General features: G+C 44.0%; 112 protein-coding genes and 1 riboswitch (1 of these 113 cut by a window edge). Of the genes, 47 read left to right on the plus strand and 65 right to left on the minus strand.

Annotated elements, in window-relative coordinates; all coding sequences use genetic code 11:
• Positions 1-187 precede the first annotated feature (187 nt).
• Complete coding sequence (locus tag ACXAD4_RS27285; protein ID WP_475245189.1) at positions 188-583, minus strand: hypothetical protein; 396 nt, start codon at positions 581-583, stop codon at positions 188-190.
• A 26-nt stretch (positions 584-609) separates the two neighbouring features.
• Positions 610-855: a hypothetical protein gene (locus tag ACXAD4_RS27290; protein ID WP_475245191.1), complete on the minus strand. Its 246-nt coding sequence runs from the start codon at positions 853-855 to the stop codon at positions 610-612.
• 950 nt (positions 856-1,805) lie between these two features.
• Between ACXAD4_RS27290 and ACXAD4_RS27295 the strand changes: the two genes are divergently transcribed.
• Complete coding sequence (locus ACXAD4_RS27295) at positions 1,806-2,576, plus strand: hypothetical protein (protein WP_475245192.1); 771 nt, start codon at positions 1,806-1,808, stop codon at positions 2,574-2,576.
• 260 nt (positions 2,577-2,836) lie between these two features.
• Here the strand turns inward: ACXAD4_RS27295 and ACXAD4_RS27300 are convergent, their stop codons facing one another.
• Positions 2,837-3,625 carry a DUF5677 domain-containing protein gene (locus tag ACXAD4_RS27300; protein ID WP_475245193.1) on the minus strand — a complete coding sequence of 263 codons (789 nt, stop codon included), beginning with the start codon at positions 3,623-3,625 and terminating at the stop codon, positions 2,837-2,839.
• Between the two features lie 469 nt (positions 3,626-4,094).
• Here ACXAD4_RS27300 and ACXAD4_RS27305 point away from each other — a divergent pair, with 469 nt between their 5' ends.
• The 7 genes from ACXAD4_RS27305 (at position 4,095) to ACXAD4_RS27335 (ending at position 12,215) form a co-directional block, all read left to right on the plus strand.
• Entirely contained in the window at positions 4,095-4,664 is a 570-nt protein-coding gene (locus tag ACXAD4_RS27305; protein ID WP_475245194.1) for an NnrU family protein, read from the plus strand.
• A gap of 614 nt (positions 4,665-5,278) precedes the next feature.
• Positions 5,279-7,120 (plus strand): ATP-dependent nuclease, encoded by a 1,842-nt coding sequence (locus tag ACXAD4_RS27310; RefSeq protein WP_475245195.1) that lies wholly within the window; start codon positions 5,279-5,281, stop codon positions 7,118-7,120.
• Positions 7,121-7,265: 145 nt separating this feature from the next.
• A complete protein-coding gene (locus ACXAD4_RS27315) occupies positions 7,266-7,958 on the plus strand; it encodes a hypothetical protein (protein WP_475245197.1) in 693 nt (230 codons plus the stop codon).
• Between the two features lie 568 nt (positions 7,959-8,526).
• On the plus strand, positions 8,527-9,309 hold the full coding sequence (gene modA, locus ACXAD4_RS27320; RefSeq protein ID WP_475245198.1) for a molybdate ABC transporter substrate-binding protein: 783 nt from the start codon (positions 8,527-8,529) through the stop codon (positions 9,307-9,309).
• Positions 9,309-9,998: a molybdate ABC transporter permease subunit gene (gene modB, locus ACXAD4_RS27325; RefSeq protein WP_475245199.1), complete on the plus strand. Its 690-nt coding sequence runs from the start codon at positions 9,309-9,311 to the stop codon at positions 9,996-9,998. The genes modA and modB overlap by 1 nt, the downstream gene beginning before the upstream one ends.
• Positions 9,995-11,080, plus strand: coding sequence for a molybdenum ABC transporter ATP-binding protein ModC (modC, locus tag ACXAD4_RS27330; protein ID WP_475245201.1), 1,086 nt, complete (start codon positions 9,995-9,997; stop codon positions 11,078-11,080). The genes modB and modC overlap by 4 nt, the downstream gene beginning before the upstream one ends.
• A gap of 487 nt (positions 11,081-11,567) precedes the next feature.
• Positions 11,568-12,215 (plus strand): CAP domain-containing protein, encoded by a 648-nt coding sequence (locus ACXAD4_RS27335; RefSeq protein WP_475245202.1) that lies wholly within the window; start codon positions 11,568-11,570, stop codon positions 12,213-12,215.
• Between the two features lie 178 nt (positions 12,216-12,393).
• Here the strand turns inward: ACXAD4_RS27335 and ACXAD4_RS27340 are convergent, their stop codons facing one another.
• The 8 genes from ACXAD4_RS27340 to malT all read right to left on the minus strand — a co-directional run bounded on the left by ACXAD4_RS27340 (position 12,394) and on the right by malT (position 21,180).
• A complete protein-coding gene (locus ACXAD4_RS27340) occupies positions 12,394-13,677 on the minus strand; it encodes an LssY C-terminal domain-containing protein (RefSeq protein WP_475245204.1) in 1,284 nt (427 codons plus the stop codon).
• A 3-nt stretch (positions 13,678-13,680) separates the two neighbouring features.
• Entirely contained in the window at positions 13,681-14,412 is a 732-nt protein-coding gene (locus ACXAD4_RS27345; RefSeq protein ID WP_475245205.1) for a glycosyltransferase, read from the minus strand.
• Between the two features lie 68 nt (positions 14,413-14,480).
• Positions 14,481-15,329, minus strand: coding sequence for an alpha/beta fold hydrolase (locus ACXAD4_RS27350; RefSeq protein WP_475245207.1), 849 nt, complete (start codon positions 15,327-15,329; stop codon positions 14,481-14,483).
• On the minus strand, positions 15,313-16,395 hold the full coding sequence (locus ACXAD4_RS27355) for a M14 family zinc carboxypeptidase (protein WP_475245208.1): 1,083 nt from the start codon (positions 16,393-16,395) through the stop codon (positions 15,313-15,315). Before ACXAD4_RS27355 ends, ACXAD4_RS27350 begins: the two co-directional genes overlap by 17 nt.
• 174 nt (positions 16,396-16,569) lie before the next feature.
• Positions 16,570-16,851 (minus strand): D-fructose-6-phosphate amidotransferase, encoded by a 282-nt coding sequence (locus ACXAD4_RS27360; protein ID WP_475245209.1) that lies wholly within the window; start codon positions 16,849-16,851, stop codon positions 16,570-16,572.
• 132 nt (positions 16,852-16,983) lie between these two features.
• Positions 16,984-17,628, minus strand: coding sequence for a hypothetical protein (locus ACXAD4_RS27365; RefSeq protein WP_475245210.1), 645 nt, complete (start codon positions 17,626-17,628; stop codon positions 16,984-16,986).
• 134 nt (positions 17,629-17,762) lie between these two features.
• Positions 17,763-18,440: a DUF4336 domain-containing protein gene (locus ACXAD4_RS27370; protein ID WP_475245211.1), complete on the minus strand. Its 678-nt coding sequence runs from the start codon at positions 18,438-18,440 to the stop codon at positions 17,763-17,765.
• 31 nt (positions 18,441-18,471) lie between these two features.
• Positions 18,472-21,180 carry an HTH-type transcriptional regulator MalT gene (gene malT, locus ACXAD4_RS27375; RefSeq protein ID WP_475245212.1) on the minus strand — a complete coding sequence of 903 codons (2,709 nt, stop codon included), beginning with the start codon at positions 21,178-21,180 and terminating at the stop codon, positions 18,472-18,474.
• A 480-nt stretch (positions 21,181-21,660) separates the two neighbouring features.
• On the opposite strand from malT, the gene ACXAD4_RS27380 reads away from it, so the two are divergent.
• The 5 genes from ACXAD4_RS27380 to ACXAD4_RS27400 all read left to right on the plus strand — a co-directional run bounded on the left by ACXAD4_RS27380 (position 21,661) and on the right by ACXAD4_RS27400 (position 31,538).
• On the plus strand, positions 21,661-24,120 hold the full coding sequence (locus tag ACXAD4_RS27380) for a glycogen/starch/alpha-glucan phosphorylase (protein WP_475245213.1): 2,460 nt from the start codon (positions 21,661-21,663) through the stop codon (positions 24,118-24,120).
• 87 nt (positions 24,121-24,207) lie between these two features.
• Positions 24,208-26,391, plus strand: a complete 2,184-nt coding sequence (gene malQ, locus ACXAD4_RS27385; RefSeq protein ID WP_475245214.1) for a 4-alpha-glucanotransferase — start codon at positions 24,208-24,210, stop codon at positions 26,389-26,391.
• A gap of 55 nt (positions 26,392-26,446) precedes the next feature.
• Positions 26,447-28,591, plus strand: a complete 2,145-nt coding sequence (gene glgB / locus ACXAD4_RS27390) for a 1,4-alpha-glucan branching protein GlgB (RefSeq protein ID WP_475245674.1) — start codon at positions 26,447-26,449, stop codon at positions 28,589-28,591.
• A gap of 195 nt (positions 28,592-28,786) precedes the next feature.
• The gene (locus tag ACXAD4_RS27395; RefSeq protein WP_475245215.1) at positions 28,787-29,740 is read left to right on the plus strand and encodes a patatin-like phospholipase family protein; all 954 of its coding nucleotides are present in this window, start codon (positions 28,787-28,789) and stop codon (positions 29,738-29,740) included.
• Positions 29,741-29,954: 214 nt separating this feature from the next.
• Entirely contained in the window at positions 29,955-31,538 is a 1,584-nt protein-coding gene (locus tag ACXAD4_RS27400) for a methyl-accepting chemotaxis protein (RefSeq protein WP_475245217.1), read from the plus strand.
• Positions 31,539-31,590: 52 nt separating this feature from the next.
• Here ACXAD4_RS27400 and ACXAD4_RS27405 read toward each other — a convergent pair whose 3' ends face one another.
• Both ACXAD4_RS27405 and ACXAD4_RS27410 read right to left on the minus strand, forming a co-directional pair.
• On the minus strand, positions 31,591-32,199 hold the full coding sequence (locus ACXAD4_RS27405) for an START domain-containing protein (protein ID WP_475245218.1): 609 nt from the start codon (positions 32,197-32,199) through the stop codon (positions 31,591-31,593).
• 53 nt (positions 32,200-32,252) lie between these two features.
• On the minus strand, positions 32,253-33,413 hold the full coding sequence (locus tag ACXAD4_RS27410; protein ID WP_475245219.1) for a glycosyltransferase: 1,161 nt from the start codon (positions 33,411-33,413) through the stop codon (positions 32,253-32,255).
• A 318-nt stretch (positions 33,414-33,731) separates the two neighbouring features.
• Here ACXAD4_RS27410 and ACXAD4_RS27415 point away from each other — a divergent pair, with 318 nt between their 5' ends.
• Positions 33,732-34,631, plus strand: coding sequence for a hypothetical protein (locus ACXAD4_RS27415; protein ID WP_475245220.1), 900 nt, complete (start codon positions 33,732-33,734; stop codon positions 34,629-34,631).
• 86 nt (positions 34,632-34,717) lie between these two features.
• On the opposite strand, the gene ACXAD4_RS27420 is transcribed toward ACXAD4_RS27415, so the two are convergent.
• Positions 34,718-36,367, minus strand: coding sequence for a P-loop domain-containing protein (locus ACXAD4_RS27420; protein WP_475245221.1), 1,650 nt, complete (start codon positions 36,365-36,367; stop codon positions 34,718-34,720).
• A gap of 203 nt (positions 36,368-36,570) precedes the next feature.
• Here ACXAD4_RS27420 and ACXAD4_RS27425 point away from each other — a divergent pair, with 203 nt between their 5' ends.
• On the plus strand, positions 36,571-36,810 hold the full coding sequence (locus ACXAD4_RS27425; protein WP_317520312.1) for a hypothetical protein: 240 nt from the start codon (positions 36,571-36,573) through the stop codon (positions 36,808-36,810).
• A gap of 75 nt (positions 36,811-36,885) precedes the next feature.
• On the opposite strand, the gene ACXAD4_RS27430 is transcribed toward ACXAD4_RS27425, so the two are convergent.
• The 3 genes from ACXAD4_RS27430 to ACXAD4_RS27440 are packed head-to-tail and all read right to left on the minus strand — an operon-like array spanning position 36,886 to position 39,216.
• Positions 36,886-38,223, minus strand: coding sequence for an ATP-binding protein (locus ACXAD4_RS27430; RefSeq protein ID WP_475245222.1), 1,338 nt, complete (start codon positions 38,221-38,223; stop codon positions 36,886-36,888).
• Positions 38,213-38,872 (minus strand): response regulator transcription factor, encoded by a 660-nt coding sequence (locus ACXAD4_RS27435; RefSeq protein ID WP_475245224.1) that lies wholly within the window; start codon positions 38,870-38,872, stop codon positions 38,213-38,215. Before ACXAD4_RS27435 ends, ACXAD4_RS27430 begins: the two co-directional genes overlap by 11 nt.
• Positions 38,869-39,216, minus strand: a complete 348-nt coding sequence (locus tag ACXAD4_RS27440; RefSeq protein WP_475245225.1) for a PepSY domain-containing protein — start codon at positions 39,214-39,216, stop codon at positions 38,869-38,871. Before ACXAD4_RS27440 ends, ACXAD4_RS27435 begins: the two co-directional genes overlap by 4 nt.
• Positions 39,217-39,486: 270 nt before the next feature.
• Between ACXAD4_RS27440 and ACXAD4_RS27445 the strand changes: the two genes are divergently transcribed.
• Complete coding sequence (locus ACXAD4_RS27445; protein WP_475245226.1) at positions 39,487-41,373, plus strand: methyl-accepting chemotaxis protein; 1,887 nt, start codon at positions 39,487-39,489, stop codon at positions 41,371-41,373.
• A gap of 75 nt (positions 41,374-41,448) precedes the next feature.
• On the opposite strand, the gene ACXAD4_RS27450 is transcribed toward ACXAD4_RS27445, so the two are convergent.
• Positions 41,449-43,143, minus strand: a complete 1,695-nt coding sequence (locus ACXAD4_RS27450) for an AMP-binding protein (RefSeq protein ID WP_475245227.1) — start codon at positions 43,141-43,143, stop codon at positions 41,449-41,451.
• 599 nt (positions 43,144-43,742) lie between these two features.
• Between ACXAD4_RS27450 and ACXAD4_RS27455 the strand changes: the two genes are divergently transcribed.
• Together ACXAD4_RS27455 and ACXAD4_RS27460 are read left to right on the plus strand one after the other, a co-directional pair.
• Positions 43,743-44,204: a TetR/AcrR family transcriptional regulator gene (locus ACXAD4_RS27455; protein WP_475245228.1), complete on the plus strand. Its 462-nt coding sequence runs from the start codon at positions 43,743-43,745 to the stop codon at positions 44,202-44,204.
• Positions 44,205-44,320: 116 nt separating this feature from the next.
• Entirely contained in the window at positions 44,321-44,512 is a 192-nt protein-coding gene (locus ACXAD4_RS27460; protein ID WP_475245230.1) for a YtxH domain-containing protein, read from the plus strand.
• 62 nt (positions 44,513-44,574) lie between these two features.
• On the opposite strand, the gene ACXAD4_RS27465 is transcribed toward ACXAD4_RS27460, so the two are convergent.
• The 4 genes from ACXAD4_RS27465 to ACXAD4_RS27480 all read right to left on the minus strand — a co-directional run bounded on the left by ACXAD4_RS27465 (position 44,575) and on the right by ACXAD4_RS27480 (position 49,003).
• Positions 44,575-45,906, minus strand: a complete 1,332-nt coding sequence (locus ACXAD4_RS27465; protein WP_475245231.1) for an NCS2 family permease — start codon at positions 45,904-45,906, stop codon at positions 44,575-44,577.
• A 40-nt stretch (positions 45,907-45,946) separates the two neighbouring features.
• Positions 45,947-47,047, minus strand: a complete 1,101-nt coding sequence (locus ACXAD4_RS27470) for an adenosine deaminase family protein (protein ID WP_475245233.1) — start codon at positions 47,045-47,047, stop codon at positions 45,947-45,949.
• Positions 47,048-47,200: 153 nt separating this feature from the next.
• Complete coding sequence (locus tag ACXAD4_RS27475) at positions 47,201-48,124, minus strand: LysR family transcriptional regulator (protein WP_475245234.1); 924 nt, start codon at positions 48,122-48,124, stop codon at positions 47,201-47,203.
• Positions 48,125-48,211: 87 nt separating this feature from the next.
• The gene (locus tag ACXAD4_RS27480) at positions 48,212-49,003 is read right to left on the minus strand and encodes a M48 family metallopeptidase (protein WP_475245236.1); all 792 of its coding nucleotides are present in this window, start codon (positions 49,001-49,003) and stop codon (positions 48,212-48,214) included.
• Between the two features lie 93 nt (positions 49,004-49,096).
• Between ACXAD4_RS27480 and ACXAD4_RS27485 the strand changes: the two genes are divergently transcribed.
• The 4 genes from ACXAD4_RS27485 (at position 49,097) to ACXAD4_RS27500 (ending at position 51,640) form a co-directional block, all read left to right on the plus strand.
• Complete coding sequence (locus ACXAD4_RS27485) at positions 49,097-49,531, plus strand: hotdog fold thioesterase (RefSeq protein WP_317520299.1); 435 nt, start codon at positions 49,097-49,099, stop codon at positions 49,529-49,531.
• Entirely contained in the window at positions 49,528-49,761 is a 234-nt protein-coding gene (locus tag ACXAD4_RS27490) for a DUF3389 domain-containing protein (RefSeq protein WP_475245237.1), read from the plus strand. The genes ACXAD4_RS27485 and ACXAD4_RS27490 overlap by 4 nt, the downstream gene beginning before the upstream one ends.
• 237 nt (positions 49,762-49,998) lie before the next feature.
• On the plus strand, positions 49,999-50,862 hold the full coding sequence (locus ACXAD4_RS27495) for a phosphotransferase (protein ID WP_475245238.1): 864 nt from the start codon (positions 49,999-50,001) through the stop codon (positions 50,860-50,862).
• Positions 50,863-51,007: 145 nt separating this feature from the next.
• A complete protein-coding gene (locus tag ACXAD4_RS27500) occupies positions 51,008-51,640 on the plus strand; it encodes a putative ATP-dependent zinc protease (protein ID WP_475245239.1) in 633 nt (210 codons plus the stop codon).
• A 93-nt stretch (positions 51,641-51,733) separates the two neighbouring features.
• Here ACXAD4_RS27500 and ACXAD4_RS27505 read toward each other — a convergent pair whose 3' ends face one another.
• Positions 51,734-52,555, minus strand: a complete 822-nt coding sequence (locus ACXAD4_RS27505; RefSeq protein ID WP_475245240.1) for a DUF2797 domain-containing protein — start codon at positions 52,553-52,555, stop codon at positions 51,734-51,736.
• Positions 52,556-52,886: 331 nt separating this feature from the next.
• Between ACXAD4_RS27505 and ACXAD4_RS27510 the strand changes: the two genes are divergently transcribed.
• A complete protein-coding gene (locus ACXAD4_RS27510; RefSeq protein ID WP_475245241.1) occupies positions 52,887-53,333 on the plus strand; it encodes a c-type cytochrome in 447 nt (148 codons plus the stop codon).
• Positions 53,334-53,397: 64 nt separating this feature from the next.
• Here the strand turns inward: ACXAD4_RS27510 and ACXAD4_RS27515 are convergent, their stop codons facing one another.
• The 4 genes from ACXAD4_RS27515 to ACXAD4_RS27530 all read right to left on the minus strand — a co-directional run bounded on the left by ACXAD4_RS27515 (position 53,398) and on the right by ACXAD4_RS27530 (position 58,791).
• Positions 53,398-54,072, minus strand: a complete 675-nt coding sequence (locus tag ACXAD4_RS27515; protein ID WP_475245242.1) for a cytochrome b/b6 domain-containing protein — start codon at positions 54,070-54,072, stop codon at positions 53,398-53,400.
• A gap of 185 nt (positions 54,073-54,257) precedes the next feature.
• Positions 54,258-56,636, minus strand: coding sequence for a fatty acid cis/trans isomerase (locus ACXAD4_RS27520; RefSeq protein ID WP_475245243.1), 2,379 nt, complete (start codon positions 56,634-56,636; stop codon positions 54,258-54,260).
• Between the two features lie 215 nt (positions 56,637-56,851).
• Complete coding sequence (locus ACXAD4_RS27525) at positions 56,852-58,129, minus strand: winged helix-turn-helix domain-containing protein (protein ID WP_475245244.1); 1,278 nt, start codon at positions 58,127-58,129, stop codon at positions 56,852-56,854.
• Positions 58,130-58,338: 209 nt separating this feature from the next.
• Positions 58,339-58,791, minus strand: a complete 453-nt coding sequence (locus ACXAD4_RS27530) for a DUF3069 domain-containing protein (protein ID WP_317520285.1) — start codon at positions 58,789-58,791, stop codon at positions 58,339-58,341.
• Positions 58,792-59,097: 306 nt separating this feature from the next.
• Between ACXAD4_RS27530 and ACXAD4_RS27535 the strand changes: the two genes are divergently transcribed.
• From ACXAD4_RS27535 to ACXAD4_RS27555, 5 genes are all read left to right on the plus strand, one after another.
• Positions 59,098-60,045 carry a GGDEF domain-containing response regulator gene (locus ACXAD4_RS27535; protein ID WP_317520284.1) on the plus strand — a complete coding sequence of 316 codons (948 nt, stop codon included), beginning with the start codon at positions 59,098-59,100 and terminating at the stop codon, positions 60,043-60,045.
• Between the two features lie 248 nt (positions 60,046-60,293).
• The gene (locus tag ACXAD4_RS27540; RefSeq protein ID WP_475245245.1) at positions 60,294-60,962 is read left to right on the plus strand and encodes a YceH family protein; all 669 of its coding nucleotides are present in this window, start codon (positions 60,294-60,296) and stop codon (positions 60,960-60,962) included.
• A gap of 66 nt (positions 60,963-61,028) precedes the next feature.
• Entirely contained in the window at positions 61,029-61,358 is a 330-nt protein-coding gene (locus ACXAD4_RS27545) for a GIY-YIG nuclease family protein (protein WP_475245247.1), read from the plus strand.
• Positions 61,359-61,519: 161 nt separating this feature from the next.
• A complete protein-coding gene (locus tag ACXAD4_RS27550) occupies positions 61,520-62,059 on the plus strand; it encodes a YaeQ family protein (protein ID WP_475245248.1) in 540 nt (179 codons plus the stop codon).
• Positions 62,060-62,207: 148 nt separating this feature from the next.
• Positions 62,208-62,852 carry a YdcF family protein gene (locus ACXAD4_RS27555; RefSeq protein ID WP_475245250.1) on the plus strand — a complete coding sequence of 215 codons (645 nt, stop codon included), beginning with the start codon at positions 62,208-62,210 and terminating at the stop codon, positions 62,850-62,852.
• A 65-nt stretch (positions 62,853-62,917) separates the two neighbouring features.
• Here ACXAD4_RS27555 and tenA read toward each other — a convergent pair whose 3' ends face one another.
• From tenA to ACXAD4_RS27585, 6 genes are all read right to left on the minus strand, one after another.
• Positions 62,918-63,583, minus strand: coding sequence for a thiaminase II (tenA, locus tag ACXAD4_RS27560; RefSeq protein ID WP_475245251.1), 666 nt, complete (start codon positions 63,581-63,583; stop codon positions 62,918-62,920).
• A gap of 32 nt (positions 63,584-63,615) precedes the next feature.
• Positions 63,616-64,575 (minus strand): ABC transporter substrate-binding protein, encoded by a 960-nt coding sequence (locus tag ACXAD4_RS27565; RefSeq protein ID WP_475245252.1) that lies wholly within the window; start codon positions 64,573-64,575, stop codon positions 63,616-63,618.
• A 52-nt stretch (positions 64,576-64,627) separates the two neighbouring features.
• Positions 64,628-65,470, minus strand: coding sequence for an ABC transporter permease (locus tag ACXAD4_RS27570; RefSeq protein WP_475245676.1), 843 nt, complete (start codon positions 65,468-65,470; stop codon positions 64,628-64,630).
• On the minus strand, positions 65,457-66,245 hold the full coding sequence (locus ACXAD4_RS27575) for an ABC transporter ATP-binding protein (RefSeq protein WP_475245253.1): 789 nt from the start codon (positions 66,243-66,245) through the stop codon (positions 65,457-65,459). The genes ACXAD4_RS27570 and ACXAD4_RS27575 overlap by 14 nt, the downstream gene beginning before the upstream one ends.
• A gap of 20 nt (positions 66,246-66,265) precedes the next feature.
• Positions 66,266-67,093, minus strand: coding sequence for a bifunctional hydroxymethylpyrimidine kinase/phosphomethylpyrimidine kinase (gene thiD, locus ACXAD4_RS27580; protein ID WP_475245254.1), 828 nt, complete (start codon positions 67,091-67,093; stop codon positions 66,266-66,268).
• A gap of 73 nt (positions 67,094-67,166) precedes the next feature.
• Positions 67,167-67,263: riboswitch (TPP riboswitch) on the minus strand.
• A 197-nt stretch (positions 67,264-67,460) separates the two neighbouring features.
• Positions 67,461-68,033, minus strand: coding sequence for a PhnA domain-containing protein (locus ACXAD4_RS27585; protein ID WP_317520272.1), 573 nt, complete (start codon positions 68,031-68,033; stop codon positions 67,461-67,463).
• 256 nt (positions 68,034-68,289) lie between these two features.
• Here ACXAD4_RS27585 and ACXAD4_RS27590 point away from each other — a divergent pair, with 256 nt between their 5' ends.
• Together ACXAD4_RS27590 and ACXAD4_RS27595 are read left to right on the plus strand one after the other, a co-directional pair.
• Positions 68,290-68,778, plus strand: coding sequence for a hypothetical protein (locus tag ACXAD4_RS27590; RefSeq protein ID WP_475245255.1), 489 nt, complete (start codon positions 68,290-68,292; stop codon positions 68,776-68,778).
• A 206-nt stretch (positions 68,779-68,984) separates the two neighbouring features.
• Positions 68,985-70,205, plus strand: coding sequence for a S1 family serine peptidase (locus ACXAD4_RS27595; protein ID WP_475245256.1), 1,221 nt, complete (start codon positions 68,985-68,987; stop codon positions 70,203-70,205).
• 45 nt (positions 70,206-70,250) lie between these two features.
• Here the strand turns inward: ACXAD4_RS27595 and ACXAD4_RS27600 are convergent, their stop codons facing one another.
• Positions 70,251-71,537 carry a cytosine deaminase gene (locus ACXAD4_RS27600; RefSeq protein ID WP_475245257.1) on the minus strand — a complete coding sequence of 429 codons (1,287 nt, stop codon included), beginning with the start codon at positions 71,535-71,537 and terminating at the stop codon, positions 70,251-70,253.
• An 11-nt stretch (positions 71,538-71,548) separates the two neighbouring features.
• Positions 71,549-72,790 (minus strand): cytosine permease, encoded by a 1,242-nt coding sequence (gene codB, locus ACXAD4_RS27605; protein ID WP_475245258.1) that lies wholly within the window; start codon positions 72,788-72,790, stop codon positions 71,549-71,551.
• Positions 72,791-73,588: 798 nt separating this feature from the next.
• Here codB and ACXAD4_RS27610 point away from each other — a divergent pair.
• A complete protein-coding gene (locus ACXAD4_RS27610; RefSeq protein ID WP_475245259.1) occupies positions 73,589-74,254 on the plus strand; it encodes a response regulator transcription factor in 666 nt (221 codons plus the stop codon).
• A 42-nt stretch (positions 74,255-74,296) separates the two neighbouring features.
• On the opposite strand, the gene ACXAD4_RS27615 is transcribed toward ACXAD4_RS27610, so the two are convergent.
• The 3 genes from ACXAD4_RS27615 to ACXAD4_RS27625 form a co-directional block, all read right to left on the minus strand.
• Positions 74,297-74,560 carry an Lpp/OprI family alanine-zipper lipoprotein gene (locus ACXAD4_RS27615; RefSeq protein ID WP_036821101.1) on the minus strand — a complete coding sequence of 88 codons (264 nt, stop codon included), beginning with the start codon at positions 74,558-74,560 and terminating at the stop codon, positions 74,297-74,299.
• Between the two features lie 177 nt (positions 74,561-74,737).
• Positions 74,738-75,331 carry an SCO family protein gene (locus tag ACXAD4_RS27620; protein ID WP_475245261.1) on the minus strand — a complete coding sequence of 198 codons (594 nt, stop codon included), beginning with the start codon at positions 75,329-75,331 and terminating at the stop codon, positions 74,738-74,740.
• Positions 75,328-75,822, minus strand: a complete 495-nt coding sequence (locus ACXAD4_RS27625; RefSeq protein WP_475245262.1) for a hypothetical protein — start codon at positions 75,820-75,822, stop codon at positions 75,328-75,330. The genes ACXAD4_RS27620 and ACXAD4_RS27625 overlap by 4 nt, the downstream gene beginning before the upstream one ends.
• A 319-nt stretch (positions 75,823-76,141) precedes the next feature.
• Here ACXAD4_RS27625 and ansB point away from each other — a divergent pair, with 319 nt between their 5' ends.
• Positions 76,142-77,203, plus strand: a complete 1,062-nt coding sequence (gene ansB, locus ACXAD4_RS27630) for an L-asparaginase 2 (protein WP_317520258.1) — start codon at positions 76,142-76,144, stop codon at positions 77,201-77,203.
• 82 nt (positions 77,204-77,285) lie between these two features.
• Here ansB and ACXAD4_RS27635 read toward each other — a convergent pair whose 3' ends face one another.
• On the minus strand, positions 77,286-78,197 hold the full coding sequence (locus ACXAD4_RS27635; RefSeq protein WP_475245263.1) for a polyprenyl-phosphate transporter: 912 nt from the start codon (positions 78,195-78,197) through the stop codon (positions 77,286-77,288).
• A gap of 168 nt (positions 78,198-78,365) precedes the next feature.
• Here ACXAD4_RS27635 and ACXAD4_RS27640 point away from each other — a divergent pair, with 168 nt between their 5' ends.
• The gene (locus ACXAD4_RS27640) at positions 78,366-78,794 is read left to right on the plus strand and encodes a GtrA family protein (RefSeq protein WP_475245264.1); all 429 of its coding nucleotides are present in this window, start codon (positions 78,366-78,368) and stop codon (positions 78,792-78,794) included.
• On the opposite strand, the gene ACXAD4_RS27645 is transcribed toward ACXAD4_RS27640, so the two are convergent.
• Both ACXAD4_RS27645 and ACXAD4_RS27650 read right to left on the minus strand, forming a co-directional pair.
• Positions 78,748-80,046: a sensor histidine kinase gene (locus ACXAD4_RS27645; protein ID WP_475245265.1), complete on the minus strand. Its 1,299-nt coding sequence runs from the start codon at positions 80,044-80,046 to the stop codon at positions 78,748-78,750. The two genes, ACXAD4_RS27640 and ACXAD4_RS27645, sit on opposite strands and share 47 nt — an antisense overlap.
• Entirely contained in the window at positions 80,043-80,723 is a 681-nt protein-coding gene (locus tag ACXAD4_RS27650) for a response regulator transcription factor (protein WP_475245266.1), read from the minus strand. Before ACXAD4_RS27650 ends, ACXAD4_RS27645 begins: the two co-directional genes overlap by 4 nt.
• A 172-nt stretch (positions 80,724-80,895) precedes the next feature.
• On the opposite strand from ACXAD4_RS27650, the gene ACXAD4_RS27655 reads away from it, so the two are divergent.
• From ACXAD4_RS27655 to ACXAD4_RS27670, 4 genes are all read left to right on the plus strand, one after another.
• Positions 80,896-81,915, plus strand: a complete 1,020-nt coding sequence (locus ACXAD4_RS27655) for a glycosyltransferase family 2 protein (RefSeq protein ID WP_475245267.1) — start codon at positions 80,896-80,898, stop codon at positions 81,913-81,915.
• The gene (locus ACXAD4_RS27660; RefSeq protein ID WP_475245269.1) at positions 81,912-83,348 is read left to right on the plus strand and encodes an ArnT family glycosyltransferase; all 1,437 of its coding nucleotides are present in this window, start codon (positions 81,912-81,914) and stop codon (positions 83,346-83,348) included. Before ACXAD4_RS27655 ends, ACXAD4_RS27660 begins: the two co-directional genes overlap by 4 nt.
• A 166-nt stretch (positions 83,349-83,514) precedes the next feature.
• Positions 83,515-83,766: a hypothetical protein gene (locus tag ACXAD4_RS27665; RefSeq protein ID WP_475245270.1), complete on the plus strand. Its 252-nt coding sequence runs from the start codon at positions 83,515-83,517 to the stop codon at positions 83,764-83,766.
• Positions 83,767-83,966: 200 nt separating this feature from the next.
• Complete coding sequence (locus ACXAD4_RS27670; RefSeq protein WP_475245271.1) at positions 83,967-84,365, plus strand: VOC family protein; 399 nt, start codon at positions 83,967-83,969, stop codon at positions 84,363-84,365.
• Positions 84,366-84,441: 76 nt separating this feature from the next.
• Here the strand turns inward: ACXAD4_RS27670 and ACXAD4_RS27675 are convergent, their stop codons facing one another.
• Both ACXAD4_RS27675 and ACXAD4_RS27680 read right to left on the minus strand, forming a co-directional pair.
• On the minus strand, positions 84,442-84,612 hold the full coding sequence (locus ACXAD4_RS27675; RefSeq protein WP_475245272.1) for a hypothetical protein: 171 nt from the start codon (positions 84,610-84,612) through the stop codon (positions 84,442-84,444).
• A gap of 274 nt (positions 84,613-84,886) precedes the next feature.
• Positions 84,887-85,198 carry a DUF3081 family protein gene (locus ACXAD4_RS27680; RefSeq protein ID WP_475245273.1) on the minus strand — a complete coding sequence of 104 codons (312 nt, stop codon included), beginning with the start codon at positions 85,196-85,198 and terminating at the stop codon, positions 84,887-84,889.
• A 278-nt stretch (positions 85,199-85,476) separates the two neighbouring features.
• On the opposite strand from ACXAD4_RS27680, the gene ACXAD4_RS27685 reads away from it, so the two are divergent.
• Entirely contained in the window at positions 85,477-86,658 is a 1,182-nt protein-coding gene (locus ACXAD4_RS27685; protein ID WP_475245274.1) for an amino acid aminotransferase, read from the plus strand.
• A 105-nt stretch (positions 86,659-86,763) separates the two neighbouring features.
• Here the strand turns inward: ACXAD4_RS27685 and ACXAD4_RS27690 are convergent, their stop codons facing one another.
• The 3 genes from ACXAD4_RS27690 to ACXAD4_RS27700 form a co-directional block, all read right to left on the minus strand.
• Positions 86,764-87,567 carry an alpha/beta fold hydrolase gene (locus tag ACXAD4_RS27690; RefSeq protein WP_475245275.1) on the minus strand — a complete coding sequence of 268 codons (804 nt, stop codon included), beginning with the start codon at positions 87,565-87,567 and terminating at the stop codon, positions 86,764-86,766.
• Between the two features lie 271 nt (positions 87,568-87,838).
• Positions 87,839-88,210 carry a YgiW/YdeI family stress tolerance OB fold protein gene (locus ACXAD4_RS27695; protein WP_475245678.1) on the minus strand — a complete coding sequence of 124 codons (372 nt, stop codon included), beginning with the start codon at positions 88,208-88,210 and terminating at the stop codon, positions 87,839-87,841.
• A gap of 95 nt (positions 88,211-88,305) precedes the next feature.
• Entirely contained in the window at positions 88,306-89,022 is a 717-nt protein-coding gene (locus tag ACXAD4_RS27700) for a lysostaphin resistance A-like protein (protein WP_475245277.1), read from the minus strand.
• Between the two features lie 322 nt (positions 89,023-89,344).
• Here ACXAD4_RS27700 and cobU point away from each other — a divergent pair, with 322 nt between their 5' ends.
• The 4 genes from cobU (at position 89,345) to ACXAD4_RS27720 (ending at position 92,588) form a co-directional block, all read left to right on the plus strand.
• Positions 89,345-89,866, plus strand: coding sequence for a bifunctional adenosylcobinamide kinase/adenosylcobinamide-phosphate guanylyltransferase (cobU, locus tag ACXAD4_RS27705; RefSeq protein ID WP_475245279.1), 522 nt, complete (start codon positions 89,345-89,347; stop codon positions 89,864-89,866).
• Positions 89,867-90,490, plus strand: coding sequence for a histidine phosphatase family protein (locus ACXAD4_RS27710; RefSeq protein ID WP_475245281.1), 624 nt, complete (start codon positions 89,867-89,869; stop codon positions 90,488-90,490).
• A gap of 10 nt (positions 90,491-90,500) precedes the next feature.
• Positions 90,501-91,988: a cobyric acid synthase gene (locus tag ACXAD4_RS27715; protein WP_475245283.1), complete on the plus strand. Its 1,488-nt coding sequence runs from the start codon at positions 90,501-90,503 to the stop codon at positions 91,986-91,988.
• Between the two features lie 66 nt (positions 91,989-92,054).
• Complete coding sequence (locus tag ACXAD4_RS27720) at positions 92,055-92,588, plus strand: GNAT family N-acetyltransferase (RefSeq protein ID WP_475245285.1); 534 nt, start codon at positions 92,055-92,057, stop codon at positions 92,586-92,588.
• 56 nt (positions 92,589-92,644) lie between these two features.
• On the opposite strand, the gene ACXAD4_RS27725 is transcribed toward ACXAD4_RS27720, so the two are convergent.
• From ACXAD4_RS27725 to ACXAD4_RS27740, 4 genes are all read right to left on the minus strand, one after another.
• Positions 92,645-93,538 (minus strand): amino acid ABC transporter permease, encoded by an 894-nt coding sequence (locus ACXAD4_RS27725; protein WP_475245287.1) that lies wholly within the window; start codon positions 93,536-93,538, stop codon positions 92,645-92,647.
• Positions 93,539-93,565: 27 nt separating this feature from the next.
• A complete protein-coding gene (locus ACXAD4_RS27730; protein ID WP_475245680.1) occupies positions 93,566-94,342 on the minus strand; it encodes a transporter substrate-binding domain-containing protein in 777 nt (258 codons plus the stop codon).
• Positions 94,343-94,483: 141 nt separating this feature from the next.
• Positions 94,484-95,281: an amino acid ABC transporter permease gene (locus ACXAD4_RS27735; RefSeq protein WP_475245681.1), complete on the minus strand. Its 798-nt coding sequence runs from the start codon at positions 95,279-95,281 to the stop codon at positions 94,484-94,486.
• A 43-nt stretch (positions 95,282-95,324) separates the two neighbouring features.
• Positions 95,325-96,062 (minus strand): amino acid ABC transporter ATP-binding protein, encoded by a 738-nt coding sequence (locus ACXAD4_RS27740; RefSeq protein WP_475245289.1) that lies wholly within the window; start codon positions 96,060-96,062, stop codon positions 95,325-95,327.
• 288 nt (positions 96,063-96,350) lie between these two features.
• Between ACXAD4_RS27740 and aroG the strand changes: the two genes are divergently transcribed.
• Positions 96,351-97,403: a 3-deoxy-7-phosphoheptulonate synthase AroG gene (gene aroG, locus ACXAD4_RS27745; RefSeq protein WP_475245291.1), complete on the plus strand. Its 1,053-nt coding sequence runs from the start codon at positions 96,351-96,353 to the stop codon at positions 97,401-97,403.
• Positions 97,404-97,543: 140 nt separating this feature from the next.
• Positions 97,544-98,935, plus strand: coding sequence for an O-antigen ligase family protein (locus tag ACXAD4_RS27750; RefSeq protein WP_475245293.1), 1,392 nt, complete (start codon positions 97,544-97,546; stop codon positions 98,933-98,935).
• 103 nt (positions 98,936-99,038) lie between these two features.
• Here the strand turns inward: ACXAD4_RS27750 and ACXAD4_RS27755 are convergent, their stop codons facing one another.
• The 15 genes from ACXAD4_RS27755 to ACXAD4_RS27825 all read right to left on the minus strand — a co-directional run bounded on the left by ACXAD4_RS27755 (position 99,039) and on the right by ACXAD4_RS27825 (position 112,458).
• Positions 99,039-100,118 carry a tetratricopeptide repeat protein gene (locus tag ACXAD4_RS27755; RefSeq protein ID WP_475245295.1) on the minus strand — a complete coding sequence of 360 codons (1,080 nt, stop codon included), beginning with the start codon at positions 100,116-100,118 and terminating at the stop codon, positions 99,039-99,041.
• Positions 100,119-100,142: 24 nt separating this feature from the next.
• Positions 100,143-101,102, minus strand: a complete 960-nt coding sequence (locus ACXAD4_RS27760; RefSeq protein WP_475245297.1) for a type II secretion system F family protein — start codon at positions 101,100-101,102, stop codon at positions 100,143-100,145.
• A 1-nt stretch (position 101,103) separates the two neighbouring features.
• Entirely contained in the window at positions 101,104-102,072 is a 969-nt protein-coding gene (locus ACXAD4_RS27765) for a type II secretion system F family protein (protein WP_475245299.1), read from the minus strand.
• Positions 102,072-103,472, minus strand: a complete 1,401-nt coding sequence (locus ACXAD4_RS27770) for a CpaF family protein (protein ID WP_475245301.1) — start codon at positions 103,470-103,472, stop codon at positions 102,072-102,074. Before ACXAD4_RS27770 ends, ACXAD4_RS27765 begins: the two co-directional genes overlap by 1 nt.
• A 2-nt stretch (positions 103,473-103,474) precedes the next feature.
• A complete protein-coding gene (locus ACXAD4_RS27775) occupies positions 103,475-104,722 on the minus strand; it encodes a CpaE/TadZ family protein (protein WP_475245303.1) in 1,248 nt (415 codons plus the stop codon).
• 9 nt (positions 104,723-104,731) lie between these two features.
• A complete protein-coding gene (locus ACXAD4_RS27780; RefSeq protein ID WP_475245305.1) occupies positions 104,732-105,220 on the minus strand; it encodes a TadE/TadG family type IV pilus assembly protein in 489 nt (162 codons plus the stop codon).
• On the minus strand, positions 105,220-105,672 hold the full coding sequence (locus ACXAD4_RS27785) for a TadE/TadG family type IV pilus assembly protein (protein ID WP_475245307.1): 453 nt from the start codon (positions 105,670-105,672) through the stop codon (positions 105,220-105,222). Before ACXAD4_RS27785 ends, ACXAD4_RS27780 begins: the two co-directional genes overlap by 1 nt.
• Complete coding sequence (locus tag ACXAD4_RS27790) at positions 105,669-106,979, minus strand: pilus assembly protein TadG-related protein (RefSeq protein WP_475245309.1); 1,311 nt, start codon at positions 106,977-106,979, stop codon at positions 105,669-105,671. The genes ACXAD4_RS27785 and ACXAD4_RS27790 overlap by 4 nt, the downstream gene beginning before the upstream one ends.
• A 28-nt stretch (positions 106,980-107,007) precedes the next feature.
• A complete protein-coding gene (locus ACXAD4_RS27795) occupies positions 107,008-107,277 on the minus strand; it encodes a hypothetical protein (RefSeq protein ID WP_475245311.1) in 270 nt (89 codons plus the stop codon).
• Positions 107,278-107,287: 10 nt separating this feature from the next.
• Positions 107,288-108,748 carry a type II and III secretion system protein family protein gene (locus ACXAD4_RS27800; RefSeq protein WP_475245313.1) on the minus strand — a complete coding sequence of 487 codons (1,461 nt, stop codon included), beginning with the start codon at positions 108,746-108,748 and terminating at the stop codon, positions 107,288-107,290.
• A 24-nt stretch (positions 108,749-108,772) separates the two neighbouring features.
• Positions 108,773-109,567, minus strand: a complete 795-nt coding sequence (cpaB, locus tag ACXAD4_RS27805) for a Flp pilus assembly protein CpaB (protein ID WP_475245315.1) — start codon at positions 109,565-109,567, stop codon at positions 108,773-108,775.
• Entirely contained in the window at positions 109,560-110,900 is a 1,341-nt protein-coding gene (locus ACXAD4_RS27810) for a P-loop NTPase family protein (protein WP_475245317.1), read from the minus strand. The genes cpaB and ACXAD4_RS27810 overlap by 8 nt, the downstream gene beginning before the upstream one ends.
• Positions 110,901-110,911: 11 nt before the next feature.
• Positions 110,912-111,409 (minus strand): A24 family peptidase, encoded by a 498-nt coding sequence (locus ACXAD4_RS27815; RefSeq protein WP_475245319.1) that lies wholly within the window; start codon positions 111,407-111,409, stop codon positions 110,912-110,914.
• Between the two features lie 40 nt (positions 111,410-111,449).
• A complete protein-coding gene (locus ACXAD4_RS27820; RefSeq protein WP_475245321.1) occupies positions 111,450-111,632 on the minus strand; it encodes a Flp family type IVb pilin in 183 nt (60 codons plus the stop codon).
• 304 nt (positions 111,633-111,936) lie between these two features.
• On the minus strand, positions 111,937-112,458 hold the full coding sequence (locus ACXAD4_RS27825; protein ID WP_475245323.1) for a DUF4136 domain-containing protein: 522 nt from the start codon (positions 112,456-112,458) through the stop codon (positions 111,937-111,939).
• A gap of 500 nt (positions 112,459-112,958) precedes the next feature.
• Between ACXAD4_RS27825 and ACXAD4_RS27830 the strand changes: the two genes are divergently transcribed.
• The 3 genes from ACXAD4_RS27830 to ACXAD4_RS27840 form a co-directional block, all read left to right on the plus strand.
• Positions 112,959-113,450 carry a hypothetical protein gene (locus ACXAD4_RS27830; RefSeq protein ID WP_475245325.1) on the plus strand — a complete coding sequence of 164 codons (492 nt, stop codon included), beginning with the start codon at positions 112,959-112,961 and terminating at the stop codon, positions 113,448-113,450.
• 78 nt (positions 113,451-113,528) lie between these two features.
• A complete protein-coding gene (locus tag ACXAD4_RS27835) occupies positions 113,529-114,335 on the plus strand; it encodes a crotonase/enoyl-CoA hydratase family protein (protein ID WP_475245327.1) in 807 nt (268 codons plus the stop codon).
• 55 nt (positions 114,336-114,390) lie between these two features.
• Positions 114,391-114,408 carry the start of a rhomboid family intramembrane serine protease gene (locus tag ACXAD4_RS27840; RefSeq protein WP_475245329.1) on the plus strand. It continues 555 nt past the right edge of the window, so only the first 18 of its 573 coding nucleotides appear in the window; the start codon lies at positions 114,391-114,393; its stop codon lies beyond the right edge, outside the window.

Consider the following 114,408-nt stretch of genomic DNA (forward strand, 5'->3'; position numbering starts at 1 on the left):
CACCGAGCAGATACCGGGTTGTCTAACTCTAACTCGCTACATTGACTGAGAAATATACGGCTGTTCTGAGTCGAACTGACAGAGCTAAGCTGGTTAAGGCCAAATCATAAAGCCTTTGTCGCTCGCAAGATAGATTTCTCTTTGTGGTGAAGGCCAAACTTAGTTGTAATAACCTCAAAGAAGCTTGCTAGGGGAGTCGCTTAATTTCACTCGTACGGAATAATAGCTCCGCTTCAAAAATGTCTAGCCTCCACTTTTCTAAGCGAGTCTGTGTCAGAACAATAGCTTCAATGTGTGATGTATCGAGCTCTTTCAGCGGCTTGAATTCGACAGGTTGATCTCCGTTTTTACCTCTTGTTCCCCAGTAAAATCCTTGCCTTATTTCAGTGTGAGGTGCGTCAGAATAGATAGACTGTTCCTCAAATGGCTCGATATTGACGTTCCTTCTAAGGTAGTCAGTGCCTCCATCTACCATGTAGCACTCGCCGTTGGCATCAAGATGAGAGACATAATCGTGACGGTGCTTGCTGATCAAAACTGTACCGTCTGGTGTTTTTATTCTATTGAGAACAATATGTTTCATTTTACAGCCTCGATATTCAGATAGAGTTAGCAGTTCTCTCGAACACACGTATTACGTTTCATACCTTTCGGTCTAGAGCCCTCATCGCCAAACTCAAACTGTAAATTGTTTTGCTCACAGAGGTTATTGATGGTGCAGATCCCCCAGGCCCAACACTCACGATTGTTGTCATCCTGTTGTTGCATCATCTCGAGTTCAGCTTCAAGTAATTCGTGCAGGGCTTCAATATACCTAGGAGTTAATGTGATTTTCTTTTCATCATATCTGGCCATAGCGAGATGTACCTCGAGTTGAACTATACTGTTTTTATATACAGTAGGTGCTTTTCTTTTTAATGCAAGCACAAAGAGGGCGAATTATGGCATGTTCAGATATTTTGTTTCTTGAGCATCAGGTGCATGCTCGGGATGAGCTTGAATTATCAGCTTGGATGCATGAGTACGGTTTGTTTGTCAGCCAGAGCAGGCTCTTAACCGATTGGTATAGCGTTAGACTAATATCCATTGCACTGGTGTTTGTCGGTGTATCTGAGACGAGGAAAGTAAGACACAATACCCAGAGGATGAGTGATCTCTTTGATTTACTATCGGTATTCCAATCATATTTGCGTAACACATGTTGTGGTGGATTCACACCAAAGTGTGTAACAGTGGAATACTCATTCTTGGACAACGATTGTTCGAGAGTAGTGATATTCGATTTTTGGGCAAGTTTACTGATTCATGTCAGAAAGCTGGAACAACTGAAGAGGCAAGTTAACCCTCAGAGACGGTTTCGGTGTTAGATGCGCTGGATTCATAACAATACTTTTGTTCTTTTGACGCTTTCATTGTTGAATCTGCCTGGAATGCTTTTGCCAAGCTTATTTGAGCTTTAACTTTCAAATCGAAAGTAAACTAGACTGCAGATAACAGTCGAATGTCGGCCAATTTGAATAGGTTTTTTAAGGGTTAAATACCTAACCAGTCACCTAAGCCATCTTTTCCTGGGTAAAGTGCGCCATTTAACATAGTGCTTCTTATGTGTACTTCATTACATCACATTGTGATGAGGGTGGCTTAATTGTATGCATAATTACTAACTCGAAAATGCCCCATTTCGTGTTGAGATCGCATTAGTTCTCAAAACTCGTCCGTCTATTTGTTATAGTTTTTCTAATGACAATCGACTAATCGGGTGCAGTGAGTGTCCTGCATTGTATTTTTCAAATAAAAGGTGACGCATGAAACAATGGTACTGGTTGCTACTTCCACTTTCTTTTTGTGTGGAAGCAAGTTCGTTGAAAACCCCTCATATGTTCACTCTTAAACCCAAATCAGGGGATATTATGAGTTCACTGCTAAATGGGGAATGCTCGACTATCTCTGATAACAAAATCGCGTGCACCTTTAATCAGATTCTATTTTCTCAGCGAACCAGCACACAGGATGATTTGAATACGGAACTAGCACAAATAACTACAGAGCTAGAGACGAAAGAGAATGAAGTGGCAGAGCTGAATAGACAGGTTTGTTCAGAAGAGTATAGGCAGGGCCTTTCTGATATCGTTGCGAGTGCTAAAAATGAAAACAAAAAGCAATTAATGACCAAGTGGGTGGAACTTTTCGATGCCTGCCCTGTAACTAATACTTCGGAAGCAAAAAACCTTGCGAAAAAGGTAGTTACCCTTACGCATGAGATAGAGAGAACTTCATGCAGTGTTGGGGTTAATACATACACTCTCACTTTTGATGCGATAGAAAATGGTGATAACTCATTTTGGCGCAGCACAAATGAACCCATAGATAATCCTTGTGGCATGACTAATGTTGTAACTATGACTCCCAGCAAATATGGAATGTGGGAATATAGAGGGATGCGCGTATTGGCTTTCCCAGAGAACCAAACAGGACTGGGTCAGTCCTGTATGTCCATGGACGTTGAGCCAATGGTTTGGTCATGGGATGGAGAAGATATATATAAGAACTGCCAAATAATTGGAATTGGTTTCTAGTTGTGACAATGAACATAAAGCCCTTCTCAACTTAACGTCGAGTTATTGAGACAAGAGATTATCTGAGCTAACTACGTGGTCTATGTTTTTGTCCGACGGTGTATAGGTAAGCTCTGTGCTAACCCACTTGTGCCACATTCTTTGTTTGCGCCGATGACTGAACTACATCGGCAATCTATTTTTACAATACATAAACTAATGGTTAGGCAAAAGACAAGACCCGGCTCCTTTTCTTTCTTCGCTTTAGGTAGGCAGCGTATTTAGATGGTCTTGTCTAACGAATTCATAAATCGCGAAAAACTTCTGACATCATCAAGCTCAAAATCTAATATGTGTGGATACCCCAACTTGGACAAAACGCGCACATAACCATCGATAAAATAGACTAGAACGCTACACATAAACAGGTAGTTTATTTGGTTGCGCTTAATCTCTTCGGTCGGGTGAGCCTTATGAGCAGTATTTACCTGCATCAATGAGTCGAAACCAGTGTGGGTATGGGAAGACCAAAACGAATATTTGTCACATACAAAAGTTGGGATGCCCAGCTGCTGACCTAACTCATACCAACCGCAAGGTTTCCATTCGTTCTTTCTCGATGCTTTGAAGCGATTAAGTTTAAGGCGCGAGGATAGCTCATCAATAATCTGTTGTTCTTCCCGAATTTTTGCTTCTAATTCTGGCGTTCCAACGATAATTTTGTTCTTTGCCCTGTTCTTGTAACCGAGCAACGTATACCAATCAAGACGGTCTTTATCTAGTTCATCACCAAAATAGTGATAAGCAATAGTTACCAAGTTTTCATATGATACTCGTAAAAGTGCTATAACGCTTGAAGTGTCATAGTAAGTGAACCCCTGTTCTACATGGTTCAGGTCTAGCTCGCTAGTCATCAGCATTTCAGTAGTATTGAGATGCTTCAAAAGCTTAAGAGCTGCAACATTCATGAAGTAGTAATTATCATCGGCTTCGTTGATAAACTCGAAACCAGATTCAAAAATGTTACACGCAGTTCGATAAAACAATGCGTAGTCATCACTGCCAACCATCAAGTTTCTCCCGCTCATTGGGTCATATGCAGTTACATACAATAGCCCCATGCAGAATGACCGTCAATCGCCGTAAACAATTGTTATTTATATTCTTATTTGTTTGGTGTTGTTTCACAACTAACGATTGCATTACCAACTTGCTGTTACTTGATCGGCGTTGGGAACAGTAGTCTCCAGCTCAGTACCAGCCGAGTTGATCTACCTCGGAACGGCCCCGAAACGTGTTTAGGCGCACTTCCTTAACGATAAGGTTGACTGATGAGCTTAGTTGTCTTGGCAATTGTGCAACAAGCTGTTGCACAATTAGGGAGCAGCCTGTTTCGTCGACTCAGATTTGCCCTATTAGGAGTTGCACCTGTTTTGCTTTTTAGTTCATAAAGCCATCGTCTGTCTTACTTTTTGTTCTGTTTGTAATGTACTCTCTAGAATAGGTGTTACATCACTTGTTAATTAATGGAGCAATGGAATGTTTAACTTAGTCTTCGGTTTAGTCATATTTCTTGGTATTCACTCGATTTCAATCATCGCGCCGCTGTATAGAGAGAAGTTCGTAAAGAAAAATGAAAAAGTGTACAAAGCCGTTTATTCTTTGCTGTCTTTTTTAGGTATCTACCTTATTGTTGCAGGTTTCGGCGCACTCAGAGCTGATCCGATTGTTGTCTATTTTGGCGATCAATCTTTAAGACCGTTAGTTTCTCTCTTTATGCTAGTTGGGTTTATCCTCTTTTTTGCTCCCTACTTTCCCGGGAAAATAAAATCAGTCACTAAAAACCCACAGTTATTATCGGTAGTCTTTTGGGCATTTTCTCACCTGTTAGTTAACGGCAACTTAGCCGATATAGTGTTGTTTGGTTCTTTTTTAGTGTGGGCCATAGTCGATCTGATTTCGATGAGGAAACGCCAGCAGAGAGTTGTCTCACCTTTGAAAGCTTCCTGGGTGAATGACGTGATAGTCGTAGTGATTGGAGCGGCTGTTAGTGCCATCTTTGCTATGTTCTTACATGGCTATTTAATCGGCATTCCCTTAATGAGTTAATGGTGTCAGTCCTGCTATGAGTCAGAGTGCGTGGCAGTTTAGATACGACAGAATCGCTTGATGACCACACGCAGATAATGCCTAGACCTGACGCGTTTATGCCCCAAAGGTTGTTGGTGTCCAATCGTTGGACAGTAGCGAACTCCATCAGGTGTCCAATGGTTGGACAGTAGCGATTACCACCAACTCTGACTGCTGAATCCTGTCCAACCACTGGACAAACTCTGACCGCTGAATCCTGTCCAACCATTGGACAAACTCAATTGCGCAGCAAGGGTGTGCACAAATGCGGAACAAGTTGTCGTAAGTGATTTCTGCCCCAAATTTTGTTGGCTCCTTTTCAATAAGAAAACGGCTGGCTTGATTTATCCTTATCTAAGCTAATGATTCTCTAGAGTTGCTTATCCTGTTTCATACCTGCTTATGGTATTACACAACTTTTGATATAGGAGATGGTGATATGTTGAATATTTCAACATATCACACAGAACCAATACAAAAATTTATGTATATTCAATTGATTACGCGGGTGCGCTTTGGATATGGTTGATGTGATAAGCAGCCAATATCAATATATAAAGCTGTTAAGCCTCATCAGTTGGAGTTAGGAAATAATGATAAAATTAGAAAAAATAGCGATCAGTGGCTTTAAAGGTATTAGCGAGCGAGTAGAAATACCTGCAAAAGATTTCAATGTTATAGTTGGTAAAAACGATGCGGGTAAGTCAACTGTATTGAAAGCCTTAGATCTTTTTATAAATGCAAAGCAATATCAAGCAGAGTATTTAAATAACACAACAGAACAATTTTCAGTAATCGAACTTTACTTCTACCCTAATCACACTCAAATTGTTATTGATGAAAATACTACCACAACTTTTGAAGCCGAAGGTTTAGTTAATAGTGATGGTTACTTACACCTTACAAAAAGATGGGATGGAACCAAATCAGGTAAAATTTCTCCCGAGTATTTTGTGGAAAGGCTCTCATTTGGTGAGCTAGATTTCTTTTCACTTACTGAAGCTAAGCTCATAAAGCTATGCCGAGACAATGGGTTAGAAGCGGAACCAGGTTTAATGACAAACCCAGACACTGGTGAAGCTCACAATAATGCAGAGAAAAGAAATAGACTTCGAGAGTTTTTTATCGCTCGTGGAGATGAGTCTTCATATATCTCAGAGAAGCTACCAACTTCAGGTACATCTCGTCTTAAAAAGACAGAGAGTGCTATTAAGGCATGCTTGCCTAGATTTGAATACTTTGTAGCGGATGCTCCATTATCAGAAAGTGATTCTACTATACAGAAATACTTTAAAGATATGGCGTTTAAAGTAATTCAGGAACAGGTGGATACTGAAGAGCTTGAGGACACGGTTAAAGGGCATTTGCAAACAGTTCTTTCTGCTATCACAAGTAAAATCAATGCTGTAGTCCCTGAAAGTGAACAGGTTCAGGCAAAAGTTGAATTTGATTGGAGCAAGTTAATTACTACCACGTTTGACAGTGATAACGGAAATGGTTCTGTGCCTCTTTCAGCAAGAGGAGACGGCTTCCGAAGAATTACAATGATGGCTTATTTTGAGTATCTCGCTGAGCAGAAATCTAGTGAAATTCAAAATATCATCTTTGGCTTTGAAGAACCTGAAACATTTCTTCACCCTTCTGCGCAAGAAAATCTATTCGAAAAGCTAAATGATATTTCGGTTGCTGGTTATCAAGTTTTCTTAACTACACACTCTCCTGTAATTGTTTCGAAAACTCAAAAATCTGATTTGCATAGGGTTTATAAAGAGGCTGCCTCATACGCATGTGATTCAAATGTAAATGACCACTCTGGTATTGCGAGCGATCTAGGAATAACAATCGACAACCAATTTATTTCATTGTTTGACAATACAAAGTGTTTTCTTCTTGTGGAAGGCATAGACGATTGCGTTGCTTTCGATCATCTAGCTAATACATATAAAAACAATGGAATAATTGAACAAAACTTTGCTGACTTAGGCGTTGTTACTATCCCCGTTGGTGGTTGTGGAAGCATCAAGCATTGGGTAACACTAGACTTGCTGCAAACGTTGAACAAGCCATTCTTCATTTTCTTAGACTCTGATAAAACCTCAGAAGATGAAGCCTCTCCAAATGCTGAAAAATTGGCAGAGTATGGGTTCGTGGAAGGCGAGAACTTTACGGTATCTAAAAAGAGAGAAATAGAAAATTATATGTCTCCAGCTGGTATCGAACGCTTAGTTCCGGGCGCTAATCTAGCTTTCACCGACTGGTGTGACGTTAAGGCATTATCAAAATCTAATGGTTTAGCAGGAGCCTTAGGCGGTAAAAAAATAGCAAGTAAGCTGTTTCCATCTCTAACATTTGAAGAGCTTCGAGAAACCTTCTTCAACGGAGAGGTCGATGAATTTGTAGAGTTACATATGAAAGTATCTACACTTGCAGACTGAGGCTTAACAAAGCGTTTAAGACAGATTCCCAACGAATGGCATTTTTCATTCCATCGTTGGGTTTTGTGTTTACGATGGTATGGTTAGGTTCAGTGGTAGCGTTGCTCACCACTTAACTCGCTAGGGCTCATGGGAGACAATGACAATGAAGATTCCTGTACTATGTCCTTATTGTATGAAAGAGGCTGCAAATCAGACAGTGGACTCTGAATACGCTGTGCTGAGAGATGATTGTACATTTGAGGTTATGTGTGCAAATCAGCACGAATTTATAAGTGTTCTTTCGAATCCTAAATTTGAAGTTTTGTATATGTATGGGTGTAGTGCACTCGATGCGGGATATTTACGTGAAGCGATAAGCTCTTTTTCGGTTTCGATGGAACGTTATTATGAGTTCTTTCTCAAAGTAAAGCACCACGTAGATAGACAAACATTGTGTGGTTTTATGGATAGTTGGAGTCTAATTGCTGCGCAATCAGAGCGTCAGCTTGGTGCTTATGTTTTTGCATACAATAGCTTGCATGGAAAAGCTCCCAAACTACTAAGTAACAGCATGGTAAAGCTCCGTAATAGTGTTGTTCATAAGGGATATATTCCAACTGTGAAAGAGACAGAAAAATTTCAAAATGCAGTCGTCGAAATATTGAAGTCAAATGTGGCTGAATTGCAAGAGCATGTCTATCCAAGTGTTGCTGCAGTTTTGGATGCACAGTATGCAGACGTATCACATGACTCAAAAGTGTCAGCCATGTCAGAGTTGGGGGTTTTATCACCAGATATCATGCGTTTTCTTGGCAAACACGTACATACTGATACTTTGGATGTAAATGAGCCCTAACAAGCAATTTAAGAGTGATTCAGCACGCTTGGTATTTTTGTTTGAGTGAAGTTCTGTGTTTACGGTGGTCAAATTGAGTATCGTGGTTGCGTGCTTTACACCTTAATTTGGCGTTACCTTTCCATACAAAACCTAATCAATAATATTCTAATTTAGTAATATAACTGACTCACTTCTGTCCAAAACTGAGCTTGAGACAACTATCATACCCTGAGCTTTCAGTGGCTCTGTTTTTTCGTTATGTAAGCCATATCTCTTGGTGACAGCGTAATAATGCCATATCTCTCATTTTTAACAATTGTTATCCACACGGTCTAAATTAACGGTTTTTGAAAAAGCCTTTTTGACATTTTGATGAGTTGTCAGATTTTTGATTCCATAAACTTCTGATTATAAACATATTAAATCCTCAACAAGCAGTGTAGCTATCTGGAAGTCTTTCCGGCTTTCTTTGGGCATTTCCGGTTTATTGCCTTCTTTCCCAGTGTCCCTTATCACTATCTAGGTATTTAGCTTTAGCGTTATATACTTTAGTATATAACGGTGTTTTTGCTCGTAGGATCTGAAGATGAAGAGCTGGAAAGCGGCCATCGCCGCTGTTGTTATATCTGTATCGTCTTTTTCAACGGTTGCCGCTGATAAGGTAACTGTCTTTGCCGCGTCGTCATTGACCAATGCGATGAACGATGTGGTGTCTGCTTATCAGCATAAAACCGGCGAGAAACCAACGGTTTCGTATGCGTCTTCATCGGCATTAGCACGTCAGATAGCCCAGGGTGCACCCGCTAATATCTATGTTTCTGCCAATGAAAAATGGATGGATTATCTTTCCGACCAAGGTGTGATCGTGCCGTCAACGAGAAAGCCTCTACTTCACAACAGCTTAGTGATGGTGGCGCCTAATGATTACCCGCAGCAACATTTCACCTTGGATGACTCATTGGATTTCACCAAAGCTTTAGATGGCACACGTTTAGCCGTTGGTGATCCTAACCATGTGCCTGCTGGGATTTACACCAAAGAAGCCTTGGAGAATCTCGGCTTGTGGCAACAAGCTGAGCGTCTGCTTGCAAGAGCTAATAACGTTCGGGGAGCATTGTTGCTTGTTGAAAGGCAGGAGGCCTTACTTGGCGTGGTGTATAAAACTGACGCGCTAATTTCTAAAAAAGTTAAAATCGTCAGTGAGTTCCCTGCCGATAGCCATACCGCGATCAGTTATCCCGTTGCCATGGTTGAAGGGCGACAAAATGAAAGTGCAAAAGCGTTCTATGACTTCCTTAATTCTGACGAAGCCGCGGCCATTTTTTCTGAATACGGTTTTGAGGACGTGAATGTCGAGGACGAGAAGTAGTGCTAACCGAGTATGAAGTCCAAGCTTTACTGCTGAGCTTGAAGATTGCCAGCGTAGCGGTCGTCATTAGCCTACCTTTTGGCGTCATTTGCGCTTGGTTACTGGCTCGCTGTCAGTTTGTGGGTAAGTCACTACTCGATGGTTTGGTACATTTGCCTTTGGTTTTGCCACCCGTAGTCATTGGCTATTTATTGTTGGTGGTGATGGGGCGTCAAGGTGTTGTGGGTAAGGCGCTATATGACTGGTTTGGACTGACATTCAGTTTCAGCTGGCGTGGGGCTGTACTAGCAGTTGCAGTGGTTTCTTTCCCGCTGATGGTGCGCTCAATCCGGTTGGCGCTCGAAAGCGTCGACTACAAGCTTGAGCAGGCTGCCCGCACATTAGGGGCGAGCCCGCTTAAGGTGTTTTTCACTATCACCTTACCGCTGACGTTGCCGGGTGTGTTAACGGGGGCCATTTTGGCGTTTGCCCGCGCGCTGGGTGAATTCGGTGCAACCATTACGTTTGTCTCTAATATTCCCGGCGAAACCCAAACTATTCCCTTGGCGATGTATTCATTTATAGAAACACCTGGCGCTGAAAATCAGGCGGCAAGATTATGTGTGATTGCGATAGTGATTGCGCTTGCATCTATTTTGGCTTCTGAATGGCTGTCTCGCGCAGCAAGACAGCGATTGGAGGCGAGATGATAGAGATTGATGTAAAGCAAAAGCTGGGTGATCTTGATATGGATATCCAGCTTCAGTTACCTATGCAAGGTATTACGGCTATTTTCGGCCGTTCAGGTGCGGGTAAGACGTCATTGATCAACGTGTTGAGCGGACTAGCAACGCCTGATTCAGGCTCTATCTCTCTTGGCCAACATGTTCTTTATAACCAGCAGGCAGGGATCAATTTGCCGCCCGAGAAGCGTCGAATCGGATATGTGTTTCAAGATGCTAGGCTTTTTCCTCACTATACAGTGGCTGGTAATCTAAATTACGGCTGTAAGACGGAAGATGCTGAGCAGCTCCATTCAGTGACTCAGTTGTTGGGGATTGAACATTTACTCAAGCGTTATCCTGCCTCTTTGTCTGGAGGGGAAAAGCAGAGGGTGGCGATTGGCCGGGCATTGCTTTCAAATCCTTCAATGCTGCTGATGGATGAGCCTCTCGCTTCGCTTGATTTGCCTCGAAAGCAGGAACTGATGCCTTATTTAGAGCGATTGGCAAAAGAGGTGAAGATGCCGATTGTCTATGTCACTCACAGTCTCGATGAGATCCTTCGACTCGCTGATCATATGGCGATGATCCACCAAGGTAAGGTGGTGGTGTCAGGGCATATCAATAGTGTTTGGGGCTCGCCGGAGATGAGGCCTTGGTTGCCGGCTAAGGAACAAAGCTCACTGATCAGTGCTCGGGTTAATCATCATCACCCTCATTACGCGCTGACTCAGGTAATGCTCAATCATGATGCTTACCTCTGGGTTAATCGTCTGCAAAGTGTGCGCGGTGAATGGGTAAGGGTGCGTGTGCACTCAAATGATGTGTCACTGACCAAGGTGAGGTCGGAGCAAACCAGTATTCGAAACATACTGGCGGCAAAGGTCGATAAGATTCACCCTGTCGACGAGCAAGAGCGTATCGAAGTACGGTTGAGAGTGGGGGAGGCGCAATTGTGGGCCAATATCACCAAGTGGGCAGCTGATGAGCTAAACCTTTCTGTTGGAGATAAAGTCTTCGCCCAAATTAAAGGTGTTAGTGTGACACAAGAAGATTTAGCTGCGATGTGATTTAGAAATTGAATAAAGTACCAATATATATTGGTACTTTTTTTACTTTTTAAGAGGAAGATCAAGTATATAAAAATTATAAGTAAAACAAACATGACTTTATAATTTTAATTAATTCTACTTACTGACTTGTTTTTCGGGATTAAATATCATGGCTTTGTCAAATATGACACTAAAGCTAGGCATGGCAGTTTGTTTTGACTAACATCAAAGTATCCTTCCTTATAAAACAAATATAGCTCTTAAATTCATGGCTTTATATAAGGCAACCTTGCATTTTTATCGTGTTTTCTTTGTTAATTGTTTGTCAGGTTGAAGCGAATATCAGCGTTGCATATTGAATGATTAAGCGGGGAGTCAGTATAGTATGTTTCGTAAAAAGCGAGTAGCAAATTAAATTATAGTGTTTTCTTAGGCTAAATAAGTACTAGCTTAATGGGTTTATTGTGCCTAATAAAACATACCAAATATAGAAACAAGGTCTGTTATGAAAGTTTTACCCTTATTCGTATTATCATCGTTGTTGTTAGTTGGTTGTGGTTCAGGTGGTTCAAGTTCATCATCTTCATCTGGAACAGATAACTCAGGTAATCCAGTAACCCTGCCTGAAGATGAGGGAAACCTTAACCCTGGTGATGATAACAACACAGGCGGCGGTAATGATAACAATAACGGTGATGATCAGGGAAATACTGACCCAGAGCCAGGTCCAGGTGATACTTTTGCAGAGCAGATGTTGTTCGCTGTGAACCAAGCGCGCTCACAAGAGCAAAACTGTGGTGGTCAAATCATGCCGGCAGTGCCAGCCCTGACATGGGACTATGATTTGGAGTCAGCTGCATTCTCTCATTCAAGTGACATGGCCAACAATAACTTTATGAGCCATACCGGTTCAGATGGCAGTTCGCCACAAGACCGTATTGAAGCAACAGGTTACTCATGGTCAACATGGGCAGAGAATGTTGCTGCCGGACAGAAAGACATAAATGCTGTAATGACGTCGTGGATGAACAGTCCTGGCCACTGTAAAAACATCATGAACGGTAGCGTTACTGAAATGGGCGCGTCATATGTTGAGAACTCTTCAACACAGTACGGTATTTACTGGACTCAAGTTTTTGCTAAGCCTCGTTAATTCAAAAATGAATCTATGATGGAATGCGCTATTAGCTGTCTACATTAATAGTTTTCTAGATTAATAGCCTTCTAGATTAATAGCCGCCTACATTGGCGGCTTTCTATTATTCCGTTTTGTATAAACGAGATTTCTTAAGCTCTACATTGTTAGATTTTTTCTATGTTAAATGGCTTTGTTAAATAGCTTCGATAATAGCAATATTTCCATCACTGAAGTAATGATTGGATTTAGAAAAGGCGACGGGTTCTCCAAGTCTTTTTAATTGGGCCTTCCACCCTAATTTTTTAGCATTTTTCATTAGTGTATCGCGCTCATTATCGATATCAGGATCGATGCCATGCAGTACGGTGATTAAACCTTTGTAATGGGCTAGTTTGAGTCTGTCGTCATAGCTTATGGATGCAAGCCAGATATCTTGATTCGTTTGCAGCGATTTACCTGCAAACCACCATCGAATATGCCTTCGGTTAATCAAATCCCCTTCGATTTGGTAGGCCAGTAATTGCGGTTGCTGATTCCAATACAAATCTGAAATTGGCGGTTGTTGCTCTGCAATTAACTCAAGGTACTGAGATAAATCCAATTTATCGCGGGAAAAGGTTTTATTTTCAACCCAGCCTAACTCTGTCATCAACGCGCTAGGATGAGCCCCATGCAGGATGATATTGATCGGCTGTGCTTTGTAGACAGGCGATAACCCTGGGTAAACAGAGTAATCGAGCTTTTGCAGCGAAACATTTTCCATCGTTGTTGCTTGGTTTGTACCGGCTTGCGCCTTAGAGATCCATTCAATGCTATAGGCTTCACTGTGGAAGAAATGGTAGTAGTTGGCTGTTGTCAGCGCCATTATCCAGCAGCTAGCCATAAGGAACCACTTTCTCCAGCGATAGACCCGGTAAATGATCACAGAGGCAATCAGTGATATCAGGCTGGCGGTAAGTAGCAAACTATGTTCTTGGAAGAATAGCCCGACAGTCTGCCAGCTAGGCAGTACCTCAATCCCTTTGCCGATAAAGAAACCAGCCAGCGTAAATTGACCGACGCCCAGCATTAAACCTATAGAGGAGTAGAGGGTGAAGGTTGTCCAGCGCATGGCATAGCTGCCTGCGAGAAAAGGCATTATCCAAGCAACAGGACCCAATAAACGTGAGGCCGTTACAATCCACGGGCCCTTTTTATGTAGGATCAAACGTGTCTTGGCGATTGGACGTTTGGTTTTACTGAACTTACGCACTAACCAGCGACGCCCCTGCGGGCCGCAACGGCGACCAATGAAGAAACTCAATTGATCGCCGACAAACCCTCCGGCAAGAACGGCTAATAAGCCATATATCGCGCCACTACTAAGCAAATACCCGGCCGCGAGTAAGAATGGCTCACCAGGGAAAAACAGGTTAGGTCCGATCAGGGCATCAAGGAAGCTCCCTCCAAAATACCACCACCAAGCAACGTCATGCATGAATTACTTTGCATCCTTGTAATGATCAAATTGATATTCCATTTCGTTGTTTCGCATTTCCCCTAAGAAGAAACGTCGGACATTGGCTTTGAGGTAAGTAAGGCCCATTTTGACGAAACCATCTTGCTCCAGACGGCGAGGGTCAAACCAAAAGCTCACAGGGATCATGCGGTAGCGCCATGTCTTGGCCGCTCTCTTTGCATAGTCGCAGTCTTCACATAGCACAATGGTCTGATCAAAACCGTCGATCTCATTGTGCGCTCGCTTGGTTGAAAACATGCATGCGCCAACAGCGGTAGGGAAGAAAAAGGACGTTGTAAACAGCCCTGCGTTGAACAGCCCATATCCCAATTTATAGCCAATAGATAAGTCTTTAGCTGCCATATAGGCACCGGCAACTTCTAGTTTGCGGTTATCCAGCTCATAGAGAGCATTGGTCAGGAATGTCGGGCTTAAGCGGACGTCGGCATCAAGGAACAACAAACGTTCGTGCTTGGCTATTTGTGCACCGGTATTTCGGCCTAGGCTAGTACCACGTTCGCCCATCTTGTGGACAGTTAGGTTTGGTAGGGCTTGTTCAAAACCTCTGGCAACCTCGCAGGTATTGTCATCACTGTTGGAATCCACAACGATAACTTCGAACTGCTGGTGGCTTTGCTTGCTGAGATCGTCCAGTAGACGGCCAATTCGTTTCTCTTCATTTAATGCGATGATCACAATGCTTACAGGTGTCATAACTTTCTCCAGTTTTTGTCTTTACTGGGGCTAGTGTGCAAGCCTGTGATTGAATTAATGCTGAGGGCTTAATTCATATTGCATTCATGTTGTTGTAATGGGGTATTTTGGCGATGGTAAAACATGGAGACCTTGTCGAGTAGCCAGTTTGGATCATCAGCCGGAAGATCGTGTCCTGCCTCGGGGTGAATCAACAATGGAATGTACCATTGCTTGGCCAAAGCTTTACTGCATGAGATATCGACCAACGCATCATTATGGCTGCCAATAAGCAAAGTTGTTGCTGTTGGTGATGATTCAAACCGAAAACGGCTGGCCGCATAGAGTTGCCGCATTGTATTCGATATTGATACTGGGTTGGTTTGACGCCATTTAACCCAATTGTCGATGACACTGGGCTGAGATTGCCGTGTGGTCATATCAAATATTAGTGATTCACGTTTTTCATCTGAGATGAAGAAAAATGTCAGGATGTTCTTGTACTGCTGCCACCTAAGTCTTTTATAGAAGGGGGAGTAGTTACTAAGGCTCGAGTTAATCAAGACTGCTGATTTTACTTCCTGCGGGTATTGTCTCATCCATTCCAAAGCAATCATGCCGCCCATAGAGATAGCGATGATATCAACACCGTCAGATGAAGACGGTGTCGGCGTATTATCTGCTTGCAAGCCTGTGGGGGAGGACGACTTATGTTTGGCGAGCTGTTTTTTTAAATCAGCGACCATGGCTGAAATGTTAGTTGGTGACTGCTCAAGAGAACGTGAGCCATTTCCTGCAATGTCTAATGCAATGATTTCACGGTGAGGAAAAGCGCTAGCCAACATGTCGGCAAATTTACCCCAATGACGTGTTTCACGAAGTAGTCCTCTTAGCAACAAAATGGGGCGATGATGAGCATCGTTAGCGGTTTGGTTCATAGTACTGCCGAGTCTGTTTTGAGGCATATTGTGGATACCAGAGTAATTGTGCTTGCTGAGCAAAGTCATCATTTTGATCGCTTTGATACCAGTGTTGATAAGAATAGGTTGCGTTCATCAGAAATTCAGTCAATGTCAAATGAGTACGGAGAACACGTTGAATTCTATGTGGTTTCATAGGATGAAACAGACCTATGCGGTCGAGTAATTGTAATGGGTTTTTCCTTACCCAGCGCCAAGAACCCATTTCTAGCGTGAGTGGGAGAAGGTGTTGCTGACGCTTGTCTGCAATGTCATATAAATAGTCCCACAAATCGCCATGGCAGGTGTAATGCTTGGTTTGGGGTTCAAACAGGTAATTTTGATGGGGAAAAGCATTAAAGAACATTTCCCTCAAATGATATAGAGCACCAATCTGCGAGATGGGTTGAAACTTGCTACGGGCATAGGGAAACCAAAGCCTATCTTTGGTTCCGAAGCCTGAGTGGCAGTCCAATGCTAGAGTGAACGGGCTGGACTCAGTTACTTTTAGTACTTCATTGGTTAATGCTTGTGCTTCGATTTCCATCGCGTTTTGCGCAATGCCTCGATACCAAGGGATATATTTGGATATGCGATGTCCACCGACAAGCCAAGCCGTGGGCTCTGTGCTCTCCACAGGGGCGTTTCTCATCAAATCAACATGATTACCATTAGAGCGGTATCGTTTTGCCATTCCAACAGGATTGAGCAAAGGCATAAAAACAAGTTTTATCCGGCTTAGCTTTTGATGAAGGGACTCATCCCAGTGTAGCCGTTGGCATAAGCTATCCAAGAGGGAGATAACGACTTGGCTGCCAATACGCTCTAAGCCGTGGACGCCGCCGACAAAAAACAAACAAGGTGAGTGTTTATCAATAGCACCTATGCTGATTTTATAGATAGGTAGTGGGATATTTTCGAGGTCGGCGTAGCTAACGACTTCTGTGGAGACATTAACGTGGCTTAGCGTCGGTAGTGAATGATTGATTAATGCTTCAAGCTGCATGAGCTCAGGTAATCTGCGGTATAGGCCTTCTTTGAGCAATGCGCTGCACTCCTTTGCCATACTATATGCGCCAAAGGTTCGATTGGCGATTAAGCATAATACCTATTTGGTATGACAAGCGAATGTCAGTTTAGGCACTGACTACTGGTTGGCAGAAGAAGGAAGCAATCGCTACAAGCTAAGCGGTGAGCATTGTAGCAATTGCGGAGTGCATTAGTGGGATTGACTGTATTTTTTTGCTGACTCTAAATGATACTCTTCAACATCGTGAACCCATTGCGGGCGGTTAATGAATCTTGCGATTAAGAAGCCCGGTAATACAAAGAGAAAAAGCGGTAATGCTTCATTTAAATACGTATTGGCTAGCACCTCTTCATGCGTTATGAAGTTTAAGGCAGCGAGAACACTAAAGATTAAGCCAAGTACTACCAGAATTGCGGAGATCACTAAGCCGATGCCTAATAAATCCCTTAAGTAAAGCCTAGAAGCATTCATATCTATTTCCTCATACAAATGATCGAAAATAAATATACGCTTATTTATGCTTGCTGTTGTGATATTGATCACATATGAGATTCGGTTAAACCATACTTATTAGTTTATTGATATAAGGCAATTTTTGAGCTTTTAGAACGTATAACGAACACCGACCTGATAACTCGTCATTGAATATTTATCAATGGTTGAATATGAAAAATTAGCTTCAATTTTCATACTGTTAGAAACGTTGAACACATTGCCCAATCGGTATTCTCTAAATGTGTCTTTGAGCTGATCGGTGCGGTATGAAGGCTCGAGCAACCATATCTCAAACGGGGTGTAGCGTAACCCTATCTCGCCACTAGCACCTGATTCGCTGTATTCCTTGCTTTTATGCCCAAAGACTTCACCTTGCTCCAGTTCAAAATGGGCGACACCCAGCGTTGTAAAAAGGGCAAGTGAAGGAGTTATAGGTTGATAGAAGCCTACCCCTGCATTTTGATGAGTTAGAGAGAATTGGTTTCGCTTTGATAGTTCGATTTTACCTGTTACATACAATCGGTGAGTGAAATTCCAACTGCCTTTTAAATAGGCTCCTGCCATACTGTCAGCGACCGTCGTACCTTCCTTGTCATGATGAAAATAGTGGGAACTTGTGAACTCATGGCTTAATCCTGTGTACTGGAAACCGCCACTAATATAATCAAACTCGGTCGTTGGTTGTTGTGCGTTTGCGAGTGGGGTAGTAAGGAGAAGTGTAAGAAGTGAAAGTGTACTTAGGTGGCTTTTCATGAGTGTATATGGCAACAAATAGATTCTGACGTCTATCATATACTTATAAAAACAATGTTCAATAAAGTAAATGAACGTTGTTCGTATGAAATTGTAACCGAAATTGTATCCAGAGCTTTAAAGGTATAGCTGACTTACAAAGCCCACTTAAAAGCATTATGGAAAAAGGCTTTGCCATCCGTTTCAATATTATGGCCGTGAGATAAGATGATTCGGTCAAAAGGCCAGGTCAGGATTTCTTGCAGCGATTGCCTTAATCTTGTTTTGTTCTGGAAAGTCCAACGCCAGTAAAGCGGCATAGCAGGGTGTTGATAGCATCCGTTGGCCAATGCCAGAGCCATGGTGAAGATATTGGTTGAAGGGCGGAACCAGGCAAGGGTGTCCCCGACGATCAAGGTATTGGAGAGCGGATCGCAAAAGATCACTTCCTCCATACGGTCGCTCCCTCTCAATAACGTTTGATATAACTGGTGCTGCCAGATTTGAGGGCTATGAGCACTGAGAGCGTCGTCAAAGGCGAGGTCTGTCCGTTTGTTCTGAAGCCCTGGTGGTGCGAAAAAATACGCTTCAGGGTAAGCGAGCCACCATTCAGACAAAAACAAATGGTGGTTCATGTTCGGTGTCACAATCGCTTGAATTGCACCGAGTTGGCTAAGTTCTAGTTGAAGTGCTGTGGTTAATTGGATAGGGGAGTGGATCAGCAGTTTGTCGTTCTCAAGCTTTACCACCGTCATCCTTGCACCAACAGGAATGCCATTCAGCTTGAATGGCATATCCCGAGTCCAGAGCCGATCCTTGCTCCATTCTTCCATTGTGGTCATCCTTAACCAGTTGTTCGGGGGCTTAGAAGCCCATTAACTTCAATAAATTTTCTGCTGTTTCAATGGCCTGCTGTCGGTTTGCGATATTGAGCTTTTGATATAGATTGCGAATGTGAGTTTTGATGGTCGTTGAGGCGACATCAAGCTCAGAGGCAATCTGCTCGTTGCTGTATCCGGTGTAGATCAATCCCAGTACCTGCCATTCACGTTGAGTAAGCGGGCTGGTACGGATGAGTTCAGGGACGTCTGGTAGGTTAAGCAGCTTCTCGACAAAGTTTTCATCAAAATGAACCGAACGGTTACGCTCTTTACTTGTCATTTCCCGCAACAATTGACGGGCGCGATGAAGCTCTAACTCATTTAGCGCTTTGGTATCGACCAACTCTTGGATCAGATCACAAATCTGGCTACCGTCACAAAGGAAGATACCAACCATGCCTGTACTATTGGTTAATTCAAGCGCTTGCTTCATTTGGGCTAGGGCTAAATCTCTACGCCCCTGGCGCTTACTTAGTACTGCTTGTACCACAAGGTTACGGTTCTTGTCTGTGATCAGATTGTGTTTATCGCAGCTCTCATCGAGCATATTGAAGATACTTTCAGCTCGCTCATACTCGCCAATGTTCACGCATGCACGACCAATATTTCGCCATTGAAGTTGCTGGAAATGGTTACAAGCCGCTTCAGGTTGTTCTGCATGGATTAACCACTGCTGGATGCTGTCCATGTCACCAGTTATTTGCCAGTAAAGCAAATTGGCCAGATCGGTGTTAGCACGCCAGTCGATATGGTAGATCGAACGGCTCATTAGGCTGTTGCACAGGTCAAGATAACGGCTTGCTTTGTCTTGCTCACCACGAGTAATCGCTATACGGGCCAGCATTGAATAAGCATGGAGTGATTTGGTCTCGTCATACGGTGCCAGGACTTCCAAACTTTTCAGGGCCGACTCTTCGGCTTCCTCTAAGCGGTTCCAACACCATAGGATCTGCGCGCGAAGGCGTAGCAGGAACTCGTGCAAAGGTACTTGCTGTAAGTGTTGCTCTTTGACCAGCTTGAAAGCCTGTTCAAGCAGTTCATAAGCATTCTGTACATAGCCCTGTGCCAGTAAAATTTCGGCTTGTTGAAGCAGTGCCCATAATGCCTGGTGATAGACATGGTACTGGCGCGCCATCTTTTCCGTTTGCTGCATCATAGGTAGCGCACGGCTCAGATTACCCAAGCAGTGGTGGACTTCACCGACTACAGATGTTGCAACAATTCGGCTACGGTAGGTCGTCGATGGAAGTTGTCCCAACGCTTGTTCCGACAGAATCAACGCATCGTCTGGCTTTCCTTGGTTGATTGCCACTTGAGCACGCAGGGCATTGAATTCACCTTGCAGGGCATCATTAAGTTCTATATCACGCTTTGCAAACTCGGTCTCGGTCTCCGCAATCATGTCACCTACATCGTTATACAGGTGCTGACTTTGCAGCAGCCACATGTGAAGTAGGTTCAGACGAGGCTGGCTGTAGAGCTCTTCGGCATCAATTTGATCCAAGGCATCTTGCAATAGCTTCATTTCGCCATGATGGAACATTTCCCAACCGAAATCACACAGGATATTGATCACCAGTGCTGTATCTTCGCACTTTTGCGCATGGAGCAGGGCTTGTTGCGGTGAATTTTGCTTCAGCCATGCCTTAGCTGCTAAGGCGTGTAATTCAGCCCTCTGCTGCGGGATCTGGGAGTAGCGCTGGTGGCGTAGAAACTCGGCAAAAAGGTTGTGGAAGCGGTACCAGTTACTGTCACCTTCGAGGGTATTGAGGAACAAGCCAAAACGGTTGAGTGACTCAAGTACTGCCAACGCGTCACTACGCCCTGTTAGGTCAGTCACCAATTGCGCATTGAACATATCCAATACCGAGCACTGCAATAGGAATTGCTGAGTTTCAGCGTCAAGCAGGTCAAACACTTCTTCTGCCAGGTAATCCCACAAGTGACCACGGTTGAAGTTAGCCATGGATTCAGCAGACTCAACCAGGTTGTGTGGTTTTTGCTGGGCGTGCAAAGCGATCAACTGTAGGGCTGAAGGCCAGCCTTCCACTTGATGGTGCAGTGTTCTTAGTACGTTTTCTTCGATGTTGTCACCGATACGCTTGTCGAAAAAGCGAGTGGTTTCTTCTTCATCAAAGGCCAGCAGATCATTATCAACTTCAATCAGCAAATCACGAATGCGGAGGTTCGCGGTACCAAGAGGAGGTAATGTCCGGCTGGTAACTACCAGTGTCAGGTTGTCTGGCATATGCTTAAGGAAGAAACGCAGACCATCATGAATATCATCGTTGTTGATGAGGTGGTAGTCATCTAGGACAACGTAGGTCTGCTCATGGTAATCAGCTAATTCGCCAAACAGTTCACTGAAAAGAGTAGACAGGCAAGCAAACTGACGTCGCTCAGCCATGGCTTGGGTTTTCAAGCAGGCGTTATTCGTCGCTTTGTTGATGGTTTGCAGTAAGTAATTGGCAAAGCGGAAGGTGTCATTGTCATTCTCGTCAATGTTGAACCAACCAGTATGCGGGTGCTCATTCAACCATTGGGCTGCCATGGTCGTTTTGCCATAGCCCGCAGGTGATCGAAACAGCACAAGACGATAAAACGGGGCCTGCTCTAGCGTTTCCAGCAAACGGGGACGCAGAATTGCATTATGAAGGCGTGCCGGACGAGTTAATTTAGATGGTATCCACATAGTCTTGCTATCTTATTGTAAGGTTTCAGTTCCATTGTTGCTCAGGAGCGTTGCTCTGAATGAATTATGTTATCTGAGCATTTATGCCATGTAATCCTGATTATCATTTCAAAAAATTGCAGTGAGGCATTTGATCTAGATGATAACTTTGACAGCGCATTAGGTTGAATTCAGCAAAAGATGTCAACTCATCCCTATATTTATGACACGGTTCACATATCTCTGATTTTTCACCATCTTGTATCTGTCTAATTGCACATGAAAAGGTAGTCTGTATTTGTGACTTTAAATGCATATGGATGGGCGTTTAAGTCTTTCTACACCCCAGAATTTTGCATTGTGTCACAGAAAGTGGGGGAGATTCATAACTACGCCCCTCCCACTCATCCCTACTCCTCCCCAGTTCGGGAGGATGTTAGCGCTGATAAATACAGGCAATATTGTCAGCAGTTGGAAATAATCCTAGAGCGAGATTGAACCATGCCTAAGAATGGTCAGACACAACAATTTGATAAAGCTGCTTTCCAAGCAGCAGTAGAAAAACACCTAACAACAACTTACGCATCTACAGCAGAAACAGCGACTGCACGCAGTTGGTATCTGGCAATGGGTAAAGCGCTGGCAGAAATCAGCACTGGTAACCTATTGGCCACTGAAAAGAATCTTGCTGAGCAGAAAGCTCGCAGTGTTAACTACCTTTCACTGGAATTTCTGATCGGCCGCCTAACAGGCAACAACCTAATCAGCATGGGTCTATACGAAAACGTTGCTGACGCAATGGAAGAGATGGGCCAAAACCTAACAGATCTACTAGAAGAAGAGCGTGACCCTGCACTGGGTAACGGTGGTCTAGGTCGTCTAGCGGCTTGTTTTATGGACTCACTAGCCGCTCAGGAATACCCTGCAGTAGGTTACGGCCTACATTATGAGTACGGTCTGTTCCGTCAGTCTTTTGTAGACGGTCGTCAGGTTGAAGCTCCAGATGCTTGGCGTGGTCTTGAAGGCTACCCATGGGAAGTTCTACGTCCAGAACTAACCCAAGAAGTTAGCCTATACGGTCATGTTGAATCTTACACTGATGAAAACGGTGTTGAGTGCCGTCGCTGGGTTCCGGCTATGTCTGTTGAAGGTGTGGCTTGGGACCTACCAATCGTCGGTTACGACAACAAGAGTGTTTACCCTCTTCGCCTATGGGAATGTCGTTCGAACGCGCCATTCAGCCTAGCGCGCTTCAACGACGGTGACTACGTAGGTGCACAGTACTCTGCACTAGAAGCTGGTAACGTGACTAAGGTACTTTACCCGAACGATAACCACGACCAAGGTAAAGCACTACGCCTAATGCAGCAGTACTTCCACTGTGCATGTTCGGTTGCAGACATCCTACGTCGCCACGAAGCTGCGGGTAACTCAATCGAATCACTATCTGAGTTAGAAACTATCCAGCTAAACGATACCCACCCAACTATCGCTATCCCTGAGCTAATGCGCATCCTTCTTGATGAGTACAAGCTAGGTTGGGAAAAGGCGTGGGAAATCTCTTCGAAGACTTTTGCTTACACAAACCACACATTGCTACCAGAAGCACTGGAAACGTGGAGTGAAGCATTGATCCAGCAGATGCTGCCGCGTCACATGGAGATCATCTTCGAGATCAACCACCGTTTCATGAAGCTGGTTGAGCAAACTTGGCCGGGCAACAACGAAGTGAAGCGTAAGCTTTCAATCATCCAAGAAGGTCCACAGCGCATGGTGCGCATGGCGAACCTTTGTGTTGTCAGCACTTACGCAGTAAACGGTGTAGCGGCGCTTCACTCTGAATTGGTTAAGCGTGACCTATTCCCAGAGTTCAACGAGCTATTCCCAGGTCGCTTGACTAACGTGACTAACGGTGTAACGCCACGTCGTTGGATCAAATACTGTAACCCTGGCCTTTCTGCGCTGATCAGCGAGAAAGTGGGTGATGACTGGCCTGCGAACCTTGAGAAAATTGCCGGTCTAGAGAAGTTCGCTGACGATGAAGCCTTCCAGAAGCGCTACATGGCAGTGAAGAAAGAAAACAAACAGCGCCTGGCTAATTGGGTAGAAGAAAACATGGGTATCGAGCTGGATACTGATGCTATCTTCGATATTCAAATCAAGCGCCTGCACGAGTACAAGCGTCAGCACCTGAACTTGCTGAACATTCTGGCGCTATACCACCGCCTATTGAATGACCCAACATTTGATATGCACCCACGTGTGTTCTTCTTTGGTGCGAAAGCAGCACCGGGTTACGCACTGGCGAAAGACATCATCTTTGCCATCAACAAAGTGGCTGAGAAAGTGAACAACGACCCACGTCTTGGCGGCAAGCTGAAAGTGGTATTCATTCCTGACTACCGCGTAAGCCTGGCTGAAATCCTGTTCCCAGCGGCTGATGTGTCTGAGCAGATTTCAACTGCCGGTAAAGAAGCATCAGGTACAGGTAACATGAAGTTCGCCATGAACGGTGCACTGACTATCGGTACGATGGACGGCGCAAACGTAGAGATGCGCGAAGAAGTGGGCGACGAAAACATCTTCATCTTCGGCCTACTGGTTGATGAAGTACAGAAACTGAAGCAGGAGGGTTACGACCCTTACCGTTACTACCATGCTGATAGCCTTCTACGCGCAGCACTGGATTTGTTAGAGACCGATGAGTTCACACCAGGCAACCCTGGCCAGTTGGCGGCAATTCGCCACAACCTGCTGGACGGTGGTGACCCTTACCTGGTACTGGCTGACTTTGCCGATTACGTGAAGACGCAAGAGAAAATCGATGCGGAATACCGTGACCAGAAGACATGGGCTCGCAAGGCCATTCTGAATACGGCACTGATGAGCAAATTCAGCTCAGACCGTAGTATTCGAGACTACGCTAACAATATCTGGAAACTAGAGCCGGTTTCACTATAACTGCTCTAGGCTGCAAAAAAAGTACGAATTGATATCAGCAAAACTTTAAACATCGTAGCGGCCGCAAGGCCGCTAACGGAGAGAACGATGAAAGACGATCAAGTATTAAAACAAGTCGCAGACATGGTCGGCATTGCCGATAACTATGTCAGTGCTTGGGGGGATGAGGCGCGAGTCGACAGCGATACAATCCGTCGCCTGTTGGCAGCGCTAGGTTACGACACCAAAAGTGATGAAGCTTTGCTGGAATCGGCAAACAAGAAGCTACGCCCTGATGTGCTAGCACCGGTGAAGGTGGTTCGCAGTGGTGAGCCAATGCACATTGAAATGCATTTGGGCCAAAGCGCACGTATCAGTGACTTCAGCTGGCGCTTGGAAACCGAGCAGGGTGATGTGCTGGAAGGCTGGCTACAGTCTCAGCTTGTTTCTGACGAGCGTGCAGACGGTGGTACGTTGGTTTTCGCTTTGCCGGATGATCTTGAGTGGGGTTACCACAAGCTTGAGGTGTTCCGTAAGCGTCGTAAATCTCCTTTTGAAATGACTTTGATCGTGACGCCAACTTCTTGTTTCAAGCAGGAAGACTTGCTGAACAACAAGAAGCTTTGGGGTACCAGCGTTCAGCTGTACTCAATTCGTACTAACCACAACTGGGGTATTGGTGACTTCGGCGATCTGAAACAATTGGTTGCTGACGTTGCTGCCCGTGGTGGTGACTTTGTGGGTTTGAACCCAATTCACTCATTATTCCCAGCTAACCCTGAAGGTGCGAGCCCATACAGCCCATCTTCACGTCGTTGGCTGAACCTGATGTACATTGATGTTAGCTCAGTGACTGAGTTTGCCCAGTGTGATGAAGCCCAGCAGCTTGTCGGTAGCCCAGAGTTCCAGCAACGCCTAAACGAAGCGCGTAATGCGAACTGGGTGAACTACAGTGAAGTGTCTTGTCTGAAAATGGCTGTTCTGCCTCTGTTGTTCAAAACGTTCAGTGAGCGCCATCTTGAGAAAAATACTGCGCGTGCACAGAAGTTCCTACAGTTTGTTGAAGACGGTGGTGAGAGCTTGCTTCACCAAGCGGCATTCGATGCACTACATGCTGAGCTGAAGAAAGAAGACGATAACACTTGGGGTTGGCCTGTGTTCCCTGAGCAGTACCGCCACTTCGATAATGCGGCTGTACAGACGTTTATCAAGAAAAACTACTCGCAAGTACAGCTATTCATGTACCTGCAATGGCTGGCTGATACCCAGTTGGCTGAGGTGAATGAACTAGCTGAAGAGAAGGGCATGACCATTGGTCTGTACCGTGACCTTGCAGTAGGTGTTTGTGATTCGGGCTCAGAGACGTGGGCTGATCACGGCGCATTGTGTCAGGATGTCAGTGTGGGCGCGCCGCCAGATATCCTTGGTCCACTAGGCCAGAACTGGGGTCTTCCTCCGCTAAACCCTGAAGTACTTAAAGAGCGTTCATACGAACCGTTTGTCCAGCTTCTTCGCGCCAATATGCGCAGCTGTGGCGCATTGCGTATTGACCACGTTCTTGGTCTGCTTCGCCTATGGTGGATTCCGAAAGGTGAGTCGGCGCAAAACGGTGCTTACATGTACTACCCGGTTGAAGACATGATGTCGATTCTGGCGCTTGAGAGTCATCGTTACCAGTGTACAGTTATCGGTGAAGACTTGGGTACAGTACCTGATGAAATCGTTGATAAGCTTGCGACAGCCGGTATTCACTCATACAAAGTGTTCTTCTTCGAAACAGCTGAAGACGGTGGTTTCTATTCACCGAAACACTATGCTGACCAGTCAATGTCTGCACTGTGTACGCACGATATGCCGACACTACGTGGCTTCTGGCATTGCGATGACCTTAAGATGGGTGAAGAGCTTGGCTTGTACCCGAACAAGGAACAATTGGCAGGTTTGTTCGATAGTCGTGCCGAAAGCAAACAAAAAATCCTTGATAGTTTAGCTTGGCATGGTTATCTTCCTGAAGGGGTTGGGCATGATGCTGCATATGTGCCGATGGATCAGCACTTAAGTGAAGCCATGCAACTCCACCTAGCTGCCGGCTCTAGTGCTTTGTTGAGCCTACAGTTGGAAGACTGGCTAGAAATGGACAAGCCGGTCAACATTCCGGGTACCGTTGATGAATACCCGAACTGGCGTCGTAAGCTATCGACCACTTTGGATGATATCTTCACCCGCCAGAATATTGTTGACTTGACTCGTCGTTTAACCGAAACACGAGCAGAAGCATCAAACAATAAGTAATATCAGGAGTAATGCGTTGGACACATCTACAGTGACCCGCAGTGATAAGGAATACATGCAGCTCGAGAGAGCTGCATTTTCAGACCCATTTTCATTTTTAGGCCCTCAATATCAGTCGACTGACATTGCACTTCGTGTGTACATGCCAGGTGCTGATTCTATTGAAGCAATAACTGAAAACGGTGAACGTTTTACCCTCGCACGCGAAGCTAATAGCGGTTTTGTGCTTGAGGGTAATTTCGATTTTACCACTGCACTATATCAACTTGTCGTTAACTGGCCGCAAGGCGAACAAACGATTTACGACCCTTACCAATTCCACAATCTGGTTCAATCCGGTGAAGCATTGACTGACCCATCACTGATGCACAGTGAAATGGGCGCACAGCTTGTCACTTTGAATCGAGGCAACTCTTCCATCTCCGGTGTACGTTTTCTTGTCTTTGCACCGAATGCCTCAGCAGTAAGTGTCGTTGGCCACTTTAATGCGTGGGATGGCCGTCGTCACCCAATGCAACGTCTTGATGATGGCCTATGGGGGCTATTCATTCCTGAGCTTGAGGAAGGCACCCTATATAAATTCGAGCTGAAAGACAGTGCAGGCGAGGGGCTACCTCACAAAGCCGATCCATGGGGTTATCAGTCGGAACAACACCCGTCTTTTGCCTCTAAAGTCTTCGATCAGGCGAAATATGATTGGCAAGATAGCGCCTGGCAAAACCGCCCGGTAACAGCCAAGCACCAGCAGGCGTTGTCATTCTATGAGCTGCACGCTGGTTCATGGCGCAAGAACGATCAGGGTGAGTTCCTGAACTACCGCGAGCTTGCCGATGAGCTTATCCCTTACCTGAGCGATATGGGTTACACCCACGTAGAGCTGATGCCGGTTTCTGAGCACCCGTTCTATGGTTCATGGGGTTACCAGCCAATCGGTCTGTTTGCACCAACCAGTCGTTTCGGTTCACCGGATGACTTCAAGTACTTCGTTGACCAATGTCACCAAGCTAATATTGGTGTTGTCTTGGACTGGGTTCCTGCCCACTTCCCGTCAGACGATCATGGCTTGGCGAATTTCGATGGCACGGCACTCTTTAATGACCCTGACCCACGCCGCGGTTGGCACCAGGACTGGCAGAGCTACATTTATGACTACGGTCGTGACCATGTTCGCCGCTTCCTCGTGTCGAATGCTCTGTTCTGGTTTGAGCACTACCACATTGACGGCCTGCGCGTTGATGCGGTCGCGTCAATGCTCTACTTGGATTACTCCCGTGAGCACGATCAGTGGATCCCGAACCATGAAGGCGGCAACGTAAACTTTGATGCTGTCAGCCTGCTGCGTTGGGTGAATGAAGAAGTTTACCGTCACTACCCGAATGCGATGACTATCGCTGAAGAATCAACGGCATTCCCGGGTGTAACTAAGCCAACGGATATGGGTGGTTTGGGCTTTGGCTTTAAGTGGAACATGGGTTGGATGCACGACAGCCTTTCTTATATTCAGGAAGAGCCAATCCATCGTAGTTACCATCACAACACCATTACTTTCCCTATGGTGTACGCATTCAGCGAAAACTACGTATTGTCACTTTCCCATGATGAAGTGGTTTACGGCAAAGGTTCAATGCTGGATAAAATGCCGGGTGATGAGTGGCAGAAAACCGCTAACCTACGTGCTTACATGGGTTACATGTATGGCCAGCCGGGTAAGAAGCTTAACTTCATGGGCGCTGAAATCGCCCAGAGCGCTGAGTGGAACCACGATGGACAGCTAGAGTGGCACTGGTTGCAGTACCCACGCCACAGCGGCATGCAGTCATTGGTTAAAGACTTGAACACGCTCTACACCTCAGAGCCTGCAATGCATGAGCAAGACTGTGATCCTGCTGGCTTTGAGTGGCGAGTTCAGGACGATGCCGAAAACAGTATTTTGGCCCATGAACGTATTGCGCTCAATGGTGACAAAGTGCTTGTTGTCAGCAACTTTACGCCGGTTCCGCGCCAAGGTTACTTACTTGGTGTTCCTGCAGAAGGTGAGTACGAGTTGCTTGTGAACACCGATGATGAGAAATACTGGGGTGGTAACGCACCAGTGAAGACATCTATCGCGACAGAAGAAGTGCCGAGCCATGGCTTAGCGCAGTCTATCGCAATCGATCTTCCGCCGCTGGCAACGGTGTTCTACCGCTTCAAGCGTTAATTACCCGTTAGCCTGTTACTTAAAATAAACCCATCACTGATAAAGTGGTGGGTTTTTTCTTTTTCGTCTCTTTCAAAATTGTCAAAATTTCTCCAGCTTATACTTGCTGATTTAGACACGAAATCACTTTTTACTAGAAAGCTTAATGTAAACTTCCAAAAGACAACTAAGAATTCGAGGCTAAGGGAGTTAGCAATGAATAACACGCTATTCGCGACTAAGGCTCATCGTTTCGCTGCATTATTTATGTTGATGGCCTTAAACGGGTGTTCAACCATTAATAAATATAATGGCCTTACCGCGGTTGATATCTCTATGGTTACAAATCCAGAGGTTGCGGAAGCTGGTCAATTAAGTGCAAGCAAAAACGATAAGCCCAAGCTAGCTATCGCTTTTGGTGGAGGCGCATCTCGCGGCATGATGCACCTTGGAGTTATGAAGGCATTAGAAGAAGCGGGGATCAAGGCTGATATTGTGACAGGCACATCAGTGGGCTCCATTGCTGCAGCGTTATACAGCAGCAATGAATATCTTGACGTTCAGCGTAAGATGTTTGAATTTTCTGAACATGAGATAGTCGATATCAACCTATCACGGAAAGGGTTGATAAAAGGGAAAGCATTGGCGAAGTGGGTAAATAAGCACACTGGTTATGACGATATCAGAGACCTGCCAATCACTACAGGTATTGTTGCTACCAACCTGACTCAGCAGAAGGCTGTAATGTTTACAGCAGGGGATATTGGCGAAGCTGTACAGACATCATCAAGTGTACCTGGTGTGTTTGTTCCTATTTATCACAATGAAGATATTCTTGTTGATGGAGGCGTATTGTCTCTGGTACCGGTTTATGCTGCCCGCCAACTTGGGGCCGATATTGTTATTGGGGTCGACGTATTCTGTAGCTTGCCACCACCGCTCGAATATACCGCTATTGATACTATGGCAAATACCTTCTGGTTGCAGAGCTGTATTGTGACTGAAGATGAGAACAAAAGTGCGGATATTGCTCTTTCTCCAGTATCACCTGATCCGAGCCTAGTGAATTTTGGCGGTTCATTTGAGCGAACCGCAGCCATGGAGGTTGGCTATAAAGCGATGAAGGATGCGTTACCTGAGCTCAAGGTCATGTTGGGTATGATAAATTAATTAATGCTCGTAGTTGCCTTTTTTAGCTTTGATTTGCAGGTAGCGAAAGGGTAGAAATGATTTGCTCGCGTTTTGTTTCTTTAGTGTCAGATAGTTATTTAATATAAATCAATTTGATTACTTGGAATAAATGTCACAATACGGTTTTATAAAAAGCGATAATTTGCTCGCTCAGCCTCATTTTTAACCTGAATAAAAATAATAAGTGACAATAATGACAGCGGAAAACACACATTTTGTGAATGCTTCACACCAAGGAAGGGAAGTCGAGTATTCAGCCTCTTTGAACCTGATCTCTACTACTGACCCAAGCAGTACGATTACTTATGCCAACAGCACTTTTTGCGATGTCGCTGGCTACAGTAGCGAAGAGCTGATTGATAATCCCCATAACCTAGTTAGGCATCCTGATATGCCTAAAGCGGCTTTTGCGCAACTTTGGCAGTATGTCAAAGCAGGTAAAAGCTGGATGGGGTTGGTAAAAAACAAATGTAAAGATGGCAATTACTATTGGGTTTCTGCTTTTGTTACCCCGATAGTAAACAGCAATGGTCAGGTTGTTGAATACCAATCTGTCCGTAGCCGTCCTTCTAAAGATGAAGTCAAGCGTGCGGAAGCGGCTTACCAAGCATTAAATGAGGGAAAGCAAGGTACTAGCCGTTTTCGGCTAAAGTATGGTGCTTTGCTGAATATTATTTTGGCACTTACCGTTTTAGCTGCCATGTATAACACGGTAGTGGCAACGTCTGGGATTTCGATAGCTATCTTGTTGGCAACTATCCTAGGTTTGATAGTTAGCGTTATGGCCCAGAAACGTCTGAACGAGATAACTAAACTGGCCCTTCAAGCGTATGATAATACCTTGATGGAAAAGATTTATACTGGAAAATACGACGATTACTCTGGGATAGAGCTTGCGCTTAGAATGCGGCAGGCAGAATTGCGGGCCATAGTTGGTAGGGCAAGTGAAACTTCATCAGATATTCTTTTGTCGGCTGAGGATGAATTTGCTAATACTCAACAGGTGAAAACCAATTTACAACAGCAAGCTTTGGCGACTGAGCTAGTTGGGGTAGCCATTGACCAAATGGCATCTACGGTCAAAGAAGTGGCTGAGAATGCGACTAATGCCTCTGAGATGACAGTAAAAGCGCAGCAGGTTGCTAATAGTGGGCAAATGAGGGTTGAGGAAACCATTACCTCTGTTAGCGAACTTCACAAAGAGCTTGATGATTCTAAACGAGTAATCAACGCATTATCGGAGAGCAGCCGCCAAATAGAGGGGATCCTCGATGTCATCGGCACCATTGCTGATCAAACTAACTTGCTGGCCTTAAACGCGGCTATTGAAGCGGCGCGAGCAGGGGAGGCGGGGAGAGGCTTTGCTGTCGTTGCCGATGAAGTAAGATCACTAGCGCAAAAGACGCAATCCTCAACGGGTGAAATTCACCAAATGATCGCTCAGCTTCAGGATATCGCCGGCCAAGCTGTCGCAGCTGTTGAGAGAGGCGGTGAGCAGTCTGAGCATTGTCGTCAGCAAACGCTGGCCATGGGTGAACAGCTTAAAGAGATCAATCAAGTTTTAGACTTAGTGACGGACAGCAGCCATCAGATAGCTGCAGCCGTTGAACAACAAGCGGGTGTGAGTGTTGATATTGCTGAGCATATCCAGAAGATTAATGTGCTAGGTAATGAGACTGAAAAATCGAGTGACATTTCGGTAGAAAGTACTCGTATGTTGGTAGAGCGTTTGGAAGGCCTTGAAAGATTGATGAATCAGTTCAAACGAGTGAGTTGAACGAGAAAATAATCAGCCCCCAAATTGGGGGCTGATTTTCAAATGGCAGGGCCTACTTCAAGTCAACAATATGCGGGTAGTGTTGATTGTGGTATTTCTCTCGTTTTACCATCTCCTTAAGTCCTTTCAGAGTATTGTAGGGTTGCGAGACTGATACCAAATTAATTAACCAGGCGGGAAGCTTACCGCCGGGATCTGTGAGTACCTGGTAGTGGACGTGCGTCTGTGAGCTTGTGACAGGCGTGAACACCCACTGACTCGTTAAACTTTTAACCCGAACGACTCCGTTTTTAAGCGGCAAATAGTCTGGAATACCTTCTTGCTCAAGAGTGACAACTAGTGTTTCTGGATCTTGGCTTGTTTTATTCAGTACGACCGCATCACGGTCAGCAACCGGCCATGGCGCCTTACTGAGTGTGACAGTAATGGTTTCAGAATCACTGATTCTTCTTTCAGTGTGCATTTCATCAACATTTTCGACCCACTCAATCCCCGCAGGCGTATCATCAAAGACTGCGATGATAGTACTGAGATTGGCATCGATAGTGGTCTGTGCCATGAACTCTTTAAAATCGCTGCCTGCGATTGAGCGGTTGTAGACTTGTATGCCATTCCGGTCACGGACGTTCTTCCATGCAATCTCTTCAGCGATAGCTTGCATAGAGAAACCTTGAAAGCTGATGAGACAAATTAATACCTTCAGGAACCTTTTCATCACTCTACTACACGCCCTTTCCATGAAATTGATTTTTGCTTTGCTAGGCGGTAGGAGTTCACTATCAACATTCCCTGTAAAGTAATGCCGAATGGAACCAACAAGGCATAGATAACAGGCACAGATAGTTCAGCCACAAGAACAGCATAAGTGATTAGTAACACTACCTGCATGAGTAGATTTACCCCCAATGTGATCATTGCGAGTTGAGAAGGATCGCTACTGTAGGATAGCCACGAAAGGATGAGTAAAACGGGGGTAGACCACGCAATAAACACCGATTTAGCCAATAAACCAGTGGCATTTGCAAAGTGATTGGTTTCAACAATCCGGCTCATGTTTTTAGAAAAACCGTGCCAGATCTCCTCTGCGTTGGTATACATTCTTGTACTCATTAAGTCGTCGGCAAATGCCCAAAAAATCTTGAAGCCTCTTTGTTTCATTGCTTTAGCAAAGGCGAGATCTTCAGATATTTCAGAGGCAACCACAGTATGACCGTTCACAGACTGATATGCACTGGTCTTAAATAGCATTGCCTGTCCATTCGCAATCGCTTCTTCTTTACTTGGGTCGTTAGACTCATGGAACTTCATAAACGAGGCTATCGAGAGAAAAAGACCAGGTAAAAGGGCTTTTTCAGAGCCGGAAACCATCAATTGTCTTGGGTTAAATGACAGAAGGTCTATGCCCTTGGTCAAAGTGAAGTCCATGATGCTCTTCAGCATACCTTTATCAGATTGAGTATCGGCATCAATAAAGAAAATGTATTCACCTGTAGCTTGAAGGGCGCCAGCCATACAGGCATTACTTTTACCGATCCAGCCTTTAGGTAGAGGTCGACCGCTAATGCAGCGAGCTGTAAAGTGGCTCTTTGACATTAATTGCTCTGCAATTTGGCGGGTGTTATCTTCTGAAAAGTCATCGACAACAATGACTTCTAATTTTTCTTTCGGGTAGTCTTGCTCAAGGATGCTACCTAATGAATTGGCTATATTCTGCTCTTCATTTCGAGCCGGAATGATAACAGTAACTTTAGGCCAATCTTGACGTGTATGCTGTCCGCATTTTATGTGTACCCGGTGATAGGCCAGTATGCCTAGCTTGATTAAAAAAGCAGTAACCACAAAAAGCGAAAGGATGGTTAACCCCAGTAAAGCCATAAATGAAACCTGTTTGCTAAATAATATTTTGACCAACTCATAAGAATAAAGGTTGATGCTGAACTTCAATTGACTGGTGTATAATTAATTTGAAAATAATTACCGGATAATTATGCATAACGATAGTGAAATTCTCGGTGAGGTAATCATACCTTTTTGAAAATTAGTACTTTATTTCAAATTTAAACCTGTACATGTTAAATAATGCGTTTAATTGATTTGTGTTCAATTAAGTATTGGTTAAGTATCAGAATGTCATTATTTACTCGTGAAAAACTAACCATGGACGGTGTATTAATTGCTAATTGAGATAATATTTTGAAAACACAAGCTTTACTGCTATCGACCCTTTTTATTGCACCTCTGAGTTTTGGTCAGGATTCATTCTTCCCTATATGGGGTGATGAAGCAGAAAAGCGTGGTTACACACTTCCAAAACCATATGGCTTATCTTTGTCATATATGGATATGAGTAATCCAATTACGGTTAATAGTATCAACCTAACTGGCCATCCAGTATTAGATGCAATAGATGTTGATGCTAATCATGCTGATTTTAAAGGTTCGAACATTACATTACGTGGTGATGTATGGATCTTACCTTTTATGAACGTATACGGGATCCTTGGTTATACACAAGGTACCAGTAAAGCAAAAATCAACTCAGTCAGTTGTGATAGCGCATCGGTACCGGCATTTGGTGATAAAATTTTATGTGGGTTAATTAACGCTGCAGGTGGGAACTTACCTGACAATGCCATGTTCGAGCTGGATATGGATGGTGGTACCTATGGTATTGGTACAACTATAGCGGGTGGAGTAGGTAATTGGTTTGCCCTAGTAGACATGAACTACACCTATACGGACATTTCGGCGATAGACGGTAACATTAAAACATTCGTTGCAGCTCCTCGTGTTGGCCATCGCTGGGAATATGATGGTGGCAGAGAGTTAAGAGTATTTGTAGGCGCGATGTATCAAGATGTTCAACAATATTTATCAGGCGACTTAAAAAGCCTGGGTTTACCGCCAGCATTGGATAGTATTATTGACGACTTAGCACCAGACGGAAAGTTTGAGGTAAGCCAAAGCTCTGATGATAAATGGAATGGTGTTGCAGGTTTTCAGTATGCATTTAACCGAGAATGGGAAGTCATGATGGAGGCTGGCTTTGGTTCTCGTGAAACAATGTTTGTAGCAGTCAGCCGTCGATTTTAATTCAAACACATGAATTAACGTTAGGTATTCCGAATAAAAAAAACGATGAGGAGAGCCTCATCGTTTTTTGTTTAATCGAATTAGTTTTATTTAAACTCTGCTTTTCGCATACGGTTTAATACAGCCATCACCTCAATGACGCGCGGTTTGGCAATATCGCCGTAGTTTGGCATCGTTCGGAACCACTCATCACTTGCCAGCATTTGGCTGAATGCTTTGCTTGGTGCTTTTTCCCAGCCTTTGCCTTGTGCAATTCGGAACCACAACCAGCCGATAGCATGCAGCTGGCTTGAATCTGCGACCTGCTCCAAGGCTTGTAGATCGATGAACTCACGACCAAAACGCATAGAAGTTTTGTCTTTCACCTGAATTCGGAACTTACCATCTTCAAGCTGTGCCTTTAGACCTGCACGGTTAAGTTTGCGGGTGCGAGGACGAGTGATCTCTGTGCTGCCTTCAAGCTGACGTCGAGTAGGGTGCGAAGCAACAACTTCTTTGGCTTTGTCTGTAACATCCAGAGCCTGGTAGTTATGCATTTGAATCACAGTGTCAGCAACATCCAGATAGTCACCAGAGCCGCCCATTACCAGCAGCACTGAAACATCTAGCTGATCACGCAGTAGCGAAATACGATCAACAAGTGGCGTAATTGGCTCATCATTTTTAGCGATCAGTGCCTGCATACGCTCATCACGGATCATGAAGTTAGATGCCGAAGTATCTTCATCGATCAGCAATGCATTTGAACCCGATTCGATGGACTCTTGAAGCCATGAAGCCTGTGATGTCGAACCTGAAGCATTCTGGGTAGAGAACATGCTAGTGTCTTTACCCATAGGCAGGTTGCTAATGTATGGGGTCAGGTCGACATTGTGGACGCAGCGACCGTCTTCAGCACGGATCTTTGAGGCAGATTCATCACTAACGATGTATTCACGGCCATCACCTGGAATATGGTCATAGACTGAGTTTTCGATAGCGTTCAGCAGCGTTGATTTACCATGGAAGCCGCCACCCACAATCATGGTGATGCCCTTAGGCACACCCATACCACGGATTTTACCTCGGTGAGGTGCTTCAAGCTCTACGGCTAGGCTCTCTGGGCTGACAAATGGGATAGCATCAGCCATAGGTAGATCACTGTTACCTGCTAGGCGAGGAAGTACGCTGTCATCAGCAACAAAGGCCATTAAGCCTTTATCAGCCAACTGCTTACGTAGAGCAACCTGATCTTCAACTGTTTCACAGTGGCGTTTTAGTTCATCCATCGGCAGCTCACGTGCAATCGTAGCGCGACGGATGATCTTTGGCATGGTGAATGTCAGTAGGTTTGCTGTTTTCTTAGCAATAATGGTACGGCCGTCTGATGGTAGGTTCACACGGAAGCGAAGCTCTAGCGCATCGTCATCAAACACAACAGCGGTACGATCCAATACAGCTTGGCCCGGACGGTCAATTTGGATCTCATTGATTTGCTGTGCCAGTTCAGCAAAATGACGGGCGATAAAGTCGCGGGCTGCTCGCTGGTAAACAGGAGACTGTTCTTTTAACCACTCAAGGTCGGTCAACGACCATTTACGGCGAGCGCGTACCCGTGATGCTGGCGCAAATGGGTCTGATTGAGTGATATCAATGAAGAAATCGAAGTCAACGAAATGGTATTCACCACGCAGGCTGGAGTAGCTGCGGTAATTATGACGGTCAATTTTATGTAGTTTTGCTTCGAGTAATTGCATGTCGCCTCGATACCTTCGTTAGAAATTCCGGGGGCAGGATTCTACACTAAACGCCTTGAATAAGCATACAAACTTTGACGTTAAGGGCTTTTTTTCTTCAATAGGAAGCTCTAAGAAAGCCTGACCCTCTACCATGGTCTAATTGAGCATTTGTTGTTAATGGCTTTAAATCAGAGTGTAGATGATGAAAAAGGGAGTACACCATGCTGCAGGTATCAATGACAGTGGCTGAATATGTATTGATTTTGGCTGGCTTAATCTTAGTCGGTAACGGGATCATTTTATATGGCCGCCGCACCAGTGATTGGACGGGTGTATTGAAGATGTTTTACAACCGTATCGGTATGTCGGCCGCAGAGTTCAAATGGTATCGGCTGGGTGTTGCTGCATTGGTACTGGGTGTGATTGTCAGGATCGTTAACTTAACTTTCTGGCCTGCCTAGACAGAGTAAAGTTGTGGGCAATAGAGAGTGATTGCCCACTAGTACGTCAAATTATGCGAAGAAATGATTTGAATGTCATTTTCTCGGTTTCGGCAGTGTAATAGAAGCTCTCAATCCGCCAAGCTGGCTTCTGCTAAGGGTTAGCTCACCGCGATAACTATGTGCGAGCTCGTTCACTATATTCAGCCCTAAGCCCGTACCTGGTGTCGTCTCATCGAGCCTGACTCCACGCTTGAGGGCACTTTGGTAAGCATCATCTTCAATACCGGGACCATCATCTTCAATCGCTAGCACAACAGTGTCATTAGTTTGTTCAAGCTGGTGGACCCGAATAAGGCTTTTTGCCCACTTGTAACTGTTCTCAATCAAGTTACCGATGATCTCATCGAGATCGCGTTTCTCAATAGCCACATATAAATCGCTGTCTAGTTCGTTAACAAGCACAACACCGCGATTTGCGTAGACTTTATCCATCGCCATGGAAATAGCATCAACACGGGGTGATGGTGCCGTCTTAGCGGACAAGATGTTTGTTGCCCCTGCCATTCTTGCACGACCAAGATGATAGTCTATATGTTGTTGTAATTGCTGAAGTGAAGGCTGAAGACGAGATTGGTCATGCTCATTTAAGTGGGCAACCTCGTTATTCAATACCGCTATTGGTGTCTTAAGTGCATGTGACAAGTTGCCTGCGTGATTACGGGCCCGCTCCAAGATTTCTTGATAGTGAAAAAGAAGGGCATTCAAATCGTCGACTACAGGGCGTATTTCTGCTGGATAAACCCCACTCAACTCAGACGTTTCGCCTTCACGAACTTGTTTGAGGTTTTTCTGCAGCCGGCGAAGGGGCCATAAAGACCAGCTAACTTGAAGCCAAATCAAACAAAGTATGCCGCCTGCCATGATTAGCAGAATTAACCAAAGGCCGCTGGTGAGTTGAGTCAGGGTCTTTAGCAAACGCTCCTGGCTTATTGCAACGGTCAGGGTGACAGGATCATCGAGATCAGGAAGCAGGATATCCCGCGTTAAAACAATCAAAGATTGTTTGTCAGGCCCCACAAAGCCAGACTCTTCATCCCCTGAAATACGGGTGTCCCATAACGAACGAGAACGAAGCTCTGTATCTGCCACATTCAGGCTCCAGTATAGGCCACTATAAGGTTGCTGGAAGCGGGGGTTAGATAAAGGTTTGGGCGTAATTATATTGCCGTCACTGTCTGTATCAATTTGGGCCGTTAATTCGTCTAGGTAGATATATAGCTGGTGTTTTTCCTGATCCACAAGATATGTTTTGATAAAGAATGGCATCAGGTAACCGGCAGCAAGAGTAATGCCCAATAACCAAACAGCCGCAGCAATAAGCAAGCGGCTGCGCAGGCTAGGTAGAGGTGTCTGTGGTGCTCTAATCTGCATTGATACGGTATCCAAGCCCTCTAACTGTTTTAATGACATCTCCACCGATCTTACGTCGAATACGGCCGATGAACACTTCAATGGTGTTGGAGTCACGGTCAAAGTCTTGCTTGTAAATATGCTCAACCAATTCAGTACGGGAGATAACTTTATCGGCATTGTGCATCATGTAGGAGAGCACTTTGAATTCAAGCGCGGTGAGATCGATACTTTCACCGTTGTGCATCACCTTCGAGGTACGGGTATCTAAGCTCAATCCTCCGATTTGAATAACAGGTGAAGCGTTGCCGGTTGAGCGTCGAACTTGAGCTCGTAGTCGGGCAACAAGTTCAATCATTTGGAACGGTTTAGTTAGATAGTCATCAGCACCGGCGTTAAGTCCTTCTACGCGTTGGGTTAGTTCATTACGGGCACTAAGGATAATGACTGGGCAAGTGACATTTTCATCGCGGATGCCTTTCAAAACGGTAAGGCCATCTAGTTTTGGTAAACCCAAATCGAGGACGATGCCATCCCAAGGTTCAGAGGTCGCACGATATAAGGCATCAATGCCATCACAGGAAAGCTCGGCTACCCAGCCGCTTTGTTCTAAACCTTCAACAATCTGTTCGCCCAAGGCTTGTTCATCTTCAACGACGAGTATTTTCATTGTTCTACCTTGATAATCTTTTCAAGACCCCGGCCTTTTATCTCAAGAATGGTCAACGTCTGGGCGTCATACTCCACTTTGACAATATTATTGTTGGGGTCAATAAGCTTTAATTCATAGATCCAAATGTCATCGTCTTCTTCAAGTTCGACGTGGATTATACGGCCATGGAGTTGTTCGCTGACTTTGGATTTTAAAGATGAGAAAGGCTGTACCAGCCCCTGTTGAACAGCTCGCATGACATCGTCGTGATCTTCTTCAATTTCCAGTTCAACGTTTGCAAGCGCTGAAGAAGCAACGAAGAGAAGAGACAAAAGGGTTATGTATTTGCTTTTTCTATTCATACATTGAATTGTAACTGATTGTACGTGAACCGAAAATGAATATAGCGGATTGATTTTACATTGTATGTGCCAAGGCCAACAAAATGTTTTGAATTTCTTGAATATTACAAGGAAACGGTCGTTATAGGTAAAAATGCCCCACTGAGAATATCTATCCATACAAGCATGATATTCATTGAATAAACTGAGAGTTTTTAGTGGTAGATCATGAATTTAATTCGTGCCACACACTATAATCGCACCAATTTTGTTTCGAGATAAAGGGAAGTCATGCAGTTATCCTTAAAAACAAAACTTTTACTGTCGAGTTTTGTCGCTATTTCTATTACCGCCATTGCCTTGGGCGGTTTCTCCTATCAGTCAATGAAAAACCAAGCATGGCAGTCGATTGAAAGTGAAAGTCGTAATACATCGGTTGCTGTGACAAAAGGTATTGGTGATTGGCTTGAAAACAAACAAGCGGCTGTGGAAGCTGTGGTATCAACGATGGCAACCAATAACACGCCAGATATCGTTGAGCATTTAAAGCAAATGCATATTTCTGGTGATTTTAGCCTGAGTTTTTACGGAAACCAGCAAGGTGATATGCATCGCCAAGATCCGTCTTTGAATCGCGCGGGCTATGACCCTCGTGAAAGGGGATGGTACAAAGAAGCGTCAGCAGCTAGAGCAGCGGTTGTGACGGCACCTTACATGAGCCATACCATGCAAACCCTGGTTGTGACTTTGGCTGAGCCAGTGATGCAGGCAGGACAATTGCAAGGTGTGGTTGGTGCGGATTTAGCACTTGGCGATTTGATGCGTGATGTATTGAATATCCCGGTGTTGGGTGACGGCTACGCCATGTTGCTGGATATGGGTAATCAGGTTGTGGTTGCTCACCCAAATGAAGACATGCAGCTTAAGCCTATTTCAGAATTGGGTCTGAACGTACAGTTGCTCCGTAACGAGATGCATCGCAATGGCTTTTTCCTGAGTGACTTTGATGGTCGTGAGCGTGCAGTGGCTATTCACGATGTGCCAAATTCAGGTTGGGCGTTGGTCCTGGTGATGGATAAGTCAGTGCTTGAAGCGCCAATCCGTGACATGCTTTTCGATGAGCTGCTGATCGGTTTGGTTATTCTTGTTGTTGTTTGTGGTTTGATTAGCTTGTTGCTGACAAAACAATTGAGTGAACTGAAAAAAGTATCTGCTGCATTAGCGGATATTGCGCATGGGGAAGGTGATCTGACTGCCCGTATTCCGGTGAACAGCCAAGATGAAGTCGGACAGTTGGCAGATAACTTCAACCAATTTGTTTCTCATCAGCACGTGATGGCAACAAAACTACGAGATATTGCGATTGAACTGAACCGCAATGCAGCTGATGCTGCCACGGCGTCTACTCAGCGTAGCCACAATATTCGCCAGCAGCAGGATGAAATTACCATGGTTGCCACCGCTGTCACCGAGATGGCGAGTGCTACCCAAGAAATCGCAGGGAATGCCGAGAACACGGCGAAGACGGCTGAACAAGCCGTTACCTTGGCTGGTAGCGGCCACCGCCAAGTCGGGCAAAGTCAGCAGTCTATCGGTAATTTAGCCAATGAAGTCACGAATGCTGCATCCATTATTGAAGACCTTAATGAGCACGCCCTGAAGATCAGCACCATTCTATCGACTATTCGTGATATTGCGGAGCAGACTAACCTTCTTGCGCTCAATGCGGCTATTGAAGCGGCACGTGCTGGAGAGCAAGGACGTGGTTTTGCTGTCGTAGCTGATGAGGTCCGTGTACTTTCGCAGCGTACACATACCTCAACGGAAGAAATTCAAACCATGATCGAGACACTTCAGTCGACGACGCATAATGCCGTGACGGTGATGAATGATAGTCATCAGCTTGCGGATACTAGCGTACAGGATGTTGATGCCGCAGGTGAAAGTATTAACAGTATTGCGAGTGAAATTAATGTGATTAGCGATATGGCGACGCAGATTGCTTCTGCTGCCGAAGAGCAATCGAGTGTGACGGCTGAAATTAGTCGCAATACGGAAGGGGTGCAGGAAGTGGCAAACCAAATGGCTCAAGAAGCCATGGAAGCTGCTCGACAAGCTGAGTCCTTAAAAGAGTTAGCGGGGCAACTAGAGAAAGAAGTCCAGCGCTACAAGCTTTAAGCCTTCTTGTAAATGACTCATAAAATGAAAGCCCCCGCAAATGCGGGGGCTAGTTTTATCTGAAGATAATGGATTTTACTCTTCCCATTGTACAAGCTGATCTTTCGGCCAGTTAGCACCAACATCATGGTACTTCTTCTCAAGCAGGTGGCGCTTGATCTTGAGGGTTGGTGTCAGGACACCGTTCTCAATACTCCAAGGGTCTTTAATCATCAGCACACCTCTAATCTTGGCGTGGGACTCAAGCTCCATGTTCAGCGTATCGATGACTCTCTGTGCGGTACGTGCGTAACGTTCACGATCAAAGTTAGGGAAATCATGAGGTACGGCAAGCAAGATTGGTGCTGGCATGCCCGAGCCGACAACACACATCATTTCGATATTGGCTAGCTCGAAGATACGCTTCTCAATTGGTACAGGAGAAACAAACTTACCTTTGGCAGTTTTGAAAGTATCGTTCTTACGACCTTGGATAGTCAGGTAACCATCCTCATCCATAAAGCCGATGTCCCCAGTGTGAAGCCAACCTTCCTCATCGAACATCTCTTTGGTCGCATCGTCGTTTTTGTAATAGCCTGAGAAGAGACCCATGCCTCGAACCAAAATCTCTTCATCAGCGGAAATTTTTATTTCAACGCCTGGTCCAGCATTACCTACCGTACCGATTTTATCGCTGCGGAATGGGTGGTTTAGCGTGCTGTAGGCAAAGCTTTCAGTCATCCCCCAAGCTTCGGTAATGTTCAGTCCGATATTTTCGTACCAACGAAGCAGGGCTGGTGAAACTGGTGCCGAGCCACAACCTAAAACACGTGCCTTGTTGAGGCCAAGGCCATCGGCCAGTTTGCGCTTGATGACACCTGAAATGAATGGAATTTTAAGCAGCAGGTTAAGTTTTGCTTGCGGCAGTTTTTCCAGAATTCGTTGCTGGAATAGTGTCCATAAACGCGGGACCGAGATAAACAAGGTAGGGCGATGCATTTTGACATCGTCGATAAAGGTATCAAGTGACTCTGGGAACGCGACCTGTATACCTGACATTACTGAAGAGCCAAAGATATAAACGCGTTCGGTAATATGCGCGAGAGGCAAGTAAGAGAACAGACGTTCACCTTCCTGCATGCCAATGTGGTCAACTAGGCGCTGAGCAGCCCAGGCAAATGAGCCATAACTTAGCATGGCACCTTTTGGTAAGCCTGATGTACCTGAGGTATATACAATGGACATCAAATCATCTTGCTGATGGTTTGGACGCTCTTCAGAAGGTTCATGCTGTGAAAGCAAGGTATTGAAGTCGTGGTCACACTTTGGTGCCGATGGGTAGTTGAAGGCAATGGAAAGGATCTCAGGATGCTTTTCCATTACCGACAGTGCCGCTTTGCTATCGTCTAACTTACCGACCAAGACTGCTTTTGATTCACTGTGCGTGAGGCAGTGCTCAATGGTTTCAGCGCCAGCGGTTGGGAAAATAGGTACGCTAATGTAGCTACCTAGCATCAAAGCCAAATCGGTAATAAACCATTCAGCACAGTTTTTAGACATTAGGGCGATGCGGTCACCGGGTTGGAAGCCTTGAGAACGGAGGGCGCTGACAAGTCTTAGTGCCTTGTCTGCTACCTCTGCATAAGTAAAATCAACGAATTGACGATTGATGATCTGGCGAAGATACACATCATCTGCGCGTTCTTCTGCCCATTTGAGAATCATTTCGGTTGGCAGTGGTTGAGTCATCAGTGTATCCCTTAAGCGATCCGATTGCAGAGGTAGAGTCATACTTCGATCCTTCCGTGTTATGTTTTTGTTAAAATAATGCTATTTTCACTGTTTGGTCAAGCAGTTATTTGCCTTAAAGTTGTTACGAAAGTTCATGGAACAGACACAAAGTCGTGAAAATTAATTAGTTTTCAAAGATTAAAATAGAACAAAATTCAAACAGGTGTACAATTTTTTTACTCTTTCTGGTCTGTTCATAAATTCCTGTTTCTATTACAATAGTGCCAATTTTTTGCCATTGAGCTAGATGTTTGTTGTGTTAATGAAATGTTAAGCTGGTCGGAGATTCCAATTAATGACACTAACTAAATGGAAAGTTCTGATAAGTGCTTCATGTTTAGCAGCTCATAAATCTGATTGACGGGTTGGCTGATGACTGCAGCATTAATTTTTCATTTCATGACATTTAATGACTTGAAACTGGCAGCTAAACGGTAATATTATCGATTAACGGAATGATATCCTGTATTGTGTGACTTGTAATCTGTACAAAGTGTTACCAATGGGGATTCAATACATTTGCTTAGATGGTTACGAAGCCCGTATAGGATTTCGGCGGGTTTATGAGTGATCATTTAGAATCATAGAGTCAACGTATTATGCCGAAGCGTAGTAAAGAAGATACTGAAATTACCATCCAAACGATTATGGATGCGGTGGTGGATCAAATTTTGACGTTAGGATACGACAAAATGTCTTATACCACCTTAAGCAAGCAAACAGGGATCTCTCGTACGGGGATTAGCCACCACTTCCCTAAAAAACAAGACTTTGCGACCGCGCTGGATGGCCGTATCTTTCGGTTGTTTGTTGAAAAACTTGATCTGGATAACGGCTTGGCTGGGTTTTCTACCAGTTGGATTGCAGCGTTGAATGATGAGAAGTTCAAAGCAACACTACGCCTCTTGTTCCATCATATCGCATCATCAGAAACAACCAGCGAATTTGCCAAGCGCGGTATCGATAGACTTTATGGGCTTTGCCTTGAACGCTTTGGTGAAGAAAGCCAAAAAGAGCTCGAGTGGTTGTTGGGCAAGTCTCTTATTAGCCTAGTTCGCTAATCAAGAGCTATACCCACAAAACAGCTTCTTCGGAAGCTGTTTTTCGTTAAAAAGAGACTATTTTTAAAGAGGCGGGATATGCCTCGTACATTCGGTTTGCGAAGAGAATAATTGAAATGCTGAAATATATTATACTGGCACTCGTTGGTTTTGGGATTTACATTGGTGTGACTTATAAAGATCAAATTGAAGATCTTACCGATTCACGTTCGTTTGAAGATGTACAGGATGTATTTGAAGATGTGTCTGACAAAGCATCCGATACCGCTAGTGAGCTGAGTGATAAGTTTGAAGAATTAAAGCAATAAGCTTTGCGTCTGATATGAAATAAAAAAAGACCGGTAATCTGCCGGTCTTTTATCATCTCCGCTTAGTGAGAGGAAATGATATAGAAGTAGTAAATCATTGAAGATGCGATTAAATATACTGACCAATGATCTTCTTTATAGCGTCCAGTCGCAAGCTTTAGGAACGCGTATACCAGCATAGCGGCTGCAATACCATTGCCGGCATTGAAGCTGAATACACTCATGACAACGCAGACAAATGCTGGCAGGTATTCGGTAATATCATCGTAATTGATTTTTTTCATCGATCCCATCATGGCGATACCGATATACATTAATACGGGTGCTGTTGCGACAGTCGGGATCATGCCCGCCAGAGGAGCCAAAAATAGGGTTAAGCAGAAACAAGCGGCAGTTACCAAGGCGGTAAAACCTGTCCGGCCTCCTGACTCTACGCCAGCCGAGCTTTCAACATAGGTTGTCATTACAGGGCAAGAGAAAAGCGCACCAAACGTCGTAGCACTGGAGTCGACGTGGAAGTTTTTCTCGATCCCCGGAAGGTTACCGTCTTTATCCAAATAGCCCGCCTGTGCACCAATTCCTAGCATAGCCCCCAGGGTTGAGAAGAAGTCTGGAATGAAAAAGGCAAGTAAGAACGGTAGATACACCGGACTTAGAGCACCAATGACATCCAGCTGGAAAGTCATGTCATCGATACTTCCAGGCATACTGAAAAAGTTATCAGGAATTGAAGTAATTCCTAAAGGTAGGCTCAGAAGTGTTGTAAGAATCACAGCTAAAATGATCCCGCCTTGGATTTTCCTTGATACAAAAAACAGTACCATGAAGAAGCCCAAGATAGCCGTAATCACATCAGTAGAAGCCAATTCACCGAAAACTAATACATTCTTACGGGGATCGGCAATAACAATACCAGCCTGTTTAAAACCAAGCAGGGCAATGAAGAGGCCAATACCAACGCCAACCGAGACTTTAACACTATGTGGAATGATACGAACCACAAAGTCTCTGACACCAAGAAAAGACACTAGCATGAACAGCACGCCACTAATAAAAACAATGCCGGCAGCAATGCTCAAGGGCACATCGTTACCCAGGAGGGTGAAAGAGAAAATTGCCACACTACCAAGGCCGGGACCCAATACAAAAGGGCGATTGGTATATAGCGCCATGGCAATTGTGGTGATAACGGTCATCAAAACTGTGACTGTTAGCGCGCTCTCAAACGGGATGCCGCCTTTGCTCATCATTCCTGGTACAACGGCGACCATGTAAGCCATAGTGGCGAAGGTTGTCAGGCCCGCGATGATCTCGGTTTTTAAGCTTGTGTTGTTTCCTTTAAAGTCAAACCATTTAGCAATGCTAAGAGCTGGTTTGTCAGCTACAGTTTCCATGGATTCCCTCTACATGTCATTTTAATTTTCGTGACCTGACTCAACGTCGGTAGCTAATTTTCATTTTTGGTGCGATATCGGGTTCAGCAACTAAATTGGCTCTCAAAGTATCAAACTCGTCGACCCATTCTGTTAGCCATTGCTGTTTAACTTCAGTAGGCATCCAACAAGCTTCAATGCTGTTGATCAGCATTTGCTTCAAGCTGCTTAAGTCGAAACCGAAATCTTCAACCATCACTCTGTAACAGTTAGCGCTGGTGGTGTTGTGGATATGCCAGTCATCGGTACAAGGAATGATATTCATACCAGCTTTGGCCATAGCCCGGATCGGGTGGTGTTCACACCATTGTTGGTGTTCAGGCCACTGCTTGAAAAAGAAGGTATTCGATGGAATGACAGTAAAAGGGATCCCTTTTTCTGCATACTTTTCGGTAAGAAGTGGGTTTTCGATAATGGAATATCCGTGATCGATACGATCAACTTCGATCAACTCTATGCCTGTCTCTACGTTGCGCCAGTGGAGGCCGAATTCTGAGCAATGGGCTGTGAGCTTGTAACCATGTTTTTTGGCGATACGGTAAGCTTTCCAGAAGTTCTCTACCGGTGCATTATGTTCCTTGTAGTCAATACCAATACCAAGCACATAAGGGTGGGGGTGGGCGATCATCTCATTGACCATGTCAACCGCCTCTTCCGGCGACTTTTCGCGGTTGATGGAAGGGATTAATCGGATGATGATACCCATCTGTTGATAGGCTTCTTCAATCGCATCAATCAATGCCGAAGTAACAGCTTGATAGCTTAATTCTGTGTCTGATGGATTCCAGAAGGTCTCAATATATTTCACACCACAAGCATGGGCATCTTCTGCCACTTCTCGTAAGACCCGAGCATAATCGCAGGGCTCTTGCATAAGTTGGTAAAGAAAGGTCAGAGCTTCGATTCCCCCTTTAACGATGCCTGTCTCTTCCTGGTGCTCTCGGTAATACGCTTTGGCGTCATGCTCTGTTAATTCGACTTGGTATTTTTCAGCCAGTGACAACATGGTTTCAAGTCGTACACCGCCCAACAGGTGATAGTGGAGATCCGCTTTTGGAAAGCGGTGATAAAACTCAGAGAGTGTTATGGAAGTGGGTTTCACAGATACCTCATTACCTTAAAAAAGCGCGCAAACGTTTGCCTTGGTTGCGAGTATCTACCTGTTACAAGGTAAAGGGAAATGCAAATATTGGTATGCTAGTGCCGATTCGGCACTAGGTATTAACCTGATACCGAAATCGGCTTTAATAGACATTTAGTTTGTTGAGTGCCATGGACGATTGATTTGCCATCCATTCTGAATGCTGTGGCTGAGGTAGTCCCAAAGGCGTTGGGCATCCTGGCGTAAAGGCGCTGAATTCCGATATAAGCGTATCTGGTAAGGGAGTCTGTAATGTTCCGGTGCAATGGCGACTAATTTACCTGAATCAAGCTCTTGGCGAATCATTGTATCGGGTAACCAAGCTAAGCCTTTTCCTCTTAAAGCCATGTCTTTGTGTAGTTGGCACATTGAACTCTCAAAAACTGGGTAAGTATTGAGGGCTTCAAGTTGTGGATGGTACTGCTCTATAAGCCTTGCACTGTAAGACTCCGCACTATACCTAAGGATTGGACATTTACTCTCAAGTGGGTTGTACAACGCACTACCAGATTTATCTGGGATGGAAACCAATAAAAAGTCGCCGTGGCCAATGCACAGGTTTTGAAACGGTGGTTGAAGCAAGGATAGGACCTCGAAGCCCAATAAGAAATCGCAGTTAGACTGGGTCAACGATTCAACAGCAAAGTCGACACGTAAAATATCGATAGAAAAGTGCAAGTCGTGCTCAATAGTGATGAACTCAGTTAAGTCCAGTAAAGTCGGTGATGATAATGAATGTGGTGTCGCGATACGGATGGGGTTTGGTAATGGCCGTTCAATACCATTTAGCGCCCTAACGCCTTCCTCCATCTGTGACACCATATTCCGCGCTATAGTTCTGAACTGTCTCCCAGCTGGTGTCAGACTCACTGGCGTTGTTGTTCTATCAATGAGGGAGTGCCCGACTGCTTTTTCAAGCGCTCGGATATGACGGCCAAATGCGGGTTGTGTAATGTGTCTGGCTTCTGCTGCTCGTGAAAAATGCTGTGTTTCGGCGAGCATAAGAAAATCTTCAAGCCATTTGGTATCTAGATTCATCTGGTCTTTATTCTTTTTTCGGGTGCATAGTATGCAGTACATCCTGACTTCATTGGATGAAAAAAGCACCCGGAGGGTGCTTATTTTTTAAATGTCACATTGTGGTCTAGGCGTGTTGTAACTCGGTAATTTGGCGATTTCCGAGCGAAGATCATCTATCCGAGTGGAATGAGAAGGGTGGGTTGATAGTAACTCAGGAGGCTGATTACCTCCGGCCGCTTTCGCCATGTTCTTCCATAGGTTGATACTTTCGTATGGGTCAAAGCCTGCTTCGGCCATTAGTCTCAAACCAATGATGTCTGACTCAGATTCTTGTGCGCGGCCATAAGGCATTAGAACACCATATTGCACGCCTAGTCCTAGGCCAGCCATAGCTGCATCATGGTACTCAGTACCACCAATTGCTGTACTGGTAATCTGCATGCCCATGTTAGCAAGTTGGGTTCTAGATAGCCTTTCATTACTGTGTTGAGCAAGAACATGACCAATTTCATGACCGATCACGGTTGCCAACTGGTCTTGGTTGGTCGCGACGTTTAGTAACCCGGTATACACACCGATTTTACCACCAGGAAGGGCAAAGGCATTCACCTGCTCGCTGTCGAACACCACAACTTCCCATTGGCTGGCTGCTTGTTGACCACCCAGGCGTGTAGTTAATGCATCCGTTACACACTGAACATACTGGTTCGTTTTCTTGCTGGTATGGATTTTTTCTTGTTCTTTGAGTGCATCAAAGGACTGTGCCCCTAGTTGGGACATGTCCTGTTCAGAGAACAATAATACCTGTTGCCTGCCGGTCGGAGAGCTGCTGCAAGCAGAAAGTACTATTGTAGAGGCGATTAAGCCTGCTAAAGCAATAGGTTGAAAGCGATTCATCAAAGACTCCTTTCATTTAATGTATAAACCGCAATAGCGGAATTATACAGTTGCTGTATCATTCTCTCCAAATGAGTTTGTACGGATAACGTGATGAGTATTTGGAAAAAATCCTTCACTCTTGAAAGTTTAAATGAGACTTCGGTAAATACGCTAGTTGAACACTTGGGTATTGAGTACTCGGCGTTCGATGACAACAGCTTGTCTGCCGTAATGCCTGTTGAATCAAAAACTCACCAGCCATTGGGCATGCTTCATGGCGGCGCATCTGTCGTGCTGGCTGAAACGCTCGGTTCGCTGGCAGCTAACATGTGTGTTGATGATGGCAAATATTGCGTTGGACTTGATATCAATGCCAATCACCTTCGTGCCATGCGCAGCGGCCATGTTATCGGCACAGCGTCGCCTGTTCATTTGGGAGCCACTACTCAAGTTTGGCAAATCGATATCAAAGACCCGCGTGGTCGTATGGTGTGTACCAGTCGCTTGACGATTGCAGTAATGAAGCATAAAAAGGCGGAAAAATGACATTAGTGTTTTCGGCGGGGCGTATTATTGCGAACCAGCACGAAGTTGTGGTTCGGCTTGAAGGTGCATCCCGAGTATCATTACAAGCGACAGTGGATGACATCACACTGCTTGGTAAAGGTGCAAATGTGATCACAGCAATGGGCTCTGGTGTAAATTGGTCCCTTCGCCTTGATTCAGAGCAGCAACTTGAAGAGTTAGCTGAAATACTTGGAATTGCTATCCAATAGCGAAAAGCCTGAGCTATTTCATTGCTCGGGCTTTTTTATGAGAGCTTGAACTCATAATTGATTATGATGGCCGCAAAATTGCTTCTAAAAGGGTATGGTATACCCAGTTAAGGTTAACAATTATCTACATAAAATCATTGCCTTAACGTTAAGGGTAAAAGAAGTCAATGAGTGAAAAAGGAAGCCAGATTGAATAGATTGCAGCTAAAAAGGATTGCTGAATTTAGTTATAAAACAATGTTTCGACAGGCTCCTCAAGTCAGTGAAATTCAAGAAACATTCTATGGGTGGGTTGTTTTTCTCGCCTCGGATAACGCCAAGGTGGTGGTAAAGTTCTCTCGTGAAATAGGAAGGCTTGCAAAAGAGATCAAAGGCCTCGAACGCCTTCAGCAGGCTTTACCATGCCCGGTGCCACAGGTGCTGTACTTTGGTCGAGAGGAAGGTTACGACTTCATTATGTTGGAGTGGCTAGAGGGAATATCAGCCCACCAGATCCCGAACGATCCTATTGCGATCAAACGCTTTTCCGACGGTTACCTTGAGCTTTTGCATACCTTGCATGAAATGCATAACCCACAAGGCTTCGAACTGGATAATGGCCAGTTCGAGGCAAACTTACCTCAGGCCTTTGCGCATTGGATGGGGACTGTATACCGCTATATAGTCAGTGAAGTCTCTCCATTTACACCAGCCCAAAAACGAGCCTATGAGTCATTATGGGCAATGAAGGACGCCATATTATCCACCGCCTCTTCTGAATCCTCTTTGATCCATGATGACTGCCATGTCGGAAATATTTTGGTTGATCCCAAGTCTTTTGAAGTAACAGCCATACTTGATCCATGCGATGTTGGTTTTAAACACAGGGAAATGGATATTTTTCATCTGTTTGACGTGAGGCCAGAACTACAGCTAGCAGAGCGTTATCAGCAAGAAGTGGCATTACAACCAGGGTTCGATATACGACGCTGGTACCTAAGCTTGTGGGATGATGCAAAGCACAGCAGAAACATGGGATGGTATGATGAAGCGTGGATCCAAAATAAGCTGGTACAGTTTGAGCAAACAGCAAAAGCTGATTTTGGCTCTGTCTTACATTAAAGCTGTGAGTTAATCTTGCAATCTGGCAAATCATTTTGGATGTTGCCAACGATCGCGCATACTATGTTATATAACCTAGTTGTTAAAACGATATTTATAAGTGTTTGGTCGTATTGCGTATCTTGATGTTGTAGGGATGAATTTGATGAGAAAGTCGGCTGTATATATTGCGCTATTATTGCTTGCGGGTTGTGCTCAGCAGTCAGGGCAGAAAGCAGAGCCAACACCAGACCCTGAAATCAGCGGTGGTAATGTTGAACAACCTGTGACACCACCGGTTGTTGAGCCAGAAACACCTGTAGTGGTCCCAGTACCTATTCCAGAACCAGATCCACTGCCACAACCAGAAGTGAAGCCTGAGCCAAAGCCTCAGCCAGTAGTCACTAAAACCGATGACGGTAAGCTGATCTTAGGTAGTGAAGAGTGGTTATGGATCTCCCAAGCCCAGCAGCATATCCGCGCCAGAGTTGATGATGGTAAATCACTTTCATCGATCGGTGTTTCTAATGTTCAGGCATTTGAGCGGGATGGCAAGGATTGGGTGAAATTCAATGCTGGAGGCCAAGAGGTAGAATTACCTGTAGAACGTTGGCTGAAATCTAAACAAAGTGATTCGCGCCAAGCGGTCGTTAAGCTCAGAGCGAAGCTGGGTGAACTCAATGAGCTAACAGAATTTGCCCTGACTGCCGGCAAAGGAATTGTGCTCGGGGTGAACTTTATTCGGGATGTCGCGATTGTCGATAATAGTCGTAAGTTTGTTCAGCCTAAAGCCAAATAACGTTTGTTTATATAGCCTTTAGCAAAAATCATAGAGAAACGGCTGAGTTAACTCAGCCGCTTTTTTATGTTTTGAGGTAATGAGGTTTTGATTTTAGTTATCAGGCGTTTCTACACTGACTTCATAGCTGGTGAATTTGCGAATGTTAATTACACCAGTGTCAAAAATGAGGTACTGGCCTTTAATTCCTACTAACGTACCTTCGACGACAGGTTCTTTATCGAAGTTATGAGAAGCAATCTTTTTAGGATATTCAGAGACAGGGTACTGGATATCAACGATCTCCTCACTTAATCGTTCTACGGCGTCTTCCCCGTAGATTTCCAGTAATTCGTTTATGCGGTGCTCAATAGCCGGTAAAAGGCGTTGTGCTTCGTCTTGTAGGGCAATATCGGCATTGTCACCCTTTAGCATAGCTCGCCAATTCGTTTTATCTGCAACCAGTTCAGCCAAAGCAATTTCCGCCAGCCCGGAAATTTGACGAGTTTTGACTTTCAGAATAGGTAAAGCCTGCGTTGCCCCTTGGTCTATCCAACGGGTTGGTAATTGAGTGTGCCTGGTAATGCCCACTTTTAAACCAGAAGTGTTGGAAAGATAGACATAATGAGGAACCATACAGTTGGCATCTCCCCATTCAGGTTCTCGGCATGTCCCTTTCGCGTAATGGCAGGTTTCTGGCTTCATGATGCACATGTCACAACGTGCCAGTTTCTTCATACATGGGAAGCAGTGACCTTGAGAGTAACTCTTTTTAGTTTTCTTCCCACAAGCATCACAATAGATATTGCCTGTATGGGTAAGCTTGAGGTGCTTGCCAATCAGCGGGTTCAAAGGAAGTAACTCATCACCAACGGGGAGTTGATACTCGACGATGTCGCCGAGTTGAGATTTCATTTTGCTCAGTGTTCCTAGCATGACTTTGCTCTTTCGATGTAATTATAGATTTACCTCGAAGCCACAGTTGAAGTAGGGAGTGAGGCTAAGAGGTTGTTCGTATTGATAGTCTATACCAATAGTGCCTGAGCCTTTAGTAGAAAATCAGTGGATATAGATATGTGCTGATTTGACAAGCAATACGTTGATTGTTTGTAAATAAATGTAATCTTTGGCTGTCTGTTGTTTACATGTCTTTATGCCACGGTATCATTTCCATATGCCACTAAGCTCTCACGTGTATTCCTTGTTAAGTCGGTAACGTACACCGTGAGTGACCTTTAAATGGAATAATAACAAAGGGAAAGAAGTCATGAAAAAAGTTCTGCTTGCAGGGTGCGTAATGTTTGCAGCCAGTGTATCTGCCAGCCCATTTGAAAAGCCTGAAGATGCCATTGAATATCGTCAAGCGGCATTCACAATGATTGCGACTAACTTTGGCGATTTGGCTGAAATGGTAAAAGGACGCAAAGATTGGGATCAGCAAACCTTTAGTCAGCGCGCGCAATTTATTTCACAGCTAACTTATATGCCGGAAGAAGCCTTCAAAGTTGAAGGTACAGATAAAGGTCAAACTAAGGCTAAACCAGAAATTTGGTCTGACTGGGAAGGCTTTAGCGCTAAGTTAGATAAGTTCCAGGGTGATATGGCCAACTTGGCGAAAGTATCACTCGAAGGTGATGAGAGAGCAACTAAGCGTGCTTTCGGCGAAGCCGCCAAAAACTGTAAGTCATGCCATAGTGACTATAAATATCGCTAAAGCTTGATAAATTCGAGTGAAAATAGACATTGAAAAATGCCAGACATAAGTCTGGCATTTTTGATCAGAACAGATAAGTAACAACATCTTTGGCGAGGGTGAAATAAATGATTGCGCCAATAACTAGGAATATTACCCAGCCCCAAACACCATTGACCACTTTTGGTATAGCGCTACCGACCAGCCGTTTTTTCCCAGTTAGCATTGGCGTAATAAGGTTTTCTTTTCGTAACAAGTAAACAGCAATCGCGGTTAAGTGAAGCCCAATGGCACCCAGGATAATATTAAAATTAAGTGCATGGATTTCCGTGAGAAAACTGCTTGTTTCTCCACTGACAAGGTAAGCAAAAGGCCCTTCGGAAATAATATCGTCATTGGCAAACAGGCCAGTTGTCAGTTGGGTTGCCAGCAGGATCATGAAGGCGACGACCATGTATGCGCCTGCAGGGTTGTGACCTGCAGCATCTGAGCTTTTTTCACCACGAATATTTGCAGCTAAGTATTTGACTACAGTGATAGGTGAGCGGACAAAGCGCCGGAATTGAGCCGTTTCACTGCCAAAAACACCCCAAATCAACCGAGTTGTAATGAGTGCCAAAAGAAAATAGGCCAAGCTGAAATGCCAGTCCATTAGCCCCTCTGTACCCGTATACCATAGTCCTCCAATGGTGAGCGCTTGAAGCCAGTGATAGCCACGGATAAAACTGTCCCACACCGGGTGAAACTGGGTATGAGTCATGAGCGATTCCTTCCATGAAAAATGATGCCACTATTTTACCCTTTTGAAACAAGCTGGCTACAGTGGTTGTTGTTTCTTTTCATTTATTTACAAAGTTTTCCTAGCGTTTGGTCACGTGAGTTGCAGGGCAATAAAAAGGCCCCGGAAGGGGCCTAGAATAGAGTAAGAGTGTAGTGTGAAATCAATTAGCGATTTTCAATCCGGTTGTAGTCAAGTAACCCTGACTCGATAGGGAACATACTTTGATTGATTTCATTGAGCTTATCGCTGAACGACCAGAAGTCAGGGCTGGTACGGCGTACACCGTACTTATCCAGAAACAGTCGGTAATCTTCTTCTGACGTGATGGTGCTGATTTGTTTAGCTGCAGTATCCAAATCTGATGCTTTGAGGTGCCAGAAAGCGCGAGGATAACTACCGAGCAGCCCGCGAACTAGTGTCACATTGTCCTGAGCTGGCAAACGGTTAGACTCTTCATTGAATAAACTTGAGATGTTTTTATGGGCGCTATTGCGGATTAAAGTAAACAACTCAGCGTCTTGGTTTGGTTCTGTTGGCTCGACCATGATGAAAGTAATTTCAGGTAGTAGGCTCGCTTGCTTACCGCTCAACCGGTTCAACTTATACAGAGCAAGAGAGCCATTTTTGGCCAATTGTGATTGAGTAAAATCGTAACGATCTGGCAGTACGACTTTCAACTTCTCTTGAAGCATACCGAATAGCTCATTTTTTGGATGCTGGGTGTGAAACTTAACGCCGGTGGGTTGATCAAATTGGTTGATATCCCCCTGTAGATAGTCGCTAAGGTGTTTGTTGGAGCCTTGATACCAATAGGCAAGTTGTTCTCGTCGTACATCGGCTGGAAGCAAAGAAAGGAAGTTAGATTCACCTTCCATACGCAAGAAGTCCATATACATACGGGTTACAAGCTGGTGGCCAAAGTTTCCGTATACATCAAAGCCTGCAACCAACAGATAATGAATACGTTCAAGCAGTGAGTAGTCAATAACCCATGCAGTTTTCGGCTGGCTGCCAACGAGCCCCTTTGTAACGGTTGCACTGTCGAAATGGCGGAACACCGTTAGGCTAGCATTGTTGTTGTAGCCATCACCATCCCAAATGAGATCCGTCGTGAGATGCTCACCATTTTTAAATGCATCATTAAGAAAGGCATTTTTTGCCTTAAGGAAACGGCCTTGCTGCTTGGAGTAAGAAATCCAATTTGCAACGGGTAGCGTGTTACTCTCGTTTTCTGCTGGCAGTCTTAAATTGTCGGCCTGAGTTTCATAAAATTCGTCAACAGAAGGGGTGTTTGCCATCGCCGGGTCGACAAAGAACACCCAGAAATGGTCATTGATAACATTCAGTGCCAATTGACCTCGGCATACGGGGCCTTTTATGAAGCCCATAATGGTATTCTGGGCATTGTCTATCATAAAGCGATAGCGGCTATCGACTGGGATCTGCTTGAATGCAATCAATGGGTTGGCGGCAATGTCCGGGTGGTAGCTAGGCATAGACGTTACCATGTACTCCGGCTCGATAAACAGCGTATTGAAGCGAGTCAGCTTGGCTTTATTTAGCGCGTAAGGCATGTGGGTCTTATCGACAATGGTTTCCCTGACAGGCTGGAAACGGTAGTAGACTCGTGTTGCTCCGGGGTCGTCATAAGGGCGTCGCGTTGCGATAAGGTCGATAGGCTCACCAGGCGCTGTACGAGAACGAACGAGTTTGAAAAATGTAGGCTGTTGTTCGTCTGAAAAATAAAGATGAGAGACAAACAAATGCTCATAAATGTAACGACTGGCAAGTTGCTGCTTCAGGCTACTGCCGTTTAGGAAGGTTTCCCATTCAGCCACTTTAGTGAGTGTTGATGCGCTTGGCTGAGGTGCCGTTGCCATCAGGGCACCATTTGCCAGCCAGTCCATCAGAACTTGATTCTCTTTGTCGCTGATTTGAGGAAGGCCGTAAGGCATACCCCATTCAGGGTAATTCTGTTCATATTTAGCCATTTCTTCAATGGTAGGACACTGCTGATTGCGATCTAAAGAGAAGTCCCATTCATCATGGTCAAGGACTTTCTGCTCAGGCAGAGGGTGTGCCTGTTTCAGTTGAAGCATGCGAGCCATTACACCAGCTTGGGTATTGGCCTCTTCGGATTGGAGGCGTTCATTAAGGACTGGGTTGAATCCCTTTTCGCGCCATTCGGCAGTAGACTGTGCATCAATAAACATACGAGTGGTATTCGCGGCGAGAAGTCGGGTACCTTCATAGACCTTATCTTTGCTGGCACCACGGTCTATGCCTTCTGCGGAAGACATTTTTAACTGGCATGGTGCATCGTAACATGCATGGCAGACTACACAGCGGTTTTCAATAATTGGCTTCACAGTGTCCAAGTAGTGATTGGCTATGGGGGAGTTAGCAGCGGCTAACCTCTCCTGCGGTTGAGGCTTGCCGAACTGCTGATCAAAGTTAAGTCCAGCGTAGACAGCACAACCGGAGAAAAACAGTATCAAGGCAAACAGCCATGAACGTTTTAAATATCTGTTATTTTTAGTCATTCTGATTTTATCTTATTTTTATGCAAGCAAGCTGCAATGCGTTAAAAGCTAATGTTATGTATAAGTCTATCAAAACACTTTGGAAAAATTATTTTTGGTGTAGACATCTGTTGATAAGAAAAAGCAGCTCATTTGAGCTGCTTTCGCATGTGGTGCTATGTACCCAATTAACTTCAAGTAGCAGGACTCATCTTGAAGTTACTTGAGTATACGGCTTATTGAGTTATCGCTTGACGCTTGTAGTTAAATATTTTGGCGTCTTTCTCGCTGTTATGAACCCAAAAGATACCGACTTGATCATTTAAGACCAGATCAATAAAAGGTTGCTGGTAGAGTAGGTAGCTATAGCCAATATTTTTACCAAGAAATTGATTTTTAACTTTATTTTCAATGTAGATCGCAGTTGAAGTTTCTTCATTTACAAACTCATTAGGCTGGTATGCCCAATGGTACATGATAGGTTTGAGCTCGATAGTCGAGATAAATGGAGATTCATTCTCAACGACAGTTAAGGTTGCCGAACTGATTGACAGGGCATGGTGATACCCGGTTTTTTCTTCGGATATAAAGTTCAAATAAGAGAAGTTAAGTTTATTGTCTTCATCTTTGGTGATGTAGTGGTACACCACCTGAGAGTCAATTCCTGAGTCATCAATAAAGTTAAGGAAGACTTGAGATGTTGGCTCGCGTGCAAGTTCTGTTTGAATGATTGGGTCTTGGCGCGACAGTGGTAAGTCTTGCATGACCTGAAGTTTAAACAGTTTCCAGCCTTCATCACTGATTTGGTATGAAAAATCAGTGTAGGGTAAGCAGTGATTATTTTCATCCACACGGCACCAAGCCAGAGAATATGAGTCTTTCCCTTTGAATGCATAGAGCTTTAAGTTTGTTAAATCTGGCGCATTATCGAGCTGAATGTATGTGTCATGGAGATCATCAAGTTTTGCTTGAAGTTCGATAATTTCTTTCTCACTGGTTGAGATCAGCGTGACAGTACTATTTTGCAGCATGCTGGTACGGGTGATGTACTGCGGTTTATCTGGATATTTGTAACCAGTGAACCAGAGATAACTACCTACAAGTAAAATTGCAGCCACTAGGGTCGCAATTGAGAAGTAAGGTAAATAGGGCGCAGTTTTTTTGATGACGGTAGCCGTTGATAAATCAGAGTATTTTTCAACAGCGACTTGGGTGATCTGGTAGCCTACACGTGGCAGGGTTTCAATAATCTCGCCCTTTGTTTTTTCTTGCAATTTTACCCGTAGGCTGCGAATTGCCTGAAACAGAGACGCCTCAGAGACAACGCGGTCGGGCCAGCCGGCTTTGAGCAGGTCTTCTTTTGTTACTGGGCTGTTAGCGTGTTCAATCAGGTAGAGCAGAATATATTGCTCTGAAAGGTTGAGCTTTTGATTGGTTGTGTCTGACGTGATAACCCCAAGAGCTGGAATGAAAATAAGCTCATTAGTGAATTTGAATTGCTTCTGGCCAGACATTGATACCTCAGAGACCCTTGCTAAATTGCTATTTTAGTCGTTTATTGGCGCTAGGAATCACAGCTCGAACTAAATGACGCCTAATTGATTGAAGACGCTTATTTTATCATGAAAAAAAATAAATGGTATGCGAATAATTGCTGCAGAAAAACAAAGGGAGCACAATGGCTCCCTTTGATGCTTATAGAGTTTTCAGATAAGTAAAAAGCTTACTTCTTGAAAATTTCCTGGAACTCACGCTTCATTGGTGGGTTACGGCGCGCTTTTTTCAGCTGCTTACACATGTCTTTAACACAGTTGTGTAGAACTTTGTCTAGCATCACTGCTTTGTAATCAGTGTACTCTTCGTCAGTCATATCTGACGGCTTTTCTGATTCCTGCATTTCGCCAAGGAAATCTACGCCAGAGTAGCTTTGGCTCAATGCGATTAGCGCATGAAATTGCTCGAAGTTATCCAAGACATTCTGAGCACTTGCTGGAAGCTGGTCCCAAGCTTCACGAGAAGTTGGCTCAGACGCTTTGTAAACGTTAATTAGCATGTCTAGAAGCTCTTCAGGCACTTCTTCAAACTCAACAACTTGGCGTAGTTCTGGTGAACAATCGTCAAGAGTGAATTTAACTTCTTCGATCGTTTGATCTTCTTTTTTCTCAATATCAGACATAGCTAATTCCTAAAGCATGAATTGTTTAAGGGAGGGAATCCTATAGTCCTCTCTCTAAATGTCAACTGATAAGATAGCGGATAAACCCGAATAATCACGTTAATTTGCTCACGATTATTGTTAATGATTAGGCTGACTTACTGAAATCATTTATGTTGATGACATCGGATATGTTTGTTTCCTGACACCTTGAAAATACCAAGTTGTAAATATGTTGCATAAAGTTTTTTATAGAACCATTTAAGCCAAGGCATTCTGTGCTATAAATAGCTTAAGGAATAGCCAATATATCAATAGGATGCTTAGATGGAAGCGATGCGGATACTACTAGTAGATGATGTGCATCTTGAGAGGATGCAGTTGGCCATGCGGTTGCAGCGCCTCGGGCACGTGGTTGAAGCTGTCGCTTCAGGTCATGAAGCTATCGAGAAATATCCGCTGTTCGACCCAGATTTATTACTCTTAGACGTCAGTATGCCTGATATGAGTGGTACTGAAGTTGCTGAGCAAATCAGAATTAAGCATCCTGACTGGGTGCCCATCATTTTTTTGAGTGGGCATGATGAACCGGAAATGATCGCTAAGGCTATTGATATGGGCGGCGATGATTACATTGTCAAACCAGTAAACAAGATTGTGCTAGCGGCTAAGCTCAAAGCGATGCAGCGTATCGCCCATATGCGTCATCAGCTGAAGGATACAACGAAAAGCTTGGAGCAGGCGAATGAGAAGCTCTCACAGCAGGTTAATGAAGATGGCTTAACCAAATTGGCAAATCGTCGTTATCTGGATAGTAAGCTGGCTGAATTTATTTCTTGGCATGGCCGTAACAACTTCCCACTGACACTGATCATGCTAGATGTCGATCACTTTAAACTGTTCAACGATCACTACGGTCACTTGGAAGGGGACCGCTGTTTACAAGCGGTTGCTACTGAACTTAAGAAAAACTTCAGCCGTGCGGGAGAGCTTGCTGCCCGTTACGGAGGGGAAGAGTTTGTGATCGCACTGAGTAACTGCGATAAGACTAGAGCGGTACGAGAATGTGAACGATTGAAACTGTGTATTCAGCAGCTTGAAATTCCACATTCCAAATCGACCACGGCTGACATTGTGACGGTTAGCCAGGGCATGGTTTCTTGGGTTCCAACAGGCTTGGAGACAGTTGAAAACATGTATGAAATTGTCGATCGGGTGTTATATAAGGCCAAAGAACAAGGCCGAAATCGTTTTGTCGCCGCTGAATTTACCTAAGCTCCCGCCTGATTTTTTGATCTAGTTAACACTTTGTACTTTACCAAGCGTTATTTGGCTGAATTGCAGCCAAATAACCTCCCTTGCGCTTGCCGTAACATTCTTCAGTGATAATCTGCTGTTAGGCAGGAATGTCTAATGCAGTGTGCATTCTTTTGAGTAGCAGTGAATCCCTGCCATGAATACAGCGTGTTTTCGGCTATGCTCAATGGAATTTGTATTGTAAGAAGAATAAGTGAGGGAAGATCATGGATATTTGCTTTTCGCAGACAGAAGCGCGCGTGCTAGGTTGCTTGCTTGAAAAAGAGGTAACTACACCTGATCAATACCCATTAACACTGAATGCGCTAACGACAGCCTGTAATCAGAAGAGTAATCGTGAGCCTGTGATGTCGCTTACTGAAGCTGAGGTGCAAGATACTATCGAAGCGCTGAAGGCGAAAAGGTTTGTACAAGAAGTAACCGCAGGTCTAGGTAGCCGTGTTGCGAAATACCAGCACCGTTTCTGTAATACTGAATTCAGTACTTTCCAGTTCAGCGCGCAAGAAAAAGCGATTATCTGTGTGATGCTGCTGCGTGGCCCACAATCTCCTGGTGAACTACGGACTCGTACTAATCGCCTGTGTAGCTTCTCTGATGTTAAAGAAGTTGAATCAGTGCTGAGTACGTTATCGGAACACCCGAAAGGTCCTTTTGTTGTTCAATTACCAAAAGAGTCGGGCAAGCGTGATTTTCGTTATATGCACCTATTCAGTGGCGAGATAGATCTTGAGGCCCTTCAACAACAGGCTGCATCTTCTGCGAGTGCACCGTCTTCTCCGACCTCTGAGCGTCTAACGGCCTTGGAAGATGAAGTTTCAGAGCTTAAAAAAGAAGTACAAGAGCTCAAAGCAATGCTTGAATCGTTAACTTCATAAGTGTCAAATAGCGTGAGTGTTGTTAGCCCAGCAAAAGCTGGGCTTTTTTGTAAGGTGTAAAGAAAGATGGCCTGTACTAACCCTGCTCACGCTATCGAAGGTGAAGGGCAAGAGAATAAAGTTAGCCAGTGGTCGGTCTATTTAATTAGGACGGTAGACAATCGGTTGTATTGTGGCGTAACCACAGATGTAGAAAGGCGCTTCAACGAGCATACTTCTTCAAAGCGTGGAGCAAAGTTCCTAAAGGGTAAGGGGCCTCTGGAACTGGCTTGGTCTGAGTGTGTGGGAGATAAACGCTTAGCAATGCAGCTTGAATATAAGATCAAACGTCTGCCAAAGCGTACCAAGGAGCAAATTGTCATAGGCAGTGTAAGTGTGTTGAGCTTGGTTGAATAAGGCATTAGCGCAGCGAAAAGATTAGTGAATTTTAAGGTTTATACGTTTTTTGAAGGCCTTTTGGGTGTTTGTTAGACAATTGAAATTGAACCTTCTTCCTGTTCAAACTACACTGCATTTATTATTTTTATATCAGCTTTTTATTATTCTAGGATATTTTTATGGCACTTAAAGCCACAATTTACAAAGCCCAGTTCAATGTTGCCGATCTTGATCGCCATGTGTATCTCGATCAGCAGCACACATTGGCTTGTCACCCATCTGAGACCCTGCAGCGTCTAATGCTAAGGTTGGTTGCATGGGGCTTTAATGCCGATGAAGAGTTACAGTTTACCAAAGGTCTTTGTGAAGCCGATGAGCCTGCGCTTTGGAAGAAAAATCTGAGTGATGAAATCGAGCTATGGATTGACCTTGGCTTACCTGATGAGAAACGGCTGAAGAAAGCCGCCCATAAGGCAAAAAAAGTAATTATCTTTGCTTATGGTGATAACGCCGCACCGGTATGGTGGAAGCAACACCAAGCTAAAGTGAGCCAATACGGTAATATTTCAGTCGTTTTCTTCAATGACGAAACGTTAGCTGAACTTGAGTCTATGGTTGAACGTTCGATGAATCTACAGTTAACCATTGAAGCAGAGCAGGGTTGGCTGATGCTCGGTGACAAGAGCTGTACCCTAACGCCAGAGTGGTGGCTTCGTTAACACGGTTGTGAGCCTTTGGTCATTTCCATAGATGACTGTCACTGAACAGTCATCGAAGCCCTTCATGATATTCTCCTGAATACCAAGATTGATACTGCTGCCTGGATGCTAGGCAGCTTTCGCCTTTTCAGCAACAAGGAGTCGTGCAATGCCATCAAATGTGCATGCTTTAGCAACAAAAGTGTGGGATTACCATCATCTAAACCACGCACTCTCGCCATCTGACTGTATCTTCGTGCTGGGTAGTAATGATATTCGAGTCGCTGAGTATGCGGCAAAGTTGTTCCTAGAAGGCTACGCGCCATACATTGTCTTTTCTGGGGGAGAAGGTGAGTTGACCCGTGGTATGTTTAAGGGCTCCGAAGCTAAAGCGTTTGCAGAAGTTGCCTTGGACATGGGCGTCCCTGAAGGTGCTATTCTTCTTGAACCACAATCCACCAATACGGGCGAAAATGTTCAGTTCACGCGTGCATTACTAGAGATGAAGGGGCTTGAACCAGAGAGCTTTATTATCGTCCAAAAACCATTTATGGAAAGAAGGGCTTATGCGACTTTCCAGCAAAACTGGCCGGGCAAGAAAGTGACGGTTACCTCTCCTCCTATTGGCTTTGATGAGTACCCGAATGAAACCTTGTCATACAGCGATGTTATTAATGTCATGCTAGGTGATCTGCAGCGTATCAAAGTCTATCCGTCATATGGTTACTCTGTTGAGCAAGATATCCCTGATGAAGTTTGGCAGGCCTACAAGAAGTTGGTTGAACTGGGGTTTAAGGAGCATTTGCTCACATAAGGTTAATTGCCAGAAGATATAAGAAAGCCCTGTAAAAACAGGGCTTTTTAATCCACATTGCGAAATTATTGTGCCGCTTTCATACCTTGTTCCCAGAAAGCAACTTCCATGCGGGTAGCCGTTTTGAATATTTCACAAAGGCGCTGACCACGTTTACTTTCAAGAGGGATTTCTTCAAGCATCGCGTTTAAACGGCGAATGGTTTCTTCTACACCTGACTGGTAATCTTCTCCACTGTATAGCTCAACCCAGCTTCGATAAGGGTTACCCTCAAGTTTAGTCTCGGGCCATTGCTCCAAGCGTTGACCAACGACGGCATAGCCGATAGCACATGGAGCAAGTGCAGTGAACAAATCAGTACGATCACCTGCCATACCGGTATCCAAAACGTAGCGGGTGTAGCATACGGTACCGAAATCTTCTGGTTCTGCTTCCATCTCTTCTGCTGAAAGGCCCCAGGTTTGGCAGTACTCAATGTGGTGGTTCATTTCTGACTCAAGTAAAGCATTAAGGCCCGGTAGCGGTTCGCGCATTTCAGCCAGTGTTGATGATTTGAACACAGCCAAGGCGTACGCGCGAGCGTAGTGCTTGAGGAACAAATAATCTTGTTTTAGGTAGTGGAAGAAAGCATATTTGTTCAAATCACCGGTCGCTAACTGGTTCACGAAGTCGTGCTCGGTGTAATCTTCCCAATCCTGTTGGCAGTAGCTGATCAAATCTTGGTAATTCATGGTGTTTCCTTATCAACTTAAACTGTTAACGCTTAGTACGTCAGCACGTAATCTTTGGCTTGTGGCAATGTTTTGATGATGTTGTGCTGCTTCATGAATTCAGCGTATTCATCATAGCGTTTTAGCTCTACAGCTCCTGGGCGCAAAGCAAAGCGGGTTAGCGTATCTTCCCAAGCTCGGCGGTTCAGGTCGTTGTTCAATGTGTCTGGCGAGTAAGCAACGAATTCTTTCCAAGCTTGTTCTGGGTGATTAATCAGGTAAACCGTTGCTTTTTCGATAGCAGTATTAAATTTATTGATCGTTTCTGGGTTGTACTTATTTTTATTGGCAACGAAAATCAGCTCGTCGTATGGTGGTACGCCGTGTTCTTCTGGGTAGAAAGCTGTTGCGTCATAGCCTTCGATGGCAAGTTGGTTAAGCTCGAAGTTACGCAAGCCGCCCCAAATAGCGTCTACTTTCCCTGACGCCAGAGATGAAGAGAGCGCCCAGCCAACATTGATAATTTTCACCGTGTCCATATCAACGCCTTCCGAACGAAGCATGGTGCCGATAGTCGCATCTTCATTGCCGCCGATAGCAACGCCTATGTTTTTACCCTTCAGATCAGCTAATGATTTAATGCCTGACTTATCCAGTACAATCAGTGAGTTCAATGGGCCTGAAATGAGCGTTGCTGAGCGTACCAGAGGAAGCTTTGCAGCAGTACTAGAGATAAGCGTACTCTGGTATGAAACTGCAAGATCAATGCGACCAGCAGCAACCAATTTGTCTGGAACGCTTGGGTCTGCAGGCTCTTGAATTTGGACATCTAATCCCTGTTCAGCAAACCAGCCTTTTTCTTTGGCTAGAATAATTGGGCCGTGGTTTGGGTTAACGAACCAGTCCAGCATGAGTGTGACTTTCTCTTCTGCCGATGCACTAAAAGAAGCCAGCATTAATGCAGCAGCGGCAAACAGCTGCGGTTTAGCTGCTTTAAAAAAAGTGGATTTCATTCTATTTCCTTGTTGTTGAGCGAAGTAAAGCATTCCGTGTTTTGGAACCGAGTTATTGGCTTTGCCATGGAATGGCTTTTTTTAATAAAAGATCGGTAATGAAGTACAGGCTGATTGAGAAAAACGCCAAGATAAACAAAGCGGCGAACATCTCATCGACAAACATGCGTGCATTGGCTTGCAGCATTAAGTACCCGAGACCTTCACTTGACCCCACCCATTCACCAATAACGGCACCAATTGGCGCGACGACAACCGCGACGCGAATACCTGATGCCAAAGCGGGTAGGGCGGCGGGTAAGCGGATCTGCCAAAGTTGCTGCCAACGGGTGGCTCCCATAGTTGTGGCCAGATCAAGGTAGCCTTTTGGTGTATGGCGAAGGCCGTCATAACAGCATGTCGTGACAGGGAAGAAAATGATCAGTGCAGCCATGACAATTTTTGACGCCATGCCATAGCCGAGCCATAGCATCAGAATGGGCGCGATAGCAAATACTGGTATAGCTTGGCTAGTGATCAGTATTGGCAGTAGCCAACGACGCAGAGGCTCAAAGACCAGCATTTGCAGGGCAAAGAACAGCCCCATTGCTAAGCCAAGAAGTAAACCAAAAAGGACTTCAGTGCCAGTTACCACTGTGTGGTGCCACAGAACATCTGCTCGTTCAATTAGCTTGGAGATAACAGCTACTGGGCCCGGCAATATAAAAGGCGGTAGGTCGAAAATAACGACACTGGCCTGCCATAGACCCATAATAATTGCCACGCTAATGACAAAGCGGGAGATATGCTGTGACAACAGTGATTTATTGACCTTACTGGTATGCTGATTAGCTTCTTGCTGTTCCAACAAAGGGTTCTGTAGCTTCGAAGATATCGATTGATCAGACATAATCATTCTCCAGCTCATTGATGATCCCTTGCTGGTGGGTTGCGAGCTCACCATCAAACTGTCTTGGCGGAAGATTCGAAGGTACGGGTAGCCCTCTGAGTGAAGCTGGGGTACCTGACATCATGTAGATTTGGTGGCCAAGACGAAGTGCTTCTTGCGGATCATGGGTGATCAGCAATACGGTTTTTCCTTCGAGTAATTTTGCTGAAAGAGACTGGAGCTTATGCCGTGTGACAGCGTCGAGGGCTGAGAAAGGCTCATCCATTAAAACAAGAGGCTTGTCTTGCATCAGAGTTCGTGCCAAAGCAACACGCTGGCGCATTCCACCAGAGAGTTGATTCGGCATCACGTCCGATTTATCGGCTAGCCCGACGGCTTCAAGCAATGCCAACGCGCGTAGTTTGTCTGCTTTTTGTGCTTTACCAAAGCGGGCACTCAAGCAAACATTGTCAATGACATTGAGCCAAGGCAACAGTAAATCCTGCTGGGCCATGTAAGCGATGTTGCCGGTTAGAGGCAATGCATTGCTGGTGGTGATATTACCACTCCATGTCACGTTGTCTTCGAGAAGACCTGCGAGGTGGCGTAGCAGTGTTGTTTTACCACAACCGCTCTTACCCAGCAGGCAAGTCCATTGACCAGCTGGCAGCTTAACATTTAACTGGCTGAATAAAGGTGTGCTGGCATCGTTATATCGAAGCATTAAATCCTCGATTTTGACAGCCATCCCTTTAGCAACATACGCATCGCCAGATGTGTTTAATGCAAGATTACTTTTCATCTTGTTTATTGCTTCCATGCTTACTCTGGTTTGAAATGGCCTGCAAAGAAATGGTTCACTGGGCCGTGACCTGAACCGATTTCAAGTTCATCAGCATGCTCGATTGCTTTGGTGATGTAGGCTTTGGCATGTTTTACTGCGTCTTGCAATGGATACTCTTGAGCAAGGAATGAGGCCGTTGCAGCAGATAACGTACAGCCGGTACCATGGGTATTGCGTGTTGCAATTCGCGGCGTACTCATGCGGATTACGTCGTTTTCTAGAATTAGCAAGTCGGTGCTGAACTCATCCTTCTCAAGGTGACCACCTTTGAGCAGGATTGAACGAGAGCCGATGCTACGTAATGCAGCGATCATATCTGTCATTGCTTGTTCGGTTTCAGGAAGCGCTGAGCCAATTAAAGCTGCAGCTTCAGGCAGGTTAGGGGTGATAACATCTGCCAGTGGCAGTAGCTCAGATTTCAGTGTTGAAATCGCATCTTGCTCAAGCAGTAAATCACCACTTGTCGCGACCATGACGGGGTCGATAACCAAAAACTTTGGTTGGTATTGGCGAAGTTTTTTGGCCACCATGCGAATAATATTCGCATCACTTAGCATGCCAATTTTAACGGCTTTTACATCAAGATCTGTAAACACAGCGTCAAGTTGCTGCTCAACAAAATTGGGGTCGATGCCGAGGATGCCGGTCACGCCTTGGGTGTTCTGGGCTGTTAGTGCTGTGATGACAGAGCATGCGTAACCGCCGGTTGCAGAAATAGCTTTGATGTCTGCTTGAATACCTGCGCCGCCGCCGCTATCAGAGCCAGCAATGGTAAGGGTAATTGGGGTCTTTGATGAAATTGGCATAGATACCTCTGTTAAGACGTAAGGTAGCCAATGCCATCGAAACTATTCATCGAGCCTGTGGAAGGTGCGAGATAGGGCAATGCAGCTAGTTCCCTACGCCATTATTAAATGGATCAGGTTCAACGGGTCCCACTACGTGGTCTCAGCGCTCGGCTCCCCGACTAACGGATATAATTTGTACTAAATGGCCAATATTGAATATTGACCTAAAAAAAACAGTTTTCTGGCTTAAATGCCTGAAGATGTGGCTAATCTAAACATGTTTTTTACGATAGGGCAAACATGTTAGGAATAAAATGAGGTGATGGATGAAGAATAATACAGAAGGAGAATAAGTAGGCAGCCACGCCGTGGCCGCCTGGGGTCATTACATTTTTTTGCAGTATGCAGCAATGATCACCATGTTAGTACCTGCCGCTTTACCTGAGATATGCAGAGGGTTATCTGTTAGGCGAATACCACGAACAGCGGTACCTTGTTTGATGACAAGGTTAGAGCCTTTTACTGGAAGATCTTTGATGATTGTGACGTTGTCACCCGCCTCAAGAGCAGTGCCGTTTACGTCTACTGTTTTGATAGCGTCAAGTTCAGCTAGGGCAATGCCTTTCTCTGCCCACTCAATCATGTCTTCTTCCATGTACATCATATCAAGCAGATCTTGGGCCCATGTTTCAGAAGACAGACGCTTAAGAAGACGGTAAGCCATTACCTGAACAGCTGGCTCTTGGCTCCACATGCTGTCATTCAGGCAACGCCAGTGGTTTTGATCCAGTGTTTCTGCGTCTTCGATCTCTGTACGGCAAGTTCCACATACCATCACACAGCTACCTGCTGTTTGGTCAGGAGAAGCAGGAACTTCATAAACGCTCAGACTGTCTTCTGATCCACATAGTTCACATTTAGCGCCAGAGCGCTCTTTAACGATCGATTCAATGCTCATAGGAATATTCCAAGGAAGTGTAATGGTCTTAGATACCATACAGGTAATTGTTCGGTTTATTATGCCATTTAATTCTGAGAAGAAAAGGAATGAAGATCAAGATCACATTACTCTCATTTTGACTTACGAACAAAAAACAGTCTAACCCGATAAGAAGGTAAAAATAATGCAACAAAAATGTAGGAGATATTGTTGAGTTGGGACTAAGATCAAAGTGCCTATCCAAGTAGTTACAGAAAAATAAATAGGAAAATGTATGAAAAAGGCACTTTTTTTACTTTCAGCTTTAGCACTTATTGGTTGTGATGATGAGGATGTCGTAAACACTGTATCAGGTAATGCGGAAGTCTTTGCCGTAACCGGAGCTGAAATTGAGGGAGCGCAAGGTTATACCAGTGTCGACAGCTTGTTGAATGTATATCGAATCGAATTACCTGACGAGTTTCCCGCGGGAACTGAAGAAACCTTGGATAATAAGTTGGGTTCATTAGGGATCGATATTGAAGATACGAGCTGCGGGGTAATTGATACCAGCGGTGATGTCTGTTTTGGTGCTGGCAGTGACACGGTCTGTGTACCCGATGAAGTAACCAAGTTAGGTATTAAACTCTATACCATTGATATCGATGAAGTGAAACGTGCCTATGACAATGGTTTCTATCCTAAGTTAGCTGCAGAACTGTTAGGTGATACATACTCTGACTTTGATATTGAAAGAGTGAGTTGCTCAAGTATTGATTTGTAGTCGGTCAATATGAATAAGAGTAAACCTTACGATGATTTTATTGGGGTTTACTCTTTTCCCTTCCGCTTAAAATAAACGGCATATACGTTTCATACTTATAGTTATATTTCATTAAATGCCTCGCATTTTACTTCTTCTCGTACTCTTTGATTTCGCCATTTTTGCTATTTTAACAAACGCTTATAGGGAAGAGATGGTGAATATCGATGAAAAGGAAATGTATTGGTGTCCTTGCGGGTATATTGTTCAGTATACCAACAATTGGGTATACTGCTGATGTTGAAAGCTATGTGGTTGGTGGTACGCCCGTCAGGCCTGGTGATGATTTTACTTGGATGGCTTCATTAAGAAATACGACTGATAAAACATCACACTTTTGTGGTGGTAGCATTGTAAATGATAGGTGGGTCCTCACAGCAGCTCATTGTGTGGTACAAGGTGAAGTGGGCGGAGAATTTACAGTCCCTCCAAACAAGCTTGCCGTGATGGTTGGTGCCTTGGATACTGAAGTTATTGACCCTTCAGATTTATATCAAGTTAGTCATGTTGTTGTTCACCCAGATTATTCTCCGAATGCAGAAATTAATGTTTCTGTAGATGAAGATGGCAAAGTAACAACTGAAGTACTTACGCTAGCATTAGATAATGATGTTGCACTTCTTAGGGTAAATCGATCCTTTCCATTTCCTCGAGTAAAACCTATCAAAATGGCTAGCAGCCAAACAGCAGATACCTTAGAGGCTATTTTAACTAGCGAGTGGATTGAAGAACAACGTCCAGAGAATGTCATGGTCACTGGCTGGGGATCTACGAATAGTGATGGTACTGGTGTATCAAACACATTAATGTCTGCTGACCTATCATATTTACCGATAGCAGAATGCTTCAATTTGCTTGAAAGAGGCAATGATGAGCATGTCATTATCGATGGACCTCAGAATAAAACGAAAGTATGTGCTTTACCTCCTGATGTTTTATTCGATGAAGAGGGGGAGTCACTTGGTTATGGCCCAGATTCTTGTAAAGGGGATAGCGGAGGTTCATTGGTAACTAAAGACTCTGATGGCAACTGGGTACAATTAGGTATTGTAAGTGGGGGGCCGGTTGGAAGCCCACTTTGCGGCGCATACTTGCGTCCTGGATTCTACGCGAGAGTTGGAACTTACTATGACTGGATTGAGGAAAACGTTGGTACTATTCCCGATAAACCAATTTCTAATCCAGACTTTATTGAAGAATCAGCCACAGATAGTGGTAGTGGCAATGAGACAGGTGACGGAAAGACTGACCAAGAATGTGATCCTGACGTTTCAGGTATTAGCCCAAATAACTGTGCGCTTGATTCGGACGGAAGTGGCGGTACGGTAAGCTTCTTGGGCTTAGTAAGCTTGCTAACTATATTGTTGTTTCGGCGCCGTTACACTTAAGAATTATTAAAGCAAAACAGCCACCCCGGAGGGTGGCTGTTTTTGTTAGCGGCGGAAAGAAACGGCTTCTTTACCTTCTGCCAGCTCAATATGCGTAACTGCAGGCTGGGTTTCTGCAATGACGTTACCGGCACGAATGGAGTACCGAACTGGCACTTGGCGTCGCACTGCATCAAAGCCATTTTCTGCTGGAAGAATTAGCAGGTTGCCTGGCTTGCCTAATTCAATACCGTAATGGTTTTGAATGTTTAGCGTTGTTGCAGAGTTAGTACTGATCAAGTCCAGAGATTGATTGATTTGCTCATAGCCCATTACTTGACAAACATGTAGCCCCATATGCAGAACCTGCATCATGTTAGCAGTGCCCAGTGGGTACCATGGGTCAAAAACATCATCATGGCCAAAGCAGACATTGATGTTTGAAGCGAGCATCTCCTTCACACGAGTCACACCGCGGCGTTTCGGATAATCATCAAAACGGCCCTGCAAGTGAATATTCACCAGCGGGTTGGCGACAAAGCTGATCCCTGACATTTTTAGAAGACGGAACAGACGTGAAGCATAAGCGCCGTTGTATGAGTGCATTGCAGTCGTGTGGCTAGCTGTTACCTTGTCACCCATTTCAAATTTATGGGCAAGTGCGGCAAGGGTTTCCACAAAGCGAGATTGCTCATCATCGATTTCGTCGCAGTGAACATCGATAAGGCGATCGTACTTACGAGCTAGCTCGAAAACATAATGCAGAGACTCTACACCATACTCACGAGTAAACTCGAAGTGGGGGATAGCGCCGATTACGTCAGCACCTAGCTTAACGGCTTCCTCAAGCAGTTCTTTGCCGTTTGGGTAGGACAAAATACCTTCTTGTGGAAATGCCACAATCTGGATATCAACCCATTCTTTCATTTCTTCACGCACTTCAAGCATTGCTTTTAGAGCAATAAGTGTTGGATCTGAAACATCAACATGGGTTCGTACATGCTGTACACCATTGGCGATTTGCCACTTCAGTGTTTGTTTTGCACGTGATTTGACATCTTCAATAGAAAGCATGGACTTACGCTCAGCCCAGCGCTCAATTCCTTCGAATAGTGTGCCTGAGATATTCCAGTTAGGCTCACCCGCTGTTTGCGTAGTATCCAAGTGAATATGAGGCTCACAGAAAGGTGGCACAGCCATACCACCTTCACCATCAAGTACAGCGCCGTTGAAATCAACGTGCTCGTCCATTGGCTTGATGGAATGAAATTTACCTTCGTTAATCAGTATCTGATGCAGGCCATCCTTGCCTTTGATGGTGACGTTTTTTATTAGCATATTTGAGGTTTGCATCTTAGTTGTCCTTACGCGTTACTAGCACAAGCTTCTGTTTCGCGATTTAGCATCGGGTTAAGGATAAGGTAGCTGATGGCACCGCCAAGTACGGCATTGATTGGAACAACACCTGGCAAGAAATGGCCAGCAGCGACACCTACAGCAACACCGATGATTGCAGCCCAGTTAACTGTTTTGAACTCTGCGTTCGCGAAATCTTTGTAACGATGACGGTTTTTAATGAAATCTGCAATGATAATACCACCAATCGGAGGAATCGCCGCCGACAAGAAGGTTAACCAACCAACGAAGTTGTTATATAGCCATAGTGCACACAGAGTACCGATTAGGCCGTTAGCCATTGAGAGATATTTACTTGGCAGGCCAGTAACATTCGAGAAGCCAAGGCCAGAAGCGTAAAGCGCATTATCATTGGTCGTCCAAATGTTCAGGCCAAGTACAATAATGGCTGGAATTAGAAGCCCTTGGGCAATCATTACTTCAGAGATATCAGACTGACCAGTAGCGGCTGCGCCCGCGGCTCCGAAGATGAACATTAGCGAGTTACCGATAAAGAAGGCGATCATCGTAACCATGACAGCCCCCATTGGCTTTTTACCGAAGCGGACAAAGTCAGCAGTCAATGTGCCGGCTGAAACGAAAGAGCCAACAACTAGCGCAAGTGCGGTTGAAAATTCGATAGGGCTTTCTGGTGTAATGGCTTTTAGGCCGTCAATACCGCCAGTACTGCCAACAGCTTCAAAAACCGAGTAACCACCAAGCAAGGCAATGGCTGGAACAGCAATAGCAGAAAGCACCATCAATGCTGAAATGCCAAAGTATACCGTTGCTGTCATCAGCAAGCCTGACACCAGAATCAGAACGTTGGTATCAATGCCTGTGGCTTTCTGAACTGGAATGGCAAACATCGCGACTCCAACGCCGAACCAACCGACCTGAGTACCGCCAAGAAGTAAAGAAGGAAGCCAAGAGCCTTTAGAGCCAAAAGAGAATCGAGCAAGAAGGTGAGTAGAGAGACCAGAAGAAGCGCCGATGTATCCGAGGAAGGAAGTGTAGATACCAAGAATGAGGTTACCAATGAGAACAGCGAGGAAGAAATCATCAAAGGAAAGCCCCGTTCCTAATGTGCCTCCTGTCCACATACTGGCTGAAAAGAAGGTCAGTCCCAGCATCACCATGGTCAGTGAAACTACTCCTTTACGTGCCGACTTTGGCACAGGTCCTAGACTGTAGTTGTTATCGCCAGCCATTGAAACACCCCTAACGTCATTAAAATAATAGTACTGATTTACAGATAAACGGCGCGTATTTTAGTGGATAAAAAAATGCTGTCAAATTTGTTTTGGTGATTTTTTTGAGTATTTGCAATGTTGTTTATTTAAGTCGTTTTATAACAATGATTTACATTTATTGGTATGAGTGACTGTTAAAAAAGAAAACGTTTGTCTTGCGGTGTTTGATAGCTGTTGTTGCCAAAGAAAATCTAACAGCTAAGCATTTCGCGTTCATAATGCAGATACCACAACTTTGCTCTGTGTTGTTTTATATGAAAACGATTTCTTTTCGTTAAACCATAGCCTTAAGCGCTGATAATTGGCGAGCTTGTGCTATTTAGTGTGTTTTGGTTGTTAAAATCATGGTTACGCTCTAATTATTGGTTTTGATGGGGTTTTTCTAGGGTTTAGTTGGTGGGTTTTGGGTGGATAAAGAGAAGTTAATGTTTTTTACGTTGCTTGAATGGAATGTCACGCTAGCCTGTGGATAACTTTATTATCCACAAAACTTGTGAGTAACTCTGTGGGAAATGGTGGAGAGCTAATCCCCATGCTGGCTTCAGTAAAGTCAATACCTGTGTTCATGAAATCATTATAAAAACATCATGAAAAATAAAGGTTATTGACGTAGCTCAATTTTGCTTTTTTGCGAGAAAAGTCTGTGTATTTTGAACGCAATCAGTATCTGAAAGCATGTCTTAGCCTTGATTGCAGTAGATAGAGGCATGATAATGCTTTCTTAAATGATAATGATTTCAATAAGTGTAGTATTTTGTGTCTAAGATCCTGGTTGTAGATGATGACATCGTTCTCTGTGAGTTACTTCAGGAAGTACTCGAAGAAGAAGGGTATGACGTTCATTGTGCACATTGTGGGAAGACAGGGCTTGCCTACTTGCAAGAGCAGCCTGTTGATCTAGTTTTGCTTGATGTCATGCTTCCGCATATTGACGGTATGCAAATGGCTCGCAGAATATGCCAACGTTTTGCCACGCCAATTATTATGTTGACCGCATTGGGCGATGAAGCCTCATTACTTGATGGACTTCAAGCTGGCGCTGATCATTATATGGCGAAACCTTTTAAGGTGCCTGAATTGCTGGCTAGAATAAAATCTACAATGCGTCGTGTTGGATTAGAAAAACAACGTGGCAGTAATGTATCAACAGACGTAGGTATCACTGAACAGCTCAGACGAATTCCGTTAACGGGTACCGAAAGCGAATTGTTGGAATATCTTGTCAAGCATAATGGTATTGTTGTCTCTAAGGCCGAATTGCAAAAGGCTGTGCTTAAGAAAGAATTGAGCCCATTTGACCGTAATCTTGATATGCATATCAGCAACATTCGTCGCAAAATAGTTCAATCTGGATTACCAAAACAACATATAAAAACCGTAAGGGGAAAAGGGTATAGCTTCTTGGAAGTTGTCGGGGCGTGAATAAAATAAAAGAGTGACGCTATAAAGCGCCACTCTTTAGTTTTACTTGCTGTAAGAACTAGCAATATTGTCGATACGCTGGTTAGCGCGCATAGCTTCTTGGTAAGCAGCGTCTGATGCTGCACGAGCATCGTTAACTGCACCAGCCATTTGATCTTGTTGGCTTTGTAGTGCGCCTACCTGATCAGAGAGCATATCTACTTTATTGGTTAGTTGCTGCATTTGGTCAACTTCATCTGAGCTAGAACAACCGATAAGTGTTGCACTCAGAATAATACCGGTAAGGATAGATAATGAACGGTTCATTTTTCTTTCTTCTCCTTTGTTTGCCACTACAGACTGTTCGATAAAAGTTTCAGTCGGCAAATTCATTATGGCAGAAGTTGCGCAAATTGCTGCTTAAAGTGAAGAAAGAGTCAGATTTTTTTCTCTCAAAGATGAGAAAACCCGCCTGAGCGGGTTTATTTATGCGGAGTGTAGAAATTATGCAGGTGTGTTCTGTGCGGCAAGAATTCGGTTGATAGCATCGACCAATATATTCGGGTTCAGGGTATGTTGCACTTTTTCAACTAGGGTGCCATCGGCTCGGAGGAAATAAAAATACGAGCTATGATCAACCGCATATTCCAATGCTGAGTTTTCAAGTTCTGTTCGCATGTATAGCACGCCATATTTTTCGGCCAGTGCTTTTGTCTGATTAGCACTTCCTGTCATACCTATAATTTTTTTATGGAAATACTGTGCATATTGAGCACTCTTTTCAGGCGTGTCGCGTTCGGGATCTAAAGTGATAAAGATCGGCCACAGTTTATTTATCTGCTGATCATCGATCTGTTTCAAGGCGGCTGATAAGACGGCAAGTGACGTCGGGCACACATCAGGGCAGTGGGTGTAGCCAAAATAGATCACCCGAATTCGTTCATCTTCCGGGTTGTATAAATCTACGTTGTCTTTCCCGCTTTTTAACAGGTTAATAGGTTCACTGGTTTGTGCCGTAGGCGGTTGGCGATCAACAATCACGCTGGTGATAAATCCAGCCGTCAAGGCAAGCGCGAGTATAATCCATTGATATTTCACTTGATCATCCTTACTGAAACATTAACTGGTTGTTCTGAGCTATTGGCTGGAGGTGTGATCTTTCCTTGCCAGGTCATTTCGTCAGATACGCAAAATGGTAATACCAATTCTCCAGAATAAAGGTCGGTACCTATTTGTCGAACGAGTTTTTGTCGGTAGATCCCCATCATCATTTCTTGCCCTTCAAGGGTCAGCACCAGTGTGTCTGCCTCGGATGGTAATGATGGCCACTCTATCTGAATTTTAGCTGCTTCCATCGGCCTGATGATATTTCTATCTAACTTAATGTTCGTTCCATCGATGACACAGTTTTCATTACTCAACAAGCAGTAAGTATCTGCTGAGTCAACATTGCTGACTGTGCCGTAGTTGCTGACCATTACTTTGAGCTTTGGAAGTCCGTAATGGAAAAAAAAGTAGCTCCCTGTAAAAGCAACGAGAGCAAGTAAAACATATCTATAACGTTTACTGCGTACCACTTGCTGTATCATCTCTCTGTATTGCACTGATTTGTGAATGTTATCACTGACTTGGTTAAGGGAATCGAACAGATGTTGATTTTTGTGAGGAGGGTACGAGTTGCCAAAGCTGATACTGATTGTAGGTTGTTAATCATGTGATGGGGTGTTAGCAACTGTTTGTAAGGTATAGAAAATCAGTTAATCTCTTGAGCTCACTCGCCGAATGTGTAATTAGGATCACTTTTTTAATATTATAAAAGGTGATGTATACCGCAAAAGTATTATCTATTTGGAATAGTATTTCATTCATTGAGTTTATGTTGAAATAAATCACTATAAGGTAATGACAATGAAGAAGAATGCTGTATCTGTAGGTATGTTCTTAGCTGGTATGTGTCTTAGCTCTTTTAGCTTCGCGGGTGATCTTCCAAATATCAAAATTCTAGCAACCGGTGGCACTATTGCCGGTGCTGGGCAATCAACTACTGAGTCAAACTATACGGCTGGTAAAGTAGGGGTAGATGCACTGATTGAAGCTGTACCTGAAATGACAAAACTTGCGGATATTTCTGGCGAGCAGGTTGTTAGCATCGGCTCACAAGACATGAACGATGAAGTGTGGTTGAAACTGGCAAAACGCGTGAATGAGCTACTTGCTAAAGATGATGTCGATGGTGTGGTGATTACTCATGGTACAGACACCATGGAAGAAACTGCATACTTCCTTGATCTGACTGTTAAAAGTGATAAACCTGTCGTCCTTGTTGGGGCAATGCGCCCGTCCACAGCAATGAGTGCTGATGGCCCGGTAAACTTGTACAACGCTGTTGTGACAGCAACAGATACCGAGTCGACTGGGCGTGGTGTTTTAGTGGCTATGAATGACACTGTCTACGACGCACGTGATGTAACCAAGACAAATACAACAGCAGTAAATACATTCCAGTCGCCAAACACCGGGGCGCTGGGATATATCCATAATGGTGATGTGAAATACCAGCGTAGCCCAGAGCGTAAGCACACAACTGAAACTGTGTTTGATATTTCAAAAGTCGATAGCTTGCCGAAAGTCGGTATTGTCTATAACTACGCCAATGCTACAGCTCTTCCTGTGACAGCGATGATGGAAGCGAACTATGACGGTATCGTCAGTGCGGGTGTGGGTAACGGTAATATGTATCATACCATTTTTGATGAGTTAGCTAAGGCGAGTAAAGAGGGCACTATGGTCGTACGTAGCTCTCGTACTGCTTCTGGCTCAACAACATTGGATGCAGAAGTCGATGATGACAAATACGGTTTTGTTGCCGCGGGGTCTTTGAACCCTCAGAAAGCACGGATACTTCTAATGCTGTCTCTTACTCAGACGCAGGACTACCAAGACGTCCAGAAGATGTTCCAGTATTACTAAGCAAAATCACAGAGTAACGGAAATACATTCGTTTTCGTAAAAGGTGATAGAAAGCCGCCAAGATTCTTTGGCGGCTTTTTCTTTATTTATCAGCGACTTTTTCAAGTCCCCAAACCAAACCTATGCCGAGTACCATCGCCACAATAGCATAGCCAAGTAGGGCTGGTTGGCCTGTAACATGCTCGAAGCTGAATGGAGACAGGTTTTGTTCAATTAACGGCACTTGTTCACCGCTGGAGTTTGTTCTCCAAGTCAACGTTTCTTTCCAAGGCCAGATCTTGCTCAACGTACCAATCATCAAGCCTGTCAGGAAGGTTAGGGCGATATCACGATAGTTTCGTAGCACCCAAGATAAGACATGTGAGAATGTCAGAAGCCCAATCGCACAGCCACAGGCGAATAAGCCTAGTGTGATGATATCCAATGACTTTGCTGCACCTAGAATTGGCGCATACATGCCTAGTAGAAGAAGAATGAAGCTACCGGAAATACCAGGCAAAATCATTGCGCAGATAGCGATAGAGCCAGCTAGCAAGATATTAAAGTAAGTAGGTTCAAGCGTTAGAGGATGTAAAACAGTGATGCCATAGGCGAAAATGGCGCCGGCGATCACAGCCACAATACGTGATGGCCCCCAGTGAGTGATCTGTTTGAACATATGGATCACTGAAATAATGATCAGACCAAAGAAGAATGACCACAGAGGGATAGGATGAGTGTGAAGCATCCAGGTGATAAAGCGCGCTAGGGTAAAGATGCTGGTCAGGATCCCCGATAGCAATAGTATCAAGAAGGTACCATTAACGTGGTTGAAAGCCGCTTTAAACCCATCTTTGCGCCAGATGCCTATCAGGCTAGGATTAACGCGTCGAATGCTTTCGAGAAGCGTGTCATAAATACCTGTAATAAATGCGATTGTTCCGCCAGAGACGCCAGGAACAACATCAGCTGCTCCCATTGCCATCCCTTTAAGGAAAGTAAACACTTTGCTCATACTTTTCCGTCAGTTACCGATGAGAAATAAACTGGCGCTATTATACCTACAATGAGTGAAAAAAAAGTGTTTTCCTGCTGCCGTGAATGAAAATGGACATTTTTTTGACCATGGCTTTGCTAATTTAACTGCGTTTACAGTTAGTTTGGGTCAGTTGTGGTGAATTCATTGAAAAATAGACGCTTTTTAAAGTTTGCAATGGTAGGGGCTGGTGGGTTTCTTGTTGATGTCTTAGTCACTTACATGCTCTCTCAGGTCGTTTTTGCTGAGCTGGCAAGGGGAGTAGCCTTTTGGGTTGCTGCATCTTCAAACTGGTGGTTGAACAGACAGTTTACCTTCTCTTCAAATCAAAAAGAGCAACCATTGAAGCAATGGCTACAGTTTTTGGGTGCGTCGAGTATTGGTTTTTTGCCTAATTGGGGATGTTATTGGCTGTTGATGAATAGTGATATTGGATTGGCCACCTCATCAATACTCTCTATCAAGATATCAATATGGTGGCCATATGTTGCGATGGTGCCAGGTATATTACTTGGAATGGGTGTGAATTTTATCCTGTCAGACCGTTGGGTTTTCCGTTTGGCTGCAACAAGATAGTTGCAGTACACCCCTGATGTTTGTTGGTTTGGTGGCTGAGCTGCCAATGATATTTACGGCAGATATCGGCCGCAATTAACAGCCCCAAACCATAGCCTTTGCTGTTGTTGGTACTGCTTTCTAGGCCAATGCCCGTGTCTTCAACAGTGATTGACGATGGCGTCATTCGAATGATGACATGGCCTTGTTCAGTGTAAGCAAATGCATTTTTGATAAGATTGCCGAGCAATATCTTAAAAGCATTTTCAGGCATCTTCACTGTGATAGCCTCTGGGACTTCAACATGCCAGTTAACCGATTTGCCGGTGAGTAGTGAAGTATGGGCACTCGCAATCTCAGTTAACTCTGCTTGATCAACTTCTCTGATGATTACCTTATCTAAATCTTCTTCACGCGTGAGTGACAGTAAGGTTGTCACAAAGTCATTCATCTCTGTACTTGCTTGTTGTAAACGCTTTTGTTGTTTTGCAATAAATTTAGGGTCGTTCGATTGGCCAAGCAGAGAAATTGCCCCCTTCATTACCATAAGAGGGGTACGCAGCTCGTGACTGGCATAGCGGTTGAATGAACGCTCACGATCGAGGAGTTCTTGAATGTGAGTAACATAAAGGTTGAAGCTATCAACCAACTGCAGAACCTCGCGCGAAGTGATCCCAGAAGGTGGTGAGATAGGTGACAGATCATTGGCCCGACGTGAATCGATATCATTGGCTAGCTGGGTCAGTGGGTTTGTCAGTCTGTCCGAGACTTTAAGTACAACAATGAAGCTGACAATGAGAAGTATCATCGAAATACCAAGCTGTTTCAGTTGGTTATTAAAAACCTGCTCTTCACTGATTTCATAGATATCATCGGAAAAGAGTAAATAAAGATCTTTTTGTTGGTTACCTACCTGGACGGAAGTAACCATGGCAAAGTATTCAGTTTCGTTGGTATCTGTTTTTATCTCAAAAGCTTTGTTTTTGGGCGAGTTCTTGGCAAGGTTGATTCCTGATGGGATCAACTCAGGATCAAGGTATGCTCTGGTAAAAGGGGGAATAGCAAAGTGAGTGATATCATGTTGTTCTTGTAATACCTCACTAGCAACAGCTTTAGCATGCAGTAAGCGGTTGTTAGCATTGATATGTTCAAAATCTTCTAGGGTCGCATCGAGTAGCGAAAAGTGTAGTGAGATGATGGCGAAAGCGATTATCGAGAAGTAGGTTACTGTTAGCTGCTTGGCACTTTTTACTTTACTTAAATGTTGCTTCACAGCTCGTCCTCATCCACTAATTGGTACCCGACTTTTGGCACATTCTTAATATAAGCGTGTTTGAAAGGCTTATCGATTTGGTGGCGTAGTTGATATATATGGCTTCTTAGTACATTTCCTTCCGGTTCATTGTCTCCCCATAATGCAGCAATCATTTCTTGCTTGCTGACGACTTTCGGTGCCTTAATCATCAATAGCTTTAGGATTGTAAAGAGTGTTGGATTTAGGGAGAAAGAACAGTTACCACGCTCAACAATATGGGTACTCAAATCCAGCGTCATTTCGCCAAAATTTAGTGTGTTTAAAGCCGTTTCGCCCATTCGGCGACGAGTTAATGCTTTTATTCTGGCTTCTAAGATCTCGAGGTCAAATGGTTTGACTAAATAGTCGTCTGCGCCGTGCGAGAAACCTTCTAATGTATCTTCCCGAGTGTCCCTTGCCGTTAACATTAAGATAGGGGTATCGATGCCGCGATCACGCAATTTCCGGCATACTTCAAAACCATCCATTTTAGGCAACATTACATCCAGAATGATGAGATCGTAATGTTCGGTACTACCTAGTTCAAAACCGTGCTGACCGTTATTTGCATAATCAAGCGTGTAGCCTTTGATTTCAAAAAAATCGAAGATAACACCTGCAATATCTTGGTGATCTTCCACCAGTAATAACTTCATGTAAGTACCTAAACCAAAATGAATAATTCGGTGCTCAAGAAGAAAATAGCACCTTTCAATGTTACTTTATCATGACACAGTGGGGAGTGAAAAAAGTGTCAATGACCTTTTTCTCACAAGGTTTCAAATAACCTATGTCGCATTACTTATGTTATGCCATTTGAGGTTAGCTATGTCTTCTATCACTGTTCTTTCGCAACACCGGGAGCGGCAGTCCCATTTCAGACAAGAAACCCCTTATATTTCAGTCATCATTCCTATGTATAACGAACAAGAGGTCCTTGCTGCTTGTCATGAAAGGGTATGCAACGTCTTGGATTCTTTGGGCAAACATTGTGAAATCATTTATATCGATGACGGTAGTTCAGACGATAGCTGGGAAATAGCAAAACAGCTGGGTAGTGAACATCACAGTATCAAAACATTGCGACTTAGCCGAAATTTTGGCAAAGAAGCCGCTATGAGCGCGGGATTAAAAGCGGTCACGGCAGAAGCGGCTGTGCTTATTGACGCGGATTTGCAAGATCCCCCTGAACTGATCCCTGATATGGTTGCCCAGTGGCAAGCCGGGTTTGATGTTGTTGATATGCAGCGTCGACGCCGTTTGGGTGAAGGATGGTTCAAGCGCTTTACGGCAGCTGCTTTTTACCAAGTCATGAACCGCTTGAGTGATATGCCAATACCAGAAAATGTTGGAGATTTCCGGCTAATCAATCGACGTGTTATTGATGAGATCAACAAGTTGCCAGAGCGAACTCGCTTTATGAAGGGGCTATTTGCTTGGCCAGGCTTCAAAAGGGTAACACTTCAGTTTGATCGAGACCCACGGCTTGCCGGTGAAACAAAATGGAATTATCGCAAGTTGATTCATTTGGCCTTCGAGGGGATTACCTCTTTTAGTACCCGACCGCTTCGTATTGCCACGGCAGCAGGACTGATTACTTCGTTTTCCGCCTTGCTGCTAGCGGTCGTTGTTCTTACCAAAACCCTAATTTGGGGAGACCCCGTTGCAGGGTACCCATCCATGATGATCGTTATTTTGCTCGTCGGCGGTGTACAGCTGTTGTCGATAGGGTTGATGGGGGAGTATGTCGGACGTTTGTTCATTGAAGCGAAGCAAAGGCCGTTATTTGTTGTGATGGAAGAAAATCACACAGTACCAAAATACATTGCCGAGGAAGTACAGGCATGAGCAAGCAACAATTATCAAAATTACCTTTAACCCAGTTTGCTATCTTAATGACAGTCGGAACTGTCATCGTCAGGTTGGCTACCTTGGGGTTTTATCCTTTAATGGATACGACAGAGGCTCGCTACGGTGAAATGGCCAGGATCATGTTTGAGACAGGCAATTGGATAACTCCGATGTTTGACTACAACGTACCGTTCTGGGGAAAGCCGCCACTTTTTACTTGGCTAAGTGCTGGTGGATTCGAACTGCTTGGGGTGAATGAGTTTGCCGCACGTGTCCCGCACCTTCTTGTCGGTATAGTGATCTTGGCTATTACTTGGCTGTTGGCAGCAAAAGTTCGAGAGAAAAAAGAGGCTTGGTTAGCGACCGCTATTTTGTCTACCACGACGGCATTTATCGTGATTTCAGGCGCGGTGATGACAGACACCGCACTGACATTCGCAGTCACCTTGAGCATGGTCAGTTTTTGGCTGGCGTGGGAGTCAGGTAGCCGGCTGTGGGGGTACCTGTTTTTTGTAGGCTTGGCGATAGGTATGTTGGCCAAAGGGCCTTTGACAATGGTGTTAGTGGGGATCAGCCTAGTTATTTGGATAGTACAAGAACAAAGGTGGCGTCGTATTCCTAGATGTTTACCTTGGAAAGGTGGCATCGCTCTTTTTCTAATTATTTCACTGCCGTGGTACTTATTGGCAGAGTGGAAAACCCCCGGTTTCTTAAATTATTTCATTATCGGCGAACATATTAAGCGCTTTGTGGTGAGTGGCTGGGAAGGTGACCTTTACGGCTCAGCGCATGATGAAGTGAGAGGAACTATTTGGGTGTTCTGGTTCTTGGCTGCACTGCCATGGGCGCCGGTATTAATGTATCAGGTGTCCCGTTTCTTCCGAGCCGGTGAAGAGGGTGTTCAAAGTAGCAATGGCTATATGGGATACTTGTGGTGCTGGATGCTATCTCCTATGTTGCTTTTCACAATGGCTGGCAACATCTTGCCTAGTTATGTGATGCCCGGTCTTCCTGCATTAGGCTTGCTGGTTGCGGGTTACCATAGCCAACAAAAGCTGTCGGAGAAAGTGTTCAAAGTTGGATTAATTACACCGGTTTTATTGGTATTCACGGCAATTTTGTTGGGTTATAACCTTTCAGGAAAAGAGTCTGAAAAAGTCCTGTTAGCTAAGTGGGAAAAGCAGGTTGAAAAAGAAAACAGTGAATTGATTTATATTCAAAAAAGACCATTTTCAGCGCAGTTTTATTCCGAAGGGAAAGCAAAACTCAATCAAGAGCCATTATCGACTTTGCTCACTGAGCCGAAAGAGGATGCGTTTTTTGTTATTGAGAAAGGCAAGATACCTGCAGGGTTCCTATGGGACAAGTCACGTTGCGAACTGAGGGCAGAATCGAATAAGCGCCAGTTGGTTCATTGTAAAGCGGGTTAAATTAAATTAAGAGCAACCAAGTACTTCAGGATTTCAATGATTGTTAGTTTAGATCGCAGATTGTGATGCCTGCGCTTGGTTGTTTTTTAAACTGTGACATGTGCATAAAAGCCCTTATATAAACTATGGAATTATGGCTTCAGTGAAATAAAAATGGAGTCTGATTATGTACCGAGATTTATTAGAAATCCCTGCAGAACATCAGTTTGTCCGTACTGATATGAAGTGGGATATAGGGAAAAAGCAAGATATTGACACCTTTTGGTATGATGAGAAAAAGGCAACCGGTGAGGTCGTGGCTAAATACATAGTTAAGGTGACTAAGTATATTTATCCGCCTCAGAAATCTGATATTAGCTTCAAAAAGTACTCAGCAGATGCACTCTCTCTTCTCGCCTCCGGTGATTTATCGCACTAAACAACAGTTGTAACACGTTTTATGAAGTGGCCTTCGGGCCACTTTTTTTATAGATAAAAGGCAACCTTTCTACTGTTCAAAAAGGCTGAGTATGTGACAGATATCAAGGAATGTAGGACGTCACTATTAACCATGTTGAATAAGATTTATCTGAGGAATACACTAGCCAAGTAACAAAATAAATGGAGTTTAATTTCAATATGATACCGCAAGATTCGACATTACGAGTGGTCAGACCAACTGATAACGTATCCCAAATTTCAACCATGTATCGACAGGCACTTGGTTTTGATTTACTCAAACAGTTTGAGGATTATGATGGTTTTGATGGTGTCGTTCTGGGGCATAAGCATCACCCATATCATATCGAGTTTGTGCACAAAATTGGCTCTGAAGTTGGAGGGGCACCCAGCCAAGAACACCTGTTGGTGTTTTATGTAGATTGCAGCCAAGCTTGGGAAAGGGCTTGCAGAAAAATGATAGACGCTGGTTTCTCAGTGGTTGAGTCAAGTAACCCGTATTGGGAACAAGTGGGTAAGACATTTGAAGATCTCGATGGATATCGAATAGTGCTGCAGAACCGCGACTGGGACTTCTAAACCGGTAGTATGATTGATATACAGTAAAGCTCAAGTTGAAAAACTTGAGCTTTTTTAATTCATTGGTTTTAAAACATTAATGCTTCTGGCGTGCGAGAGATTCGTAAGCCGATTTAAACATTAAGGTAAAACCTGCTTGTGTCAGTTCTTTTGCTGAGACTTCTGCTTTTTCTAGTCGACGATAGCACTCATCCAGAGCAAGAAGCACTGTATCTACTTGATTGTTTTCTAACTGTTGTAGTTGCATGACATTATTCCCATCAAGATAGCTTGCCAATTAGATGCTGTTGAAACCTTAATTCCCATAAAGCATACCGCTGCTTACATGAATAAACTCTGAACAAGGTTGTTCGTTTATTGCACATTGCAAGGAATCAACAAAGCTATAATAGAAAGCGGGTGTTAGTCGTCTGTCATGGTATTGTCAGGGCTATGTCAGAATGATGGTTGAAAGCGGAAATAAGCTGCGCAATTTCAGAAAGATAGGAAATTGCGCGAAGTTGGGTTGAGAGAGTTAACGATTAGTAATTCTTATCTATCTCTTCTAACTTGTGAAGAAACTCCTGTATTTGGACTTCATTGTTGTTATGAAATTCCGTTGTGGTCTGATTGATCACTGACTCAGGATCTTCATTCATGGTGTGGAAGTGGTAGGTATTGTGAAAGTTGATATCTAAGGTGACCTTATCATCTGCCAAACTCACACTGTAGCCATCAGGTGACTCAGTACATTTAATATCGTCAAGTTGGCTACCAAACTCAATGGTTTGACCTTGAGTTTTGATCTTCTCATAGACACTAAGCAGGGTGCGTACATCGACTCTGTTTTTCATCTTGGCCTCCATCATGTGCTAATGGTGCATGTTCATGCAGGTTTTATACAAAGCACGTTAAGTATACAAAACGAAGTTTTCCTACCTTAAATTTAGGTGTTTACTCTCAATCTGCAATAGAACTGATGAAAGGTTTATTCTAGATCAATTATTGCTATGGATGGGCCTCACATTATTGAATTTTAAAGAAATTGAAAATGTTGAAAATTCATGATGACGTAATAGAAATGAAGTGGTAGCTTGAAAGGTATGAACGACAACTAAACGGAATTTTAATCATGTTTAAGCAACTTGCCGAAGCGCAGCTTGATCCTATTCTTTCGCTTTCTATTGCTTATCGCGACGATCCCCGAGAAGAAAAAGTAGATCTTGGAATTGGTGTTTACCGCAACAGTCAGGGTGAGACACCTATCATGCAAGCGGTACAATTAGCGCAGCAGCAAGTACAAGCTAGCCAGAAGACTAAGGCTTATGTTGGTCTTGCTGGTAATGAGCAATTTAATCAGTCCATGATGGATTTGCTTTTGACAGGTACATCCGCTAAACCGCGTGCTGCTGCTGTACAGACACCAGGTGCCAGTGGCGCTTTAAGAATGCTGGCAGATTTAATCCACCTAGCAGAGCCTGAGACAACAGTTTGGATTTCAAACCCAAGCTATGTCAATCACAAGCCAGTGATGGAAGCTGCAGGCTTAAAAGTTCGCTATTATCCTTACTTCGATACGGTGACTAAGCAAGTAAATAGCGAAGCTATGTTGGCTGAGTTGGCAAAAGCGGGCCCTAAAGATGTGGTATTGCTCCACGGTTGCTGCCATAACCCAACAGGTGCTGATATCTCATTTGAGGACTGGCAGGCTATAACGGCATTGGCCAACAAGAACGGTTTCATGCCATTTGTGGATATCGCTTACCAGGGTTTTGGTGACGGCTTAGAGCAAGATGCCGCAGGCTTGCAGCATATGGCAGACAATATTGAAGAAATGGTTATTGCTACCTCATGCTCCAAGAATTTCGGCCTTTACCGTGAACGAACGGGTGCAGCTATTTTGATAGGGGAAACTCTGCAAGAAGCACAGAAGGCGAAAGGGCGTATCCTTAACCTTGCGCGATCTACATACACTATGCCACCGGATCATGGTGCGGCTCTCGTGTCGACGATTTTGAATGATGCATCTCTAACGCAAACTTGGAAACAAGAGCTAAATGAAATGCAACAGCGTTTGTTGACGTTGCGTGCTGGCCTAGTAAACGAAGTTCAAGCGTTAGGCTCAAATCAGTTTGATTTCATTCAGCAGCATAAGGGGATGTTCTCAGTGACAGGGCTTTCTCCGGAACAAATCGCTCGTTTGCGTGATGACTATGCAATTTATGCTGTCGGTGATGGCCGTATCAATATCGCTGGCCTACAAGAACAACACTTAGGCTACTTGGCCAAGGCGTTGGTATCAGTTTCTAACTAACATCAGCCTAGCTTTTACCCTGATATAAAAAATGGCCAGTTGAGTTCTGGCCATTTTTCTTTTGAGGATTGAAGAGCTAATTCATTCTCTATCAAAGTGAGTTGGTTAAGCGGCTAGGGTATGGCGCTGTATAAACTCGATAGAATGATGGTTGAACTCATCAGGGCGTTCAACATTACAAACGTGGCCACAGTCCTCGAACTCAGTGAGATAGCTGTGCTCATGTTTATTAACCATTTCTTTAACCGGCTTGATGAACATATAGTCATTTCCACCCATTAAATATAAGGTCGGAATTGGCAGCTCCTTCTCCTTGAAATACTTCATGACCGGATTAACGTCTGCAGCAAGTTTGAACCAGCGTTTGAACTCATTCTGACAGAGCTTCTTAGCGTCATTAACGAACATCAAGCGGGACTCTTTTTGTGTTTTCTGTGGCATGACAATATAAGCGAACAGCTTATAAAGCCACATATACGGAATGAAGTGTTTGCACATATTCCCAGCAGTCACTAGTACTTGGGATCGGGTATTCAAACGCGTGACTGCACCGCCAAGAACCATGGTTTTTACTCTGTCTGGTGCTAGCTCTGCAAGGTTACGGATAATGATGGTGCCTAGGGAGATACCAACAAAATGGGCAGATTGGATTTTAAGATGATTTAGCACCTGCACGATATCTGTTGTGACAGATTTAAACGTGTAAGGATTTTTAATCATGTCCTGAAACATGTTGTTTGAGCGACCGTGGCCTCTTAGATCGAGCAGGAGTAAGTTGAAGTGCTGTTTATAGGCCTTAATCTGCTTAAACCAGATGGAAGAGCTGCCACCTGCACCATGAACAAATACAACCCAGTCCTTGCTGGTTGGGTGAAGGTAAGTTTTATGAAACAACAAAGTATCTGACATGTATCGACTCATTTTGGTTTTCTGCGAGCATTATAACACGGTGCCCCCTAAGACTTAGCTCCGATGTGTGAAGCTTTGTAAACTTAAGGCTTAGGTAAAATTTAACTTATTGATAGTGAAGTTAATGATAAATATTGAAACCTCATTATTGTGATGCTTGTCACATCCTAGTGCGGGGGATGCTGCAGACTTGTACTACAAATAGCAAAAAAAGGCATAACCGTCTGGTTATGCCGCATAATTATGTAGAGCGATAATTATGTGTTAGATGTTAAAGCAACTGTAATCGGTCGACTTCTATTTCAGGGGTATTACCCCCTTCGTACTCACCGTATAGTCGCAGTCTTGTGGTGGCATTAATTGCTGCAGGCATGTTGATATCGTCATCTATCTCAACTTGGATCTCTTTTGTACCATCGCTGAAAATAAATGTATCAGCGTTGATTTGTTTGATCAGCTGACCTTCTACAATCGCCTCTTTCTCAGTAAACATGCTGGTGTCTTGAAGAAGCTCAGCAACGCTTACGGTTTCTACCGGGCCAGAGTAATTCAAAGCACTTTCGTTTTTGTCATGGTCTCCAGCAAAAGCAGCAGTTGGTAGAATGATAGCGGCAGTAGCGATAGCAATAACAGTTTTCTTAATCATAATTCGGTCTCCTTGTGTTGATGGTTCTATTAAACAACACAGGTTCTGAATTAATGATGAGTTACCTATTCAGAAATGGTTCATGTACGTTTTTAATTAGCCATAGGGTAGGTGAATAATAAAAGATGAACCAAGTTAAAACCAAAGTGAATCAATACGGCATATATCAAACGGCCCGTCCAGTAATACGTCAGACCGTATAACAGTCCTGCGAGGGCAGCGATAGCGATGAACAGCCCGCCCCCGGAAAAATGCGCGAAACCAAAGAGGAGACTCGCAAGAAAAATACCAACATAAGGGTTGAAGCGTTTGCTCAAGCCATTTTGGATATAGCCTCGGAACAAAGCCTCTTCAGCGACACAGGTAAATATTAAGTTGTTGATTACAAACACCCACAACCAAGGCGGAAGCGAGAACTCAGGCTCAACAATACCCACTCCCCATGCGAAAAATGGTAGGGCGATGAACAGTGCGGCTAGTAAAATTTTTTGAGTTAATGGTAGCTGAGTTAATGGTGTTATTGCCGATGATATAGGATTGGTGAGCTTTAACATATCTGGCATTAGCAGCAACAGAGCGAAAACAATAAGTGGCTTGTCGAGGTTCAGGTACATAGTAAAGGGGATACTGCCTGAACCAGTGAAGGCTTTGTTGAGTACGAGTAAATTGTCAAAACCAGGTACTAGATGGAGCACTAGAGCGGCAGCCCAGAGTATCACTACACTGTGGCAAGCGATTTTATAGATACCTGTTTGCCGTTGGCTCAGTTTGGCAATTCCGAGCCCGATAGCAATAATGACCAGTGCCATTGGCGAAACTCGTTCTAAAACAAAAGCAACTAAGCCTGTGGCAGCCAGCAAGTGCGGCCAAACTTTTGGCCTGATAAAAACGGATAAAACAGTAATGGCAAGAAGTAGCCAAATTAGGCCGTCTGGCCATAGGTCATTAAGATGAAACATAGTATTTTAAGTTGAGTTGAGCGTTATAATAGTTACAGCCATGGTAACTAAAAAAAACTGTGTTTTCATTGTGATAATGGTGAAATACAACGCATTTGAAAGTGAGCAGGGACATTGTCTAATGATGAATAATTTCGCTGAATCTCTTGCTTGTGAAAAGAAAGGTTAATGAATGACAACGGAGTTTGTGCTGGGCGGTGCCCGTTCAGGAAAAAGCAGTTATGCTGAGTCACTTGCCCTAGCGAGTGGAAAAGCTATCGTGTATGTTGCGACGGCAACAGCCGGTGATGTTGAGATGGCCGAGCGAATTGAGCGGCATAAGAAAGACCGCCCGAACAGTTGGCATGTAGTGGAAGAGCCTCTCGCTCTTGCGAAAGTGATCACCGAGCTTTCTACAAAAGATAATTGTTTGCTGGTGGACTGCTTAACGTTATGGTTGACCAATTGCCTGTTTAACCAAGATTACGTCATTGATTGGCAACAGCAAAAAGGTGAATTTCTTGCGGCATTGAAACAGGTGCCAGGAGAGATCATTCTTGTTAGCAATGAAGTCGGGCAGGGGGTTGTCCCTATGGGCGAGATGTCGAGACGGTTCGTTGATGAAAGCGGCTGGTTACACCAAGCTATAGCTAAGCAGGTTGAGAAAGTGACTTTCGTGACTGCAGGGATCCCACAGCACTTGAAGGGGGCTTAGATGGCTCAATGTGTAAGAACAAGAATAGATATCTTGCGCCATGGTCTACCAGAAGGCCATGGCTGCTTGCGGGGGCATACTGATTTTCCCATTACTGAAGCCGGCTTGGTACAAATGCACACTGCCGTAAAAGGGTTGAATGATATTGAGCAGATCATCACCTCTCCATTGCTAAGGTGCAGTGATTTCGCACATATGCTTGCTCAGAAGTTTGCTTTACCTTGCCAACACTTTGCACATTGGAAAGAAATGGATTTTGGCGAATGGGATGGCCAAAGTCATGATAGTTTATGGCAACAACATGGGGCGTTATTAGAAGAGTACTGGCAAAACCCTTGGCTATCGACACCACATGGTGGAGAAGCCCTTAAAGATTTTGATATGCGTATCCAGCAGGCATGGGACCATCTTCTCGAACATTATTTAGGGCAGAAAATCTTACTGGTAACACACGCGGGTGTCATGAAGCAGCTCATGCGTATTTTGTTAGAGATGCCAGAAACTACCAGCTATCTCCATCGGGTAGACCTACCTTATGCGGCGCGTTACCGTGTAACAGTAACAACAGATGATAATGGTTTGCACTGGCCTCAAATCCAGTGGCCGATCGAACAGCAGTATTAAGCGAGAACGAATGCAATCAACAACTAAAGCTTTGATGGTTCAGGGCACAACATCTGATGCAGGCAAAAGTGTTTTGGCCGCCGGTTTATGCCGTGTGCTGGCTAGAAAGAAAATTAAAGTGGCGCCTTTCAAATCGCAGAACATGGCGTTAAACAGCGCCGTAACCAAAGATGGCGGTGAGATCGGGCGGGCACAAGCTGTTCAGGCTCAGGCGAGTATGATCGAGCCAACAGTACATATGAACCCTGTACTGTTAAAACCGAACACAGATATCGGGGCGCAGGTTATCGTACAGGGTAAAGCATTGGCAGACATGGATGCTGTGGGGTACCACAACTACAAGAAAGTCGTGCTTGGCCCGATAATGGAATCTTTCAACATTCTTCAGCAGGAATATCAAACTGTCATAATTGAAGGTGCAGGAAGCCCAGCTGAAATTAACTTGCGCGAAAACGACGTTGCCAATATGGGCTTTGCTGAAGAAGCCGATGTGCCAGTGATCATTGTTGCTGATATCGATCGTGGAGGCGTTTTTGCACACCTATATGGCACTCTGGCCCTGTTATCAGACAGCGAGCAGGAAAGGGTCAAAGGCTTTGTCATCAACCGTTTCCGTGGTGATATCAAGTTACTGGAATCAGGCTTGGAATGGTTAGAGCAGAAAACCGGTAAGCCGGTATTGGGAGTGTTACCGTATCTGCATGGATTAATGCTTGAGGCAGAAGATGCCATAGATGTTCAGCAAGTTGATGCCGACGGTGATCAACTCCGAGTATCGGTACCTGTGCTTACGCGTGTAAGTAATCATACTGATTTTGATCCTCTGCGCATGCATCCGCAAGTAAATCTACAATTTATAGGTAAAGGGCAGCAAATTCCGCCATCTGATCTTATCATTATTCCAGGGACTAAAAGTGTTCGTAGTGATCTGGACTACCTTAGGGAGCAAGGGTGGGATCAGCAAATTGCCCGTCATCTTCGTCTAGGCGGTAAGGTGATGGGTATTTGTGGTGGTTACCAGATGTTGGGTGAAACCATCGCAGATCTCGACGGCATCGAGGGTGAGCCGGGAACAAGTCGTGGCTTGGGATACCTAGCGGTATCGACAGTTTTAGCGCCACATAAGCAGCTCAAACTGGTTAGTGGCAACCTAACAATGCCTGATCAGCGCAGTGTGCCGGTTAGAGGGTATGAAATTCACGCTGGAGTTACCGAAGGGGAGGGTGAAGACGCGCCTATCCGGTTAGCTGATAATGCTGACGGAAAACTAGGCGTGGATAATCAGGTGTTTGGCACCTATCTACACGGTATTTTCGAGCAACAAGAAGCATGCGATGCCATTTTGAACTGGGCCGGATTGACTGCAACTTGTACCCCTAACTTTGACTTGATTAGAGAACAAGGCATTGATCGTGTTGCTGATATGCTTGAAGAACACATGGATTTTGACAAGCTATGGCCGGAATGGTCAGAGCGTTTTAGCAAGAAGGGGAGCTAACTTCTCCTTTTGTAAACCTAGAGCCTAGTGTGAGGAGCTAACTAGGCTCTCTCAAGAGGGATGAATATGATTTTAGATGTTTCACCGAGTATTAAAACTCTACGTCTTTATACCAGACCATGGGGTGAAGACGACCTTGCTGGTTTATACCGGATAATGTCCAATCAATCAGTTCATACCTTCACGGAAGAAGAACCTTGGTCTGAAGAAAAAGCGAGACGTGAGCTACAAAAGTATCATATTGAGCCATCTGCGGATGATGGGCATCGTGGTTACTTTAACTGCCCGCTAATACTCTCTGACTGTCACACCCTGATTGGTCGGGTTGGTTTACATCCCTATGGTGATAATGATTCGACAGCAGAAATTGAATGGGTGATCTGTGAAGATCATTGGCATCAAGGCTATGCGACAGAAATTGGAAAAGCGATCCTTGAGTACGGTTTTCAAGAGGCGGGTTTCCACAGCATTATCGGATTTACTTGTGTACGAAATATGTCGGCACGTCAGGTAATGAAAAAAATTGGGATGGAACATATTGGAGATAGAGAGCTTCACAACAGAAAGCTCAGTGTCTTTCAAATAAAGAGGGAGCCTTGAATCGGCTCCCTTTATTGTTGCTGCAATGATTATGTATATGTGACTTGAGGTCGCCTTCACCTAGACTGATAGTGTTTTTGTGATCGCTTTTCTAAGTGGCTAAATAGAACAGATAAGCCAAGGCACAGGAAAAGGTAACCCGCACCGACCAAGAGCCAGATCTCAAAGATCAAACCCGAAGAGTTGGCGATTTCGCTACCAACAAAAGTGAGCTCTTGGATAGATATTAACGAGATAATGGAGGAGTCCTTGACCAAGGAAATAAATTGACCCGCAAGCGGTGGTACGATACCACTTAATGCCTGAGGGAAGATAATATAGCGGAATCGGTCAAGTGCAGATAACCCAAGCGAGTCAGCGGCTTCCCATTGACCTTTTGCAATAGCATCAATACCTGATCGGACTATTTCTGCAATATAAGCTGCTGAGATCAGGCCGACACATAAGATCCCTGAGAATAAGTTCTCCCACAATTTTGCCGGGCCAAACAGTACAGACTGCCAATGGCTGATTTCACTGGGTGTATTTCTAAATACGGTGTCTAAGCCTAAAACTGGGATCAGTTGGCTCGAAATGAAGAAGTAAAATATGAACACAAATACCAATGGTGGAATGTTCCTCACCAATTGGATGTAGGCTTGAGCGGGTAGTCGTAAGAAAAACCATGTAGAGCGGCGAGCTAGGCCGAGTAACAGTCCAAGGACGCCAGCGAATACCATACCCCATAAGCTAAGACGCAGAGTCGCGAGTAGACCTTGGAAAAAATAAGGCAATTCGCCATTTCTGCCTGGTGTCATAACTAAACTAAACGCTCTCTCCCAGTTCCACTGATAATGAACACCGGCAGAAGAGCGGTACCACAACCAGCCAATGGCAATAGCAATTAGTGCCAACAGAAAGGCATCAAGCTTGTTCAGTTTGAAATTAGCCGGGAACTTAATTCCCGGCATGTTTTGTGACTTTGAGTGCGACAACGCTTATTGTCCTTCTGCGATCTGGTCTTCCCAGTCAAGGGTGGTGAACCAGTAGTCGTGGCGCTCTTTTAACCAGCCATCTTCTGTTCGAAGTAAAATCCAGTTGTTGAAGAAATTAAGTAGATCAAATTCCCCATGGCGGATTGCAAATGCTTCCGAACCACGACTTAGACGTTCTTCGAAAGGAATATAGAGTTTGTCACTGTACTGGATAGCCATATGCTCAGGTTTAGGTGATGAGGCCAATGCTGCGTGAGCATTACCGTTCAGGACTTCCTGAAATGCTTGAGCTTCATCATCAAATTGACGGAGTTTAGCTTTCGGGAAGTATTTCTTTGCGGTTTGAACGGTAAATGCACCCCGTCGAACAGCTAGGGTAACACTGCGCTTGTTGTAGTCTTCAAAGCTTGTTTTGCCTGCAGCAAGCTCTTTATGCGCTGCAAGCTGTACCCCTGAATGAGCATATGGGCTAGTAAACAATACGCTCATGTTACGTTCAGGGGTAATGGATAATCCACCGATGATGACATCAAATTTACCGGCAAGTAGGGCAGGAATAATTCCATCCCAAGCTGTCGGGATGAATTCAACTTTAAGCCCTGCATCTTTCGCCAAACGGCGAGCAACATCAACTTCAAAACCGACTAGTTCACCTTGTTTATCTCTCATAGCCCAAGGAACGAATGTTGAGAGCCCAACACGTAGGGTTCCACGTTCTTTGATTTCAACCAGTGCACTTTTATCGGCGGCGGTTGAGACAGAGGCCATAGTTAGCGCCATAACAGCAATAAATGCTGAGAGTAATCGTTTCATGCTTCCTTTCTCCTAATTGATTATTTTGTAAATGACTGTTGATACATAGTGCTGAAAGTTCTTTTGGTGATAGTTCTTTTGGTGATAGTTCTTTTGGTTATTGTTTTGTTAGTGTGACGGAGTATCTAACCGATGCGCTAACCAAGCAGCAAAGCCTGAGAGAGTAAGGGTGACAACAAGGTAGATTCCTGCAACGGTAAACCATACTTCGAAGGGCATGGCCGTATCGGCGACAATATTCCTCCCCTCTGTGGTTAAATCAAAGATTGCCATTACACTGACTATTGAGGAGTTTTTAACGAGTGAAACCCCTTCATTTGTCAGCGGTGGCAAGACTCTCTTAATCACTTGCGGCAAGATAACGAAACGATAGCTATCGAAAGTCGAGAGGCCAAGGCTTTCACTGGCTTCAAACTGTCCGCGATCAATGCTGGTTAGGCCCGCCCTGAAAATTTCTGCGGTATATGCCCCTTGGAAAAGGGAAAGTGCTAATACTGCAGTTGTAAATCTTTCCAGGCCAAGAACAGGGCCAAAGACAAAATAGAGTAGGTAAATCTGTACCAGTAAAGGGGTGTTGCGGATAAGCTCGATATACCCCCTAGCAACAGTACGCCCCACAACAGAGTTAGATAGCCGAAGTAAGGCAGTAGTCAAACCTATCGCTAAAGTGAAAAACAAGCTAACGGCTGAAATTTCAAGTGTTACTCTCAAGCCTTCTAATAATTCCGCTGGAAACCATTGGCCATCTTCCACAAACCACAAGTACTGGGGTATCCGGTACCATTGCCAACGGTAGTTCATCGCATCGGCACCGGTTTCCAGTAGCCAAAGTAAGAACATAGCTACAAGACCCACTTGCAATAATCCGGAGAAGAAAGGTTTGGAAATACGCCCCATCGTTTTCATTATCTGTGATGAACTAATCACGTTCTGAATCATCATATCCTCCTCAATAACTCAGAATTTGTTCTAAGAACATCTGGGTTCTTGGGTGTTGTGGGGAATCAAACAATTCAGAAGGAGGGGCAATTTCGACGATTTCGCCTTCGTCCATAAAGACGACTCGGTCGGCAACTTTTTTGGCAAAACCCATCTCATGGGTGACACAAATCATGGTCATCCCCTCATCGGCAAGCTCAGTCATAACATCTAGGACCTCACGGATCATTTCGGGATCGAGCGCTGATGTTGGTTCGTCGAAAAGCAGGATATCAGGTTTCATGCAAAGCGAACGGGCAATAGCGACACGTTGTTGTTGTCCACCTGATAGTTGTGAAGGGTATTTATCGGCTTGGTGGGCAATATGAACACGTTCAAGGTACTCCATTGCTAATTTGTTGGCTTCTTGCTTGCTCAGCTTACGAGTGCGGCGAGGTGCAAGAGTAAGGTTTTCCAGTACCGTCATGTGAGGGAATAGGTTGAAGTGTTGGAACACCATACCCACTTGTCCACGAATGCGTTTTAGGTGTTGTGCATTTAATGGTTTGTCTTCTACCTCTAATTGACCGTCATTGAACTGCTCTAGGCCGTTGATACAACGTATCAAGGTAGATTTTCCCGAGCCGGATGGACCACATATGACGAGTTTTTCCCCACGTTGTATGTTGAGGTTAATGTTCTTCAGTGCCTGGAAATCTCCATACCACTTATTGATGTCTTGAAACGAAATTACAGTTTCTTTGGTCATCCAGACCGCTCCAAAGAGAAGGTATATGTTTACTATGCTATTGCTTTGTAAAGAGGAATTCAAAGATATGAAGTGATTATAGGGTGATAACTGTGAAATTATTCTGATTACGCATCATGTTGATTAATAAGTAGCCGTTATGAAAAAAAATCACCAAATTGGTCAATTAGCGTTTGCACTGCACATAAAAGACAGATAAGTTTATGTCAATTGGATTTGAAAGATACTGTCAACAAAGTCTGTAATCATTAGTTTACAGCTGACAAATGCGTAAATTAGGAAGTAACAATGCATAAGACCGATGATGTTCGCATTAGCGAAATTAAAGAACTTCTCCCTCCTGTCGCAGTACTGGAGCGTTTCCCAGCAACAGAAAATGCGTCTGAAACGGTATATCAAGCTCGTCAGTCAATTCACAAAATTCTGAACGACGAAGATGATCGCCTACTGGTAATCGTTGGACCATGTTCTATTCACGATACCAAAGCCGCTTTGGAGTACGGCCAGCAGCTAAAAGCGCTGCGTGAAGAGCTAAAAGGCGAGCTAGAAGTCGTTATGCGAGTTTACTTCGAAAAGCCACGCACAACTGTTGGCTGGAAAGGTCTGATTAATGACCCGTACATGGATAACAGCTTTAAACTAAATGATGGTCTACGCATGGGCCGTAAGCTTCTACTTGACCTAACTGATATGGGTGTACCGACAGCAGGTGAGTTCCTAGATATGATCACGCCACAGTACATGGGCGATTTGATCAGCTGGGGTGCAATCGGTGCACGTACCACGGAGTCACAGGTACACCGTGAACTGGCTTCGGGCCTTTCTTGCCCAGTAGGTTTCAAGAACGGTACAGACGGCAACATAAAAATTGCAACTGATGCGATTGGTTCAGCCAGTGCGCCGCACCACTTCTTGTCAGTGACGAAATACGGTCATTCTGCGATTGTTTCAACCGCAGGCAACGAAGATTGCCACATCATCCTACGTGGCGGTAAAGAGCCAAACTACAGCAAAGAACATGTTGACTCGATTACTGGTCAGCTCGAAAAAGCAGGTCTGCGCCAAAAGGTAATGATTGATTTCAGCCATGCCAATAGCCTCAAGCAGTTCCAGCGCCAGATGTTAGTTTCTGAAGATGTAGGCAGCCAGATTGCAGAAGGTAATAAGGCAATCTTCGGTGTGATGATTGAGAGCCATCTAGTTGAAGGCCGTCAGGACATCGTAGAAGGCCAGGAGCCGACCTACGGTCAGAGTATAACTGATGCCTGTATTGGCTTTGGTGATACAGAGAAAGTACTGCGTCAACTTGCGGAAGATGTGAAGAAGCGCCGTCAAAAGTAGTCATTCGACCTTCTAGTAATTAGAAACTCAAAGCCAGCAGTTTTTCTGCTGGCTTTTTTGTATAAATGAGAGCTACACAGAAAAAACTATAAGCCATTGTATATAATTAATTGTTGTAACTGCATATCAGGGAAGAAATAATGGTAGTTAAAAATAATTATTACAATAACGTGATTTTTTTAGTGGTTTTAGGTTTAATCCTATTTAGCTTCAATTTAACTATTAGAAAAGAAACCATCGTCTATCTGTACGATTCAAAACGATTCTTTGTCGTGGGCATTGTTTGGTTAACCTCTCTGATAAGTTTATGCTCCAATACAGTTAGATGTGAGATTGTCAATGGTTTTAGACATTTGTCACTCTTTAATCGAGTACTGTTATTTACCATGTTATTCAGCATGACAATGTCTACGCTTATGAATGAGAATGCGGTCAATCATGTCAGTGATTTTTTATTTATTCTGGGGATGGGAATCACTTGTTATTTTTTAAGGGTGGGTATCCAATCACAGAGGAGTAAAGTGATACAAGCTTTTGCTTTGGTATCATTGCTTTTGTTTTTTTCAGTTGCCATCGCATTTTGGCTACGTCTTTATTTAAACTTAGAAAGTAATCTTCACACTATATTTAGCTTTGCAAACCCTAGATTTCTAAATCAAGTCCAAGTTTGGCTTATTATTCCTGTGCTCTATATGGCAATACTGGCTAAAAGAAAAAGTAATTACTCAGCTGCGTATACTACAGCTTTAGTTGCTTCAGTAGCGGCAATCATAGCAACAGATGCGAGGGGAGTTTCAGCTGCCTTATTAGTAACAGTCATGCTTTGGGCCATTTTGGATCGATCTTGGCGTTCGGATATTCTTAAGTTGGTCATCATATCAATGATTTTGGGCTACCTTGCAAAGTTCGCTTTATTAGATCCGTTGCCCAATTGGTTGTTTTATAATGGCGAGTTAGATCTCGGTGAGATTCGATCCGGTACATCAGGTAGATGGCAATTATGGAAAGAGTCTTTAACACTGGTAAATTTTTGGGGGAATGGAGGCGGTTACTTTGTCTGTGCATCAGAATTTTATTCAATCCCAAATACAGGCCACCCACATAACTCGCTGTTAAATATTTGGGTTGATTGGGGGGTACTGGCTACAGTTTCTTTTGTGATTTTCAGTTTCCATGTGCTGTATTCTGTGGTTACGACTAAGAGTAGGTTGGTACGTGTATTCGGGTTATCTATTTTAGCAAGCTTAACTTATAGTCTTGTATCAGGGGTGCTAAATACACCATTAAGCCAATTGTTGTTTATTGTCTCACTAGCCTTTCTATGGACCACTTCTCCTGTAAAACAGAATCATTCTGTTTGTAGAGCTAATCACTTTATTCTCATTAGCCTCGCAGTAATGATTGTTTTTAGCATGAGCGCACGAATGTATGAAAGAATTGAATACTATCAGGCATCCAATATTAGCAATGAGAAAATTCTGTCTGAAAAAGTGCGGATAGAGTTTTGGCTTGGGAACAATTGCTCAATGTAAATTATATGTATACTCAAATTACCACAAGGTAATTGATTCTGAGAGTTAGAGAGCCAATGAGTTATGATTTATGCTTCATGGCTCTCTAACAATTTACCTCTCGTTAATGTGTGGTATCTGTAATTGAGAATACTGTTGCTTGTGACTGACTCCCTCTTCGCTCATTAGTGAGTTTTACGGGTGGCGCAGTAATCTGTAACTTCTGAGCGCGTTGTAAATTTTCATGGGCTTTGGCATAGAAAGTAGGGCTGGTGTTAATGGCTCTATTTAAGTAATCGATGGCACTCTCATAGTCGCCTTCAAGCATTGCAAAATATCCAATGTCATTGAGCGCTTTTTCACGGTTCATCACCTTTGATAAGGCATCGAGGGCATCTTCGTAACGTTTAGCCTTAATATAGGTGAGGCCTAAATTTGACCACGCACGTTGATTGTTAGGGTAGAGAGTACTGGTTCGGCGGTTGATCATTTCAGCTTGTTCGATTTTACCGTCCAGATAATATGAGTAGCCTAAATTAGTCAATGCCTTTTCTGAGCGATTATTGACATCAAGAGCAGTGAGATAGATCTTCTGAGCATCTTGGTGGTTTGCGTCTAAGTCAGTCAGAATCCCCAAGGCGATATAGGCTTCGAAAGGAGATTGCCCGTCCATTTTTAGCGGTTGAGATAGCATAGTCGTATCCGGATCAAATTGCGTAATGCCTTGACGCTCTTGATCCATCATTACGGCCTTTAGCAATTGTTTCCTAGCATTATCATGCTCACCAAGTTGGAGTGAAACGACACCAACCGAAGCCGTATATTGGATGCTGTTAGGTTTAATTAGTGCAGCGCGAGCGTATGCGAGTTTTGCTAGAGCATAATTTTTTCGCTGATGATGAATATAACCAATCTTATAGAAAGCTTGGTCTGCTTTCTTCTGGGAAGGAAAGCTGACAGCTCTTATGTACTCGTACAAGGCCAGATCCGGATCCCCGGCCATGTAGGCATTATCGCCTCTTACAATTGCTTCCTCAGCGGTTTCGGGAGGAAATTCACCTGTTAAACCCAATGTCGGTTTGCCGTCATATAACTCATGATTGAACTCTACATTGTTTTGGTTTGCCGTATTGTTATTGGCTGTGCAACCAGCTAACGCAATCACCATCATAAAAGAAAATAGCTTTAGTGGGAGAGGACTCATTATTTTACCTTCCTTGAAAATCAATTAACTAGCAAACACTTTCATAAAAATGAGCACTGCCGGGCCGACGGCCACGACGAAAAAACCTGGCCATATGCAGGTGATTAGAGGGAAGATCATTTTCGTTCCTATTTTTGCTGCAGCCTCTTCTGCTTTTTGCATTCTCCTGTCACGAAATTCAGAAGCATATTCACGTAAGGTGTCACCTAAACTGGATCCCAGTTTGACAGATTGTGAGATAACACTGACCAAGCCTTGTAATTCAGCTAACCCTGTACGTGTAATAAATTGATTCAGTGCAGCAGCCATAGGAATCCCAACTTTTGTTTTTTGGCAAACTAGTTGAAGTTCATGGCTGAGGTCTTTCGACAATGGCTTGATTTCTGTTGCTACTCGTTGAAGGGCTGCCTGGAAGCCTAACCCTGCCTCAGTAGACACGACAAGCAAATCAAGCGCATCAGGGAAAGCCCTTCTCATTGATTTAATCCGCTTGTTCGCAAGGGCATTTAATGCAAAATTTGGAAGAAAACTGGCTAACCCTACAGCAAAAAGGCTATTGGTAATGACTTTTTGCGTTGACGCTTCGGGAAAAAACTGTGAACTGATAATGCAGATTAAGCCAACCGTAATGGCTAATACTGATTTTAGCGCATAAAAAGAAGTTAGTGCTTTTTCATTTTCAAAACCAGCATGCATTAACAGTGTTTTCGTATTTGCTTGCTCCTTGACTGATGTAGGCTTCACATATTTATCAATAGACTCCAATGTCTTATCGAATTTCTTCAACTCAGAAGCAGAGTGCAGCTGATTATTTTGCCCGGAGATACGTTTTAATTTTTTCTTCACTGGCGTGATGCTGTTAGTTAGCAGTATTGATATAGAAACGGTTAGCAATACAGTGACAGCAAAGATTAATGCAAGAAACACCCACTTTGTTTGAGTGTCATCGAGAAAGTTTGAGGATAATGATATCAAGTAATCCATGTTATACCTCGATACGTAACAGCTTTCTTATCCACAGTAAGCCCATAAACATGGAGAAACCAGCTAGTTTCAAAAGGGTAATACCTGTATCTGTGGTCATCAGAGGAGATAAGTACTCAGGATTAGAAAGATATAGAACAAGGAAAAGTACAAAAGGAACCAGCATTAGCACCCAGGCAGACATTCGTCCTTCTGCAGACAGTGTTTTCACTCTGCGCAGCAGTTTGAACCTTCCGCGGATCACATTGGAAATCTTATCTAAGGTTTCAGCTAAGTTGCCGCCAGTTTCTTTCTGGATAATGACGGCACTGTTAAAGGCCAAAACACTGACTGAAGGATTCCGTTGTGCAAGGTTTTCTAACGCTGTTCTTAAGTCAGCCCCATAATTGAGTTCAATGAATGTTTTACCAAACTCAGTTGAGATCGGCGGCGCCATTTCTTGGCTGACGGTTTTCATGACTTCAGTAAATGGATAGCCAACGAGAAGCGCTCTTTTCATGACATCAATGGCCTCAATGAACTGCTCTTCAAACAGCTGCATTCTTTTCTCGGCTTTATAACGTAAGAAAATAATGAAAACAGCAATAATAGCTGCGGGGATGAATGTTGCTATTTTTATGCTTTTGAAGAAAAGATAAGAAGCAATAAATGTAGTGACACATATGATAGTTAACCATAAGGTTGTTTTATACGCTTTCCATTCTAAGCCAGCTAAAGCGAGTCTCTCCGACATGAACTCACCAAATCGATTATTTTCCAACCAACGTTCTGTTGGTGAAAGCTGCTCGAGGTAGTTCGCTCGTAACAGAGACTTTTGCTTAGAGCCATCTTCTTCAATGTGCTTGAGTTGCTCCTTCATTAGTCTGGATCGCTTCGCCCGTGCCCCCGTAGTAGTGATCAGAATTGTCTGTGTAACGACCACAACGGCAACGAAAAGTATTATTAAGTAAAGTTGGAGATTCTGATCCATTAGAAGTCCTCCAAATTTGAATCATTAAAGTAGCTGTAGGGGAGGTCGATACCCATATGCTTGAATGCTTCAATAAACGAAGGAATATTGCCGGTTGCGACATAGTCACCCAGCACATTTCCTTGTTCGTCAATGCCTTTGCGCTGAAAGCAAAATAATTCTGTCATGGTAATAACATCGCCTTCCATCGCATTGATTTCGACAATACTGGTGATGCGTCTTTTACCATCTTCCATGCGTCGAAGCTGCACCACGATGTTGATAGCAGAAGCGATTTGGGAGCGTATGTTCTTGATAGGCATGTTCCAACCTGCCATTGCAAACATGTTTTCTATTCGGCCCAAAGCATCACGAGGCGTATTGGCGTGAATGGTTGTCATTGAGCCATCATGTCCTGTGTTCATTGCGGCCAGCATATCAACGGCTTCACCACCACGCACCTCACCAACAACAATGCGATCGGGTCTCATTCGGAGTGAGTTGATGACGAGCTCACGCTGGGTAATGGCTCCTTTGCCTTCAATGTTGGCGGGGCGGGTTTCTAAGCGCACGACATGGGGTTGCTGAAGCTGTAACTCCGCAGAGTCTTCAATGGTAATGATTCGTTCATTTTCAGGGATAAAGCACGAGCAGATATTCAGGGTTGTTGTTTTACCAGACCCTGTCCCGCCTGAAATGAGAATATTCTGCCGCCCTTTGACGACAGCTTGCAGAAAGTGCGCCATTTCCTCATTCAATGTGCCGAAACCCAGCAGTTGTTCCATCTTGAGCTTTTCAACCGAAAAACGCCTGATTGAAAGAGAAGGGCCGTCGATGGCTAATGGTGGAATAATCGCATTAATACGCGAGCCATCTTTAAGCCTTGCATCGACCATGGGGGAGCCTTCATCAATACGCCGTCCAACTTGCGAAACAATACGGTCAATTACGTTGAGTAGATGCCTATCATCGCGAAAAGAAGAGTTAATTGCCTCAAGCTTGCCTTTACGTTCGATGTATATCTGTTTACTGGAGTTAATCAGAATATCTGAGATAGTGGGGTCTTTCAGTAGCGGCTCAATAGGTCCGAGGCCTAGGATCTCATCGCAGATTTCATCAATAACCCTTAGTCGTCCTTCTGCATTAAGCGGTACTTCTTTCTCAAGCAGCAATAAACTGACCATATCTGCAATTTGTTTGCGAGCTTCAGTGAGCTCGAGGGTTTCTAACAAAGAAAGATCAAGAGCTTTAAAAATGTCATCCATGATCTCATCTTTTATCTTTATCTCTTGATTGGTCAATGAGACGATCGAAGATGTTTCAACATGAACAGGTTCTTTGTGTGTCAGGATAGGAGAAGGCTCGCTCTTTTGAGGAGCGAGTGGTTCTTCGGCTTGCTGTGTTTTTCTCTTTAAAAACATAATTATCCCCTAAAATACATCATCAACTTCTTAAGACCTGTCACATGGGTGATTTCTTTTTCATAAATTATGTTAGACACACTCCTCAAAGACTTTGTAATAGGTTTGTTTTCAAAGTTTGAGGCAAGTAATTCGCCAAGGTTTGTTGAAGAGCTCACTGACTGGTAGTCATTAGGAACTAAGATGATGTCATCGACACGTAGTGACTTTATTATATCTTTGTCGGTGATATCGACATTTTTAGAATAACGGTTGACGATGACTTTGATCTGCTGATCACTATTGCCAAACAGGTGTTTGATCCGTTTGATTAATGAAGCGGCTTCCCTGATTGCGGGTATGTTTTGCTGTACAACAATAAAAATATAGTTTGCTTCCGAGATCGCTGGTAACGTACTGTTTTCCATACCACGAGACATATCAATAACAACATGGTTGAAATTGTTTTTGGATTGGGTAATAAAGTCAGCAAACAGTTTAGGTTGAACTTCATTAATACTGTCAAAAACATGTTCAGATCGGGTAGCAATGAACTTCAATCCTGATGAGTGTTTTGTCAGCATGCCATTTAAGGCATACTCGTCGAGTGTTTCTACTTGCGATAAGGCATCACTTAGAATGTACTTAGTTGGGGTCGACAATAGATTGGAAACACTACCAAATTGTCCGTCTGTGTCTACCAAGCAAGTGCTTAAATCATCAAGTGCCATCATATGAGCAATAGTGGTACTGATAATAGAAGTACCCATGCCACCTTTGGCGTTGATAAATACACTGAGTTTGCCTTGGCCTCTTTTAATCCTTTTTGATTTCGCACATTCGTCTAAAATGCTATCTATTTCATTTTCATCAAAGGGTATGGTAAGCACATCTTTAATGTTGTTCTTAATCGCTCGTCTCAACATCTCAGCGTCAGACTGGTGACTAATAAGGATAATTGGTAAGTCAGTGGTATATTGCTCTACAACATCATTTGAGAGTTTTTCCCAATTTAAATTGCTATCGGCAATGATAATGTCTGGGGTAGGGAATTGTTTTAAGTTGTTAAATGCTATCTTATATTCTAATTCTGTCATTGAAGAAAACTTTGCATTTGGCCATAGCGCAAGGTATTCCATCAAAGGTGCTTTGAAGTCTTCATCATTGCTGATAACCCAGCCTTGAATCGTCGTTGATAACGGCAGTTTCGATTTAGTCGCTTTGTTCTCTTTATTTAACGTTGATATCGGTTTTTCAGTCAATGTATTCATAATATGCACCTAACAATTTGTAAATCCATTTCTTGTTACTCCCAGGCTTTCTCTTGGAAGTAGGGTAGAGAAATCTGGTGCCGTTATACTTAAACTGTTTGTGACAATCGGAAAGAGTGGCTTGAATTGATAGTTAACAATTTTAGCTTCCACAAATTCAATCTGATTGTAGTTTTCGGCTAAGGTTAGATCCTCCGTGATTGCCGTAGCCGTGCTATCAAGGTAGTTAATTTCTATATTATCAATGCTGAAGTCAGGTAAAGTGACTGAGTCTAATAAGCTTGTTATTTTTACAGATTGGATATCGTCAGTATCAACTTGGCATACAACTGCAATCCTTGCCGCTCGGCGAGTCGTTTCGTTGAGTAAATGCCATGAATAAATCAGTCTGCCTATTTCAAAAATCGCAAATATTAAAGTAAAAAAGATAGTGGCAACCAGTGTGAACTCAACGAGTGCAATGCCATTTTGTTGTTTTTGAGAGGTATAAGGCTTCATTACAATACCCTCATGCTGTAGCTGGCGACAATGTCGAACACTAATGAGCTTGGTTCATCGCTAAAAAAAGCTGGCCATTGTGCGAATACCGGCTCAAAAGGATAAATGATCTGTGTTGTGATGTAGTTATTATTTAACTCGATAGTAATGTGATCTTCTTTGAGGTTATTGATTACCGTTGAGCTACTATCCACAGCGGAGCCATACAGTGATAAATTTTTTGCACTAGAAACAAGTTGATCCGTGAGGTCGTAACTACCGCTATCTCCGACTATTATTCTGTTGGATAAATACCGAGAAGAATCGCGGCTAATTTTTTCAATTTGGGTATAGGTATAATAGGCACGCCCTAACTCACTGATGGCAATCAGTAGGATAATCAAAATCGGTGCGATAATAGTAAACTCTACAATCGCGAGCCCTGTTTGTTCCTTGAGGCTACGACTACTCATGAATCCTCACTATTAGGGTCGTTGTATAAGACAATTTTGTAAGGACCTTCAGTATCAGGCACTAGACCAGGCTGACCGCTGTAATTTCTGCAGTCTTCAATAAATTCGCCGATGATCCATGAGCCATCGCCTTTACCGTTTTTATTATCAGTTGTTGTAGTAATGCTCAAAGGCTGGTTAAGGAAGAAACAGCCCAATCCTTTCAGAGGGATATCCATCCGTCCCCCTGATTTTGTTGCTTGATCACATTTCAGTATGGGGACAGTCACTACTCGCCTAAAAAGCCCTTTGTTCTGGCAGTTTTCAGATCCTAGACACGCTTGATAATTATTTGACTCGTAATTAGAGATGTATTTTTGGTAGTTATATATTTCATCGTAAGTCTTGTTGGGTTTATAGGTTGTTGTTGACTCTCCTTCATCACTTTCTTCAGTGACCTCTTCGATTAATGCTGGATCATTCTTCTCATAGCTAGTGTCTATATCACTAATATAAAGACTTGGGTCAAGATTACCCTTGTCGTAAACGCCGAAACGGGTATCGATAGCCAAAGAAGGGCCAACCATATTACCGGGCTCGGTGGTTATTACTTCACCGTCGGCATTATTGACACAACTGTCGAAGTTTCCTGCAAGGGCCTCACTGTATGCTTTAGCGCCTGACTCAGTACTACCATCGACACCTTGCAAGGCCACGGCCATATAATTTCCCGAGCCAATTGCTGAATCTTTGCTTGTAGAGGCTTTCAGGACATGGAGAGACTGGGGCGAATAGCCGGAAAGTGTTGAGCTATCAGAATCACCCTCACAAATACTCAAGGGGAGTACATTGCAGGTCATCCCCAAGCTGGTGCTAGGCCCTGCAACGGCGGAAGCGCGGGCATGTAGCGTAACGCCAAAAATCGAAGATAGAAACTCGGGTAGAGCAATGTTTTCTATTTTGACTCGTACATACTTAGACGAGGAAGTCTGGGTTAATGGGTCAAATGGCAAGGCTTCTGAGAATTCATAGCTGACACTATCGAAGGATATAGTTAATCCCGTAAAACCTGATGAAGAGAGGTTAGTCTGTATTGTCGTGTTTCCCTCATTTTTGGCATCGATAAGGGTACCTTTTTGATCTAAGGTTTTGGCTGCTGTTAATGCGGCTGCATCGGCAAGGTTCTGCAATCTACTTTTAGATAAAATGAGATGACCGACATCCAAGGCTAACGCGCCTATGCCAATTAGTGAAACAAGGGCAAAGGTGGTGAAGATTGCTACTACACCACGTTGTTTCGTTATTTGTGTGTGCCTTGAATTTCTCATCCCTGCAAACCTCTTATTAAACTCAAACTTAATTGGTTTGGGTTACGATGTTTTTGTTTTTGACCCTATCTTGCGTTGAACCCTTATCCTCATTTTTCAGCGCCTTTGATGCTTTTTTCCCACTAAATGGCGGTGATTGGGTTGGTACTCTGTTTTCAGCTATTGGATCGACGGTTTGTAACCGAATCATCTGATCCCGGCTTTTTCCCAACGTCACCTCAGCGACCGATAGGCTAGGGAAGATCATGAGTAGAACTGTTAATAAGGGTGCTCGCTTCCACTTCATCTTATTACGCATTGCTCTTTCCTTATAAACTGTGACCGAATTGCCCTTCGGTACCTGCGCTTGGGGTGAGTACTGCAGTGTTGCTTTGGGTATAGGGTGCGTTTTGATTCAGTGGCTGGTTTTCTTTTAGCTCGCTCATGCGACCCAAGAGGTAGAACTCCCAGTCATTGGGCTCAACGAAACTATCGGTAGGTAGGCTAATATCTTGTCTCCGGATAGGTTTAGCTAACCTAGGTGTAACTAAAATGACCAACTCCGTTTCACCTTTACGAAATGACTGGCTACGGAATAATTGGCCGATAATGGGAAGGTCGCCAAGGCCGGGTAACTTATTGACAACGTCCGTGATGTTTTCATTGAGTAAGCCAGCAATACCGATAGTTTGGCCATTACCCAAAGAGACGGTAGTTTTGGCGCTACGCTTGGTGAGAGCCGGAACAAAGAACTGTGAACTGGTACCAGACGGATTAAGGGTGACCGCATTTTGGTTTGTGATTTCACTGACTTCAATATTCAACGCAAGGTTGATATTGTCGGCGGAAGAAACGGTAGGTACGAACTGTAAACCCACACCAAACTCTTTGAACTCAATGGTGATATTGTCATCATTCGGAACTGGGATAGGGAATTCACCGCCCGAAAGAAACTCTGCATTTTCACCACTTAACGCAGTCAGAGTTGGCTCGGCCAGGACTTTGGCTAATCCATTGGTTTTCGCAATACTGAAGGCGGCACTGAATAAGGTACTGTCACTGAGGTAGCTAGCAAAAATGCCGTTGTCATCAATACTGAGAGGGTCACTGATTATCTCAGTGATAATGTTACCTGCATCGTTAAGTTCCGGAACCGCGGGAATACTCGCGCCACCATTCACAGTACCCCAGGTCCAGTTGCTGTTATTTCTGGCAAAAACAAAGTTGGAATCAAATTCTCTTACTAGCGTTCGCGAAACTTCGGCAACGGTAACTTCGAGCATGATCTGGTGTGAACCGCCCACACTCATGAGGTTGATGATGCCTGTCCCACTATTGGTAAAGGTATGCGCAACCTCTTCGGCCATAGCTATTTTTTCTGCACTGGTTACTTCCCCACTCAATACCAACTTGTTCTGGCTGGTATAGACAGCGATTTTTTCCTGAGGCATGAACTCGTAGAGTTTGGCTTTTAGGGCATTGAGATCGTGGGTTACCTCTACATCCAAAACCGTAATTAAGCGATCACGGGAGTCCCAGATAATTACATTGGTAGTGCCCAATGATTTACCTAACACATAAATACGATTTGATCTCAGAATGATGATGTCTGCGACGTCCGGGTTACCAATAGAGATACGTTTTGCACTACCTGGAATCTCAACCAGCCGAGATTTGTTGTGAGGGACAGAAATTGACAGAGTACGCGCTGCAAAGCTGTAACCACTCAGCAAGAAAGAGAGTATTACCCCGATAAGGAATAACTTTGTAATTGGTTTTAGTGCTTCCATGCGGTAGCTTCCTATGACTGCAAACTATATTTTGACATTGACGCGGCTACTTTCGGTGCCCTTGATGATAGTGACGCTATCGGTGGTTTTTCTGTAAACACGTGGTTTTTCGATTGGGTCGTTGGGATTACGAAGCGATAGTTGAAGTTCGCCTTTTGATTTAGCGGTGACAAGTGATTCAGCTTGTCGAGGGGTGAGTTCAAGGGTCACTGCGCGAACAATGATAGGGTCGGATGCATTCGTTTTAGCTGTTTGGTCGACCGCGAGAATTTTGATCCGCTTTAAAACAGTTTGTGCCCGGGATACATTTTTTCGTGCATAAATAACATCGACATAATCACCAGGCAGCAAGAAACCTGCAACACCAATGACGTCATTAACCCTTATGGTGACTGCTCGCATATTCGGAGAGATAAGAGCCGCCAGTGTTGTGCCTTCTCCTGCATTGACTAATCGTTCTTTCCTGATCACTTCACCGGCCAAAATTTCGTTTTTGACCACTTTGCCGACAACATCTTGCGTGTGTTCAAATCCACTAGATGTAATCACCTCCTCAGGTAGTTTTTTTATCACCAGGTGTTTAGGCTCAAGGATAGTACCTGACGGAATTAAATGTATTGCGGTGACCTGACCGACTTTGTTCTCTTCTTTGATCACTTCTTTGATGACTTCCCTGACAACTTCCACTTGCTCAGGCTCTGCCTTTACAGGTTCGAGATTTGCTTGCTGCTCTTCTAGCCAGTTATTTGCCAACATTAGTGCACCGAAGCCCATAAATGTTGATATCAATATTGTGATGAGGAGCCTACCTTTAGACATGTTCACCTCCATCAGATGAATCGTTTACGAAGTAACAGTTCCAGACGAGATCAATGAGCTCTGCGTTGATGACAGAGGAAGCCTGGCTAAATTTAATTTGGTTAGCGCACATTGATACTAGATCCCGGGGGTAGCAAGGGAGAAGAGGGACTTTGTCGTAAGCATGAAGCTGATTAATGATATATTCCAGCGTGGTATTAGAAGTATTGAGCTGGTGCTTTTGACACTCTTTGTGCCACAGATCTTGATAATCATTGGCAGATATTGGCCCAAATTGAATTTTGTAGCCAATACGCCGTAAAAAGGCATCATCTGCCAGTTTTGCAGGGTGGATATTGGATGAAAACACCAACACTTGCTCGAAAGGGATCTCAAAATGCTCACCAGAAGCGGTGCTCAAATAATCGATGCGCTCTTCAAGCGGTATGATCCAACGGTTTAATATGGCGTCGACGCTCATTTTTTGACGACCTAAATCATCTATAAGCAGCAGGCCATTATTTGCTTTTAACTGTAATGAAGCTCGGTTGATTTTCGAAGTGGCATCTAGGCTGACTTCTAGCATTTCTGCGGTTAACTCGCCGCCGACAACAACTTCTGGCCGGTAGCAATGAACCAAACGCTCGTCGGTACCGCTGTCTAAAAAAATAGATGGCGTGTTGGTCGTTGAAATGGCTTTGTGAACAACAGGGTCATAAATTTGGATAACTTGTGTGCCAGCACATATGGCATAGGGGATATACACTGTGCTATCAAAGAGTTTTACAAGTCGCCGGGATATATAGGTTTTACCTGTGCCCGGCAGCCCATAAATGAAAATTGCTCTGCCTGAATTCAACGCTGGGCCAACTTGATTAACAATATTATTAGGTAAAATCAGCCCGTTGAGCCCTTTGCGTAGGACAGAAGGGGTAACAGCTTGCTTTAAAGATGATTGGGAAAGCACCAATTGGTTGTAGTGATGCAGAGAAATAGGAACCGGCCCCATGTAGCCATCACGCTGAAGTTCCAAGTTGGCTACGGCTCGACCTTTCTCTGTTAGTGCATATCTCAGCCCGGATGAAAAACGTCCGTCAGAACGTATTTCGACATACGCGTTATCTTTGAGCTTTTGCAGTAGTTGTTCGATGATGTTACCTGGTAGCGCCATACGCTTCGAAAGTTGCAACGCGTCGCTGTCAGCATATTTGGTCAGGTGCTTAAGCAACAAAGCATCAAGTATGCGCAGAGGAATGCCTGTTTCTTCAGCGGTTCTTGGCTTTGTAAGTAATAAGTTAATACTGTCAGTAGGTTGGGTTTGTTCCACCGGTTTGCTGAATTGATGCGCGTCCATGCAATATCCTTTTAGAATAGGTAGAAATAACAGTATAAATATGCGAGTAAAATCGCTCCCCCCATAGGTACAGCACCAGCCGCTACAGAGTTTTCTTGTGGTTTTTCGTAAACACCTGTTAAAAAAGAAACTTTCCAACGTGTTAACATTGGTGTGAGTTCGCCGTAACAGATGAGTCTTAACAACGAAAGCAGGCCGGAAAACATAATGGAAACGAGAATTAGGGTAATGATGTTGGGGTAACCAACAATGATGCCTAGAGACGCCAAAAGTTTGGCGTCTCCGGCTCCAAACAGGTTAATCATGTATAAAGGTATACATAATGCAAAACCTATTAATACTCCAAGTAGAGCAGAGGCTAGATGGCTATAATCGAATTGGCTATGAACAACTAAATTACCTAAAACACCTAATATGAGGATAGAAAAACATACCCAATTTGGTATTTTATGGTGCTTAATGTCGTGTAAACACGCATACACAACCAATATGATTGATAAAAAAACCATAAAACCTACTTATAACTATATTCTGAAATTATTTTTGCTGTTAGCCGCCTGACTTTATTTGATTCTCAATGCCATTAATAGCGTTATTCAAAACGTTTCCAAGATTACCAAAAGCGGTTGCTACACCTGCAGCAACAAGCGCCCCTGCAACGGCATATTCGACCGCAGTTAGTCCTTCTTCATCTTTATAAAAGTTGATAAAAAACTGTTTGACTGATTTCATGGTATAACTCCTTAATTGACATAACCTTTGTCGTTGTCCGCCGACAATATAAATTTAGTAACTTGGTTCAGAAATACAAAAAAAATGGAACTTTTTTGTGATCGTGGCGAGCAAATTTATCAACTATTTAGCTATCTAGTTGATTAAGCAGAATATGCTTCGTACGGAGTGCTGATATTTTTACTAATTAAATTAGTTATTTAAAAAATATAAATGAATTTTGACTTTTAAATTGTGCAATATAGTACAAAAAAAAGACATTGCTTTTTTTAGCACTTTTTTAATTACACTTTGTTTATGCAGGTTATTGGTAGGGTGGGTATTCTTTAAACATTTCATTGATTTGGGTATCAATGAATGTTTTGCGGGAAGAAGGAGTCATTGTTTCGGTAAGTCTTCGTTGGGAAGTTGAGCGCCAAACAACGCTATTAGTTTCGGTGTCGATGAGCTCTACGATTATTTTACCGTATCGGTATTCTCTAATTTGTGTTGGTGTGGAATAGGCAACACCAACGCTTCGATGTCTATATCCAAATCCAAATGATGTACCGTAGGTTTGAAAATCACTTTGTTCGATGATGGAATGCCTAACTAATAAGTCAGCATCATTATTCACACCCGTTAGCCCTTTTGTATAAAGTTGTGTAGCGATAGCATCTTCAATTCTTTTTCCATCGAGCGTGGTGGCTTGGGTAGTAGAGAAGGTTGCAAACTCGTAGGTTTTGTAACTGTTGTAGTTCACTGCACTATTAAAGTCAGTAACAACATCCTTAGTACAGCCGATATTAATTAATATAAAAAACAGTAATATTAATTGTTTAGCCATACTTTCACCTATAAGTATTAGATGCAGGTGTGTATAAATCTCACAGCGCGTCTTCGCTGATAATAAAGCCGTCATTAAACTCAACAGAAATGGGCGATTCATTTTTCAGCTTTTCTTGTAAATGCAAGCTGTGAGGAAATTGACAGTAAATCTCATATTCCTTATGCAATCCATTGTCTAAAAAAGCGTCCAATACCTCGGCAGTATCAGCGATTAATAGTCTCGAATGAGGTTCTAAGTACATATCTGACTCACATCACACTTTGGGCTTGTTCTCATAAAAGCATAGCTTAGCAAGGGGTATTTGCTCATTGCAGAGACATGGATGAGGTACATCCATTACAGCGAAGTTCAAGAAGGGTCTCAAAAGACTAAATGGGTTAGAGGGAAAGATAAATCCTCACTATGATTAATGGAGTGGCATTAATGCGTAACCCTCTGACATTAAACGTCTCATTTCTGAGGTAGTCGGATGCAGTAGTTAACATGAAGGTGAGGATATGGGGAAAGCAGGTTTGGCATTATTAAGCTGTGTTTTAGTAAGTGCCTGTACTAGTCAACATTACTCAAAGCCTGTGATCGATGAAAATAAAGACATTGCCAGTTTATCGGCGCAGTACGTGAATGCAACACGTGGTGGCGGATGGGATTTTACCTCGCTTTTTCCCGGTAAGGTTTATCATCCCCGTGATGGATACATCCATTACAACCGCCTTTGGTGTTTGGACAAGGGGAGAGGCTCAATAGATGAGTTCCAGCGGTTTATTGCTGATGTCTGTGACAGCAAGGGAGGGGAAATGGATCTCGATTGGTGTATCTCGGGCAGTCATTCCTACCCGTTATTTAGAGCTTCGATTGAGCCAACAGGGACAACCTGTACTGGTGGTGATGTAGCAGTCAGTGTTGAGACTATTGAACCTATATCTTCTTCGACGTCCTCTGAGTGGCGACTCTATGCTGAAAAAAAAGGATTTGAACCGCCACAAAGATGAAGACTCAATGCGGTGCTTTGTTGATTTTGTGTTAATGTTCATGGTGTAACTGGACAGACCAGAAGGGAGAGGACGACTATGTCATGGACCAGATTGCTTGTTGAAGAAGAGGATGGTGTCGTTACTGTTGTGCTTAACAGGCCAGACAAATGTAATGCACTGGATATGCCTTTATTCAAAGAGCTAGACAAAGTAAGTAACCAGCTACGCAAGCGCAAGGATGTGCGAGCAGTGATTGTTAGAGGTGCGGGCGGGAATTTTAGTAGTGGGCTTGATGTGAAAAGTGTGGTGACCTCACGTTCCAATGCACTTTCCTTACTTGCGAAATGGCTGCCTGGCAATGCCAATATGGCACAACGTGTGTCCCGAAATTGGCGCAAGATCCCTTGCCCGGTCATTGCTGTCATAGAAGGCAAATGTTGGGGCGGTGGCATGCAAATAGTGCTGGGAGCGGATTTTCGTATCGCTTCGCCAGATGCAGAGATGTCCATTATGGAGATCCGATGGGGGTTGATGCCAGATATGGCAGGGTTAATGTCCCTACGTGAAGTGATGCCCAGAGATGCGGCCATGCGATTGACTATGACTGGGGAAATCCTACAAGCAGATGAAGCGAACAAGCTGAACTTGGTGACCGAAGTGGTGGAAGAGCCCATGGTACGAGCCCAAGCGCTATGCCAAGCAATTAGCAAAGGGTCTCCTGATGCCATTGCTGCCATCAAATTAACAATGAATCGCTGCTGGCATAGTTCAGATCGTCGCTTGCTAGCGACTGAAACCTTGAACCAGATCAGATTGATTCTTGGTAAGAACTTTCACATCGCCGGCAAACGACAACGTAAGAAAGTTGATATAGATTACAAACCTAGGCAGTCGTTTTGGTAGAAAAACCGTTATGGGTGATGATGGTATATAAGCTAATGCATTTTAATGGTTGCAGATGATGAAGCTGGATCAG

It is taken from the genome of Photobacterium sp. AWH4_225 (genome assembly GCF_056158405.1).

Coding starts and splice junctions, on each gene's coding strand:
- ACXAD4_RS27285 (WP_475245189.1), bottom strand. CDS start 583: ATGAAACATATTGTTCTCAATAGAATAAAAACACCAGACGGTACAGTT.
- ACXAD4_RS27290 (WP_475245191.1), bottom strand. CDS start 855: ATGGCCAGATATGATGAAAAGAAAATCACATTAACTCCTAGGTATATT.
- ACXAD4_RS27295 (WP_475245192.1), top strand. CDS start 1,806: ATGAAACAATGGTACTGGTTGCTACTTCCACTTTCTTTTTGTGTGGAA.
- ACXAD4_RS27300 (WP_475245193.1), bottom strand. CDS start 3,625: ATGGTTGGCAGTGATGACTACGCATTGTTTTATCGAACTGCGTGTAAC.
- ACXAD4_RS27305 (WP_475245194.1), top strand. CDS start 4,095: ATGTTTAACTTAGTCTTCGGTTTAGTCATATTTCTTGGTATTCACTCG.
- ACXAD4_RS27310 (WP_475245195.1), top strand. CDS start 5,279: ATGATAAAATTAGAAAAAATAGCGATCAGTGGCTTTAAAGGTATTAGC.
- ACXAD4_RS27315 (WP_475245197.1), top strand. CDS start 7,266: ATGAAGATTCCTGTACTATGTCCTTATTGTATGAAAGAGGCTGCAAAT.
- modA (WP_475245198.1), top strand. CDS start 8,527: ATGAAGAGCTGGAAAGCGGCCATCGCCGCTGTTGTTATATCTGTATCG.
- modC (WP_475245201.1), top strand. CDS start 9,995: ATGATAGAGATTGATGTAAAGCAAAAGCTGGGTGATCTTGATATGGAT.
- ACXAD4_RS27335 (WP_475245202.1), top strand. CDS start 11,568: ATGAAAGTTTTACCCTTATTCGTATTATCATCGTTGTTGTTAGTTGGT.
- ACXAD4_RS27340 (WP_475245204.1), bottom strand. CDS start 13,677: ATGCATGACGTTGCTTGGTGGTGGTATTTTGGAGGGAGCTTCCTTGAT.
- ACXAD4_RS27345 (WP_475245205.1), bottom strand. CDS start 14,412: ATGACACCTGTAAGCATTGTGATCATCGCATTAAATGAAGAGAAACGA.
- ACXAD4_RS27350 (WP_475245207.1), bottom strand. CDS start 15,329: ATGAACCAAACCGCTAACGATGCTCATCATCGCCCCATTTTGTTGCTA.
- ACXAD4_RS27360 (WP_475245209.1), bottom strand. CDS start 16,851: ATGAATGCTTCTAGGCTTTACTTAAGGGATTTATTAGGCATCGGCTTA.
- ACXAD4_RS27365 (WP_475245210.1), bottom strand. CDS start 17,628: ATGAAAAGCCACCTAAGTACACTTTCACTTCTTACACTTCTCCTTACT.
- ACXAD4_RS27370 (WP_475245211.1), bottom strand. CDS start 18,440: ATGGAAGAATGGAGCAAGGATCGGCTCTGGACTCGGGATATGCCATTC.
- malT (WP_475245212.1), bottom strand. CDS start 21,180: ATGTGGATACCATCTAAATTAACTCGTCCGGCACGCCTTCATAATGCA.
- ACXAD4_RS27380 (WP_475245213.1), top strand. CDS start 21,661: ATGCCTAAGAATGGTCAGACACAACAATTTGATAAAGCTGCTTTCCAA.
- malQ (WP_475245214.1), top strand. CDS start 24,208: ATGAAAGACGATCAAGTATTAAAACAAGTCGCAGACATGGTCGGCATT.
- glgB (WP_475245674.1), top strand. CDS start 26,447: ATGCAGCTCGAGAGAGCTGCATTTTCAGACCCATTTTCATTTTTAGGC.
- ACXAD4_RS27395 (WP_475245215.1), top strand. CDS start 28,787: ATGAATAACACGCTATTCGCGACTAAGGCTCATCGTTTCGCTGCATTA.
- ACXAD4_RS27400 (WP_475245217.1), top strand. CDS start 29,955: ATGACAGCGGAAAACACACATTTTGTGAATGCTTCACACCAAGGAAGG.
- ACXAD4_RS27405 (WP_475245218.1), bottom strand. CDS start 32,199: ATGCAAGCTATCGCTGAAGAGATTGCATGGAAGAACGTCCGTGACCGG.
- ACXAD4_RS27410 (WP_475245219.1), bottom strand. CDS start 33,413: ATGGCTTTACTGGGGTTAACCATCCTTTCGCTTTTTGTGGTTACTGCT.
- ACXAD4_RS27420 (WP_475245221.1), bottom strand. CDS start 36,367: ATGCAATTACTCGAAGCAAAACTACATAAAATTGACCGTCATAATTAC.
- ACXAD4_RS27425 (WP_317520312.1), top strand. CDS start 36,571: ATGCTGCAGGTATCAATGACAGTGGCTGAATATGTATTGATTTTGGCT.
- ACXAD4_RS27430 (WP_475245222.1), bottom strand. CDS start 38,223: ATGCAGATTAGAGCACCACAGACACCTCTACCTAGCCTGCGCAGCCGC.
- ACXAD4_RS27435 (WP_475245224.1), bottom strand. CDS start 38,872: ATGAAAATACTCGTCGTTGAAGATGAACAAGCCTTGGGCGAACAGATT.
- ACXAD4_RS27440 (WP_475245225.1), bottom strand. CDS start 39,216: ATGAATAGAAAAAGCAAATACATAACCCTTTTGTCTCTTCTCTTCGTT.
- ACXAD4_RS27445 (WP_475245226.1), top strand. CDS start 39,487: ATGCAGTTATCCTTAAAAACAAAACTTTTACTGTCGAGTTTTGTCGCT.
- ACXAD4_RS27450 (WP_475245227.1), bottom strand. CDS start 43,143: ATGACTCTACCTCTGCAATCGGATCGCTTAAGGGATACACTGATGACT.
- ACXAD4_RS27455 (WP_475245228.1), top strand. CDS start 43,743: ATGCCGAAGCGTAGTAAAGAAGATACTGAAATTACCATCCAAACGATT.
- ACXAD4_RS27460 (WP_475245230.1), top strand. CDS start 44,321: ATGCTGAAATATATTATACTGGCACTCGTTGGTTTTGGGATTTACATT.
- ACXAD4_RS27465 (WP_475245231.1), bottom strand. CDS start 45,906: ATGGAAACTGTAGCTGACAAACCAGCTCTTAGCATTGCTAAATGGTTT.
- ACXAD4_RS27475 (WP_475245234.1), bottom strand. CDS start 48,124: ATGAATCTAGATACCAAATGGCTTGAAGATTTTCTTATGCTCGCCGAA.
- ACXAD4_RS27480 (WP_475245236.1), bottom strand. CDS start 49,003: ATGAATCGCTTTCAACCTATTGCTTTAGCAGGCTTAATCGCCTCTACA.
- ACXAD4_RS27485 (WP_317520299.1), top strand. CDS start 49,097: ATGAGTATTTGGAAAAAATCCTTCACTCTTGAAAGTTTAAATGAGACT.
- ACXAD4_RS27490 (WP_475245237.1), top strand. CDS start 49,528: ATGACATTAGTGTTTTCGGCGGGGCGTATTATTGCGAACCAGCACGAA.
- ACXAD4_RS27495 (WP_475245238.1), top strand. CDS start 49,999: ATGTTTCGACAGGCTCCTCAAGTCAGTGAAATTCAAGAAACATTCTAT.
- ACXAD4_RS27500 (WP_475245239.1), top strand. CDS start 51,008: ATGAGAAAGTCGGCTGTATATATTGCGCTATTATTGCTTGCGGGTTGT.
- ACXAD4_RS27505 (WP_475245240.1), bottom strand. CDS start 52,555: ATGCTAGGAACACTGAGCAAAATGAAATCTCAACTCGGCGACATCGTC.
- ACXAD4_RS27510 (WP_475245241.1), top strand. CDS start 52,887: ATGAAAAAAGTTCTGCTTGCAGGGTGCGTAATGTTTGCAGCCAGTGTA.
- ACXAD4_RS27515 (WP_475245242.1), bottom strand. CDS start 54,072: ATGACTCATACCCAGTTTCACCCGGTGTGGGACAGTTTTATCCGTGGC.
- ACXAD4_RS27520 (WP_475245243.1), bottom strand. CDS start 56,636: ATGACTAAAAATAACAGATATTTAAAACGTTCATGGCTGTTTGCCTTG.
- ACXAD4_RS27525 (WP_475245244.1), bottom strand. CDS start 58,129: ATGTCTGGCCAGAAGCAATTCAAATTCACTAATGAGCTTATTTTCATT.
- ACXAD4_RS27530 (WP_317520285.1), bottom strand. CDS start 58,791: ATGTCTGATATTGAGAAAAAAGAAGATCAAACGATCGAAGAAGTTAAA.
- ACXAD4_RS27535 (WP_317520284.1), top strand. CDS start 59,098: ATGGAAGCGATGCGGATACTACTAGTAGATGATGTGCATCTTGAGAGG.
- ACXAD4_RS27540 (WP_475245245.1), top strand. CDS start 60,294: ATGGATATTTGCTTTTCGCAGACAGAAGCGCGCGTGCTAGGTTGCTTG.
- ACXAD4_RS27545 (WP_475245247.1), top strand. CDS start 61,029: ATGGCCTGTACTAACCCTGCTCACGCTATCGAAGGTGAAGGGCAAGAG.
- ACXAD4_RS27550 (WP_475245248.1), top strand. CDS start 61,520: ATGGCACTTAAAGCCACAATTTACAAAGCCCAGTTCAATGTTGCCGAT.
- ACXAD4_RS27555 (WP_475245250.1), top strand. CDS start 62,208: ATGCCATCAAATGTGCATGCTTTAGCAACAAAAGTGTGGGATTACCAT.
- tenA (WP_475245251.1), bottom strand. CDS start 63,583: ATGAATTACCAAGATTTGATCAGCTACTGCCAACAGGATTGGGAAGAT.
- ACXAD4_RS27565 (WP_475245252.1), bottom strand. CDS start 64,575: ATGAAATCCACTTTTTTTAAAGCAGCTAAACCGCAGCTGTTTGCCGCT.
- ACXAD4_RS27570 (WP_475245676.1), bottom strand. CDS start 65,470: ATGATTATGTCTGATCAATCGATATCTTCGAAGCTACAGAACCCTTTG.
- ACXAD4_RS27575 (WP_475245253.1), bottom strand. CDS start 66,245: ATGAAAAGTAATCTTGCATTAAACACATCTGGCGATGCGTATGTTGCT.
- thiD (WP_475245254.1), bottom strand. CDS start 67,093: ATGCCAATTTCATCAAAGACCCCAATTACCCTTACCATTGCTGGCTCT.
- ACXAD4_RS27585 (WP_317520272.1), bottom strand. CDS start 68,033: ATGAGCATTGAATCGATCGTTAAAGAGCGCTCTGGCGCTAAATGTGAA.
- ACXAD4_RS27590 (WP_475245255.1), top strand. CDS start 68,290: ATGAAAAAGGCACTTTTTTTACTTTCAGCTTTAGCACTTATTGGTTGT.
- ACXAD4_RS27595 (WP_475245256.1), top strand. CDS start 68,985: ATGAAAAGGAAATGTATTGGTGTCCTTGCGGGTATATTGTTCAGTATA.
- ACXAD4_RS27600 (WP_475245257.1), bottom strand. CDS start 71,537: ATGCAAACCTCAAATATGCTAATAAAAAACGTCACCATCAAAGGCAAG.
- codB (WP_475245258.1), bottom strand. CDS start 72,790: ATGGCTGGCGATAACAACTACAGTCTAGGACCTGTGCCAAAGTCGGCA.
- ACXAD4_RS27615 (WP_036821101.1), bottom strand. CDS start 74,560: ATGAACCGTTCATTATCTATCCTTACCGGTATTATTCTGAGTGCAACA.
- ACXAD4_RS27625 (WP_475245262.1), bottom strand. CDS start 75,822: ATGATACAGCAAGTGGTACGCAGTAAACGTTATAGATATGTTTTACTT.
- ansB (WP_317520258.1), top strand. CDS start 76,142: ATGAAGAAGAATGCTGTATCTGTAGGTATGTTCTTAGCTGGTATGTGT.
- ACXAD4_RS27635 (WP_475245263.1), bottom strand. CDS start 78,197: ATGAGCAAAGTGTTTACTTTCCTTAAAGGGATGGCAATGGGAGCAGCT.
- ACXAD4_RS27650 (WP_475245266.1), bottom strand. CDS start 80,723: ATGAAGTTATTACTGGTGGAAGATCACCAAGATATTGCAGGTGTTATC.
- ACXAD4_RS27655 (WP_475245267.1), top strand. CDS start 80,896: ATGTCTTCTATCACTGTTCTTTCGCAACACCGGGAGCGGCAGTCCCAT.
- ACXAD4_RS27660 (WP_475245269.1), top strand. CDS start 81,912: ATGAGCAAGCAACAATTATCAAAATTACCTTTAACCCAGTTTGCTATC.
- ACXAD4_RS27665 (WP_475245270.1), top strand. CDS start 83,515: ATGTACCGAGATTTATTAGAAATCCCTGCAGAACATCAGTTTGTCCGT.
- ACXAD4_RS27670 (WP_475245271.1), top strand. CDS start 83,967: ATGATACCGCAAGATTCGACATTACGAGTGGTCAGACCAACTGATAAC.
- ACXAD4_RS27675 (WP_475245272.1), bottom strand. CDS start 84,612: ATGCAACTACAACAGTTAGAAAACAATCAAGTAGATACAGTGCTTCTT.
- ACXAD4_RS27680 (WP_475245273.1), bottom strand. CDS start 85,198: ATGAAAAACAGAGTCGATGTACGCACCCTGCTTAGTGTCTATGAGAAG.
- ACXAD4_RS27685 (WP_475245274.1), top strand. CDS start 85,477: ATGTTTAAGCAACTTGCCGAAGCGCAGCTTGATCCTATTCTTTCGCTT.
- ACXAD4_RS27690 (WP_475245275.1), bottom strand. CDS start 87,567: ATGTCAGATACTTTGTTGTTTCATAAAACTTACCTTCACCCAACCAGC.
- ACXAD4_RS27700 (WP_475245277.1), bottom strand. CDS start 89,022: ATGGCACTGGTCATTATTGCTATCGGGCTCGGAATTGCCAAACTGAGC.
- cobU (WP_475245279.1), top strand. CDS start 89,345: ATGACAACGGAGTTTGTGCTGGGCGGTGCCCGTTCAGGAAAAAGCAGT.
- ACXAD4_RS27710 (WP_475245281.1), top strand. CDS start 89,867: ATGGCTCAATGTGTAAGAACAAGAATAGATATCTTGCGCCATGGTCTA.
- ACXAD4_RS27715 (WP_475245283.1), top strand. CDS start 90,501: ATGCAATCAACAACTAAAGCTTTGATGGTTCAGGGCACAACATCTGAT.
- ACXAD4_RS27720 (WP_475245285.1), top strand. CDS start 92,055: ATGATTTTAGATGTTTCACCGAGTATTAAAACTCTACGTCTTTATACC.
- ACXAD4_RS27725 (WP_475245287.1), bottom strand. CDS start 93,538: ATGCCGGGAATTAAGTTCCCGGCTAATTTCAAACTGAACAAGCTTGAT.
- ACXAD4_RS27730 (WP_475245680.1), bottom strand. CDS start 94,342: ATGGCGCTAACTATGGCCTCTGTCTCAACCGCCGCCGATAAAAGTGCA.
- ACXAD4_RS27735 (WP_475245681.1), bottom strand. CDS start 95,281: ATGAAAACGATGGGGCGTATTTCCAAACCTTTCTTCTCCGGATTATTG.
- ACXAD4_RS27740 (WP_475245289.1), bottom strand. CDS start 96,062: ATGACCAAAGAAACTGTAATTTCGTTTCAAGACATCAATAAGTGGTAT.
- aroG (WP_475245291.1), top strand. CDS start 96,351: ATGCATAAGACCGATGATGTTCGCATTAGCGAAATTAAAGAACTTCTC.
- ACXAD4_RS27750 (WP_475245293.1), top strand. CDS start 97,544: ATGGTAGTTAAAAATAATTATTACAATAACGTGATTTTTTTAGTGGTT.
- ACXAD4_RS27755 (WP_475245295.1), bottom strand. CDS start 100,118: ATGAGTCCTCTCCCACTAAAGCTATTTTCTTTTATGATGGTGATTGCG.
- ACXAD4_RS27760 (WP_475245297.1), bottom strand. CDS start 101,102: ATGGATTACTTGATATCATTATCCTCAAACTTTCTCGATGACACTCAA.
- ACXAD4_RS27765 (WP_475245299.1), bottom strand. CDS start 102,072: ATGGATCAGAATCTCCAACTTTACTTAATAATACTTTTCGTTGCCGTT.
- ACXAD4_RS27770 (WP_475245301.1), bottom strand. CDS start 103,472: ATGTTTTTAAAGAGAAAAACACAGCAAGCCGAAGAACCACTCGCTCCT.
- ACXAD4_RS27775 (WP_475245303.1), bottom strand. CDS start 104,722: ATGAATACATTGACTGAAAAACCGATATCAACGTTAAATAAAGAGAAC.
- ACXAD4_RS27780 (WP_475245305.1), bottom strand. CDS start 105,220: ATGAAGCCTTATACCTCTCAAAAACAACAAAATGGCATTGCACTCGTT.
- ACXAD4_RS27785 (WP_475245307.1), bottom strand. CDS start 105,672: ATGAGTAGTCGTAGCCTCAAGGAACAAACAGGGCTCGCGATTGTAGAG.
- ACXAD4_RS27790 (WP_475245309.1), bottom strand. CDS start 106,979: ATGAGAAATTCAAGGCACACACAAATAACGAAACAACGTGGTGTAGTA.
- ACXAD4_RS27795 (WP_475245311.1), bottom strand. CDS start 107,277: ATGCGTAATAAGATGAAGTGGAAGCGAGCACCCTTATTAACAGTTCTA.
- ACXAD4_RS27800 (WP_475245313.1), bottom strand. CDS start 108,748: ATGGAAGCACTAAAACCAATTACAAAGTTATTCCTTATCGGGGTAATA.
- cpaB (WP_475245315.1), bottom strand. CDS start 109,567: ATGTCTAAAGGTAGGCTCCTCATCACAATATTGATATCAACATTTATG.
- ACXAD4_RS27810 (WP_475245317.1), bottom strand. CDS start 110,900: ATGGACGCGCATCAATTCAGCAAACCGGTGGAACAAACCCAACCTACT.
- ACXAD4_RS27815 (WP_475245319.1), bottom strand. CDS start 111,409: ATGGTTTTTTTATCAATCATATTGGTTGTGTATGCGTGTTTACACGAC.
- ACXAD4_RS27820 (WP_475245321.1), bottom strand. CDS start 111,632: ATGAAATCAGTCAAACAGTTTTTTATCAACTTTTATAAAGATGAAGAA.
- ACXAD4_RS27825 (WP_475245323.1), bottom strand. CDS start 112,458: ATGGCTAAACAATTAATATTACTGTTTTTTATATTAATTAATATCGGC.
- ACXAD4_RS27830 (WP_475245325.1), top strand. CDS start 112,959: ATGGGGAAAGCAGGTTTGGCATTATTAAGCTGTGTTTTAGTAAGTGCC.
- ACXAD4_RS27835 (WP_475245327.1), top strand. CDS start 113,529: ATGTCATGGACCAGATTGCTTGTTGAAGAAGAGGATGGTGTCGTTACT.